This is a genomic window from Burkholderia sp. WSM2232 (assembly GCF_000472545.1).
Lineage (GTDB): Bacteria > Pseudomonadota > Gammaproteobacteria > Burkholderiales > Burkholderiaceae > Paraburkholderia.
Genome location: NZ_AWZV01000004.1, coordinates 1 through 113,545, shown reverse-complemented (window position 1 = coordinate 113,545; position 113,545 = coordinate 1). Strand labels below are relative to the sequence as shown.

107 protein-coding genes and 3 pseudogenes (1 of these 110 cut by a window edge) are annotated in these 113,545 nt (G+C 62.5%); 53 read left to right on the top strand and 57 right to left on the bottom strand.

What is annotated here, in order from left to right; translation table 11 throughout:
• Positions 1–421 carry the start of a GDP-mannose 4,6-dehydratase gene (locus tag F757_RS0102805; RefSeq protein ID WP_027210068.1) on the bottom strand. Its footprint begins 491 nt before the window's first position, so 421 of the gene's 912 nt are visible here — the first part of the coding sequence; its start codon is at positions 419–421; its stop codon lies beyond the left edge, outside the window.
• 215 nt (positions 422–636) lie between these two features.
• On the opposite strand from F757_RS0102805, the gene F757_RS0102800 reads away from it, so the two are divergent.
• Positions 637–1,533 carry a symmetrical bis(5'-nucleosyl)-tetraphosphatase gene (locus tag F757_RS0102800; RefSeq protein WP_027210067.1) on the top strand — a complete coding sequence of 299 codons (897 nt, stop codon included), beginning with the start codon at positions 637–639 and terminating at the stop codon, positions 1,531–1,533.
• Positions 1,534–1,542: 9 nt separating this feature from the next.
• Here F757_RS0102800 and F757_RS0102795 read toward each other — a convergent pair whose 3' ends face one another.
• The 8 genes from F757_RS0102795 to F757_RS0102760 form a co-directional block, all read right to left on the bottom strand.
• Positions 1,543–2,382 carry a lysophospholipid acyltransferase family protein gene (locus F757_RS0102795; RefSeq protein WP_027210066.1) on the bottom strand — a complete coding sequence of 280 codons (840 nt, stop codon included), beginning with the start codon at positions 2,380–2,382 and terminating at the stop codon, positions 1,543–1,545.
• A gap of 107 nt (positions 2,383–2,489) precedes the next feature.
• The gene (locus F757_RS0102790) at positions 2,490–3,770 is read right to left on the bottom strand and encodes a dihydroorotase (protein ID WP_027210065.1); all 1,281 of its coding nucleotides are present in this window, start codon (positions 3,768–3,770) and stop codon (positions 2,490–2,492) included.
• A gap of 129 nt (positions 3,771–3,899) precedes the next feature.
• A complete protein-coding gene (locus F757_RS0102785) occupies positions 3,900–4,925 on the bottom strand; it encodes an aspartate carbamoyltransferase catalytic subunit (protein WP_027210064.1) in 1,026 nt (341 codons plus the stop codon).
• Positions 4,926–5,210: 285 nt separating this feature from the next.
• On the bottom strand, positions 5,211–5,750 hold the full coding sequence (gene pyrR / locus F757_RS0102780; protein ID WP_027210063.1) for a bifunctional pyr operon transcriptional regulator/uracil phosphoribosyltransferase PyrR: 540 nt from the start codon (positions 5,748–5,750) through the stop codon (positions 5,211–5,213).
• A complete protein-coding gene (ruvX, locus tag F757_RS0102775) occupies positions 5,737–6,177 on the bottom strand; it encodes a Holliday junction resolvase RuvX (protein ID WP_027210062.1) in 441 nt (146 codons plus the stop codon). The genes pyrR and ruvX overlap by 14 nt, the downstream gene beginning before the upstream one ends.
• Positions 6,178–6,187: 10 nt before the next feature.
• Positions 6,188–6,766, bottom strand: a complete 579-nt coding sequence (locus F757_RS0102770) for a YqgE/AlgH family protein (RefSeq protein ID WP_013338356.1) — start codon at positions 6,764–6,766, stop codon at positions 6,188–6,190.
• Between the two features lie 684 nt (positions 6,767–7,450).
• On the bottom strand, positions 7,451–8,860 hold the full coding sequence (locus F757_RS0102765) for a hypothetical protein (RefSeq protein ID WP_027210061.1): 1,410 nt from the start codon (positions 8,858–8,860) through the stop codon (positions 7,451–7,453).
• 299 nt (positions 8,861–9,159) lie between these two features.
• Complete coding sequence (locus tag F757_RS0102760; RefSeq protein ID WP_006047743.1) at positions 9,160–9,330, bottom strand: rubredoxin; 171 nt, start codon at positions 9,328–9,330, stop codon at positions 9,160–9,162.
• Positions 9,331–9,612: 282 nt separating this feature from the next.
• Here F757_RS0102760 and F757_RS0102755 point away from each other — a divergent pair, with 282 nt between their 5' ends.
• The 3 genes from F757_RS0102755 to cysC all read left to right on the top strand — a co-directional run bounded on the left by F757_RS0102755 (position 9,613) and on the right by cysC (position 12,596).
• Entirely contained in the window at positions 9,613–10,473 is an 861-nt protein-coding gene (locus F757_RS0102755) for a hydroxymethylpyrimidine/phosphomethylpyrimidine kinase (RefSeq protein WP_027210060.1), read from the top strand.
• A gap of 284 nt (positions 10,474–10,757) precedes the next feature.
• Positions 10,758–11,969: a sulfotransferase family 2 domain-containing protein gene (locus F757_RS0102750; RefSeq protein ID WP_027210059.1), complete on the top strand. Its 1,212-nt coding sequence runs from the start codon at positions 10,758–10,760 to the stop codon at positions 11,967–11,969.
• Between the two features lie 15 nt (positions 11,970–11,984).
• Entirely contained in the window at positions 11,985–12,596 is a 612-nt protein-coding gene (cysC, locus tag F757_RS0102745) for an adenylyl-sulfate kinase (RefSeq protein WP_027210058.1), read from the top strand.
• A gap of 165 nt (positions 12,597–12,761) precedes the next feature.
• Here the strand turns inward: cysC and groL are convergent, their stop codons facing one another.
• The 4 genes from groL to F757_RS0102725 form a co-directional block, all read right to left on the bottom strand.
• The gene (gene groL / locus F757_RS0102740; RefSeq protein WP_027210057.1) at positions 12,762–14,402 is read right to left on the bottom strand and encodes a chaperonin GroEL; all 1,641 of its coding nucleotides are present in this window, start codon (positions 14,400–14,402) and stop codon (positions 12,762–12,764) included.
• A 53-nt stretch (positions 14,403–14,455) separates the two neighbouring features.
• Complete coding sequence (gene groES / locus F757_RS0102735) at positions 14,456–14,746, bottom strand: co-chaperone GroES (protein ID WP_008923887.1); 291 nt, start codon at positions 14,744–14,746, stop codon at positions 14,456–14,458.
• Positions 14,747–15,231: 485 nt separating this feature from the next.
• The gene (locus F757_RS0102730) at positions 15,232–15,828 is read right to left on the bottom strand and encodes an NADPH-dependent F420 reductase (protein WP_027210056.1); all 597 of its coding nucleotides are present in this window, start codon (positions 15,826–15,828) and stop codon (positions 15,232–15,234) included.
• A gap of 121 nt (positions 15,829–15,949) precedes the next feature.
• Entirely contained in the window at positions 15,950–16,684 is a 735-nt protein-coding gene (locus F757_RS0102725) for an SDR family NAD(P)-dependent oxidoreductase (protein WP_027210055.1), read from the bottom strand.
• 107 nt (positions 16,685–16,791) lie between these two features.
• Here F757_RS0102725 and F757_RS0102720 point away from each other — a divergent pair, with 107 nt between their 5' ends.
• Together F757_RS0102720 and F757_RS36980 are read left to right on the top strand one after the other, a co-directional pair.
• Positions 16,792–17,805 carry a LysR family transcriptional regulator gene (locus tag F757_RS0102720; protein ID WP_027210054.1) on the top strand — a complete coding sequence of 338 codons (1,014 nt, stop codon included), beginning with the start codon at positions 16,792–16,794 and terminating at the stop codon, positions 17,803–17,805.
• 140 nt (positions 17,806–17,945) lie between these two features.
• A pseudogene (locus F757_RS36980) lies at positions 17,946–18,056 on the top strand (hydantoinase B/oxoprolinase family protein); the annotation flags it as partial.
• Between the two features lie 136 nt (positions 18,057–18,192).
• Here the strand turns inward: F757_RS36980 and F757_RS32875 are convergent.
• Entirely contained in the window at positions 18,193–18,966 is a 774-nt protein-coding gene (locus F757_RS32875) for a YkgJ family cysteine cluster protein (protein ID WP_035466142.1), read from the bottom strand.
• A gap of 390 nt (positions 18,967–19,356) precedes the next feature.
• On the opposite strand from F757_RS32875, the gene F757_RS0102710 reads away from it, so the two are divergent.
• Positions 19,357–20,484, top strand: a complete 1,128-nt coding sequence (locus F757_RS0102710; protein ID WP_027210053.1) for an SMP-30/gluconolactonase/LRE family protein — start codon at positions 19,357–19,359, stop codon at positions 20,482–20,484.
• Here the strand turns inward: F757_RS0102710 and F757_RS0102705 are convergent.
• A complete protein-coding gene (locus F757_RS0102705; RefSeq protein WP_027210052.1) occupies positions 20,459–21,367 on the bottom strand; it encodes a LysR family transcriptional regulator in 909 nt (302 codons plus the stop codon). The two genes, F757_RS0102710 and F757_RS0102705, sit on opposite strands and share 26 nt — an antisense overlap.
• A 123-nt stretch (positions 21,368–21,490) precedes the next feature.
• Here F757_RS0102705 and F757_RS0102700 point away from each other — a divergent pair, with 123 nt between their 5' ends.
• The 4 genes from F757_RS0102700 to F757_RS0102685 all read left to right on the top strand — a co-directional run bounded on the left by F757_RS0102700 (position 21,491) and on the right by F757_RS0102685 (position 26,824).
• Positions 21,491–22,840 (top strand): MFS transporter, encoded by a 1,350-nt coding sequence (locus F757_RS0102700; RefSeq protein ID WP_027210051.1) that lies wholly within the window; start codon positions 21,491–21,493, stop codon positions 22,838–22,840.
• Between the two features lie 20 nt (positions 22,841–22,860).
• The gene (locus tag F757_RS0102695) at positions 22,861–23,868 is read left to right on the top strand and encodes an alpha/beta fold hydrolase (RefSeq protein WP_232221339.1); all 1,008 of its coding nucleotides are present in this window, start codon (positions 22,861–22,863) and stop codon (positions 23,866–23,868) included.
• A gap of 25 nt (positions 23,869–23,893) precedes the next feature.
• Positions 23,894–25,558 carry a tannase/feruloyl esterase family alpha/beta hydrolase gene (locus tag F757_RS0102690; protein WP_027210049.1) on the top strand — a complete coding sequence of 555 codons (1,665 nt, stop codon included), beginning with the start codon at positions 23,894–23,896 and terminating at the stop codon, positions 25,556–25,558.
• Positions 25,559–25,669: 111 nt separating this feature from the next.
• Positions 25,670–26,824, top strand: a complete 1,155-nt coding sequence (locus tag F757_RS0102685) for a Gfo/Idh/MocA family protein (protein ID WP_027210048.1) — start codon at positions 25,670–25,672, stop codon at positions 26,822–26,824.
• Between the two features lie 49 nt (positions 26,825–26,873).
• Here the strand turns inward: F757_RS0102685 and F757_RS0102680 are convergent, their stop codons facing one another.
• Entirely contained in the window at positions 26,874–27,806 is a 933-nt protein-coding gene (locus F757_RS0102680) for a LysR family transcriptional regulator (RefSeq protein ID WP_027210047.1), read from the bottom strand.
• 140 nt (positions 27,807–27,946) lie between these two features.
• Here F757_RS0102680 and F757_RS0102675 point away from each other — a divergent pair, with 140 nt between their 5' ends.
• The 5 genes and pseudogenes from F757_RS0102675 to F757_RS36430 all read left to right on the top strand — a co-directional run.
• On the top strand, positions 27,947–28,954 hold the full coding sequence (locus tag F757_RS0102675) for a zinc-binding alcohol dehydrogenase family protein (protein ID WP_027210046.1): 1,008 nt from the start codon (positions 27,947–27,949) through the stop codon (positions 28,952–28,954).
• A gap of 57 nt (positions 28,955–29,011) precedes the next feature.
• Positions 29,012–30,235: an L-dopachrome tautomerase-related protein gene (locus F757_RS0102670; RefSeq protein ID WP_051376652.1), complete on the top strand. Its 1,224-nt coding sequence runs from the start codon at positions 29,012–29,014 to the stop codon at positions 30,233–30,235.
• A gap of 31 nt (positions 30,236–30,266) precedes the next feature.
• Positions 30,267–30,920 (top strand): oxygen-insensitive NAD(P)H-dependent nitroreductase NfsB, encoded by a 654-nt coding sequence (locus F757_RS0102665; protein WP_027210044.1) that lies wholly within the window; start codon positions 30,267–30,269, stop codon positions 30,918–30,920.
• 14 nt (positions 30,921–30,934) lie between these two features.
• Positions 30,935–31,720: a glycine betaine ABC transporter substrate-binding protein gene (locus F757_RS0102660; protein WP_027210043.1), complete on the top strand. Its 786-nt coding sequence runs from the start codon at positions 30,935–30,937 to the stop codon at positions 31,718–31,720.
• Between the two features lie 41 nt (positions 31,721–31,761).
• A pseudogene (locus F757_RS36430) lies at positions 31,762–31,875 on the top strand (DNA-binding response regulator); the annotation flags it as partial.
• A 150-nt stretch (positions 31,876–32,025) separates the two neighbouring features.
• On the opposite strand, the gene F757_RS32870 reads toward F757_RS36430, so the two are convergent.
• Positions 32,026–32,592, bottom strand: a complete 567-nt coding sequence (locus F757_RS32870) for a substrate binding domain-containing protein (protein WP_232221338.1) — start codon at positions 32,590–32,592, stop codon at positions 32,026–32,028.
• 567 nt (positions 32,593–33,159) lie between these two features.
• Here F757_RS32870 and F757_RS0102645 point away from each other — a divergent pair.
• The 6 genes from F757_RS0102645 (at position 33,160) to F757_RS0102620 (ending at position 41,329) form a co-directional block, all read left to right on the top strand.
• Positions 33,160–33,984, top strand: a complete 825-nt coding sequence (locus F757_RS0102645) for an alpha/beta fold hydrolase (RefSeq protein ID WP_027210042.1) — start codon at positions 33,160–33,162, stop codon at positions 33,982–33,984.
• Between the two features lie 361 nt (positions 33,985–34,345).
• Positions 34,346–34,783, top strand: coding sequence for a MarR family winged helix-turn-helix transcriptional regulator (locus F757_RS0102640; RefSeq protein ID WP_027210041.1), 438 nt, complete (start codon positions 34,346–34,348; stop codon positions 34,781–34,783).
• A gap of 600 nt (positions 34,784–35,383) precedes the next feature.
• Complete coding sequence (locus F757_RS0102635) at positions 35,384–36,946, top strand: DHA2 family efflux MFS transporter permease subunit (protein ID WP_027210040.1); 1,563 nt, start codon at positions 35,384–35,386, stop codon at positions 36,944–36,946.
• 45 nt (positions 36,947–36,991) lie between these two features.
• Positions 36,992–38,569 carry an efflux transporter outer membrane subunit gene (locus tag F757_RS0102630; RefSeq protein ID WP_027210039.1) on the top strand — a complete coding sequence of 526 codons (1,578 nt, stop codon included), beginning with the start codon at positions 36,992–36,994 and terminating at the stop codon, positions 38,567–38,569.
• Between the two features lie 32 nt (positions 38,570–38,601).
• Complete coding sequence (locus F757_RS0102625) at positions 38,602–39,882, top strand: HlyD family secretion protein (RefSeq protein WP_027210038.1); 1,281 nt, start codon at positions 38,602–38,604, stop codon at positions 39,880–39,882.
• Positions 39,883–40,012: 130 nt separating this feature from the next.
• The gene (locus tag F757_RS0102620) at positions 40,013–41,329 is read left to right on the top strand and encodes a chloride channel protein (RefSeq protein WP_027210037.1); all 1,317 of its coding nucleotides are present in this window, start codon (positions 40,013–40,015) and stop codon (positions 41,327–41,329) included.
• 348 nt (positions 41,330–41,677) lie between these two features.
• On the opposite strand, the gene F757_RS0102610 is transcribed toward F757_RS0102620, so the two are convergent.
• From F757_RS0102610 to F757_RS0102595, 3 genes are all read right to left on the bottom strand, one after another.
• Entirely contained in the window at positions 41,678–41,866 is a 189-nt protein-coding gene (locus F757_RS0102610) for a hypothetical protein (protein ID WP_027210035.1), read from the bottom strand.
• 309 nt (positions 41,867–42,175) lie between these two features.
• Positions 42,176–42,847: a thioesterase family protein gene (locus F757_RS0102605; RefSeq protein WP_232221337.1), complete on the bottom strand. Its 672-nt coding sequence runs from the start codon at positions 42,845–42,847 to the stop codon at positions 42,176–42,178.
• Positions 42,848–42,913: 66 nt separating this feature from the next.
• Complete coding sequence (locus tag F757_RS0102595; protein WP_027210033.1) at positions 42,914–44,398, bottom strand: HD domain-containing phosphohydrolase; 1,485 nt, start codon at positions 44,396–44,398, stop codon at positions 42,914–42,916.
• Between the two features lie 433 nt (positions 44,399–44,831).
• Between F757_RS0102595 and F757_RS0102585 the strand changes: the two genes are divergently transcribed.
• The 3 genes from F757_RS0102585 to F757_RS0102575 all read left to right on the top strand — a co-directional run bounded on the left by F757_RS0102585 (position 44,832) and on the right by F757_RS0102575 (position 47,851).
• Positions 44,832–45,428 (top strand): TetR/AcrR family transcriptional regulator, encoded by a 597-nt coding sequence (locus F757_RS0102585; RefSeq protein WP_027210031.1) that lies wholly within the window; start codon positions 44,832–44,834, stop codon positions 45,426–45,428.
• 48 nt (positions 45,429–45,476) lie between these two features.
• Positions 45,477–46,958: an MFS transporter gene (locus tag F757_RS0102580; protein ID WP_027210030.1), complete on the top strand. Its 1,482-nt coding sequence runs from the start codon at positions 45,477–45,479 to the stop codon at positions 46,956–46,958.
• 317 nt (positions 46,959–47,275) lie between these two features.
• A complete protein-coding gene (locus tag F757_RS0102575; protein WP_027210029.1) occupies positions 47,276–47,851 on the top strand; it encodes a DUF308 domain-containing protein in 576 nt (191 codons plus the stop codon).
• Between the two features lie 164 nt (positions 47,852–48,015).
• On the opposite strand, the gene F757_RS0102570 is transcribed toward F757_RS0102575, so the two are convergent.
• From F757_RS0102570 to bdcA, 7 genes and pseudogenes are all read right to left on the bottom strand, one after another.
• Positions 48,016–48,762, bottom strand: a complete 747-nt coding sequence (locus tag F757_RS0102570; RefSeq protein WP_027210028.1) for a glucose 1-dehydrogenase — start codon at positions 48,760–48,762, stop codon at positions 48,016–48,018.
• A 32-nt stretch (positions 48,763–48,794) separates the two neighbouring features.
• The gene (locus F757_RS0102565) at positions 48,795–49,097 is read right to left on the bottom strand and encodes an EthD family reductase (protein ID WP_035466137.1); all 303 of its coding nucleotides are present in this window, start codon (positions 49,095–49,097) and stop codon (positions 48,795–48,797) included.
• A 215-nt stretch (positions 49,098–49,312) separates the two neighbouring features.
• Positions 49,313–49,498, bottom strand: coding sequence for a hypothetical protein (locus tag F757_RS36425; RefSeq protein WP_027210026.1), 186 nt, complete (start codon positions 49,496–49,498; stop codon positions 49,313–49,315).
• Between the two features lie 58 nt (positions 49,499–49,556).
• A pseudogene (locus F757_RS36975) lies at positions 49,557–49,661 on the bottom strand (NAD(P)-binding domain-containing protein); the annotation flags it as partial.
• Positions 49,662–49,676: 15 nt separating this feature from the next.
• Positions 49,677–50,669, bottom strand: coding sequence for an alpha/beta hydrolase (locus F757_RS0102555; protein ID WP_051376651.1), 993 nt, complete (start codon positions 50,667–50,669; stop codon positions 49,677–49,679).
• 13 nt (positions 50,670–50,682) lie between these two features.
• Entirely contained in the window at positions 50,683–50,997 is a 315-nt protein-coding gene (locus F757_RS0102550; protein WP_027210024.1) for an EthD family reductase, read from the bottom strand.
• Positions 50,998–51,012: 15 nt separating this feature from the next.
• The gene (bdcA, locus tag F757_RS0102545) at positions 51,013–51,741 is read right to left on the bottom strand and encodes an SDR family oxidoreductase (protein WP_027210023.1); all 729 of its coding nucleotides are present in this window, start codon (positions 51,739–51,741) and stop codon (positions 51,013–51,015) included.
• Between the two features lie 70 nt (positions 51,742–51,811).
• Here bdcA and F757_RS0102540 point away from each other — a divergent pair, with 70 nt between their 5' ends.
• Entirely contained in the window at positions 51,812–52,411 is a 600-nt protein-coding gene (locus F757_RS0102540) for a TetR/AcrR family transcriptional regulator (protein ID WP_035466135.1), read from the top strand.
• Between the two features lie 25 nt (positions 52,412–52,436).
• Complete coding sequence (locus F757_RS36970; protein WP_442856624.1) at positions 52,437–52,574, top strand: alpha/beta fold hydrolase; 138 nt, start codon at positions 52,437–52,439, stop codon at positions 52,572–52,574.
• Between the two features lie 252 nt (positions 52,575–52,826).
• On the opposite strand, the gene F757_RS36965 is transcribed toward F757_RS36970, so the two are convergent.
• Positions 52,827–53,357, bottom strand: coding sequence for a chorismate mutase (locus F757_RS36965; protein WP_035466133.1), 531 nt, complete (start codon positions 53,355–53,357; stop codon positions 52,827–52,829).
• Between F757_RS36965 and F757_RS36410 the strand changes: the two genes are divergently transcribed.
• From F757_RS36410 to F757_RS0102515, 4 genes are all read left to right on the top strand, one after another.
• Positions 53,242–53,517, top strand: a complete 276-nt coding sequence (locus F757_RS36410) for a hypothetical protein (protein ID WP_027210020.1) — start codon at positions 53,242–53,244, stop codon at positions 53,515–53,517. The genes F757_RS36965 and F757_RS36410 overlap by 116 nt on opposite strands.
• 255 nt (positions 53,518–53,772) lie before the next feature.
• Positions 53,773–53,937 carry a hypothetical protein gene (locus F757_RS35615; protein WP_156923496.1) on the top strand — a complete coding sequence of 55 codons (165 nt, stop codon included), beginning with the start codon at positions 53,773–53,775 and terminating at the stop codon, positions 53,935–53,937.
• A gap of 107 nt (positions 53,938–54,044) precedes the next feature.
• On the top strand, positions 54,045–54,452 hold the full coding sequence (locus F757_RS0102520; protein WP_027210019.1) for a RidA family protein: 408 nt from the start codon (positions 54,045–54,047) through the stop codon (positions 54,450–54,452).
• 61 nt (positions 54,453–54,513) lie between these two features.
• Positions 54,514–54,813: a hypothetical protein gene (locus F757_RS0102515; protein WP_156923494.1), complete on the top strand. Its 300-nt coding sequence runs from the start codon at positions 54,514–54,516 to the stop codon at positions 54,811–54,813.
• 286 nt (positions 54,814–55,099) lie between these two features.
• Here F757_RS0102515 and F757_RS0102510 read toward each other — a convergent pair whose 3' ends face one another.
• From F757_RS0102510 to F757_RS0102495, 4 genes are all read right to left on the bottom strand, one after another.
• Entirely contained in the window at positions 55,100–56,299 is a 1,200-nt protein-coding gene (locus tag F757_RS0102510; RefSeq protein WP_027210017.1) for a hypothetical protein, read from the bottom strand.
• Entirely contained in the window at positions 56,296–57,255 is a 960-nt protein-coding gene (locus F757_RS0102505; RefSeq protein WP_156923492.1) for a hypothetical protein, read from the bottom strand. The genes F757_RS0102510 and F757_RS0102505 overlap by 4 nt, the downstream gene beginning before the upstream one ends.
• Positions 57,256–57,512: 257 nt before the next feature.
• Positions 57,513–57,902 carry a DoxX family protein gene (locus F757_RS0102500; protein ID WP_027210015.1) on the bottom strand — a complete coding sequence of 130 codons (390 nt, stop codon included), beginning with the start codon at positions 57,900–57,902 and terminating at the stop codon, positions 57,513–57,515.
• Positions 57,903–58,179: 277 nt separating this feature from the next.
• Positions 58,180–59,049, bottom strand: coding sequence for an NmrA family NAD(P)-binding protein (locus F757_RS0102495; protein WP_027210014.1), 870 nt, complete (start codon positions 59,047–59,049; stop codon positions 58,180–58,182).
• A 114-nt stretch (positions 59,050–59,163) separates the two neighbouring features.
• Here F757_RS0102495 and F757_RS0102490 point away from each other — a divergent pair, with 114 nt between their 5' ends.
• Positions 59,164–59,586, top strand: coding sequence for a winged helix-turn-helix transcriptional regulator (locus F757_RS0102490; protein WP_027210013.1), 423 nt, complete (start codon positions 59,164–59,166; stop codon positions 59,584–59,586).
• Between the two features lie 573 nt (positions 59,587–60,159).
• Here the strand turns inward: F757_RS0102490 and F757_RS0102485 are convergent.
• Positions 60,160–61,158 (bottom strand): NAD-dependent epimerase/dehydratase family protein, encoded by a 999-nt coding sequence (locus F757_RS0102485; protein WP_027210012.1) that lies wholly within the window; start codon positions 61,156–61,158, stop codon positions 60,160–60,162.
• 93 nt (positions 61,159–61,251) lie between these two features.
• On the opposite strand from F757_RS0102485, the gene F757_RS0102480 reads away from it, so the two are divergent.
• Positions 61,252–62,148 carry a LysR family transcriptional regulator gene (locus F757_RS0102480; protein WP_027210011.1) on the top strand — a complete coding sequence of 299 codons (897 nt, stop codon included), beginning with the start codon at positions 61,252–61,254 and terminating at the stop codon, positions 62,146–62,148.
• Positions 62,149–62,692: 544 nt separating this feature from the next.
• On the opposite strand, the gene F757_RS0102475 is transcribed toward F757_RS0102480, so the two are convergent.
• Entirely contained in the window at positions 62,693–63,061 is a 369-nt protein-coding gene (locus F757_RS0102475; RefSeq protein ID WP_027210010.1) for a MerR family transcriptional regulator, read from the bottom strand.
• Between the two features lie 101 nt (positions 63,062–63,162).
• On the opposite strand from F757_RS0102475, the gene F757_RS0102470 reads away from it, so the two are divergent.
• Positions 63,163–64,083: an alpha/beta fold hydrolase gene (locus tag F757_RS0102470; protein ID WP_027210009.1), complete on the top strand. Its 921-nt coding sequence runs from the start codon at positions 63,163–63,165 to the stop codon at positions 64,081–64,083.
• Positions 64,084–64,332: 249 nt separating this feature from the next.
• Here the strand turns inward: F757_RS0102470 and F757_RS0102465 are convergent, their stop codons facing one another.
• A complete protein-coding gene (locus tag F757_RS0102465) occupies positions 64,333–64,737 on the bottom strand; it encodes a VOC family protein (RefSeq protein WP_027210008.1) in 405 nt (134 codons plus the stop codon).
• 106 nt (positions 64,738–64,843) lie between these two features.
• On the bottom strand, positions 64,844–65,212 hold the full coding sequence (locus F757_RS0102460; RefSeq protein WP_027210007.1) for a winged helix-turn-helix transcriptional regulator: 369 nt from the start codon (positions 65,210–65,212) through the stop codon (positions 64,844–64,846).
• A gap of 135 nt (positions 65,213–65,347) precedes the next feature.
• Here F757_RS0102460 and F757_RS0102455 point away from each other — a divergent pair, with 135 nt between their 5' ends.
• Together F757_RS0102455 and F757_RS0102445 are read left to right on the top strand one after the other, a co-directional pair.
• The gene (locus F757_RS0102455) at positions 65,348–65,983 is read left to right on the top strand and encodes a glutathione S-transferase C-terminal domain-containing protein (protein ID WP_027210006.1); all 636 of its coding nucleotides are present in this window, start codon (positions 65,348–65,350) and stop codon (positions 65,981–65,983) included.
• Between the two features lie 667 nt (positions 65,984–66,650).
• Complete coding sequence (locus F757_RS0102445; protein ID WP_027210004.1) at positions 66,651–68,909, top strand: TonB-dependent receptor; 2,259 nt, start codon at positions 66,651–66,653, stop codon at positions 68,907–68,909.
• A gap of 116 nt (positions 68,910–69,025) precedes the next feature.
• Here F757_RS0102445 and F757_RS0102440 read toward each other — a convergent pair whose 3' ends face one another.
• Complete coding sequence (locus F757_RS0102440; protein ID WP_027210003.1) at positions 69,026–69,259, bottom strand: DUF2945 domain-containing protein; 234 nt, start codon at positions 69,257–69,259, stop codon at positions 69,026–69,028.
• A gap of 238 nt (positions 69,260–69,497) precedes the next feature.
• Between F757_RS0102440 and F757_RS0102435 the strand changes: the two genes are divergently transcribed.
• From F757_RS0102435 to F757_RS0102420, 4 genes are all read left to right on the top strand, one after another.
• On the top strand, positions 69,498–69,914 hold the full coding sequence (locus F757_RS0102435) for a CopG family transcriptional regulator (protein WP_027210002.1): 417 nt from the start codon (positions 69,498–69,500) through the stop codon (positions 69,912–69,914).
• Positions 69,915–69,945: 31 nt separating this feature from the next.
• Positions 69,946–71,049 carry an extracellular catalytic domain type 1 short-chain-length polyhydroxyalkanoate depolymerase gene (locus F757_RS0102430; protein ID WP_027210001.1) on the top strand — a complete coding sequence of 368 codons (1,104 nt, stop codon included), beginning with the start codon at positions 69,946–69,948 and terminating at the stop codon, positions 71,047–71,049.
• A gap of 270 nt (positions 71,050–71,319) precedes the next feature.
• Positions 71,320–72,267: a virginiamycin B lyase family protein gene (locus F757_RS32860; protein ID WP_035466131.1), complete on the top strand. Its 948-nt coding sequence runs from the start codon at positions 71,320–71,322 to the stop codon at positions 72,265–72,267.
• 220 nt (positions 72,268–72,487) lie between these two features.
• Positions 72,488–73,396 carry a LysR family transcriptional regulator gene (locus tag F757_RS0102420; RefSeq protein ID WP_027210000.1) on the top strand — a complete coding sequence of 303 codons (909 nt, stop codon included), beginning with the start codon at positions 72,488–72,490 and terminating at the stop codon, positions 73,394–73,396.
• A gap of 138 nt (positions 73,397–73,534) precedes the next feature.
• Here the strand turns inward: F757_RS0102420 and F757_RS0102415 are convergent, their stop codons facing one another.
• The 9 genes from F757_RS0102415 to F757_RS0102375 all read right to left on the bottom strand — a co-directional run bounded on the left by F757_RS0102415 (position 73,535) and on the right by F757_RS0102375 (position 85,667).
• A complete protein-coding gene (locus tag F757_RS0102415) occupies positions 73,535–74,911 on the bottom strand; it encodes an MFS transporter (protein WP_027209999.1) in 1,377 nt (458 codons plus the stop codon).
• Between the two features lie 96 nt (positions 74,912–75,007).
• Positions 75,008–76,774: a GMC family oxidoreductase gene (locus F757_RS32855; RefSeq protein WP_035466130.1), complete on the bottom strand. Its 1,767-nt coding sequence runs from the start codon at positions 76,772–76,774 to the stop codon at positions 75,008–75,010.
• 33 nt (positions 76,775–76,807) lie between these two features.
• Positions 76,808–77,614, bottom strand: coding sequence for an enoyl-CoA hydratase/isomerase family protein (locus F757_RS0102405; protein WP_027209998.1), 807 nt, complete (start codon positions 77,612–77,614; stop codon positions 76,808–76,810).
• 5 nt (positions 77,615–77,619) lie between these two features.
• Positions 77,620–79,182, bottom strand: a complete 1,563-nt coding sequence (locus F757_RS0102400) for an AMP-binding protein (protein ID WP_027209997.1) — start codon at positions 79,180–79,182, stop codon at positions 77,620–77,622.
• The gene (locus F757_RS0102395) at positions 79,175–79,741 is read right to left on the bottom strand and encodes a (2Fe-2S)-binding protein (RefSeq protein ID WP_051376650.1); all 567 of its coding nucleotides are present in this window, start codon (positions 79,739–79,741) and stop codon (positions 79,175–79,177) included. The genes F757_RS0102400 and F757_RS0102395 overlap by 8 nt, the downstream gene beginning before the upstream one ends.
• A complete protein-coding gene (locus F757_RS0102390) occupies positions 79,714–80,535 on the bottom strand; it encodes an FAD binding domain-containing protein (RefSeq protein WP_027209995.1) in 822 nt (273 codons plus the stop codon). The genes F757_RS0102395 and F757_RS0102390 overlap by 28 nt, the downstream gene beginning before the upstream one ends.
• On the bottom strand, positions 80,532–83,561 hold the full coding sequence (locus F757_RS0102385) for a xanthine dehydrogenase family protein molybdopterin-binding subunit (RefSeq protein ID WP_027209994.1): 3,030 nt from the start codon (positions 83,559–83,561) through the stop codon (positions 80,532–80,534). The genes F757_RS0102390 and F757_RS0102385 overlap by 4 nt, the downstream gene beginning before the upstream one ends.
• Positions 83,558–84,181: a UbiX family flavin prenyltransferase gene (locus tag F757_RS0102380; RefSeq protein WP_027209993.1), complete on the bottom strand. Its 624-nt coding sequence runs from the start codon at positions 84,179–84,181 to the stop codon at positions 83,558–83,560. Before F757_RS0102380 ends, F757_RS0102385 begins: the two co-directional genes overlap by 4 nt.
• Complete coding sequence (locus F757_RS0102375) at positions 84,174–85,667, bottom strand: UbiD family decarboxylase (RefSeq protein WP_027209992.1); 1,494 nt, start codon at positions 85,665–85,667, stop codon at positions 84,174–84,176. Before F757_RS0102375 ends, F757_RS0102380 begins: the two co-directional genes overlap by 8 nt.
• 303 nt (positions 85,668–85,970) lie before the next feature.
• Between F757_RS0102375 and F757_RS0102370 the strand changes: the two genes are divergently transcribed.
• Positions 85,971–86,912 (top strand): LysR family transcriptional regulator, encoded by a 942-nt coding sequence (locus F757_RS0102370; protein ID WP_027209991.1) that lies wholly within the window; start codon positions 85,971–85,973, stop codon positions 86,910–86,912.
• A gap of 275 nt (positions 86,913–87,187) precedes the next feature.
• Here the strand turns inward: F757_RS0102370 and F757_RS0102360 are convergent, their stop codons facing one another.
• Together F757_RS0102360 and F757_RS0102355 are read right to left on the bottom strand one after the other, a co-directional pair.
• Positions 87,188–87,877: a type 1 glutamine amidotransferase domain-containing protein gene (locus F757_RS0102360; RefSeq protein WP_027209989.1), complete on the bottom strand. Its 690-nt coding sequence runs from the start codon at positions 87,875–87,877 to the stop codon at positions 87,188–87,190.
• A 182-nt stretch (positions 87,878–88,059) separates the two neighbouring features.
• Positions 88,060–89,469 carry an amidase gene (locus F757_RS0102355; protein WP_027209988.1) on the bottom strand — a complete coding sequence of 470 codons (1,410 nt, stop codon included), beginning with the start codon at positions 89,467–89,469 and terminating at the stop codon, positions 88,060–88,062.
• A 195-nt stretch (positions 89,470–89,664) separates the two neighbouring features.
• Between F757_RS0102355 and F757_RS0102350 the strand changes: the two genes are divergently transcribed.
• The 3 genes from F757_RS0102350 (at position 89,665) to F757_RS36405 (ending at position 92,369) form a co-directional block, all read left to right on the top strand.
• Positions 89,665–90,240, top strand: a complete 576-nt coding sequence (locus F757_RS0102350) for a TetR/AcrR family transcriptional regulator (RefSeq protein WP_027209987.1) — start codon at positions 89,665–89,667, stop codon at positions 90,238–90,240.
• A gap of 933 nt (positions 90,241–91,173) precedes the next feature.
• Entirely contained in the window at positions 91,174–91,704 is a 531-nt protein-coding gene (locus F757_RS0102345; protein WP_232221335.1) for a hypothetical protein, read from the top strand.
• 188 nt (positions 91,705–91,892) lie between these two features.
• Complete coding sequence (locus tag F757_RS36405; RefSeq protein ID WP_232221334.1) at positions 91,893–92,369, top strand: hypothetical protein; 477 nt, start codon at positions 91,893–91,895, stop codon at positions 92,367–92,369.
• A 107-nt stretch (positions 92,370–92,476) separates the two neighbouring features.
• Here F757_RS36405 and F757_RS0102335 read toward each other — a convergent pair whose 3' ends face one another.
• The 3 genes from F757_RS0102335 to F757_RS0102325 form a co-directional block, all read right to left on the bottom strand.
• Entirely contained in the window at positions 92,477–93,481 is a 1,005-nt protein-coding gene (locus F757_RS0102335) for an alpha/beta fold hydrolase (protein ID WP_232221333.1), read from the bottom strand.
• A 341-nt stretch (positions 93,482–93,822) separates the two neighbouring features.
• Positions 93,823–94,701 (bottom strand): YsnF/AvaK domain-containing protein, encoded by an 879-nt coding sequence (locus F757_RS0102330; protein ID WP_027209983.1) that lies wholly within the window; start codon positions 94,699–94,701, stop codon positions 93,823–93,825.
• Between the two features lie 89 nt (positions 94,702–94,790).
• Positions 94,791–95,258, bottom strand: a complete 468-nt coding sequence (locus F757_RS0102325) for a YsnF/AvaK domain-containing protein (protein WP_027209982.1) — start codon at positions 95,256–95,258, stop codon at positions 94,791–94,793.
• Between the two features lie 336 nt (positions 95,259–95,594).
• Here F757_RS0102325 and F757_RS0102320 point away from each other — a divergent pair, with 336 nt between their 5' ends.
• The 4 genes from F757_RS0102320 (at position 95,595) to F757_RS0102305 (ending at position 99,860) form a co-directional block, all read left to right on the top strand.
• Positions 95,595–96,575: a 2-keto-3-deoxygluconate permease gene (locus F757_RS0102320; protein WP_027209981.1), complete on the top strand. Its 981-nt coding sequence runs from the start codon at positions 95,595–95,597 to the stop codon at positions 96,573–96,575.
• The gene (locus tag F757_RS0102315) at positions 96,572–97,882 is read left to right on the top strand and encodes a four-carbon acid sugar kinase family protein (RefSeq protein ID WP_027209980.1); all 1,311 of its coding nucleotides are present in this window, start codon (positions 96,572–96,574) and stop codon (positions 97,880–97,882) included. Before F757_RS0102320 ends, F757_RS0102315 begins: the two co-directional genes overlap by 4 nt.
• A 62-nt stretch (positions 97,883–97,944) precedes the next feature.
• Complete coding sequence (pdxA, locus tag F757_RS0102310) at positions 97,945–98,946, top strand: 4-hydroxythreonine-4-phosphate dehydrogenase PdxA (protein WP_027209979.1); 1,002 nt, start codon at positions 97,945–97,947, stop codon at positions 98,944–98,946.
• Between the two features lie 77 nt (positions 98,947–99,023).
• Positions 99,024–99,860 carry a DeoR/GlpR family DNA-binding transcription regulator gene (locus F757_RS0102305; RefSeq protein WP_027209978.1) on the top strand — a complete coding sequence of 279 codons (837 nt, stop codon included), beginning with the start codon at positions 99,024–99,026 and terminating at the stop codon, positions 99,858–99,860.
• 84 nt (positions 99,861–99,944) lie between these two features.
• Here F757_RS0102305 and F757_RS0102300 read toward each other — a convergent pair whose 3' ends face one another.
• Positions 99,945–100,697 (bottom strand): SDR family oxidoreductase, encoded by a 753-nt coding sequence (locus tag F757_RS0102300; RefSeq protein ID WP_027209977.1) that lies wholly within the window; start codon positions 100,695–100,697, stop codon positions 99,945–99,947.
• Between the two features lie 102 nt (positions 100,698–100,799).
• Here F757_RS0102300 and F757_RS0102295 point away from each other — a divergent pair, with 102 nt between their 5' ends.
• Positions 100,800–101,714, top strand: a complete 915-nt coding sequence (locus tag F757_RS0102295; RefSeq protein ID WP_027209976.1) for an AraC family transcriptional regulator — start codon at positions 100,800–100,802, stop codon at positions 101,712–101,714.
• 599 nt (positions 101,715–102,313) lie between these two features.
• Here the strand turns inward: F757_RS0102295 and F757_RS0102285 are convergent.
• Complete coding sequence (locus F757_RS0102285; protein ID WP_027209975.1) at positions 102,314–103,339, bottom strand: LysR family transcriptional regulator; 1,026 nt, start codon at positions 103,337–103,339, stop codon at positions 102,314–102,316.
• 545 nt (positions 103,340–103,884) lie between these two features.
• Here F757_RS0102285 and F757_RS0102280 point away from each other — a divergent pair.
• A complete protein-coding gene (locus F757_RS0102280; RefSeq protein WP_027209974.1) occupies positions 103,885–104,385 on the top strand; it encodes an Ohr family peroxiredoxin in 501 nt (166 codons plus the stop codon).
• Between the two features lie 96 nt (positions 104,386–104,481).
• Here F757_RS0102280 and F757_RS0102275 read toward each other — a convergent pair whose 3' ends face one another.
• Both F757_RS0102275 and F757_RS0102270 read right to left on the bottom strand, forming a co-directional pair.
• Positions 104,482–104,889 (bottom strand): cupin domain-containing protein, encoded by a 408-nt coding sequence (locus F757_RS0102275; protein ID WP_027209973.1) that lies wholly within the window; start codon positions 104,887–104,889, stop codon positions 104,482–104,484.
• Positions 104,890–104,959: 70 nt separating this feature from the next.
• Positions 104,960–105,439 (bottom strand): carboxymuconolactone decarboxylase family protein, encoded by a 480-nt coding sequence (locus F757_RS0102270; RefSeq protein ID WP_027209972.1) that lies wholly within the window; start codon positions 105,437–105,439, stop codon positions 104,960–104,962.
• 369 nt (positions 105,440–105,808) lie between these two features.
• Here F757_RS0102270 and F757_RS0102265 point away from each other — a divergent pair, with 369 nt between their 5' ends.
• The gene (locus F757_RS0102265; protein ID WP_232221332.1) at positions 105,809–106,783 is read left to right on the top strand and encodes an FkbM family methyltransferase; all 975 of its coding nucleotides are present in this window, start codon (positions 105,809–105,811) and stop codon (positions 106,781–106,783) included.
• A 94-nt stretch (positions 106,784–106,877) separates the two neighbouring features.
• Here the strand turns inward: F757_RS0102265 and F757_RS0102260 are convergent, their stop codons facing one another.
• Positions 106,878–108,029, bottom strand: a complete 1,152-nt coding sequence (locus F757_RS0102260; protein ID WP_232221331.1) for a hypothetical protein — start codon at positions 108,027–108,029, stop codon at positions 106,878–106,880.
• An 814-nt stretch (positions 108,030–108,843) separates the two neighbouring features.
• Between F757_RS0102260 and F757_RS0102255 the strand changes: the two genes are divergently transcribed.
• Complete coding sequence (locus tag F757_RS0102255; protein ID WP_027209969.1) at positions 108,844–110,403, top strand: hypothetical protein; 1,560 nt, start codon at positions 108,844–108,846, stop codon at positions 110,401–110,403.
• 325 nt (positions 110,404–110,728) lie between these two features.
• Complete coding sequence (locus tag F757_RS0102250; protein ID WP_027209968.1) at positions 110,729–111,361, top strand: FMN-binding negative transcriptional regulator; 633 nt, start codon at positions 110,729–110,731, stop codon at positions 111,359–111,361.
• Between the two features lie 69 nt (positions 111,362–111,430).
• Here the strand turns inward: F757_RS0102250 and F757_RS32850 are convergent.
• Positions 111,431–113,545, bottom strand: a 2,115-nt coding sequence (locus tag F757_RS32850) for a hypothetical protein (protein ID WP_027209967.1), incomplete at its 5' end; no start/stop codon positions are given.

Sequence of the window (113,545 nt, the reverse complement as noted above, 5' to 3'; positions counted from 1 at the left end):
GCGTGAGCGGAAAGCTTTCGTCGATCGCATCGCTCGTCACGTTGCCGTACACATTCGCACTGCTCGCAATCAGCGCCTTGCGCGGCGTGTGGCCGGTCGCCGCGCAAGCCTCGAGCAGATTCAGCGTGCCCAGCACGTTGACGCGGTAGAAGTCGAGCGGATCGTCATGCCCGACAAAGCTGATCGCGGCAAGATGCACGATGTAATCGGGCCGCGCGGCTTCGATCACATGCCGGCAGTTCTCCGGCGAGGTAATGTCGAGCCGCAGGCGGGTGGGTGTTTGCTCTTCGTCGCGACCGGCGAAGGTTTCGATCACGGTATGGCCGCGCTCGCGCAAGTTGTCCACCAGATAGCGGCCAGTAAAGCCGCCCGCCCCGGTGACGAGCGTGCGGACGGGTTGCTGCGCATGGAAAGACGACATGCATTCTCCGTTCACGAGGGTCATCCTGTTGTGATGCAATATCGCGCCGGTCGTTCACTGCAGGCCGATGCGTGCGCAAAAAAAGACGCTGCGTCGCCGCACGGCCCGATGCCGGCGCCGCAAACGGGCTATTATGTCACGCTCTTTTGCTGCACCGCCTCAACGCGGCACGCGCCCTGCGCCGCCGCGTGTATCGAACCGCCAACATTCTGTCGATGACACCGTCCAACGCGCCTTCCTTCGCTTCATCCACTGTGCAGCAGCGCGCCGCGCCACTCGCTTTCGGCGATCTGCAAGGTTGCCGCACGCCGTTCCAGCGCCTCTTGGCGAAGGCCGCACCGCCGGCCGACGCGCCGCTGTGGTTCGCGGGCGACCTGATCAACCGCGGCACCGAATCGCTTGCTACGCTGCGCGACATCATCGCGCTCGGCGAGCGTGCGGTGCCGGTGCTGGGCAATCATGACCTGCATCTGCTGTCGGTATCGGCGGGAATTCGCAAATCGAAAAAAGGCGACACGATCGACGAGATTCTTGCCGCGCCCGACGCCGCAGATCTGCTCGAATGGGTGCGCCACCGCCCGATTGCCCACTACGAAAACGGCATGCTGATGGTGCATGCGGGCGTGGTGCCGCAGTGGGACGTGAACCTCACACTCGAACTCGCCGACGAATTGCAGCGGGCGCTACGCGCGCCGAACTGGAAAGAAACGCTGGCGGGCCTGTACGGCAACGAGCCGAGTCTGTGGACGCCGAATCTGAAGGGCATCGAGCGGCTGCGCGTGACATGCAGCGCGTTGACGCGCGTACGCTTTTGCAATGCCGAAGGCGCAATGGACTTCAGCAGCAGCGGCGGCCTGAATGCCGCGCCGCCTGGCTGCATGCCGTGGTTCGATGTGCCGTGGCGCAAAACCGCGGACGTGACCGTGGTGTTCGGCCATTGGGCCGCGCTGGGTTTGATGTTGCGCGATAACCTGATCGGGCTCGACTCGGGCTGCGTATGGGGCGAAAAACTCTCGGCCGTGCGACTCGCGGCGCATCCCGCGGAGCGCACGCTGACTCAGGTGGACTGCGAGAACTGCCGCGCGCGCGGTGGCAACGCGACGGCGCTCTGAAGCGCTGCGTCAGACGCTCGGCGAGCGGCCCGACGGATCGACCGGTTCGATCAGCGTCTCGCCGGGCGCGTAGGGCTCACTCGGCTCCCGGATCAGCGCGCCGCTCGCCGCCGTGCCGCCCTGCATTTCACGCAGCGCGGCGGCAATCACGCCCTGCGCTTCGGCGGCCAACGCGCGGCGGTCCGCGCCCGGCGCAAGCGGCCCGCACACGTACACGTGCGCGGTCAACGGTCCGCCGCGCAGCAACAGATTGAGTGAATCAGCAAGCGACAGATCGTCGATATACGCAGGCGCCGTGGACTGCCGGCCCTGGGCGTCCTCATACATGATGCACAGCGGCTGCACCGGCACAGAGGCCGACACCGCCGCCTGAAACATGTTCGCGTGAAACGGCAGCAGCGCGAGACCGTCGGAGGTGGTGCCCTCGGGAAACACGCACATCAATTCGCCCGCGCTCAAACGGTCGGACAGCTCGTGCATGATTCGCTTCGCGTCGCTGCGTTTCTCGCGCTGGATAAACACGGTATCGAGCTGCTGCGCAAGCCAGCCGACCAGCGGCCACTGGCGAATCTCCGCCTTCGAGACAAACGGCGTCGGGCGCCACGCATTGATCACGTAGATGTCGATCCACGAAATGTGATTGGCCACCACCAGCGCGCCGCGGTCGAGCCGCGCGCCGTCGTTATGCACGACGAGGCGCATGCCGCACAGCCGCAGCATTTTCAGCGACCACGCGCGATTGAGCGCGTGACGGCGGTCCGCGTCGGCTTTCGGAAAACGCGTTGCGACGATCCACATGCCGTGCAGCAGATGCGCGATGAGACGGGCTTTGCGTAACGCGAGCTTCATGGTCGGAGCTTTTCCTGACGGGTCAATATGGGCTCGATGCGGGCACTATGCGGCGCCGGTCCTTGAATCGTGCAGCGCATTCGGGCCGCGGGATCGTCCCGCGGACTTCAGCGCTGCTCGAACGCGACGCGACCGGACACGATGGTCGCGCGCACACGCGCCGGCAGTTCATAACCGAGGAACGGCGTATTGTGCCCCTGGCTCTTCAGCGCGCGCGGCTCGACGCGCCAGTGCGCGTGACGGTCGAACACGCACAAGTCGGCCACGCTGCCGACCGCAACGCGGCCGGCGGCCTCGAGATTGAGCACTTGAGCGGGCGAGGCGGTAATCCGGTTGAGCGCTTTCGCGAGCGGCAGACCGGCTTCGTCGGCCCACTTCACCGTGAGCGACAGGAACAGCTCGAGGCCCGTCGCGCCCGGCGTGGCTTCGGCAAAGGGCAGCAGCTTTTCGTCGTCGTCGACCGGCGTGTGGTCCGAGCAGATCGCGTCGATCGTGCCGTCGACGAGGCCCGCGCGGATCGCTTCGCGATCGCGCTGCTGGCGCAGCGGCGGGTCGAGCCGGAACTGCGCGTCGAAGTAGCCGATGTCCAGATCGATCAGATGCACGTGATTCACCGTGACGTCGCACGAAACCGGCAGACCCTCGGCCTTGGCCGCGCGCACGAGCGCAATACCCGCCGCCGACGACACGTGCGACAGATGCACCCGCGCCCCCGTCACGCGCACGATTTCGAAGATGGTATGCAGCGCGATGGTTTCAGCGGCGACAGGCACGCCGGAAAGACCGAGGCGCGACGCGAGCGCACCGCTCGCGGCCACGCCGCCCTTGCCGAGATACGCGTCCACCGGACGCAGCCAGACCGTGAAGCCATAGGTTTTCGCGTATTGCAGCGCTCGCATCAGCACCTGCGTATCGACCACCGGCGCGTCGGCCTGCGAAAAGCCGATGCAGCCCGCCTCGGTCAGCTCGACCATTTCGGTGATCACCTGGCCTTTCAGGCCGACCGTCAACGCGCCGAGCGGGTACACGTGCGCCTGATCCAGATTGCGCGCGCGGAATTTGAGCATCTCGACGAGGCCGGGTTCGTCCAGCGTCGGATCGGTGTCCGGCGGACACACGAGGCTCGTTACGCCGCCTGCAAGCGCCGCGGCCATCTCGGATTCGAGCGTGGCCTTGTGTTCGTAGCCCGGCTCGCGCAGACGCGCGGACAGATCGACGAGACCGGGCGCGATGTGCAAGCCGCGCGCGTCGATGGTTTGCGTCGCCTCGAAATCAGCGGGCGCGTTGCCGAGCGCGACGATCTTGCCCGCCGCGATGAAAATGTCCTGCTGCTGTTCGGTGCCTGCTGCCGGATCGATCAGCGTGCCGCCTTGAATATGAATCTTCATGCGCTGCCTTTTTGTTTCAGCCGGTTTGGCCAGATTGTGCGTTGTTCGCCGCGTGTGCGCGGTTCGTGCGGGTGGTTTGCGCGAGGCGGGCTGGCTCTGGCCACGCATCCGTCCCTGATCAGTCGCTGCTCAATCGTTATTGCCCGCGACAATGCCCATCACCGCCATGCGCACCGCAATGCCGAACGTCACCTGATTCAGGATCACGGACTGCGGACCGTCCGCGACCTGCGAGTCGATCTCGACTCCGCGGTTCATCGGGCCCGGGTGCATCACGATTGCGTCCGGCTTCGCCAGCGCGAGCCGCTCGGCCGTAAGGCCCCAGCTCTTGAAATACTCCTGTGCCGAGGGCAGCAGCGCGCCGCTCATGCGCTCGTTCTGCAGACGCAGCATGATGATCACGTCAACGTCTTTCAGCCCTTCGTCCAGGTTGTGGAACACGCGCACGCCCATCTGTTCGAGGCCACCCGGCAGCAGCGTGCGCGGGCCGATGGCGCGCACTTCGGGCACGCCGAGCGTGGTGAGCGCATGAATGTCCGAGCGCGCGACCCGCGAATGCAGAATGTCGCCGACAATCGCCACACGCAGATTCGTGAAGTCCTTTTTGTAGTGGCGGATCGTGTACATGTCGAGCAGCCCCTGCGTGGGGTGCGCGTGACGGCCGTCACCGGCATTGATCACATGCACGTGCGGCGCGCAGTGCTGCGCGATCAAATACGGCGCGCCGCTCGACGCATGACGCACGACGAACATGTCGGCGTGCATGGCCGACAGGTTGTTGATCGTATCCAGCAGCGATTCGCCCTTGCTCGTCGACGATGCATTGATGTTCAGATTCAGCACATCCGCGGACAAACGTGTGGCCGCAATCTCGAACGTGGTGCGCGTGCGCGTGGAGTTTTCGAAGAACAGATTGAACACCGACTTGCCGCGCAGAAGCGGCACCTTCTTCACCTCGCGATCCGTCACGCTGACGAACTGGCTCGCGGTGTCCAGAATGTGATTGACGATTGCCTTCGGCAAACCCTCGATCGACAACAGATGTTTGAGCTCGCCGTTTTTCGTGAGCTGCGGGTTGCCCTTCAGAAAACCATAACGGAAGCGCTCGGTGGCGCTATCGGCGGAGTCCTGCGGGGCCTGGGTGGCGGTGTTCATGATGTACCTGCTTGAAATACGGGCTTGAACGTGTGGCTGCGATGCGAAGTGCGCGTTGGGCGCTGGCTGCCGGGTGTCGCCCGGCTTACGTTTCGTGTTTTGTTGCGTGTGTTGTTTCGTGTTTTGCTGCTGGTCACTCAGGCGACGCGGCTCGCGTGGCTGGCGCGGGACCCTGCGGGCGGCGCGGCGCTTTTATCGCCTCGCCTGCCTGGTTTTCGCGCCGCACTTGCCACGCTGCTAGATGCCGCAAGAGCTGCAACCTCGCTGCCCGATTAGCCGTAGCACTTAATCAACGCGTGCTTCGGTGTGAAACGTGAACCGCGTCTCGCCCGCGCCGGCGCTTTCGTCGCGCGCGAGCACGAGCGTGGCGTCCGCGGGTACCTCCACCACCCCGCCGACGAAGCGCGCCGCCACCGGCAACTCGCGTCCGCCGCGGTCGGCGAGCACCGCCAGTTCAACCGCCGCCGGGCGGCCATAGTCGTACAGCTCATTGAGCGCTGCGCGAATCGTGCGGCCGGTGTACAGCACATCGTCGACGAGCACGATGCGCCGGCCGTCGACGGAAAACGGCAGCGAGGTCGGGCTTGCCTGTGCGTGCAGGCCCTTCTTCGCGTAGTCGTCGCGATGCAGCGCGACATTGACGACGCCGAAGCTCGCCAGATTCAGGTCGCGCGCAAGCCGCTCGGCAAGCCACGCGCCACCGCTGTAAATGCCGGCAAGCGCGGCGCCGGCGCCGCCCTCGACCGCACCGAGCTTCTCGCCATAGGCAGAGCGGATCTGATCGAGCAGCGCGCGATATAGCGCTTCGGCGTCAATGGAACTCATGGTTGTCGGAAAGTCCGTCAAGATATTGCTGAAGGATGATGCTGGCGGCTTCTGCGTCGAGCCGATCCGCGCGGCCCTTGTTGGCGCGCAGACCCGCCTCTGCCTCGACCGACGAATACCGCTCGTCGACCCATGTCACGGGTAAATTGAAACGGCCGTTCAGCTGGTTGCCAAAGCGCCTGGCGAGCTGCGTCATTTCATGCGGCGTGCCGTCCGGATGCATGGGCAAGCCGACGACGAGCGCGTCCGGCTTCCATTCGGCAATCAGCTTGCCGACTTCCGCAAAGCGATATTCGCGGCTGCGATTCTGCACGATGACGAGCGGCCGCGCGCTTTTGGTGAGCGAATTGCCGACCGCCACACCAATGCGCTTCTCGCCGTAGTCGAACGCAAGCAGCGTCGCCTCACGTGCGCGCGCCAGGCTCATGCGGCGCCTCTCATGCGTGCCCGGCCTCGCCCGACAGCATGGACAGCGAGACACCGAGCAGCGCGAGCGCAGCTTCGAAGCGCTCTTCGGCGGGCACGTCGAAGACGATTTTCGGATCGGCCTCGACCGTCAGCCAGCCGTTTTTGGATATCTCTTCTTCGAGCTGACCCGCGCCCCAGCCGGCGTGACCGAGCGTGAGCAGGAAGCGCTCAGGACCGGTGCCGCTTGCGACCGCCTCGAGCACGTCTTTCGAGGTGGTCATTTCCAGGCCGCCCGGCACGGACATGGACGACGTGTAGGTATTGCCGTCTTTCGGATCGTGCAGCACGAAGCCGCGCTCGGTTTGCACCGGACCGCCGAAGTACACCGGAACGTGAAGAAGAGGCTCGATTTCGAGCTTGAGGTCGATGCGACTGAAGAGCGCTTGCAGGTCGATGTCGGTCGGCCGGTTGATCACGAGGCCGAGCGCGCCGCGCTCACTGTGATCGCAAAGGTAAACCACCGTTCCGGAAAACGTCGGATCGGCCATGTTAGGCATGGCGATCAGGAACTGGTTGGTCAGATTGATGCGATCGGTACTCTTGGACATAGTTCGGATTTTAGCAAAGACGATGCAGGATGGCGGGCTTTGAGCGTGGAGCGGCGACGTGGATCATGAAAGCGCACCGCGAGCCATCTACGGCGAATCATATTGCACTCTATCACGCACGCGGCCCTCGCCATGCCGCGTGTTCAGCCGCGCGCCGGTTCTATGGCGCCCGGCTTGGCGAGCCCGCTGCGCAGGGTTAGCGGGCTCGCGTCAGTGGCGCTCTTCGATGGTGCGCTGATTGTGCGTTACGGCCTTTGGCGAAGCCGCTTTTGCGTCACTGCTTGTGCGCTGCAGCTTGTTCGTCGCTGCTTGTGTGGTGCTGCTTGTGCGTCGCTCCTTGTGTGCTGCTGCTTGTGCGTCGCTCCTTGTGCGCTGCTGCTTGTACGCTGCTACTTTGCGTCACTGCTTGTTCTTCGCTGCTTGTGCGTCACCGCTTGTTCGTCGCTGCTTGTGGGTCGCTGCCTGTACGCCGGGGCCTGTACACGGCTGCCTGTACGCCGCCGGTTCGCATCTTCTCGGGCCGCTGAGACACTGCTTACACGTCGCTGAGCCGCTGAGCCGCTGAGTCGCCGTCGAGTCGCCTCCTCTGGCGCCTTTTCCATGCCGCTCGTTCCCGCGGCGGCGCGCGTTTGAAGCTACCGCATAGCCGCAATGATCCACGTTCAAGCACCAGCTATGCACCCGTCACGCGCCGCCCTGCTCGATCGCCCGCGTCAGCGCGGCCAGCGCTGCGCCGCTCGCCGGCGGCGCCACGCCCGCCGCCACCTTGTGCAGCGTCGCCCGCAACGCCTCGGCGGCTTGTTCCAGCGCACTGGCCGCAGGAGCGTCGACAATCACATGCGCGCGCACCGCAGGCGTCGAGACGCCCGCATGCGCGCGGCGGCGCCACGCGAGCCCGAGCGCATCGGCCAGCAACGCGACATGGCCGAGGCCGAGCGCGCAAGCCGCAGACCCGAGTCGGTACGCAGCGTCGCCCGCTTGCAGCGCTTCGCCCGGATCGGCTTTCTCGGGCTGATCGGCGGCACGCGCATGGTCGGCGAGCGCGGCGATGGCCGCATCGGCCGTCTGCAGAAAATCTTCGTAGGCATGCGCATTGACGCTCAGCACGCCGAGTTCGCGCGTCAGCGAAGTACGGGCGCTGAACGACTGCGCTTCGACCGCGCCTGCTTCCCACAGCATTTCGGATGCCTGGGTGCCCGCGACGTGCCAGTCGACCGTCAAGCCGTAGTCGTGCAGCACCTCGACCTGGTCGGCGTCTTCGGCGGCCGCGCCGAACAGCGCATAGTCGCGCCACAGCAGCGCCAGCGTGGCCCGCACGAGCGAGCGCTGCGCGCGCTCGATGCCGCGCGCATGCTCGGCGAGCGCGAGATTGCAGCGCGCGTAAAAGCGGCGCGCGTCCGGCTCGCCCGCCGCGCGCCCGCTGACTCGCAACGCGCGCGCACACGCCTTCGCGAGACGCCAGAAATCGTAGGGATCAGGGCCGGCCAGTTCCGTGAACACCGCGTCGAGTTCGTCCAGCGCGGCTTCGGTGGCCGCGCGCGCCGCCATGCTGCCGCTGTCGGGTTGCGAGCGCAGCACGGGCAGCAGCGCCCTTTCGTAGCGCGCCCGCAAATGAGCCAGTTGCTCGGCCGGCTGCACATGAAAGGACACGGGCGGCACGGGCCGCGCGGTCAGCGCGAGATCTTCGAACGCAACGGGGGATGCCGCCGTCTGCTCGCCCAGATCGGCGCACAGCACTCGGTAATGGTCGAAGAGCGTGGGCGAGCAGGCCAGCTCGCGAAGATTGTGACGCTCGAGCGCCGCCCGGAAATCGCGCAGCGCCGTCCCAAAACCGGGCCGCACGCTCTCGGCCTCGGCGGGATCGCCCGCGGCCAGCGGCGAGAGGCGCACCAGCACGTCGGCGAAACGCGTGGCGCTCAACCAGCCGGCGCTGCGCAGTGCGTGCGAGGCGCGCACCAGCGCGGTGGTGCAGCCGGTGTGCTGCTCGAAGGCCAACAGCGCCTCCGCCAGCGCAAGTTCCGCGGGACGGACAGCGCCGCCGCGCGGGTTAGGCAAGGCGTCGAAGGAAACTGGGGCTGCGGATCGAAGAGTCATGAGTGGGCGACAGAAAGTCGGCGGGCCGCCGTTGGGCGCCGCGCGCAGACTGAGCGCCTCACGCGCGAACCGGCCACTGAACGATGACAAACACGCAATGAGAAATGCGCCACGCCAAACACGCAACAACCGATGCGCGGATGACGCGACCGCACTGACGAATGCTGAACGACCGGCGCTGAGCGACCAATGCGCCGCAACGACCGGGCAATCTCAGCTTACGGTTGCGACACCGCCGATACGGCGACGTTCCGGCGCGATGCCACAGCCGGCCGCGCGCCGCCGGCCGCCAACCGGCTTCAGATCTGGACCATCTCGAAGTCTTCCTTGCGCGCGCCACACTCCGGGCATGTCCAATTGATGGGAACGTCCTCCCAGCGCGTGCCCGGCGCAATGCCTTCGTCCGGCAAACCGGCCTCTTCGTCGTAAATCCAGCCGCAAATCAGGCACATCCAGCTTTGATATTCCATTCTTGTGTCGCGTTGTGAAGTCCGGGGAAACGGGAGCCATGATGGTACCGTGTTGCCGCCCCCATGCCTAGCAATGGCAAACGCCCAGTCCGGCCCGGCAACGGGCGCCCGCAAGACCGGGCGAGGAGCGGCCGCATCCGGTGCGGCGTCGCGCCACAGCGTGGCCGCGCAAGGCGGAGCGCACCGTCACGATGCGAAAAAACGCCCCCGCGCCGGTTTAGGCCGCATAATTGAGCCGATTGCACACTCAGTGCGCCAAAACATTGCTCCTTTTATATCTTCATGCCCAGCGACACGCCTCCGATCGTCCTCACCTTCGGCCTTTCCGATCCCACCGGTGGCTCCGGCCTGCAAGCCGACCTGATGACCCTTGCCAGCATGGGCTGTCATGGCGTCTCCGTGCTCACCGGCTACACCGTGCGCGATTCGGCAACATGCGACGAGGTCAACGGGCTCGACCCGGAAGTGGTGGCGACTCAGGCGCGCATGCTGCTCGAGGACATGCCGATCGCGGCGTTCAAAGTCGGCGCCTGCACGCGCGCCGAAGTAGTGAGCGCGATTGCCGAGGTGGTGGCCGATTACGACGACATTCCGCTGATTCTGGCTCCCGACTTCACGCTCGACGACGAACACGTGCTGGCCGCCGACGAACTGCGCGAAGCTATCGCCGATCTGCTTGCGCCACAAACCACCTTGCTGGTCGCCGATGCGACCACGTTGCTCGCACTTGCCCAGCCCGACGGCGACGCGGAAGCGCCAAGCCTCGACGCCGCCATCTCGCATCTGCTGTCGCATGGTTGCGAATACATTCTGTCCACGGAAACCGGCACGCACCGGCTCGTCAATACGCTTTTCAGCGAAGACGGCCAGTTGCGTCAGGACATGTGGGATCGCGGCAGCAACCGCCTCATGGGGATAACCGACACGCTCGGCTCGGCCATCGCGGCGCTGCTCGCCAATGGCCAGGAGCCGGCGGAGGCCGTTCGCGAAGCGCAGGAATATCTTTACCAGGCGGTACGCAGCGCGTTCCGGCCGGGTATGGGTGCATACATGCCGGACCGGTTCTTCTGGGCGCGCAGCAGCGACGACGAAACGCCACCGACCAGCGGCCAGGACGCGGCTCCCGGGGAAGCCCGGCACTAACGCGCTTTCACCTTACCGCACATTGCGCGTTTCCGGGGTCGTGGCGCGTTGTCTGTGACGGCGCGCCTTGCAGCCGTGCGGGCCGGCTGTCTCAGTTCTGACCATTCATCTGCGAACTCCCTGTAACTCGGCGCTTTTGCCGCCGGGGTCGCACCCACTCCGCGGCATAATTGGCCGCCCGCGCCTCCCCGCGGCGTAAGCGCTTTTAAATCATGTAAACAAACGTTACAACAGCCGCGCGAGCGCGCGCTAAACTTGCAGATCGTAATTCTTTACATGGTTATATGTCCGCGCCCACCTTTTTCATCCACCCGCCAAAGAGCGGGGGATCGACCGTAATCTCGTTCTTCGACCTCAACAAAGGCAAAGATCAATTCGTTGTGTTCGAGTGGGATAGAGAAGGCTGGGACAACTGCCGCAACAGATTACTCGAAACGCATATTGGCGGGGGTCATCAATCGTATGGCATACACAGAAGTCTGAAGACTCCCCTCGCCTATTGCACCATTCTGCGCGATCCTCTTGCGCGCCAGATATCGCATTACCGGTATGCACTGAATGGAAAAAATGGTGAAGTCGCACGCGGCGCAAGTGTGTCGCCCACCGAGGCGCTCGTGCGTCGCGGCACGCTTTCACTCGACGAGTGGGTGAGCGAGTCTCTGGGCGGCAGGAATATATTCGTGCAAATGTTGAGCGGGCATTCGGCGCCGGACGAACTCAGCCTCAGTATTGCCAAAGCCAATCTCCAGCATCATTTCAGCACGGTCGGCATTTGCGAAAACATGAGCGAATTTTTACTCCGACTTTGCGCAAACACCGGATTGGAATTGCCGTTTTACTTCGAGACGAACGTAACGAGCGGTTCGTCGAAAGCACACGGCTCGTTGGCCGAAAGCGCGAAACAGAAATTCATTGACGACAATCGCCTCGATTACGAGCTATTCGAGTATGTCAGGCGCGAAATCCGCACCGACACCCACCGGTCAGGCAGCGTATTCACGAAAGCCCTTGAACTGGTCGACAAGATCCAGTCCGAGATCAATCAACTTGAAAATCCGCACCTGCATAAGTCGGTAGTGTTCGGATTCGACGAAGCCTTTCTCGCCCAGGTACATGGCGTGATCGGCCGTTTCGACCTTGCACCGATCAACGAATACCTGCAGTTCGCGCGGACCGCCGCGCAAACGCTTGCGGACATGTACGACGGGTTTGTCGACTCGGTGCGCGATGGTGTCGTCTCCGGCTGGGCCGTGAACCTTAGCCGTCCGGAACAAAAGGTGCTGCTTGAAGTGCGCGTCGGCAGCGAAGTCATTGCGCGCGGCTCAAGCGGCGAGCCTCGGCCAGACGTAGCCAACGCGGGCTACCCCAGTGCCAACGCCGGCTTTTCGATCGCTTTGCCGCCGGGCACGCCCGACGGCTTTCATGTCGCTCTGGCCCACTCGGCGGAGCGGCTGCACAACGCCGGCGTATGGCGCCAAGGTTGGCACTGCGTTTAAGTTCGAGGAACAGGAATGACACGACCCAGCGGCCCGGTGCAACGCTTTCGCGGCGCTATCACGCTTGCAGACAGAACGCGGATTCTTCGTCAGAAGCCGGTTACGATCTGGCTCACGGGCCTTTCGGGCGCGGGCAAGTCGACCATTGCGTTCGAACTCGAGCGGCAACTCGTGGCGCAAGGGCATGCCTGCTACGTGCTCGACGGCGACAACGTGCGCCACGGCCTCGGCAGCGACCTCGGCTTCGACCCGCACGACCGCCACGAAAACATCCGTCGCGTGGCGCATGTCGCGCAGTTGATGAACGACGCCGGCCTCATTGTCATCACGGCACTGATTTCGCCGATGCACGCTGACCGCGCGATGGCGCGCGACATTATCGGCGCCGGCAATTTTATCGAGACCTACCTGTCGGCATCGGTCGCAACCTGCGCGCGCCGCGACCCGAAGGGGCTCTACGCGAAAGCGCTGGCCGGCGAAATCCCAGCGTTCACCGGCGTTTCGGCGCCGTATGAAACGCCGCTGGATCCCGAGCTCGTTATCGACACCGCCACGTTAACGCCGAGCGACAGCGTGGCCGGCATCTTTGGGTATCTGCGCGAACACTGTCTCGCGGTTACGGCATAACCGGTAGCTGCGCAACCGGGGCCTGCAAAAGCATGAAGCCAAAGAAAAACCCGCATTGCTGCGGGTTTTTCTTTAAGGATTTTGGGGAGGCGCACCTCGCGATGCGCTTTCCACGAGCTCCCGATTGAGCCTCTTTCGAAGTCCAACCGGGAAGCGGACACGCAATTACATGTCCATGCCCATGCCGCCCATGCCGCCGGGCATGCCGCCAGGCATCGGTGCGTCTTCCTTCGGCAGTTCGCAAACAGCGGCGTCGGTCGTCAGCAGCAGGCCTGCAACCGATGCTGCGTTTTGCAGCGCCGTGCGCGTGACCTTCGTCGGGTCCACGACACCCGCGTCAACCAGGTCGACGTACTCGCCGGTTGCTGCGTTGTAGCCGTAGTTGCCTTGACCAGCAGCAACTGCCGCCACCACGACGCTGGCTTCTTCGCCGCCGTTCGTGACGATCTGGCGCAGCGGCTCTTCCATTGCGCGCAGCACGATCTTGATACCTGCGTCCTGATCGGCGTTAGCGCCCTTCAGGCCGGCGATCGCCGTACGTGCACGGATCAGCGCGACGCCGCCGCCAGCAACGATGCCTTCTTCCACAGCTGCGCGCGTTGCGTGCAGTGCGTCTTCGACACGCGCCTTCTTTTCCTTCATTTCGACTTCGGTGGCAGCGCCAACCTTGATCACTGCAACGCCGCCTGCCAGCTTGGCAACGCGCTCTTGCAGCTTTTCGCGGTCGTAGTCCGAGGTCGCTTCTTCGATCTGCTTGCGCACTTGCTTGACGCGAGCTTCGATGTTGGCGGCTTCGCCTGCGCCGTCGATGATCGTGGTGTTTTCCTTGCCCACTTCGATACGCTTCGCCTGGCCCAGTTCAGCCAGCGTTGCCTTCTCGAGCGTCAGGCCGGTTTCTTCAGCGATGACCTGGCCGCCGGTCAGGATCGCGATGTCTTCCAGCATTGCCTTACGACGATCGCCGAAGCCCGGAGCCTTCACGGCAACGGTCTTCAGAATGCCGCGGATGTTGTTGACAACCAGCGTTGCCAGAGCTTCGCCTTCGACGTCTTCTGCGATGATCAGGAGCGGACGGCCAGCCTTGGCGACCTGTTCCAGAACCGGCAGCAGATCGCGGATGTTCGAGACCTTCTTGTCGTGCAGCAGCACGAACGGGTTCTCGAGCACGGCAACTTGCTTGTCCGGGTTGTTGATGAAGTACGGCGACAGGTAGCCGCGGTCGAATTGCATACCTTCGACAACGTCCAGCTCGTCTTGCAGCGACTTGCCGTCTTCGACGGTGATCACGCCTTCCTTGCCGACCTTGTCCATTGCTTCAGCAATGCGGTCGCCGATCGACGAGTCGCTGTTTGCCGAGATCGCGCCGACCTGCGCGATTTCCTTGTTGGTCGTGCACGGCTTGCTGATCTTGCGCAGTTCTTCGATTGCAGCCGCGACAGCCTTGTCGATACCGCGCTTCAGGTCCATCGGGTTCATGCCCGATGCGACGTACTTCATGCCTTCGCGCACGATGGACTGAGCCAGGACCGTTGCGGTCGTGGTGCCGTCACCTGCGTTGTCGCTGGTCTTGGAAGCCACTTCCTTGACCATTTGCGCGCCCATGTTCTGGAGCTTGTCTTTCAGTTCGATCTCTTTTGCGACCGACACACCGTCCTTGGTGACCGTCGGGCCGCCGAAGCTGCGTTCCAGGACAACGTTGCGACCCTTCGGACCCAGCGTGACCTTCACAGCGTTCGCGAGGATGTTCACGCCTTCGACCATCTTGGCACGGGCGGAATCACCGAATACGACGTCTTTAGCTGCCATCTTCTAACTCCTTGAATTCTTGAGATATAACCGGGGAAGTAGCGGCTTTGCGCTTACTTCTGCACCACGGCCATGATGTCTTCTTCGCGCATGACCAGCAGTTCATTGCCGTCGACCTTGACGGTCTGGCCTGCGTACTTGCCGAACAGAACGCGGTCGCCAACCTTCACGTCGAGGGCGATTGCTGCGCCCTTATCGTCACGCTTGCCCGGGCCGACCGCCAGGATTTCGCCCTGATCCGGCTTTTCTGCTGCGGCTTCGGGGATCACGATGCCCGACGCGGTCTTGGTTTCTTGATCCAGACGCTTGACGATCACGCGATCATGCAAAGGACGAAGGTTCATACATACTCCTCTCTTGATTGAGACTGAAGAACGCTTGGAAAACCCGGCTGGCAGAGCCAACCGGCGAAGTTGTTAGCACTCTCGTGCAGCGAGTGCTAATTATATGGACGGGTGGTGACAAATTCAAGAAGGGATGCGGGGAGCAGCTCAGATTCATTCAATCTTGAACTTTGTTCCCCTCGGCGTGAGCTGTATGTGTGCCGGGCAACGGGAAAACATCTTGCAAGAACAAAGATCTAAGGTTTTCAAATCGCCGTGATGTGGAGCAGCCGGTGCTCCCTCGGCACTAGTTTTGACGGGCGGCACGGCAAAACGGCGCACGTCAGTGGAAACCCTGGGCAGTGGAATCAGCGGGACTGAGCCAGTGAAGACTCCGCAATGCATCATGCACGGGGCCATGCGCTATCGGCGAGTCCCGCCCCCCCTACGCCGCACCTCTCATATTTCTAATGGCGGCTCGGTGAAATATCGTCAAGCCGTTGTGATCAGTCGACCTTGATCAAATCCTTGAAGATCAGTTGACCCCAGCTTTTCCCGCGCGCATGGACGAGCCATCCACCTTCTGAAAGCCCGCCGAGTTTGATTGGCGCGAAACCGAGATTTTCCGCAAGCGCGCCGATCTCCGCTGCGGCGCCGTCATCGTCGCTCGCGAGGAATACGACTCTCCGGCCGCTTTGTACGGCCGGGTCCTGATCGAGGACGGCAGCGACCAGATGATTGAAGCCTTTCACCAGCCTCGCGCCTGTGAACGCCTTCGCGACGAACGCGGAGGAAGGAAGACCGCCCAGTTCCTCAAGCGGAGCCTGCGTGTTCATCGCGTCGATGATGATCTTTCCCTTCCAGTCGGACAGTGCTTGTGCGACGTTCGGATGCGACTCAAAACGGACTGCCAGAAAGATGATGTCCGCCTTGACGGCTTCCGCCAAGGTTTTCGGAATAACCGTCGGTCCGATCGCGGCCGCATCGGACGCAAAGCTTCGCGGATCGCGCGTGGTCGCAATGGCTACTTCAATGCCCTTGCGGGCGAACGCCCTCGCCAGTGCCTGGCCGATCTTGCCAAAGCCGATGATTGCGTAGCTCATGTTTTCTCCTTCGTTTCGCGGTGCGGTCACAGCTTGTAACCGCCGTTCGCTTCGATTGTTTGGCCCGTCACCCAACGAGAGCCGTTTTGCCTTTTAGTGATTGCGTCATTTGATCTTCCCTTCAGAGTTGCGCCAGGCCACCGTCAACGGCGACCTCGCTGGCAGTCATAAAGCTGCTGTCCGACGACGCGAGAAAGGCGGCCACTGCCCCGATCTCCGCCGGATCGGCCATGCGCTGAAGCGGATTGAGCGACGCGAATACCTTCATGCCTTCCTCGCCTAACGCTTCCTTCGCGAGTTCGGTCGCGGTCGGTCCAGGCGAGAGCACGTTCACCCGGATACCGGTGCCCTTCAGGTCTTCGGCCCACGTCCGAGCGAGGTTGCGCACGGCCGCCTTACTCGCGCTGTAGGCGCTGAAGGCTGGCGCGCCCGTGGTGCCGGCACTCGATCCGGTCAGGATGATCGAAGCGCCCCGGCTCATCAGTGGCAGCGCCTTCTGAACCGTGAAGATCGAACCCTTCACATTGGTGTCGAAGATTTCGTCGATATGCCCCGCGGTGATCCTGCCGAGTGGAAGCTGGCTTCCCGCCCCGGCATTGGCAAAGAGGATGTCGAGGCTCCCGCGCTCTGCCTTCACCGCTGCGTAGAGCCGGTCGAGGTCGGCGAGATCGGAGACCGAGCCCTTGACGGCGCGGGCATTGGGGCCGAGGTCGGCCACCGCGGCGTCGAGTGCTTCCTGCCGGCGCCCGAAGATAAACACGAACGCGCCCTCCTCTATGAAGCGCTTTGCCGCGGCGCGGCCGATGCCGGTAGCGCCGCCGGTGATCACCGCAGTCCTTCCATCAAGTCTGTTCATGTGCATGCATCCCTGGAAACAAAAACGAGAAACCCGATTCTCGGACTCTTGATCCATAAAGCCAATTGACTAAAAATCTATAAATACCATCTAGTTTTTGGATAACCATGCTCGATAACGTCACCATCAACCAACTCCGGGCCTTTGTCGCCGTGTGTGACCAGGGCAGCTTTTCCGGTGCTGCACGTGAGCTGAGGCGCGCACAGTCGGCGATCAGTCACGCGATCAACGCGCTCGAGAGTGCTTTCGACGTGGTGCTGTTCGAGCGCAACACGCGCAAAGCGACGCTTACGGCCGCGGGCCGCAGCCTGCTGCCGGACGCTCGCGGGGTGATCTCACGCACCGAGGAAATGAAAATGCGCGCGGCTTCAATTGCTGACGCCGGGGTCCCACAGGTCTCAATTGCCGTGGATACGTATTTCCCGCGTGCGCACCTGATTGAATGCCTGCGTACCCTGCAGGCGGACTTTCCAACGGTTGCCATCAATCTGCGCATGACGACCATGCAGGGCGGCGAGCGTCTGGTTCTCGAAGGCACGTGCACATTGGCGGCGACGATTACCGACGTGCCCGAACTGAGCCCAGCCACGATAGAACGCGAGCATCTATGCGACGCGCAAATGGTGACCGTCTGTGCGCCATCGCATCCGCTTGCCGCAATCACGGGGGCGATTCCGCGAGAGGAATTCGGTCGGCACGTCCAGCTCGTCGTCACCGACAATCAGCCCGATGCGCAGAAGACACAACAGGGCGTGGTCAGCGAACGCCAGTGGCTGGTCAACGACCTCGGCGCGAAGCACGACCTGCTCAAGGGCGGCTTGTGCTGGGGCCACATGCCGCGACATATGGTTGACGAAGACCTTGCGAACGGCACGCTCGTCGAACTCAAGCGGCGCGCGTGGCACATGCGTCCTCTCACCTTCATGATCTCGCAGCGGCGCGGGTACGCTATGTCTGAATGCGAGGCACGGCTCGTCGAGCGGCTTGGCGATTGCGGGAGTTGCCCGAAGGGTGTTGTGCCAAGTGCGGTCGCACACGCTACGAAGAAAACCCGGAAACCCGTCAAGCCTGCGAAACAATTAGTACGGCTAGGCAACGCTCGTCGGACGTCTGCAAAGTAGATGGCGGGAGGTTTGCTTGCTGGGATGATTGATCGCAGCAGTGCTTTGAGTCGAGTCAGTCGGACCCGCGGGAAGCGAGCGGCCGAAACGGGTCGGGCTGTAGAGGTCCGCTTTCAAACTCATCGCAGCAATCGCGTCGAGCGCGCGGATGGTCAGATCGTCGCTCCAGGTCACATGCGAGTGTCGAAATGCAGGCAGGAGATGTGTTCGTGGTGGAAACACCGGGAGGCGGTGGCTTTGGGGAAGTCTGACTCCCTCGCATCGGGGCTTGCGTGCAAGCGTGGTCCCCACGTGTCACGCAGGCAACGCCGAGACACGCGGCCGGGTCGCTCACAGGATAGCGTGGCACCGGCCGCTTGACGCGTGCATATTGCGCGGCGGCCGCCCTTAATCAGAGCCCGCCGAAAGCCCCAGATATTGGAACCCGAAAGTACTGTTCGCATCGACGAGAGTACCAAGCGCGCCCACCGACTCGAGCACATCCACAGTGTTTCGACGCTGTGATACGAAACGCCACGTCAGCGACAACGCGGGCACGGCAGGCTCGCTGCTCGCCTGACGCAGCGCTGCCAGCAGCTCAACGCGATCAGGCGAATGCGCGACAAAACCCTCGTTCGACACCCCAGCATGGTTGATACCGAGCAACGCACACACCTGCTGCTTGACGGGGACGTCATTCGCATCGGCATCGCGTGATTGCTGGATCAGCGCGAGCATGTCGGAATCGACCAGCTTGCCGGCGCGCAGCAGCGGCGACGATCCAGGCGTCCAGGATTCAGGCGGACACATCTTGTGCTCCGGCACGAGCGCGATGAATGGATTAATCTCCGCCGGATAGATACGGCACACCAGCGGCCTCTTCTCGTATATGCCGCAGCGCATGTCCGGTTGAAGATGGGGGCAGGGGCCTGCATGCGTGCCCGCGAAAATGACCACGACTCTCGCCGGCAACGACCCGCTCATCGCGGCAAACGACCGGCGACGCTTTTGCGCCGCCTGAAGATTGTCGGCGGGCGGCTCTTCCGGCCACGGCAAGGCCTCGCAGAGAATCTCCACATCGTTGCCGGCTTCCAGCCAGGCAACCGCCTCGCTTGCCGTCAACGGCAAACGCAGATCGTGGCAACACTTGCCGCACATCGTGCACTTGAAATCGATATCCATGTCTCATAGCCCTTGCGTCGCGCGACGCGGTCCGGTTGTGTCGCTTCATGGCCGGTCGGCGCCAGGGAGCGCGTCCGCCCTCTCGTTGCGTGGCAACAAGCTGAAGCAGTCGGGGTTAGTCGCGCGAACGCCGCTTCCCTTACAGGCCATACGGATTTTTTTCGTCTCGCAGTTCTGGGGCAGTGTCATGCCCGATTTTGGGTTTGCGCCGCTTACACCTAGCTGACTGTCGTGAGGCCGTTGCGCCGCGCGGCCCACACGTGCAAACCCGGAGCCTCTGCATTAACGGCACGCACTCCCTGGTGCCGAAACTCGGGAACAGCGTGTGCTGGACTTGAACGGCCGGCATCGACTCGGGTGCCACTCACGGTTCACGCATTGGAGGCCGATATGAAGGAAGTCGAGCAGCGTGCCTCAGCGGACAGCGTGCCGCTGACGGCCGCGCCTGTTTCAGCCGGTAGCGAGGGCACCGGCGTGCATCTGCGGGAGATTGCCTCGTTCGCGCATCAGGTGACCGGCGTCGCCGTTGCAGCCGATGGACGCGTATTCGTCAATTTCCCACGCTGGACGGAAGACGCCCCCATCTCCGTCGCCGTACTGACACCGGATGGCGATGTCCGCCCTTATCCGGACGACCGCTGGAACAGCTGGCGCAACGCGAAGCGCGATCAGATGGACGCGGCCCAGCACTGGGTCTGCGTGCAGGCGATGTTGTGCGACACGCAGGGCAATCTGTGTGTGCTCGATCCGGGCGCGCCCGCGCAGTCGTTCGTCGTGCCGTCCGCGCCGAAGCTGGTTCGCGTCGACCTGGCCACCAACCGCGTTGCGCAGTGCATTGCATTCGACTTCGACATCGCGCCTCAAGGCAGTTACCTCAACGACATTCGGATAAGCGCCAACGGCCGGATCGGCTACATCACCGACTCCGGGACGCAAGGCGCGATTGTCGTGGTCGACCTCGTGACGGGGAACGCGCGCCGCGTGCTGAACGGTCATCCCTCCACGCAGATGGACGCGACTGTCACTGTTCACGCAGGCGGGGTTCCGCTCAGGCGGCCCGATGGTCGCGGCGTCGAATTCTCGGCCGACGGCATCGCGTTGAGTCGCGACGGACGCTACCTGTACTGGCAAGCGGTGAAAGGAAAAACGATCTACCGCGTGCCGACTGAAGTCCTCGACGATGCATCGCTTTCTGCGGACGAGGCCGGCAATCGTATCGAAAAGGTGCTCGAGCATGGCCCTGCGGACGGGTTGCATTTCGACCGTCACGGGCGGCTGCTCATTACCGCAGTCGAGCAACATGCAATCAAGGTCTGGGACGGCGAGACACTTGCCACGCTCTTGCACGAGCCCGGCCTCATCTGGCCGGACACGCTGGCCGAAGGACCCGACGGTTCGATCTATCTGACCGACTCGCGAATTCCCGAGATGAACTGGTTCAAGCCTGGCCAGCCAGACGCGTTGCCTTCGCGACTGCTGATGATCGAAGGTATCACTCGCGATAAGGGTGCTGGCTGACGAACCCAAGCAAGGTCTCGCGAAAGTGCGACGCGGCGGGGCTCTGCAACTCGCGGCGAGTGACGAGATGCAAAGGCGCGCGGAATGTATGGTCCCCGGCCACGCGGCAATAGCGCACGCTTTCCTGATGGTAACGGTGCATGGAAGCCGGAACGAGCGACACGCCGCCGCCCGCCGCGACGAGATTGATTGCCGTCACCATGCGCGGCACTTCTTCCACGACGTGCGGCTCGAAGCCTTTGGCTTCGCACGCGCGAATAAAGTCCGCATACATGCCCGGCGCGCCGGGCCGGCGCACGAAGATGAAGGACTCGTTCGCCAGCTGTTTGAGGGGGACAGCACGCTTGCCGATCAACCGATGCCCGACAGGCAGCACCAGCAACATACGCTCCTCGGCCAGCAGTTCAAAACGCAAGTCGGTGGGCGTGTCGACCGGTTTGCGGAGGATCGCTGCGTCCGCGCGATCGTTCAACATCATTTCGATAATCTCGGCCGCATTCACTTCATTCATTTCGATCGCGATCTCGGGATACATTTCGCGAAAGTTGCGGATAGCGGTGGGCGTGAGCGGGTGAAACGCCGCCGAACTCGTGAGCGCGACGCGCACCGTGCCGATCTGTCCTTGCGCCACCCGGCGCGCATGAACCACGGCGTTATCGAGTTCAAGCAACACCGAGCGAGCGCGCGCGGCAAAGGTTTCGCCGGGCGCGGTCAACGTAACGCCGCGCGGTTGCCGCATGAAAAGCGCGAAGCCCAATTCCTGTTCGAGTTCCTGAATCTGTTGGGACAACGGCGGTTGCTGGATATGCAGCCGGGCGGCCGCGCGCGTGAACTGGCCTTCTTCGGCAACCGCAAGGAAATAACGCAGATGTCTCAATTCCATGCTTCGCCCGCTATATGTGTTGAATATGGCAACCGTGTCTCATATGTATTTTACATTGGCGAGCCTGGCACGTAGTCTTCACTGACAAGCAACACACAAGCAGAAGACAGGCAAAGGAGACACATGCAAACCGTTTTGCAAGCCGGCATGCCCACGTTGGGCACAGCGCCGCTTAGCCGTTCGCAGATGCGCCGGGCGGTGCTCGCGTCGGTCATCGGCAATGGTCTCGAGTGGTTCGACTTTCTTATCTACGGCTATTTCGCCAAAACTATCGCGCAGGTGTTTTTCCCGGTCGGCAACGGCTTCGTTTCGATCACGCTGACGCTCGCCACTTTTGCGGTCGGCTTTGTGGTGAGGCCGCTCGGCGGCGTCGTGATCGGCGCATGTGCGGATCGCTATGGGCGGCGCAAGACTCTCTCGCTGCTGATTCTTCTGATGGCGGCAAGCACGCTGATGATGGGCCTCACGCCTGGTTACGCGAGCATTGGCATCGCTGCGCCCCTGCTCGTGATAGTCGCACGCATACTGCAAGGGCTCTCGGTCGGCGGCGAGTTCGCCACTGCCGCCGCGATGCTGACGGAATACGCACCGCCTGGACGCAAGATGTTTTTTGGCAGCTTCCAGATGACGTCGCAGGCTGTGGCGTTGCTGTTGTCGTCGCTGTGCTTGTTCGTGCTGACTACACAGCTTTCGCACGCATCGCTCGTGGCGTGGGGTTGGCGCGTGCCGTTTCTGCTGGGGGCGCTGGTGGGACCGGTGGGCTTCTACATCCGGCACAAAGTCGGGGAGTCGCCGGAATTCGTGCAATTGCGCGAGCGCCTCGGGCATGCACCGCGCCAGTCGCTGCGCACCTTCGCTCGCGAGCACGGCGATGCGGCGCTGTGTGCAATGGGCGTGATTATCGTTGGGGCCGCAACGAATTATTTGTGGCACTCGTATATGCCGCTCTATGTCGAGCGTCAGTTGCATCTGCCGCTGAAGAATGCGCTATTTGGCACGGCCATTTCAGGCTTGATCGGCATTGTCGGTTATCCGCTAGCCGGGCGTCTCGCCGACCGCTTCGGTGCCTACCGGCTGTTCTTTCCCGTCACCATCGTATGGGTGCTCGCCGCGTGGCCGCTCTTCGCATGGGTGCTCGCCGCGCCGACGCCTGAACGTGTGTTCGCCGCGCAAATGATTGCGACTGTCGTGCTCAGTTTCATGTCCGGCGCGCATCCCGGCATGCTTACCCAGTTGTTCCCCACGGCTACGCGTTCGACGGGCGTTGCGCTCTCGTACAACCTCGCGGTCACGCTATTCGGCGGTCTTGCGCCGCTCACTGTGTCGACGTTGATCGACGTTACCGGCTCGCGCATCGTGCCCGCGTGGTATCTGATCTTTGCGGGCATCGTCTCGTTGCTGCTGGTCGGCATGACGGCTTCGGGGCGGCGTTTGCGCCGCGAGCCTGACCGGTGGCCGGGCGACGGAGCCTGAGTGTCGCTATGAGTGCTGTCATGAATAATGAAGTGCGCCCGCGCAACGAAGTGCCTGTCAAGGTCATCGCGGATGAACGGCTGATCGTGTCGACGCCACGCGGCGAAGCTGAAGTGCCGCTTTTCACGGGGGGCAGCACAGATCGCGCCGAAGCGACACAAGTCGTGGTGATGCTGCACGGCAGGCTGCGCGACGCCGACGCCTATCTTCTTTCGACACAGCGTGCGCTCGCCTCGTCCACCGTCGATGCGAACAGCGTGATCCTCGCCGTGCCGCAGTTTCTCGCGACGGCCGATGTGGAGCATCACAGTTTGGGGGGCGAGATGCTCCATTGGGAATGGACTTCGTGGATGGGCGGGCTCGACGCAATGGGCCCGGCGCCGCTCAGTTCGTTCGATGTGCTCGACGCGCTGATCGACCACTACGCGCAGAACGTGCACAACGGCCGCTTTCCAAAGATGCGCGAGATTGTGATAGCAGGGCATTCGGGCGGCGCGCAGGTCGCTCATCGTCACGCGATACTCAGCGACGCGGCAGCGCGATGCGCCGTTCGCAACGTGCACGTGCGTTATGTAATCGCGAATCCTTCATCGTATGTGTATTTCGACGCGTGGCGTCCGCAGAAACATAGTGTTGCTTGCGCCGGCTTTAATGACTGGAAATACGGCACACAACGGCTGCCTCGCTATGCGGATGAATGCGATCCGCGATTGCTCGAGCGTCGGTATATGGATCACAACGTGACCTATCTGCTCGGCACCCATGACAACGATCCGGCGCATCCGGCGCTCGACCGTTCATGCGAAGCGATGCTGCAAGGTCCGCATCGGCTCGCGCGTGGCCGCGCCTACTACGCGTATTTGAAGGCACGGCGTCCGCAGTTGCGGCACGAGTTGCATGAAGTACAGGGCGCGGGGCATAGCGGCGACGCGATGTTCGTATCGCAGCCGGGCGTATGCGCATTGTTCGGCACAGCCGCGCGGCTTGTCGAAACTGGCGTCGTTCAGCAAGGCGGCGCACTCGAATAGCAGTCAATTCAAACAGGAGACGACATTGAACAACAGACCGTTGTGGTGGGCGCTCGCCCTCAGCTTTTGCATCAGCGCATGCGGCGGTAATACCTCGGGCGGCGGCAGTTCGACGAGTTCGACGAGTTCGACGCCTGCGCCCACGGCAGCCACGCAATGCGCGTCGCTGAATGGACTGTCGCTCCCGGCATCGTCGATCGGCGAGCCGACCAGCGGCGCGACGATTACCAGCGCGACACTGACTGAGACGAGCGGTGAGTATTGCAAGGTCAACGGTGCGATTGCACCCGTCGATCCGGCCGCACCGTCGATCAACTTCCAGGTCAATCTGCCGACCAACTGGAATCGCAAGGCGCTGCACTACGGAGGAGGAGGCTTCGACGGCACGCTGATTACCGGCGTCGAATCGCTCGACATGGCGCCGGCCGGTTCGGCGACGCCGCTTGCCAACGGTTATGCGACCTTCGGCGACGATTCCGGGCACCAGAGCTCGAGCATCACCGACGGCAAGTTCGCCGCCAACGATGAAGCGCTCGCAAACTACGGCGGCCTGAGCCTGAAGAAAACGCATGACGTCGCGATGGCGCTGATCAGGAAGCGCTATTCGAGCGCGCCCGACAAGGTGTATTTCTTCGGCAGTTCGACAGGCGGCCGCGACGGCTTGAGCGAAGCGCAACGCTGGCCCTCGGACTACGACGGTATTGTGGCCAATCGTCCGGCGCTCAACTATACGGGGCTGCGGCTCAGCAACGTGGTGCTCGGGCGTGCGCTGTATCTGAACAACGGAGCGGGCTGGCTCGACGTCGCCAAGACCGTCCTGCTGCAAAACGCTGTGATGAGTACGTGCGATGCGCTCGACGGTGTCGCCGACGGCATCATCTCGAACGTGGCCGCGTGCAAGGCGCAATCGCCGACGGTGCTGGCCTCCGTGCGCTGCGCGAACGGCGCGGACACAGGCGATACGTGCCTCTCCGATGCGCAGATCGCGACCGTGCAGACCATCGCAGCGCCATTGCAGCTGTTGTATCCGCTCGCCAACGGCGTGACCCGGTATGCGGCCTACAACATTCTTGCGGGCTCGGTATTCGCGGGACCTTACACGACGCGTGACCTCGGCGAGTCGAAAGTGCCTGCAAATCCGGCGGGAAAGAAGGACGCGAATCAATGGGTGACCGGCGACCAATGGGTCAAGTATTTCGTCACGCGCGTGCCGACCTTCAATTCGTTGACGTTCGATCCGTTCAATCCTGCGGCTTATGAGTCGCGTGTGCAGGCGGTGTCCGCGCTAACCGATGCGACCAGCACGGACCTGAGCGCCTATGTCGCGAAGGGCGGCAAGCTCATCATGACGCACGGACTCGCAGATGAGATCGTGAGCACGGATTCCAGCACCGATTACTACAACGGCCTCGTGCAGCGCTTCGGGCAAAACAGGGTGGACGGTTTCGTGCGGTTTTATCTGATGCCGGGCGTGGGTCACGGCACCGGGCCGTTCCATCCGGCCATCGATTCGTTGTCCGCGCTCGACCAATGGGTGGAAAGCGGCAAGACCCCGGAGACGTTGGCGATGAGCGACCTCAACGCGGCGACGCTTGGGAGAACACGACCACTATGCCGTTATCCGTCGTGGCCGAAGTACATGGGCGGCGATGTGAACGCGGCCGCGAGCTACCAGTGCGTGAACCAGTAAGCGTAGGGCCGCATCGTTGAACCGTCTGGAATAAAGATTGCGCAGACGAATCGTGAAGCCATGCGCCGGCGCTCAGTGGCTGGCGCAATCACCATTCACGAGGATTACGTCATGAGCATTCTTTCAGCAATTGGGCGCGGCAGCGGCAAGAAAGTACGTTATGCGATTGTGGGCGTTGGCGACATCTCGCAGGAAGCCATGATGCCGGGCGTCAGGCATACCGATAACTCCGAAATTACCGCACTGGTCACGGGCGACCCGGAGAAGGCACGCGAAGTCGGCAAGCAATACGGTGTTGCCGATACCTACAGCTACGAGCAATTCGACCAGATGCTGCAGTCCGGCAAGGTCGATGCGATCTATCTCGCCACGCCCAACTGGCGCCATGCCGAGTTCGCGATTCCCGCGCTCGCGGCCGGTGTGCACGTGCTGGTTGAAAAGCCGCTGGAGATATCCACGCAGCAGTGCAACGCGATTCGCGAAGCGGTCAAGGCATCGAGGGCAAAGCTCATGGTCGCTTACCGTCTGCACTTCGAGCCGGGCACGCTTGCCACGATCGAGCGCATTCGTTCTGGAGACCTGGGCGATGTGCGAGTGTTCTCGTCAACGTTCGTGCAAAAGGTCGACCCGGACAACCATCGCGCGAAAAGCGGCATTGCCGCCGGGCCGATCTTCGATATGGGTCCCTATCCGGTCAATGCCGCGCGCTACGTGTTCGAAGCGGAGCCGACCGAGGTGGTCTCGGCCGTCGGCGTCCGCACACCGGGCACCGGCCTTGGCGACTTCGACGATACCGTGTCGGTCACGCTCCGCTTCCCCGGCGACCGGCTCGCGCAGTTCGTGCTGTCGTATGCGCTCAACAACCTGGATTCGTTTTTCGCGGTCGGCACGAAAGGCAGTATCGCCATGCAGCCCTGCTATACGTACGGCAAGCCGACGCAGCAGATGACCATCGGCCAGGACGAAGAATCGCATTCGTTCAGGAACACCGATCACTTCGGCGGCGAGATGAAGTACTTCTCCGACTGCATCCTGAACGACCGGCAACCGGAGCCCGACGTCGAAGAAGGTTACGCCGATGTGCGCGTGCTGGAAGGCATCGTCGAGGCGCTCGAGACCGGCGCCCCTGTGAAGCTCGAACCGTTCGAGCGCACGCGTCGCATCGATACCGAAGCGCAACGCGAGACATTGCGCGCGGTGAAATCGCCCGACCTGGTCAACGCGAGCAATCCGGGCGCGGGCATCGACAAGGTGCCGAAGAATTGAGAGCGTGCCACGGGAACCGGCCTTTGGGCTGTGCTGTAACGCTTTGTCGTCACTCCACGCGCGCGCTCGCGTACTCGAGCATGGCTGCGCTCATTGGCAGCACCCGTTCGCTGAGATGAGCATGAAGATATCTCACCGCTGGCGAGAACTGGCGGCGGTGAGGACACACGAGGTTCAGCGGCGCCGTTTCCCCCGGTTGGTCGGGCAATAGAACTTGCAATCGGCCGGCTATCACATCGTCGTGAACGTCGAGCCATGATTTATAAGCGATGCCCCGACCTTCCACCGCCCATCGCCTTGCAATTTCCGCGTCGTCGCAAAGCAGCGTGCCTTTTACCGTAACCTGCCTCCGCACGCCATTGGCCGGAAACGACCAGCGGTCATACACCCGCCCACCCAGCACGTAGGGCAGGCAATCGTGTAATACGAGTTCATCGAGCGAAGCCGGCGCGCCGCGTCGCTTGAGGTACTCCGGCGAAGCCACCAACACCCTTCGATTGTTCACGGCAAGGGCAAGCGCAACGTAGCTCGCCTGTTCCACGGAACCATACCGGATTGCCAGATCCACCGGATCGCGAAAGACGTCGGTCACATGATCCGATAGTGACAGCCGCAAGGTCAGCTTCGGATGCAGATCGCGAAATGCCCCCAGCCATTGCAGCAGGTTATTGCGGCCGAGGTCGGATGGCGCCGCGATACGCAACGTGCCTTGTAGCGCATGTCTTTCTCCATGCAGACGTTCGCGGCCTTCATGAAGCATGGAGAGGACTTCTTGCGCGTAGGGAAGGTACTGCTCCCCTTCCGCAGTGAGTTTGAGACTGCGGGTGGAGCGCGCAAAGAGACGGACGTCGAGCTCGCGCTCGAGCCGCAAGATCGCCGCGCTGACCTGGCCAGGGAGAAGGTCTGCCTCTCTCGCCGCATTTGAAAAGCTGCCGAGCGCCGCGGTCCTCACAAACAGTTGAAGGTCTTCCAGACGGACCATTTTCATTCCAGGAGTGAAAGTCCTGCCTAATTTAACTGCTTTTTCGCACCTATGCGGTCGCGCCAGAATTCAGCCACACAACAGCGGCACATGAGCTTGGCAATCGCTGAGATCCTTTATCACGTACCTGGAGCATGCGCATGAAAGCAGTGGTCTATACGCAGCATGGCCTTCCCGCCGACCATCCCGATTCGCTCGTCGATTTCGACCTGCCCACGCCTGAACCCGCATCGCACGACCTGCTGGTGAAAATCGACGCGATTGCCGTCAATCCAGTGGACACGAAAGTCCGCATGGGCTCGCCGACCGAAACTCCGCGCGTGCTCGGCTGGGACGCCGTAGGAACCGTCGAGGCCGTTGGCGACAAGGTGTCGATGTTCGCGCGAGGCGACAAGGTCTTCTACGCGGGAAGCATTGCCCGCCCCGGCGCGTATGCGCAATACGCGCTCGTGGACGAGCGCATTGCCGGCCGCAAGCCTGCCACGCTTTCGGATGCGCAAGCCGCGGCGCTTCCGTTGACGTCGCTGACCGCGTGGGAACTGCTCTTCGACCGGCTCGGCGTGGCCGAGAACGCAGGCTCGGGGGACACGCTTCTGATCGTCGGCGCTGCCGGCGGTGTGGGCTCGATGCTCACACAACTTTCACGTCGTCTTACCAAACTGCGCGTGATTGGTACCGCTTCCCGGCCCGAAACGCGTGAATGGGTCGAAGCACTTGGCGCGCACGATGTAATCGACCACTCGCAACCGTTGCTGGAAGGCCTTTGCCGTATCGGCTCGCCGCAGGTGTGTTACGTCGCGAGCCTGACTCAGACGGATCTTCACTATCCGCAGCTCGTCGAGGCACTCGCGCCCCAAGGCCGGCTCGGCGTCGTCGACGACCCCGACACGCTCGATGCGGTCCCGCTCAAGCGCAAGTCCATTTCGCTGCATTGGGAGTTGATGTTCACACGGTCGTTGTTCGAAACCACCGACATGATCAGGCAACACGAAATTCTCAACCGCGTGTCAGCACTCATCGACGATGGCACGCTGCGCACCACCATGGCCGAGCACTTCGGAGCCATCAATGCAACAAATCTGCGCCGCGCTCATGCGCTCATCGAAAGCGGACGTGCTCGCGGAAAGATCGTGCTGGAAGGCTTCTAGTTTGTCCGGACTTCTCGCTTAGGTCACTTGCAACATCACTACAAACGGAGAATATCCATGCATTCCATCCATCAAGAAAGCACGAACAGCCACCTGATACGCCGCGCAGCGATTGCATTTGCAGCGGCGCTGAGCTTCGCCGGCGTGGTCACGCATCCCGCGCTCGCTCAGGCGTCGTCGGATCGGCCGTCCTCGAACCAGGCCACGGAACGTACCATCGGTTCCATTGAAACAGTCGCCACATTCACGGGTCCAATGCCAACCGGCGTGAGCGTCACTGAGACCGGCCGGATCTTCGTCAACTTTCCGCGCTGGGGCGACGACGTGCAGGCCACCGTTGCCGAGTTGCGCGACGGCAAGGTGGTCGCGTATCCGAATACGGAGATCAATCGCGCCGACGCTTCGCATGCAGCCACGCACTTTCTGAGCGTTCAAAGCGTGGTTGCAGACGGTCGCGGACGGCTATGGGTGCTTGATACGGCCGCGCCCAACTTCTCGAATCCTGTAGCAGGAGGCGCAAAGCTGGTCGCCATAGACCTCGCGACGAATAGCGTGGTGAAGACGCTGGTTTTTCCGGCCAGTGTCATGCGCGAACGATCCTACGTGAATGACGTGCGGTTCGACTTTCGCGTGGGCAAAGCGGGCGTCGCGTATGTGACCGACTCGTCGTTGAGCGGCACCGGTGGATTGATCGTGATCGATCTCGATTCCGGCAAGGCATTGCGACGCCTTACCGGTGACGTTTCGACCTCCGCCGACCCGGGCTTCGTGCCTGTAGTGGAAGGCGAAACCCTCAAAGTGCGGGACGCCAACGGCAAGAGCGCGCCGTTCACCGTTGCCTCGGACGGCATCGCGCTTTCGCCGGACGGCAAGACGCTCTACTACTGCCCGCTTTCCAGCCGGCACTTGTATTCGGTGCCCACCGCAATGCTGCGCGACCCGTCGATCAGCGAAGCACAACTCTCGGCCGCTGTAAAAGACCTCGGCGAGAAAGGTGCTTCTGACGGCCTCGAAAGCGATGCAAACGGCACCGTCTATGCAGGCGACTACGAGCACGACTCCATCCGCAAGCTCGAACCTGGCGGCGAGTGGCAGACCATTGTGCACGACCCGCGCGTGCTGTGGCCCGACACGCTGTCGGTCGGCACCGACGGATACCTGTACTTCACGGCGAATCAGCTTCATCGCCAACCCGTCTTTCACGGCGGCAAGGACGAGCGCAAGAAGCCGTACGCCCTCTTCCGCGTGCGCATTGGCGCCGGCCCCGCACCAACGTTCTGACACATTCACCTATCCATCCTTGGAGTCAATCATGAATCTCGCTGACGCAGTTCGCCTTCGCCACACCGTGAAAGCCTTCGAAGCAGGTACGCCGGTACCCGCTGAGCAGATTGAAACGTTGCTCACCGTCCTGCACCAATCGCCCTCGTCGGTCAATTCGCAACCCTGGCATTTCGTCGTTGCATCGACGCCTGAAGGTCGCGCCCGCATCGCTCAGTCGACCACTAACGCGTACGCGTACAACGAACCGAAAGTGCTCAACGCATCGCACGTCATCGCAATGTGCATGCGCGAGTCAATGGATGAGCGCCATCTACAAAGCGTTCTTGAGCGTGAAGCCGCGGACGGTCGTTTCAGGACACCGCAAATGCAGGCAGGTCAGGACAAGAGCCGCCGCTCATACGTGGACATGCACAAGTACGAGTTGCGCGACACCTCGCAGTGGATGGAGAAGCAGGTTTATCTCGCACTGGGAGGGCTGCTTCTCGGGGCGGCGATACTCGGCGTCGATGCGACACCAATGGAAGGGTTCGACAGCCGGGCGCTCGATGCGAGTCTCGGCTTGCGCGAAAGAGGGCTGACGAGCGTGGTGCTTGTCGCGCTGGGACACCGCAGTAGCGAAGACTTCAACGCGGATCTGCCCAAGTCGCGTTTGCCGCGCGAACAGATCTTCACCTTCATCTGAAAGAGAGAGTGATCATGACCGGAGCTGCTTCAGCCCATCCCCGCATCACACTGGTCACTATCGATCTCTCGTTTCATCGCGCTGCATCCGGCGTGGTTCGAAGCCTGTTGCATGAGTATGGTGTTGCGGTCGATGAGGTCTTCGCTGCGCACGAGCAGGCCTTTGAAACACTGCGCAACGGCAAGGCCGATATGCTCAGCAGTGCCTGGCTACCGAGCAGCCACAGTATCTATCTGGCGCCGTTCGAGCATGAGGTAGACAAGATCACCGTGCTTTATCGTCCGTACGCCTTGTGGGGCGTGCCCGACTATGTGCCGGAGAGTGCGGTGAGCAGTGTGGCCGACCTGAAGAGGCCGGACGTGGCCGGGAAAATGACGAAACTCATTCAGGGCATCAACCCCGGGGCCGGGATCAGTCGATTTTCTCGGGAAATGATCATTCAGTACGGTTTGCGGGAGGCCGGCTATTACTTCGAGAACGGCACGCTCGACGATTGCACGCGCGCCTTTGAATCCGCCGTCAAAGAGCGGCGTTGGGTCGTCGTCCCATTGTGGAGCCCGCAATATTTGCACGAACAGTACAGCATTCGTGAATTGAAAGACCCCAAGGGACTTCTTGGGGGCACCGACGATGCGACTCTGATTGTGCGCAAAGCGGCGCTCGAAAAGATTCCGCAGGCCGCTTTGAATGCGTTGCGGCAACTCACTTTGGGTAATCGGGAGACGAGCCGCCTCGACTTCGTTCTCTCTCGCGCGAGTTCGATGAAATCGGGTTTGGAAGAAGGCTCGGCGACACGCTGAAGCGCTTCGCGTATGGAAAACCGCGAGCCATCAACGGTCGCGGTCAGGAGATCGAGAGCAACGCAGTGGAAGTGCTCATTCATCTCCTTCACACCAGGCTCGGCAGCGACGTGATCAAGACAGTTAGTGGCCTCGGCTACGTTTTGATGCGCGAGACTCCGCCGGGCAATGATTCCGAGCGCGTCCACTGGAAGGGCCGTTTTGCGCCGTATGGCGCGCAGTTCGTCTGCTACCGTTGAATGGGCGCTTGCCACATACAGCGACTGAGTGGCCTTCGCGCAGACTCCCTTCCCCTTCATCTGAAACTAGCGATCCGGCGGGGCAATTGTGGCCGGAGCGAGGTCGAGTTCTCTCGTGTAAGCGTCCAGATGGTCCCCCACGTGGGTCTTCAACATCACGACGAACCGTTTGATTTTCGCGTCGACGAGCTGTCGAGATGGATAAACCACATAGACGTTGCGCACCTGTGTGTGATACCCGGGCAGTACGCGAACGAGCGCGCCGCTGCGCAGGTCATCTATCGCTGAGAACCCCGCAAGGATGCCGATGCCCGCGCCATCCCGAAGGGCTTGTGACATCGAGCCCATATCGTTGACGCTCAAATGTGGGCCGGCTGGGCGAAAAATAGCCTCGCCAGCAGCGCTCTGGAGATGCCACTCGTCGGGCGCATAACCGACTGTGGCGGGCAGGACGCACTGATCGTCGATAAGGTCTTCCGGGCACGCCGGCGCCGGATGCGCTGCCAGATACTTGAGTGATGCTGCGAGGACGCAATGGCTGGTGCCTATGTTCTGACTGACGTAGGCCGAGTCGGGTAGCGTTCGCGTAATCACAATACCGATATCTAGTTGCTCTTCAAGCAGATTCGGCATGCGTTGGGACAGCAGGAGGTCGACCGACACCTCCGGGAGCCCGTTGTCGACAGTACGTTTCCTCTGGCGCGCGGCCGACTCACATCGACGCATGGAATCGGCGGCGAACGCGGGGAAAATTATCCTGACGACAAGTTGATCGAGCCGAGTTGCGGCTCGATGCGGGCAATAGCCTCGCGATCGCCTCGTGCGTCTATTGAACACCGATGCGTTCGTTGTAGCTCACCTCGACGAGGTCGCATCCCTCCGCGCGGACTAACACCCAGTTTGCTCGAAAGGGCTTGTTGCGAAATTGCGTCCGGCAAGGCGTCAGCCGCCAACTAACACAAACGCCCGGCACTGCAACCCTTTGAAAGAGGTGTGGCGAAGCAAGGAGGGACAGGCAGCTAGCGCCTGGCTCGCTCGCAATGCGCTAGAGCCCTTAAGAACATTTCAGAACCTGAAGCTGCTACCAAAACTATCATTGGCCCAGTGGCTGGAAGCGTGGCGCGACGCTCCTCCTGAACCGATACGCCGACAGCAGCGACGTGACGACAATGTCCATCTATCATCATAAGGAACTCGCAGATGAGCCGGATCACTACACCTGACGGTACGGAGATTTTTTACAACGACTGGGGTACCGGTCAGCCAATCATCCTGGTCAGCGGGTGGCTTGTGAGCGCCGACATGTGGGAATACCAGGCGCTTTTTCTCGCCAACAATGGATTCCGGGTGATCGCCTATGATCGTCGAGGTTTCGGACGTTCCAGTCAGCCGTGGTCGGGCTACGACTACGATACTCTTACCAATGATCTGGACGAGCTGATCAAGCAACTCGACCTCACCGACGCCATCCTGGTCGGCTACTCGATGGGCGGTGGAGAAGTTGCTCGATACATCGGTACTCGTGGATCGAAGCGTATCGCCAAGGTCGTTCTGCTCAGCGCGACCACCCCTTTGCTAGTGACGCGGGCCGATAATCCGGCGGGGGTGCCCCGAGACGTCTTCGATGGGCTGCGGGCCGGCGTAGTTAAAGATCGCGCCGAATTTCTGATTAATTTCGGCCGCGCTTTTACCGGGGCCGATCGTGACCCATCCGCGGTCACGCAGGCGATGCTGGACTGGACATTCGATATGGCAATTAAAGCAAGCATCAAGGCGACCCATGACTGCATTGCCTCCTTTTCGGAAACCGACCTGCGTCCAGACCTGGCAAAGTTCGACATCCCTACGTTGGTCATTCACGGGGGCGCAGACCCTGTTGTGCCAATCGAGCTTTCAGGCAAAAAGTCCGCCTCGCTAATTCCGAGTGCGAAATTTGTCGTCTACGACGGCGCCTATCATGCTCTCTACTACACGCATAAGGATCGCCTCAATCAGGACATATTGAGCTTCGCTCGACTGTCGTAGGATGTCACTGACGATGGCCGAGCGACTTCCGGCACCCGAGAGAAATCGAGCATGACTGTAGGGATTGTCCGCGTTAGCAGCAACGCATGGGCCAAGCGAGTACGTGCGAACCCGCGCTTCGCGCGTGTGAGTCGCGCATGCACTTTGAATGAGTAGCTAAGCGCGCGCGAGTCGTCGCGGCCGGTCGTCTGGCCGGTCGTCAACGCGCCCGCCCGCAGTTGCGAGCGGGCTTATGCGTTCAGGGGTCGCGCTTCCATGCCCGTTGGTTTGCCGAGCTTGTGTGCGACATCCGCTACGTCCCCGTCTATTGACAATATCTGACAACGCAGATATTGTCGGGTGCGATCTGGAGGACGTCACGATGAATCACTACACGCCCCGCAACTTCATAATCACGAACAGCATTGGCCTGAAACTCGTCAAGGCAAGAAATCTGTTGTCCGCCGAAATGGACGCGGCGCTCAAGGATCTGGAGATCACGGGCCCGCAAATGGGCATTCTGCTTTCGATGAAGCAAGGCATCGCGAATACGCCTTTCGAGTTGTCCAAAATGCTGGGAATCGACACGGGCCTGATGACGCGAATGCTGGATAAGCTCGAGTCGAACGGGCTGCTGCAGCGCTCGCGTGACCCGGGCGACCGCCGGGTGGTCAATTTAACGTTGACGGCCGCCGGGCAGAAAGTCGCCGAGCGAATGCGGGAAGTCGCACCACATGTGCTGAATGCACGCCTGCGCAATTTTTCGAAGGCCGAGTTCGCTGAGTTCGATCGGCTGCTTCGCAAGTTTATCGGCGACTGAAGACGCGTTCGCTTTCGCAGCGTCGTCCGCATAGGTCTTGGGCGAGCTTTCCGGCTATGTGAAAAGCTCCAAACGCACGTCGGCCCACCTCGCTCCTGTTCATGGCACCAAGGCCATGCTTCCCTGCCTCGCCCCCGCGCGACGGCGCCGACGTTTCCGCCACTCTCCTACCCTGTCATTGCGGCTTCACCGCGAATTCCACTCCTAGTTGCTCCTCGTTCAACGAGGTTCCAGTTGATGGCCACGTACGACCACGTACGAACGCCACCCAGGACACGTCGGCGTGCCGCCGCGGATGCGGCTGACGAGAGCGCAGACGGTTGAGGGCAGTTGACCGTCACAGGCGCGGGGCGACATGGCAAAACGCCGCGCTGATAGTTGCCAGCAGTGCAACACTGTTTTCACGCGAGCCACGGCCTAAAGCATGGAAATTCGTTGGCAACTATCTGCAAAGTCAAATATAGTTCGGTCCTGACATCCAGCATGTGGTATGCGCGAACGAGGCTGATTATTCAATCGGCCTTTTTTATCAATCTTTATCTGACTTGTCAGATATAACTGCGCGCCGAAGGCGCTTTAAAGATTAGAGGAGAACGTGACATGAACTCACCCGGCAATTCCGGTGCGCCGATTCCGCTGACGGGCGCGCGGTTCGCCCTCGGCACATTTGCCGTGGCGCTCGCCACGTTCATGAACGTGCTTGATTCGTCGATCGCCAATGTCGCGATTCCGACACTGTCGGGCAACCTCGGTGTGTCGATCGACGAAGGAACGTGGGTCATCACACTTTTTGCGGCAGCTAACGCTGTGTCCATTCCGTTGACCGGGTGGCTTACGCAGCGCATCGGGCAGGTCAAGCTGTTCGTCTGGGCGATCATGCTGTTCGTGCTGTCTTCGGCGGCATGCGGACTCGCGCCGAACCTGCTGGTACTTCTTGCGGCACGCGTCGTTCAGGGCGCCGTCGCCGGGCCGCTGGTGCCGCTTTCGCAGGCCTTGCTGCTCGCGTCTTTTCCGAAGGACAAGAGTTCGGGAGCGTTGGCGCTGTGGGCAATGACGGCGACGGTCGGTCCAATTGCTGGGCCCGCGCTCGGCGGCTGGATTACCGACAGCTATAGCTGGTCATGGATTTTCTACATCAACGTGCCTGTCGGTCTGTTTGCAGCCGGCGCGATCTGGGCGATCTATCGCGACCGCGAAACGCCCGCCCGCAAGCTCCCGGTCGACAAGGTCGGTCTGATTTCTTTGATCGCCTGGGTTGCCCCGTTGCAGATCATGCTGGACAAGGGCCGCGACCTCGACTGGTTCAATTCCACGACCATCTGGATACTCACCATCGTTGCCGTGGTCAGCTTCCTGTTCTTCCTCATCTGGGAACTGACCGAAGACAGACCGATTGTGAACCTGCGTCTTTTCGCGAAACGCAACTTTTTCGGCGGCACCATTGCCATCTCAGTTGCTTACGCGATCTTCTTCGCCAACCTCGTGATCCTTCCGCAGTGGATTCAGGGCTTCCTCGGATACCCCGCGGTCGACGCCGGACTCGTGACCGCGCCGCTCGGTATTTTCGCCGTGATTCTTGCCCCGGTGATGGGCAAAGTCATGCCGCGCTCCGACATGCGGGTGCTGGCCACGCTCGCATTTCTCGGATTCGCCGGCGTGTTCTTTCTGCGCTCCAATTACACCACTGGTGTCGACGCGTGGACGCTGGTTTTGCCGACGCTGCTACAAGGCATTCCAACAGCGCTGTTCTTTACGCCGCTCACCGCGATCATTCTTTCGGGGCTGTCGCCCGAGGAGATTCCGGCGGCCGCGGGCCTGTCCAACTTCGCGCGCATCTTTGCCGGCGCCGTGGGTACGTCGCTCATGAGCAATGCGTGGAATGACCGCACGATCCTGCATCATGCGCGACTCGTCGAGCAGACGAGCGTGGACAACCCACGTTTCACCGGTGCGATAGCAAATCTTCAAACGACGCTGCACGCAAGCGTTCCAAAGGCCACTGCCTTTTACGAAAGTTCGCTGAACGCGCAAGCGACGATGTTGGGACTCAACGACATTTTCTGGATTTCGGCAGTGATCTTCGTCGTCATCATCCCCCTCATCTGGATCACCAGGCCGACCAAGAGCGCGGCCGCGGGCGCGGTTGCTGCCGGCGGACACTGAACCTCACGCCGCCTACTTTCCACTATTTATCTGACGGGGCAGAAGATGAAAATGCAGACTTCTAACGCAGGCATTGCGGCCGCTTCATTGAAGCGCGCAATTTCGGTGGCTGCCATCGGCTTGTTGGCGGCGTGTGCGAACTACGCGGGCATTCACGGCGACCAGCAGATGGTCCAAGCCCAACAGCTTGGCACCGCGCGGAGCCTCCCGCAGGAGCAAGGGCGCTGGCCATCCGTGGACTGGTTCGAACAGTTCGGCGACACACAGCTGAAAGCGCTAGTCGCCGAAGCGCTGCAGAGCAGCCCCACGCTCGACCAGGCTCGCGCGCGGGTCGCGGCGGCGCAAGCCTACAGCGAGACCGCAAAGTCGCGCACGCTGCCGCGCGTCGATGCCGACTACACGCTGACACGTCAGCAATACAGCAGCACAGCGCTGGTCCCGCCGCCGTATGCAGGCTCATGGCAGACCGAAAACAAGGGGCTGCTGAGCGCTTCATACGATCTCGACCTGTGGGGCAAGAACCGCGAGGCGCTGCGTGAGGCCGTATCGCAACAGGCGGCCAGCAAGGCCGACGCGGAGGTCGTCAAGCTCACGTTGGAAACCTCGATTGCACGCACCTACAACGAACTGGCGAGGCTCTATGCGCTGCGCGACATCGCGCAGCAGGAAGTGGCGCGGCGCGAACAGATCGATCGCATCACCGCGGGCCGCATTGCGACCGGCCTCGATACCGAGGTCGAGCGCAAGACAGCGCAGGCGAACCTTGCCACCAGCCGTGCGAATGTAAGCGCCCTCGACGGCAGCATTCTCACCACGCGCTATCAACTGGCCGCGCTGCTCGGCAAAGGACCGGATCGCGGCCTCGCGATCGCGCGACCGTCACTCGGCGCGGGTGACGAGGTGCGTCTGCCGAACAATCTGCCTGCGGACCTGCTGAGCCGGCGGCCCGACATCGTGGCAGCGCGCTGGCGCGTCGACGCGCTCGCGCATGGGGTCAAGGAAGCGAAAGCGGAGTTTTACCCTGACATCAACCTGAGCGCCGCAATCGGCCTCGATGCGTTCGGCTTCGGCCGTTTCCTGACCGCCGCGAGTCGCACGGCGTCTGTCGGCCCGGCGATACATCTACCCATCTTCGACGCGGGTGCGCTGCGCGCACAGTTGAAGGGCCGTTACGCCGATTTCGACTATGCGGTTGCGACATACAACCAGACGCTGATCAGCGCGCTGAGCGGCGTCGCGACCCAACTCGCGCAGATCCATTCGAGCGACGCACAGCTCGGCGACGCACAGGCGGCTCAACAGGCCGCTCGCGATGCCGACCGGCTGGCGACTGTGCAGTACCAGGCGGGCCTGACCAACCAGCTGACCGTACTTAACGCGGACGTGACTGCGTTTAACGCTGACGAAGCTATCGTCAATCTTCAGATGACGCGCCGTGATCAGCAGATCGAACTGGCGTCCTCGCTGGGCGGCGGCTACGTCGATGACTCGGCGAGCTCTTCGTCCGATGCTGCTGCGAGTCTTCCTGCCCCGCCACAAGCAGATCGCCAACCCAAGACCGACGCCGCGTTGCCGCACCGTGACGCGACCGCAGGCGTTGTCACCGCATCGGCTGAACATTGACTGACATCGCGCAACACTTCAGGAGAACTGCAATGAGCGATTCTATGACATCCGGCCGCAAGCTGGACGACCCGAATGACGAACAAGAGAGCAAGGGGCAGGCGTCCGCCACCCCTCCGGCACGCCGCAAGCGTCTGATTGCGCTGCTCGCCGCCGCTGTTGCCATCGCCGCCGTGGCATATGGCGCCTACTATTTCACCGAGGGCCGTTTTCACCAGCAGACCGACGACGCATACGTCAATGGCAACCTCGTGCAACTGACGCCGCAGGTCACCGGTACGGTGATCGCCGTCAACACGGACGACACACAGATCGTGAAAATGGGCGCGCCCGTTGTCGCGCTCGATCCGGCCGACGCGAAGCTCGCGCTCGCCGATGCAGAAGCGCAGTTGGGCCAGACCGTGCGACGCGTGAGTGGGCTCTATGCGAACAACGGCTTCTACGCCGCGAACGTCGCACAACGCGAAGCGGACCTTGCACGCGCCCGCGACGACCTGCGCCGACGTCAAGCGGTCGCCGACACGGGCGCGGTCTCGGCCGAGGACATCGCGCATGCCCGCGACGCGGTCAGCGTCGCGCAGGCTGCACTCGACGCGGCGCGTCAACAGGGCAACGCCAACCAGGCGCTCACCGACCGCACCACCGTCGAGCTGCATCCGGACGTGCAGGCTGCCGCCGCCAAGGTGCGCACCGCGTGGCTTGCGTACGCGCGCGATACCCTGCCCGCACCGGTAACCGGCTATGTCGCTCAACGTCAGGTCCAGGTTGGCCAGCGCGTGGCGCCCGGCACGCCGCTCATGGCGATCGTGCCGCTCGACGGCGTCTGGGTCGATGCCAATTTCAAGGAAGTGCAGCTCAAGCACATGCGCATCGGTCAGCCCGTCACCCTGACCTCCGATGTCTACGGCAGCAGCATTCGTTACCACGGCCATATTGAAGGATTCTCAGCCGGCACGGGCAGTGCATTCGCGACGCTGCCCGCGCAGAACGCCACCGGCAACTGGATCAAGATCGTGCAGCGGTTGCCGGTACGCATCGCACTCGATCCCGCCGAACTGGCCGCGCATCCTCTGCGCATCGGTTTGTCGATGGTGGTCGATGTCGATACCCGCGACGAATCCGGCTCGCAGCTCGGCGCAGCGCAAAACACGCGCTATCGGACCGACGTCTTTACCGGCTACGAGAATCAGGCCGATGCCGCAATCGAGCGGATCATCAAACAGAACGCACTGGTTGCACCCGCAACGGCTGCCCGGTCGCAGACGTCCGCGCCACGCATATTGTCCAGAGAGGCGAAGACACAGGCGGGTTGAGCTCATGCATGAGCGAGCGAGAGCGGAACAGGCGATCCATGCACTGCGTACATGAGTAGATTCGAACAATTCACTGCATGCATTTTATTCGGGACGTATTATTCGGGAAATCCCTAATCGCGTGACGATCATGACCTTGCCCCCTCACCCGGACTCCCGCAGTTCCCTGCCCGCTTTCATCGTCGCGCTGGCTTGTACAGGCGTTGGAGCGGGGCTTGGCGGCGCGGGGCTTGCGCTCCTGCTGCATGGCGTGCAGCACATTGCCTATGGCTACTCGACAACGCATCTCATCGGAGCCGAGTCGTTCCTGCAAGGAGTGAGCGCTGCTTCGTCCGAAAGGCGCCTGGCCGTTCTGGCCGCTTGTGGACTGATCGCGGGTGTTGGATGGGCCGCGTTGTATCGTTTCGGCAAGCCGCTGATCAGCATACGCAAAGCGGTCGCATCGTCTGATCCGCGTATGCCGGTCGTCAGCACGATCGTACATGCGCTGCTGCAGATCATCACCGTCGCGCTCGGGTCGCCGCTGGGACGCGAAGTCGCTCCGCGCGAGATCGGCTCGCTTCTGGCGGGCCGTATTGCCGCTCGCGCCGGCCTCGCGGTGGATGATTGCCGCCTGCTGGTGGCATGTGGCGCAGGCGCAGGCCTTGCCGCTGTCTACAACGTGCCACTGGGCGGCGCCGTGTTCGTCATCGAGGTCCTACTCGGCACGTTCGCACCGCGCGCGATAGTCGCCGCCATTGTCACGTCGACCATCGCCGCCGTCGTCGCCTGGATCGGACTCGGCAACGAACAACAGTATGTGGTTCCAGCATTTCGCAGCAGCATGGCGCTGACTGTGTGGGCCGCGCTGTGCGGTCCCCTGTTCGGGCTGGCCGCGCGATTCTTCGTCATGCTCACGTCGAGCGCACGCGCAAATGCGCCGCGCGGATCGCGTCTCATCATTCTTTCGCTGCTCAATTTCGTGGTGATCGGCGTCCTGGTGGGCCATTTTCCGCAGCTCGCCGGCAACGGCAAAGGCGCAGCTGCGTTGTCGTTCGGCGGTGACGTGAACATCTCGCTCGCGGCCACGCTGCTCATGCTGAAAGTCACCATCGAAGCATCGAGCCTGCGCGCCGGCGCAGAAGGCGGCCTGCTCACGCCCGGGCTCACCAATGGCGCGCTACTCGCGGTCGTGCTGGCGGGCGTGTGGAATCATCTGCTACCGGGGGTGCCGGCGGGCGCGGCCGCAATCATCGGTGCCGGAGCGTTCCTGGCTGCTTCGATGCAGATGCCGCTCACCGCGGTGGTGCTGATCATTGAGTTCACGCACGCGAATCACGATTTGCTGTTCCCATTGATGCTGGCGGTCGGCGGCTCGGTGGCGATGTATTACGCCATTCCGCAACTGCAGGCGCGTCTGCATGCCGTGGCGTCGGCGCCCGAAGCACTGCCATCCGGCCGCGCTTGACGGGCGGCCTGGGGTCGTCACGACGCAGAGCACGCAACTGCTTGCGGCTGCTCGTGGCTGCGTGAACTCCCGCCGGGTTCGGGCTGCACGTCGATTCCCCATGGATCGGTTGCCATGAATGGAAGCAGCACAGCGTTATGCACAGACACTCGCGATCTCCAGTTCGAGAAAGACCAGCGAAACGCGCCGATTGACGCTCGCTCACCGCAGGCCCCGCAAACGGCGGTTTGATTTCGCGAGTATTGCGCACGGTCTGCTGCGTTACGATCGTAGTAGCGTGGGTGTCGACGATGCAGATAAGGTGTCGAACGGCAAAACCTGGCCGCACTTTCATCCCATGACCGCGCCCTAGAGCGTCTCTGCGCCCTTTCCACCGATATGCAAGGCGAGCAGTCCCGTCGCGAGCGCGACGAGGGCGCGCGAGAACCAGATCTTGAACGGCATCGGACGATCGAAAACGTCGAATGCTTGAATCAGGCTGTAAAGTCCGAAGCAGATTGACGCGATGCCGAGCGCGAGAAGGAAGACGACGAGCATCTCGCGCGCCGACCGACGACGCACATCATTGCCTTCGTCTGGAGCCGTTGCTGTCGCCAATGCTTCGCGACGCCGCTTATCCATAAGCGTCATGTACTTAGCTTACGCGGTTGCGGGCTGCGACTGATAGGCGAACCGCTTGTGTCATATGCAAGCTTGCCAACTTGAACAAACTGGACCATGAGGCACAGCACAAAGCAGAGAATCATGATGCACCGGGCCGTGGAAAAGAATGCACTCTTTCCTGGCACGACGATGTTCACGACGTCCACCCTGTTGTGGGCGGTCGCGGCAGTTGCAACCCAACCATCAACTATCCATCCCGACCTCGGCCCGACTCCATCGGACGACCCATTGGGGCAGATCGGGCGATGGCTGAGTCACGCCGATCCACGCCAGTAGTTCGTTGGTCGGCACGCTGGCACCACCGCGTTTCAGGAACCTCGTTCGCACGACGCCGAGCGCGACCTGGGTGCCGCTACGGCTGAACCCTTGCTCCAGAAACACATGCTTTTCGTCCCACCCGATCACACGCGTTGTGACGTCGTAGCGTTCCCACAGATGCAGCGATCGATGAAACCGCATTGTCTCGAGCGTGACGACGGGATACCACCTCCGCGCATTGACGCGTTGCCAGACCCGCGAGCGGAGCAATAGATCGATTCGCCCCAGATCGAGAATGGCGAAGTATCGACCATTGGTCATGTGGCGCAGCACATCGAGATCGTTGGGCCACACGCGGAACGGCGTGACGCAGGTGTCGAGGACGTGCAATCTCTGCCGACGCCGACTGAGCAAGAACGTAAGGCACAAACGCAGCAGTAGATTCATGAGTGACGGGTTTTGACGATGCCTTCGCAAAAGCGTGCGCATCACGCGATCTGCACCGAACGGGAAGAAATCGAAGCGCTCCACGTTATGCGGCAAGCCATAACGCGCATATCGGTCGGATGACCGATACCGTTCGAGTGACTGCCCCACGCTGGCTGTCCGCGCGACGGCGACATCGCCGAATCGCTATACGGCCCGACGGGCCAGGCATTATCGCTACAGCAGCCCCATCGCCGACGCTTTAAGCGTGGCTGCCGCGCGAGTCGAGCAATCGAGCTTGCGAAACATGCTCTCGACGTGCGTGCGCACGGTGCTTGGGCTCATTGCCAGCTCGCGGGCTGCTTCCTTGTTACTCGCGCCACGCGAGATCACACGCAGCACGTCCATCTCCCGCGCCGACAGGCGCGCTCTGTGCGTGGCGCGTTTCGCGGATCGTCCCCTCGCAGGCGCCTGCGCCACGATCGCGTCGACCGCTACGTCGCTCAATCTTCCGCGCTCGACCTCCTCGCGCAAGATCTTCCCGGCAGCCTCCGCCGACAATGCGTCGCGCCAGGGCCTCGGCGAACGCAGAGCCACCCACGCGACCGAGGCAGCCAGCACACTTGCCTCGAGCGTCAACGCGTGTCCGGCAACGCCGCGAAAATATCCAGAGCCGTCCTGCCTTTCGTACGCGTAGGAAGCGAGGCCGGCGGCCTCGGCGAGGGCGCCGGTTTGCCTGCCGGCGCGCGCCGTCCAGTAAGGCACCAGCCGAATCTTTTCCCAGGCACTGGCAGCCAATGTCTCACGCTGATTCCACACCTCGTTGGGGACGGCGGCTCGGCCTATACCGTGAATCAACGCAGCATGGTAGACGCGGGTTTGCGCGGTTTGATCGAGTGCAAGCCGAACGCAGCACGCTGCTGCAGTCGTCGCGACCGCACGCGAAAAGCCCGTCATCCACGGCAACTTGAGATCGATCACATCGGCGATCAGCTCGGCCGAGGTCGGCCGTTGCATGTCGGGCGTGATCAATTCAGCGTCGAAATCGGCGAGCGTCGCGCGCCCGAGCTCATCGAGCCAACCGCTTGCATTACTGACGGCCGTTGCGACGAGACAGGCTGGATATCGACTGTCGGAGCGTTGCGTGATGAGCTCGAGCGCCCGTTCGGTGCCGTAAGTTCGACCGAATACCTCCAGATCGCCCGCCAGCGCAACGACGAACACTGACATCGGCACCGACTCGCGAGCCATTTTCGCGGGAAACCCGAAGCCGTCCCACGTTTCGAAAATATGACGGAGCGACGTTACCGTCATGCCGGAAAGGCCCGACATACTCGCGATCTCTCCCGATACCTCGCAGTGGGTTTCCGCAAGCGGCAGCATGACGGACGCCGCGCCGCCCAGCGCCTCCAGCCGCGCGGCCCAGTCCGATCGTCCATCGAGCATCGTCGCTCTGATCGCAATATCGTCGCCGAACACTTCGGCGAAGCCCGACGCGTTCGCGGTGCAGCCCGACCAGCGCAGCAGCGCTACCTCGCGCACCGTATCGCAAGCCTGGGAATCGAGCCCGGCTGCGCGGGCGAGCCGTGCCGCCAGCCAGCCGGTGCGCAATGAATGGTCCGTGGGCTGCCCCATGCTGAGGTCGCCGACAAACGCCAGCGCTCTTACCGAATCGAATACCCGCAGCGCGGTCTGGTTGGCATCGACGTCGAACGTGGGCATGAGTGCGGAAGATTGTGGTGATCGCCACAGATCATACGCGAAGCTTACGATTCGCATCGCGCTGCGCACCGCACCCCGCTTGCAATGATTCGGTCACCGAAACGTGTCATGACGGCCGGCAGGAACGGATTGTTCGCGTTGCCCGGAACGAGCGCCAGCATCACCTTGCCGTCGGCGAACGACGCGCGCAAGTGAGCGCGCTGCCCGGCTTCCCGAACGCGTACCGCGTCGAACAAATGGAGCAGCACCCATGGCCCTCCCCGCGCTGCGCCTGCACGGCTCGCCGACGCCACGGCCGACATGCGACCGGTCAATGACGGCGCGCTCGCGAGCAAGGCCGCATCCTGCCGACATGCAGACATTGACATCGGAACCGATCAGTCCATATAATCGGTTCCACTTCCATGCACCGCATTGTTTGCGGAACTGACCGATGGCAAATCCCGCTGGCGTAGGCCGCCCCCGCGAATTCGATCTTGGCGATGCAGCGCGCGACGCGATGGACGTTTTCTGGGACCGCGGATATGAAGGCGCGTCCCTGCCCGACCTGATGGCCGGCACCGGCTTGTCGCGCGGCAGTCTCTACAAGGCATTCGGCGACAAGAAGGCGCTGCTGCTGGCGGCGCTCGACCTGTACATGGCCGACGGGCTCAAGGCGACCGCGGACATCCTGTCGCAACCCGGCCCCGTCAAGGATGCGATTCGCGATTCGCTGCTGCGCTATGCGTACCTGTCTGTCGGCGAGGCGGGTCGGCGGGGCTGTCTGGTGGTCGCGATGACCACCGAACTGGCCGCGCGCGACGCCGACGTCGCCGAGCGCACGGGGCGCATGTTCCGGCGCTTGCAGCAGCTCTATGCGAGTGCGATCGTCCGCGGCCAGGCGAGCGGCGACATCGCCGAGCAGGACGAACAGGTGCTGGCGCGTTTGCTCGTCTGCCAGATCGAGGGCATGCGCGTGTTGGGGAAAACCGGCGTGCCGGAGCGCGACATGCTCGCGCTGGTCGACCGCACCATGCGCCTCCTCGACTAATTTTTTTATTTATTTTGGAACCAGTTGGTTCCTTATGGAGAGCCGTTCATGTCACGAAATGATCCCGTCCCAGCCGACCCGCGTCGCTGGGCCATGTTTTCTGTCCTGCTCGTCGGCGCGTTCCTGCCGCCGCTGGATTTCTTCATCATCAACGTCGCGCTGCCGTCGATCCGCGCGGAGCTTGGCGCTTCGTCATCGGCCGAGCAACTGGTCATTTCGTCATATGCTGGGCTGTACGCGGTGACGCTGATTACCGGCGGACGGTTAGGCGACCTGTTCGGCCGCGGCCGCATGTTCTTTCTCGGGTTGATCGGCTTTGCGACGGCTTCGACGCTGTGCGGCCTCGCGAGCTCGCCGTGGACGCTCATCGTCGGTCGTGCGTTGCAGGGCGTGACGGCCGCAATTATGGCGCCGCAGGCGCTTGCTTCGATCCAGGCCATCTTCCCGGAAACGGAAAAGCCGCTCGCGCTCAGCCTGTACGGCGCGGTGTTCGGCCTTGCCGCCGTGGTCGGGCAGGCGCTGGGCGGCATCCTGATCTCGCTGAACCTGTTCAACCTGGGGTGGCGCACGATCTTCCTCGTCAACCTGCCGCTGGCGATTCTGGTCGTGCTGTTCGGCGTTCCGCTGTTGAAGGAAACGCGTGCGCAGCATGCGCGCAAGCTCGATCTCGGCGGCACCGCGCTGTCGATCCTGACGCTGGGCGCGCTGATCGTGCCGCTGATCGAGGGCCGCGAGGCGGGCTGGCCCGTATGGTCATGGGTGTCGATGATCGCAGTGCCGGCCCTCGCCGCGTTCTTCTGGCGCTACGAGCGCAGGCTGGGCAGCCGCGGCGGCGCGCCGCTGCTCGATCCGGCCGCGCTGCGCACGCCGGGGCTGGGACGGGCGTTGCTGATCGCGCTGCTGCTGTACGCGATCGGCGCGTTCTTTCTGCTGTTCTCGGTGTATCTGCAGAATGCATTGCACGTCGATGCGCTGAGCGCGGGCCTCGTGTTCTTGCCGTTCGGCGTGGGGTTCTTGCTCGGCCCGTTGTCGACGCCCTTCTGCGCACGTCTCATCGGCGCTTACGTCAATCCGTTCGGCATGGCGCTGGAGGTCGTCGGGCTCGTCGGCCTCGCGTGGTTGGTCGGTGTCACGCCGGTCGGGATGCCGCTTGCCGCCGTGCCGCTCGCCGCCGTGCTGTTTGTCATCGGCTTCGGACAGGGGCTCGCGCTGCCCACGCTGATGCGCATGGTGACCGGGCGCGTCGCACCGGCGCTTTCCGGCATGATCGCCGGCATCGCCAGTTCGACGCTGCAGGTCAGTACGTCGCTCAGCGTCGCGATCATCGGCGGCATTTTCTATACGGTCCTCGGCACGCGCCAGGATCCGGCCGCCATTGCGCACGCGTTCATCGTTGCGCTGCTCTCGATCTCGTTGTTCCTCGCCGTCGGCGCCGCGCTGGGCATCTCGCTTGCACGCGCGCCCGCCGCGCCGGCCTCGGGGCGGGCGGCCGCGCGTCCGGGTTTCGGCCCGGAACGCAAACGGCTGTAGTCGCCCGTCTCGAGAGTCATCGCTGCACCGGGCCGGTCTGGAGTGTTCTTACGTATTTCGCTGTTCCTGCCGCCGAGCCGCCGGCTCGCGGTTCGATTTCCGTTACTACGTCGAGCGACACGCTCTGCTAGTGGAAAAATCCTGGCAGCGGTTCGGGCAGCCAACGAACCTTCGCCATCGGACATCCGACCGATAGCGGCAGGCCCCGACGATTGAGATACTCGACGCCCTGGATATCCGGTCAGAGCCGCATCCGCATGGCGGCCACGCCCGTGCGCGCCGGCCGGAACGACGATTCGATGTACAAAGGAATGCAAATGATCAACCGCCCCTCCGAATTCAACGCCCCAGCCGATGGCGGCTGGCTGAAACGGTACTACTTCTCCCGGGCGATATTCTCGCTGATCTGGGTCGCTCTGGCTTTTTCCGTCGGGCGGCAGAGTGCGGCCTGCGCGGCGATCCTGCTAGTCGTTTATCCGGCTTGGGACGCGCTCGCCAATTTCGTTGACCTGGCTCGCAGCGGCGGGGCGGCGGCCAACCGTACGCAGGCGGTCAACGTCGCGATCAGCGCCGCCGCGACCCTGGCGGTATTTGCGGCGTTGAATGCGGGCATGCACGCGGTACTCACGGTGTTCGGCATCTGGGCGATGCTCTCCGGTGCGCTTCAGCTCGGCACCGCCGTGCGTCGCTGGAAGCATGTGGGCGCACAGTGGGTGATGGTCCTGAGCGGTGCGCAATCGGCGCTGGCAGGCTTGTTTTGCATTGTCCAAAGCCACGCTTCCGTGCCGCCCGCGATCGTGAAGATCGCAGGCTACGCGGCGATCGGCGCCCTCTATTTCCTGATATCGGCCATCTGGCTGCAGGTGCGGCGGATGCGGCACAGCAATTCGTGATGCTCGGGATTCGCTTGCTGTACGCACTGACGAGGCTTCCACAAACCCTCCCATTGGCTACCCACCCTCCTGCCGGCGCACGGTCTGAGCGCGGATAGCCAACGAGAAGAAAACGCCCCGTCACGAAGGGAGCACCACTTCAGCGTGCGGCGTACTTCACACACTCAGCGCATGCCTCCCGAACCGAAGATGATCTCGCCGGTCACCCAGCGCGCATCGTCCGATGCGAGGTAAGAGACGATCGGCGCGATGTCTTGTACTTGTCCGATGCGACCAAGAGGTGTCCGGGCCTCGTTCCACGCGTGGAACTCCGAACCGATCGCCCCCGCAGCGTGGGTGCCTTCCGTTTCGATCAAGCCAGGGTTCACGGCATTGACCCTGATTCCGCGTGGGCCAAGTTCGCGCGCGAGCACCCCAGTGATCGCGTTAACGGCACCTTTCGTGCCGCTGTAGATAGCGCTCCCGGCCGGCAGAACAGCGGTAACGTTCGAGCTGATGTTGATTATGCTGGCGCCCTCACCCAGATGCGGCGCCGCGGCACCCGCGACCAGTAGCGGCCCGAGAACGTTGATGTCGAACTGCATGCGATAGAGCGCTTCTGTGGTCTCTTCTATCTTCGCGAACTGATAGACACCGGAGTTGTTCACCACGATATCCAAACGCCCAAAGGTGTCGATGGCGCCTCTTATCAGCGCGTCCACGTCCGCCTCTTTGGTGACATCCGCACGCACTGCCACCGCCTTTCCACCAGCCGCTTCTATGTCGGCGACGACCTCGTCAGCGCCACTCTTGCTCGATGCGTAGTTGACGACGACCTTTGCGCCGTCTGCCGCAAGCTGGCGGGCTATGCCCGCGCCGATACCTTTCGAAGCGCCCGTCACGATGGCGACCTTGTCTTTTAGCTTGTTCATGGATTGATTCCGGAATAGGCCAGGTTCGGTGTTTAGAGAGGCGAGAAGATCGTGCGCATAACCAAGGGAGAGTCCGTGAAGTTGTTCACGTCCGCCATGATGCGTTCCATCTCCGGCGAAGCAAGAGCCGCCTCGATCGCCGCGGAATCCCGAAATCGATACACCCCGATAGATACCCATCCGTCGCCTTCGCCAGCGGGGTAGAACGCGTCAGCCGCCTCGAGGCCATACCGCCCCCAGCACTCCATCGCCAGCGAAAGGTGTTGGGTCGCGTAGTAGTTCCGGTCGAACCGGGTGCTTTTGTCGCCAGTGCATACGACAATCAGTTTGGTCATCCTTTTCCCGATCAGTTAAAGATTGAAGATGAAGGCGCTTGGGGATAGGGTTGAGAGGAGTCCCCCCATTTTCGGTGCCCCTGCAGCGCAACAACGCCGCTCGTCGTGTTAAATCGCGTCGAGCCGAAATCGCGATATAGCAATTGCACTCGTGGATCGCCCGCTGCGTCTTACCTCGAAAGAAGACGTCCTCGCAAAGGGCCGTTGACCTCCGTTTAGGGATTGCCGCATGCAGACTGAAGAGCCGGCGGCCCGACGCTCAGTACAGCCATCGCCGACCAGTCCCGGTCGCCCATGCCCGCCTCGACTGTCGGCGCCATCCGGCCATGAACGGCTGCCAGCATCGGCAGCACGCGCCCTGCTTCCGGAGCCGCTTCGGATGCCAGGCGCAAATCCTTCAAGCCGAGCGTCGCCTTGCAAGGCTTCCACGGGCGACGCGACCATCGTCACGCCGTCGACCGAACCGCCCGAGCGATTCCACGCTTTCACGTCATGTCCCGCGCGCGCCAGATTGCGCGCCATCGCGCGTCCCATCGCGTCTAGTCCGACGATCCCTATATCCATGATGTTCGCTCCTGTTCAATCAAGAGATGCGAACCATTCGAGCACCGGCGCGAGCGTCGCGTCGGAGTTCTTTTCGTAGATCAGACCGTGTCCGTTGCCGTGCACGCCGCGATCGGCGAGATTCAACACCTGCGCCGAGGCGCCGCACGCATTCAGAAACGCGGCGGTCGGCGGACTGGCCGCCCCGAACGCCGATGCCTCGGCGGTTACGATGAGAATGGGCGTGTGCGCCAGCGATGGCAGCCGGAACTCGCCGGGCCGCGCGTGCCGCAGCGTCGCAGGATCGCTCACGGGCGGCTGGAAACGCAGCGGCGCGGCCGCCGGGCCCCAGCGCATTTCGCCGATGTTGGGGATCGTGGCGAACGGCGGACCCATCGGTTCGATGGCCGCGATCGCCCTGACGAGCTGCGGACGACGATCCGCGACGAGCCAGCCGTCTGGCCCCGACGCCGAATGCGTGATCAGGATCGCCGGGCCGGTGCGGTCGAGCAGCGCGGCGGTGCGATCCGCGTCCATGGTCTGCGATGCTTCGAGGTCGGCCGGCAGCGGACCGTAGCCGGCGATGAACGCATCCATCGCGTCGCCGTCCTGGACGGCGAACGGCCATTGCGTGTGTCGCGCATCGTCGCCTGGAAAATAGATCTGACGACCGCCTTCGTAAGAGAACGGTGGTCCCATCGGCCCCAGCGTATCGACGTGATACGGCGAGCGTCCGTGCCCCGGCCGGTCCACCACCAGCACCGCATAGCCCGCTTCCACCAGACGCTGGGCCCAACCGGGCCGGCCGTCCGGCGTATCGAACCATTCGGTGCCCTGAAAGCCGCCGCCGTGCATCAGCACGACTGGCCATTGGCGTGTGACGCTTGCGGGCGCCTGCCATTCGACATACATCGGCCCGCGCTGGCACGTGCGGCCGCCGCTCGTCACGCGTTCGCCCGGAATCCAGAAATGACCGCGCCGGATCGCGCGCACCGGCGCGTGCTCCCACGGCTCGAAATATGTGCTCATGCGTATCGCGCTCTCATAGCATCATCGCGCGCAGGCGGCGCGGTGCAATATCGGTGAAACGCGGCACATCAGCCATCACTTGCGCAGCTTCGGGCGACGTGAACGCGGCATCGACCGCGGCATCGTCGCGGAACCGGCACTCGCAGATCGCCAGCGCCCCGGGCTGCTCCATCGCCGGAAAGAACGCGGCGACGCCGGTCAGGCCATATTGCGCCCAGTGACGCATCACCAGCGGCAAGTGACGATCGACGTAATACGCGCGATCGAAGCGCGCGCCGGGCGCGCCAGTATAGGTGACGTATAGCGTGACGGTGGAATCGTTCGACATCGGGTGCTCCCTGATTCAGGCGCCGAAGCCGCCGTCGATGGTGTGCATCGCGCCCGTGATGCCGCGCGCGGGCGGCGAGGCAAGATACATGACGAGGCTCGCGACTTCGTGCGCGGTGCCGTGACGGCGGATGGCCATCTGGTCATGCATCGATTGCACGAGCGGGCCGTCGGCGGGATTCATGTCGGTATCGGTCGGGCCGGGCTGCACCACGTTGACCGTGATGCCGCGCGGGCCAAAGTCGCGCGCAAGACCGCGGGCCATGCCTTGCAGCGCCGACTTGCTCATCGCATAGGCAGCAAGGCCGTCGAACGGCATGGTGTCGCCGTGCACCGAACCGATCGCCACGATGCGTCCGCCCTCCGGCATGCGCCGCGCCGCTTCCACCGATGCGTGATACGCGCCGCGCAGGTTCACGTCGATCAGGCGATCGACCGCGTCGGCATCGAGCGCAAGCGGATCGCCGCTCACGAGCACACCCGCGTTATAGACGAACACGTCGAGCGGGCCCGCAGCCTTGACGGCATCGAGCAGCGCTGTGCGATTGGCGGCATCCGCGTGAACGGCCACCGCGCCAGTCTTTTCCGCGAGCGAGCGGGCTGCGTCTTCTGAACCCGCATAGGTGAAGCGGACCTGCGCGCCGGCCTCCGCGAAGGCCGCCACGATAGCCGCGCCGATACCCCGACTGCCGCCGATCACCATCACTGTCTTGCCGCGCCAGTGCGCGTCGTTCGAAAGCGTCACGTCGTGCTCCTTGAATTAAACTAGTGGTCACTATATATTTCACGAAACGTCGACGCAAGGGAATTTTATAGTGGTCACTACTTTAAAAACTGCAGCGAAGCTGGGGCGCGGGCGTCCTCGGTCGTTCGATCCAGAAACCGCGCTTGCCATTGGCCAGCAGATGTTCCACGCAGCGGATTACGATGCGGTGGGCCTGAGCGCGCTGACGAACGCGCTCGGCGTCACCCCTCCGAGCTTCTATACCGCGTTCGGCAGCAAGGCGGCTTTCTTCGCAAGCGTGCTGGAGCGGTATGCAAGCAGCGAACTCGTGCTAACGGATATCCTGCGCGACGGTCGGCGGCCGGACGAGGCGCTGACGGAGCTGTTCGTACGTGCGGCCAAGACTTACTCACATGACCCCGACCGGAGAGGTTGCCTGGTGCTCGAAGCAGCACGCGGTCATGGCGACAGCGAGAGCGCCGTGCTGGCGCGACGGGTTGCGGAACGTCGCCGTGCGCAGGTTCGTGAATTTGTCGCGCGAACTCATCCTCGCGAGGCAGGCGTCGTGACGGACTACGTTTCGAGCGTCATGTCGGGCCTGTCCGGCAGCGCACGCGAAGGAATGAACCAGGCGCGGCTGGTAAAGGTCGCCCGAGCGGCCGGCGAAGGATTGGCAAGTCTGCTGCGTTGACTCAAACGAGGAGGCCGGTAAAGCGCTGCGCTCCCTGCGCATTCCGACGCTAGTGGCGAGTGGGACCGACGATACGGTAGTTGTGCAGCGAACCGCAGAAGCGTTGAAGCGACTATTGCCGAATGCGCGCCTGTTGGTGGTCGACCGGCTGGCCACGCGATGATGTATCGATATCCCGTGGCGCTCGCACATTCGATCGCCTCATCTGCGAGCGAGTGACACGCTGGCGCGCCCGCGATGCACCGTATCTGATAGCCGCCCAGGTACACTGACTAACGATGTTTGTGTGGTCGAGTATTGAAGTCTCATGCTTGCCTTGCAGCCAGCTTTATACACGTCATGAAAACATCCGAGGCATCGGTCGGTACGCCGCTTCTGCGCCCACAGGGTCAGTCGCCTGAAGTTGCCCGCCAAGCTAATCACGCTCGCAAACCCGAGCAAGTGCGCGGTCCATAGCAAGTGCATAGAGCGAACTCAGAGAATGTGTCGCGATGTACTCGCGAGTGGCGCGAGAAACGCGCTCGCTGCAGTCGGCACGGTCCCGAAGTTGACCGGATCGCGCCAGCACATGGATGAACCCTTCCTGGAATCGGTCAAGTTCTGGACGTATTTCTTTCGCAAGGTCCGCACGTGCATCGCCCGGCGCCTGACCAGAACGCCGCCATTCAGCCAGCAGGGCATACTGGACGAGCTTGTTAGCTTCGATTTGGTCCGCGAAAAAATGTGCGGCCAGGTTGGCCGGCACTCCGTTGGCTCGCGCCTCCTCTACCGCGGCAGCGATCACCGCAGACTCTCTTGACACATCCTCCACGGGCTTTCCGGAGTCCCACTTGCTCAGCGCGACCTGCCTCGCGATTCGCAGTCGCGCCGCCGTCATATCCAATAGCGCGCTCAACGTCGACGCGTTTCGTGGAGCGGCCGGTGCCGACAGCGATGCAGATAACATGACAGCGGCGAGTGAACTTGTCAAAAGACGAAATCTCCATGATCTGAACTTCATGATGCGGACAATTCTTTCCGGTGCAGGAGTCGACACGCTCCACGCTTCGATAGATATGTTCCGGTATCGCCAGAACGCCACTCGCCGAGCGGCCATTCCTGTGTAGCAGTCGTGGCCACGCCGTGTTTTCCTTTTGCCGCTTTATGCATCCTGGTATCCAAACGATCCTCTCCAGCACTGAAGCATCGCGCGACATTTAGCCGGTGAACATCGGTCAAATGACCGACCCAACGTGCAAGGCATTTCCGGCTCGTGAGGCGCGCCGTTCGATGCCGAGGCGTCTTCGTCGTGGTGTCTCTCACAAGATAGGCAATCGAGACATTCTGAAGAAACGTCACGGACCGTTCGCTGCATTATCCACATGCTGCTAGCCGAGAAGGACGCGGAACCGCTTCACTACAACCGCACGGTCCTGCTTGAAGAGGCCGGGCGACACGAAGAGGCGGCCGCCAGTTTTCCTCGTTGCGTCGAGACCGACGAGAAGAACGATCAGGCTGCACTCAGTCACGCCATGTTGCTTGAGTAAATGGGACACACGGATGGCTGCCTTAGCGCGGATTAGACGCGGTCGCGCGTATAGTCAGGTTGATTTGCACGCCCAATTGCCCGTCAGAATCACGAAGGAAACCTTGCATGATTGACCGAGAAATCATTGTCCCCAATGGAATGGAACAGATCGTTGAACGCGCAGGCTATGCGCCAGCCGTCAGAGTAGGAACAACTGTCTTTTGCGCTGGGCAAGTCGGGCGTACACGTGAGCTTGAAGTCATCCACGACCCTGAAGCACAGTTCCTCGCGTGCTGGGAGAATCTAAAGACACTCCTCGATGCGGCGGGCTGTACGTTTGAGGACGTTGTCGAAATGACGACTTACCACGTACAAATGAGCGTACACATGTCGGTCTTCCGCGAGGTGAAGAACCGCGTTTTTCCGCGTGGAAAGTGTGCGTGGACTGCGATTGGGGTATCGGAGCTTGCACATCCCGGCTTACTGGCCGAAATCAAGTGCGTGGCGATACAAGGAAGCGCTGCTAGGGTGTGACCGGCCGTAGGTTTGAGTCACGCCGCTTGATGCCAATATTTCAATGTCTCAGCGAGAGTACGTGCTGACGACCGGCCGCTTTCTGGAAGCCGAGATTGACCGGTCGTTTTTCGGCAATCAGTTGAAGGACGGGGCTGACGCAACCCGACCGGGGCTGCGTCAAAACACGCGCCAGGCGCTCGGCCCGAGTTTGAGTTCGATGATGGCATCGGCAGAAGCCAATAGTGTGGCGACCTGTTCGGCCTCACGGGTCGAGCCCAAGATGCTCGTAGCCGAGGTATGCAATCGTATCCTCGGGCGACCAAGGGCCCAGCGAGGTTCGTTCTCGTCGATGGACATGAACCTTCATTCTCTCACGTGATCTCCTGAACTTCGCGCAGCACCTCAAGCTCGGAGGAACAATTGAAGCGATTCATTGAAGGTGACGACCGGAAGCAGGTGACGTCAATCTGCAGGACGAAAGCGAGAGACCACGGCCGCGGCCCCCCAAAGTCCGAGTCCTGGAAGAAAGAGCAGGTTCGCCGTTACACTGCCGTGCCCGACGTCGTAGGAGGCCATCGACGATACGCCGAGGCCGACCATCCGGCCCATGATGCACGGCTGCGAAAGCAGCGCCTCGCGATATCACGACATTTCCACGATGTACTTCAGGTGCCCGAACCTACCGGCGGCAGCGGCAGATAGTCGAGCGAGCCGTCCGGCATGATCGACAGATTCATGCCGACCATTCGACATTCCGAAAAGAAGCCGAGCGTCTTCGTTTCGTACACGCAGACAGAGCGGTTGTCTGGCAATCCACGATTGACCATCAGCAGCGGGCTGCTCAAGTCAACGCCTAACTGGGCAAAATCCGGGTCGCCAGTTTCCTCGTACTGCGGCTCCGGCTGCTTGCCGGTTTCAATGATTTTCACGCGGCCCCAGCCGACCACGCCGTCGCTGAGCAGCAAGGTGACCAGTTGCGTGCCCTTGGCACTGAACACCCCTGGCTCGAACGCGCGGACACGGCCGTAGGCTGTCGTGCGCAGACCGCCGACGAACACGAATTTACCGAGTTCCCACGTGGTTCGCCCAAAGAGGCGCAGGCCACTGTATCCGGCCTGACGGAACACGGCCGTGTACATCATGCGCGCCGCCCACAGCTCCGGCCCGGCGGTGCCGATCGACAGAATGGTCAAATACGTCAGGCCGGCCGTGATCGCGACATCCGCGAATTCGAGCGGATAAGCCTGGCCGCCGGAGCCGAGCTTGATGGACTGATCGACAGCAGTCAGGTCGGCGTCCTTCATGCGCGATAACGTCCAGGCGCCGGTCGACGGATCGTCGATCTGGTAGCGCTTTTTGCTGACGACCTTGCCCGTCGTATCGGTGAGCGTGACATCGAAGCCGCGCGATGCGGTCTTAGTCTTGCAACCGTCGGAGAGCGAGGCCGACGTCTCGCCGCGAAACGCAACCGAGCTTGCAGTCGCTTTCGACTTCGCGGGCGCCATGGTCTGCTGTGTGCCGTTCATGTCGGCGACAGGCACGGTGGCAAAATCCTTGATGCCATAGGCGCCCTTGAAATCTTTCATGTAGGCGGTGAGCGAATCGTTCGACACCTGATTTGAGCGGTAGTACGCCTGATATTCGGCGATGCGGCCGTCGGCGTCGGCACCGGTGTCGTACCAGCAGCTTTTCGCTTCGTTCGGAAACGACACAGTGGCCTGATACGGCGACAGATTGACGAAGTTGACGTATGCGTCGGTGCCGCCGTACGCATTCGCGCCAAGCAGGAGAGCGGGGACGCACAGCGCGAGCTTGCGCAGGGGGGACGCGATCAAGGTATTCATGCCCGGGCGAATGGTTTTCATGATTTCACCGCCACGAATGCAGAGCCGGTGGCCTGGAAGAAGACTTGATCGGCACTGCCCGCCGAGCAGTCCGTGACGCTCGCGCCGTTGACGGCGCAGATTGCAATCGTGTCGTCGCCGAAGTTCGTGATATACGCAACGTTGCCGTTAATCGTGATGCTGCTCGGAATGTTGAACGCGCCGTCGCCGGACAGCTGACTGCACGCGCCGAGGCTGCCATCACTGTTGATCGGGCACACGCCGAGCGAGCTGTTTCCCGTGTTCGTAACGTACGCGTAGCGGGCCGTGAGGGCGATGCCGGTCGGTGCGCTCAGGTTCGACCCCGACGCGCTGCAAGAGCCGAGCGATCCGTCCGCGCCGACCTTGCAGGTCGCTACTGTGTCGTTGGCCTGGTTGGTGACATATGCGAGGTTATTCTGAATCGCAATGCCATTCGCGCCATTGAAGACCCCGCCGCCGTCCTGGCTCACGCATGCAGACAGTGCGCCGTCGCCGCCGACCTGGCAGAAGGCCACCGTATTGTTGGCGTTGACGAAGTAGCCACGATTGCCGTTGAATGCGACGCCGAGCGGTTGCACGAGCGCCGCGTCGCTGCCGTAATTCGTGCAGTTATTTTGCGGATCGACGTTGTCCACAGGGCACACGTGCACGCTGTTCGTCGCGAGATTCGTCACGTATGCGTGCGAGGCGAACACCGCCACGTTGGCTGCGCCACGGCCGGTATCACCTGCCGTCGTCGAGCTGCATTGGCCGGGCATGCCCTTGGCGTCGATTGCGCAACTGGCAACCGAACCGTCGCCATTCACCACCAGGAGTTTGCCGGCCTGCGTGGTCGACTGAACGGTGTGCACGTCGTCGCCATTGCCGCATGCTGCTAATTGCGTTGCAGCGAGGATTACCGCGGCCAGCCAGAGCGGCTGTAATCGGCCAGAGCCGAACCCCAAACGAGAATTCAAGGAAACGCTCCAGTGAGCTAACGAAAGTCACTGTCTTACGGCGTTATTTCCTGTAACTTTAGGATTTACCGGAAGCGAATGCCGGATGGACGACTTTTTGCAGGAAAGCGCTGGCCTCTCGTATTCCTATGCCTAACAAAAAAATCATTGGACCGCGATATGCACCCTCAAGTCTTTTATTGCATTCCGTTGTGCAGATCATCGAGTGCAAAAATCGCGCGCCGGCCGTGAGGGGCTGCGAAAGCGATTCCTAGCAATTAGCCAGGCACACGTGAAGAAGGCCGGACCATAGATCCGGCAGCGAGCCGCTTGCGCCAAGCGATCCAGCCGACAACAATCGCTAGTGTCGCCACGACGAGTGGTGCCACACCATGGAAATATTCGCCGTGGACTGTGACGGTCAACAATGCAGCCACCATCACGATGCAGCCGAGCGCCGAGCCCCACAGCCGCGTCGGTGCCCTTGCCAGCAGAACTGCGCTCAGGAGTTCCAGCGAACCGGTCACGAAATGGAACCAGTGTGGATATCCCCACTTCAGGTATTCCTCAATGATGGATTGCGGGGCGACGATGTTACTGAGCGATCCCGTGACGAAAAAAGCGGCAAGAACCAGAGGCAACACTCGGTGCCACGATATCTTGGACATTCAACCTCCGTTGTCTGATGAGGATTGTGTCGCTGACGATAAGCCGTCATGTTCGGCCCGGTGCGCCCAAAACAAGAACCTTCATGTTTAACCTCGATCGTTCCTGATGTTGATGCCGCGGTTCACATCGACCGCGCCAATTCAACTCCCTGCCAGGATGCGATCTACATCGGTGCCGGTTGCGTCACTCGGAATGGCCAGCCCGACGCATTCATTTCGCGAAGGCGCGGATTCCGGAGCAGGTCCCGGAAGTCGCGTCCCGTCGCTGGTCGCGGATTTACGCCGTGGCGGTTTTCCGGGCCGCCGCGAAAACATCGCGGGGGGACGTCGTGCCCGCTACGTGCTCCGTACCCTCGGCCCCGAGGTCCATCCCGCCGGCGTTGACCGCGTCATACATGGTTTCGGCCGGGCCAGACTGACCCTTCGGAATGCCCAACTGCTCGAATGCATCCGGCCAACCGGATCGCGGGACAGCAACGGCTTTAACGTCGCGCCTCATCACTTCACCCAGTTGCGCCGCGACTTCATCTGCGCTCACCATTGAGCCGAGTTCGATGACCCGATGCCCCGACCAGGCCGGCCCGCTCAGAAGCGTTGCGATCGCGGTGCCGATGTCGTCGGTCGCCACCATGGTGGATTTCCGATTTGTCGGGTTGTAGAAGACGGGCAGTGTGCCGCCCTGGGCGACGTGCAAGCCGTAAAGGAAGTTTTCGAAGAAGCCCCCAGCTCGCACATAGGCGATCGGCAATTTCAGGTCGCGAAAACCCTGCTCCAGAAGCGACAACGCCGTGATCAGCCCCATCCCGCTTCTGTTCGCGCCCATCGACGAAAGCGCGACGACCCTCGGCACCGGCGCTTTGGTGAGCGCATCGATATAGTTCGCAATGACTCCCTTGGCTTCCTTGAAATCCGGCGAGGGGGCCCAGATGGGCGGCAACATGAAAAACGCGCCGTCGACACCCTCGAGCGCCCGCTCGATGGCGCCCGCATCGTTCCAGTCTCCGTCGACCAGTTCGACGCCCTGGTCCGTCCAGCTTGCCGCCTTTGCGCGGTCACGGACCAGCGCGCGTACCTTCTTGCCTTGCATCAGCAGATGCCTTGCCGTCGCACCACCAACTTTTCCGGTAATTCCCATCACTAAAAACATGCGTTTCTCCTGGTCCTATGTGGACTATGCTTGAGGGCAGGTCTAATGTAGAGACCTCGGTCCTGCGCCGCAAGGAGGCAGTTTTTTGTTACCTGGAGAGCCGAGAGGAACCACGTGAGCACCGCATTGAGCGCAATCGAGCGATTCAGCCGCTATCAGTCCGACGACGCACAGTCAATCGAGCCCGTACACTGCCCGGTGCGCGACGTGCTCGACTGCATCGGCGACAAATGGAGCATCCTCACGATCATGACCCTCGCGACGCGGCCGCAGCGCTTCAGCGAGCTTCACCGCGCAATCCGCGACATCTCCAAGCGCATGCTCACCCAGACCCTGCGCGATCTGGAGCGCGACGGACTGATCACCCGCCACGTCTTTCCAACCAAGCCACCGAGCGTCGAATATCGTCTGGCCCCGCTGGGCGAATCCCTGCTGGAGCCGATGGCGAATCTCATCGATTGGGCCGATCGGCGCTATTCGGACATCCATGCCGCGCGCGACCGCTTTGACGGCGCACTTAGCGGCGCCCTGCGCTAGCGGTTCGGTTGATCTGGGGTGATGGCGAAAAGTGTGAGCGGGCAACCAACTGTCCTGGCTTTACTGACGGTCTGGAAGGACGTATCACGTGCGCTATTAGTGTCACGTTGCCCGGGGGACGTCCGTTATCGGCAGATATCCAGGTGTTCAACCATCCGTGATCAGCGGTGGACGACGATACGATTTTGGCCGCTTGCTGTCCCATGCGTTTTTGGCTCGCGTCGGCCCACAAGGGACAGCGAAAGTGAACGGAATAAGTGGCCGCTTCCAATGTACAACGGTCGTTCGGTCTATTGCTAATGGGCACCTTCGTCTGCTGCCGACATTTTCAACGTCCGAGCGACCGGAGTTACGAGTGACGCTTCCTAGTCGACAAACGTCCGCTCGCCGCCCGTGTGTCAGTAGACTTCAGTTTGCTCAGCCGTCTCAAGCGCGTCGGCCACCCACCTCTGGGCACTCGGCGGCGAAGAGCTTAACACCATGCAAGGCAAATTTCGTTTCCCGCCGACGCTGCCAATGTTCAAGCGCTTTGGGGCAGGGAGTAAGTGGCTCGGAACCGAACGGCCGCTCGCCTTAAGAAGTGGAGCTCGATTTCAAAACGTGAAGGTCAGTCGTGAGACATCCGAGGCCGCTGAGCGTCGTTTCGATGGCCACGTCCAACGGCGTATGCGGCTCGTGCCCGAGCGTCTGCACAAGCCGTGCGTTATTTAGATGCACCGGCGTCGCCCATAGATAGCGCATTTCCTGAAGCTCCCTGAACGTTACATTGAACGGCGCGGCGAGCGCGAGCAGCCACCACGGAAAGCCGCCAACGAATGGCTCGTGCCCGGTGCGGCGCGCGACCGCGCGACGAATCGCATCGACGAAGCGCGTGCCGTCTTCGTCCCAATGGCCGCCCATGTGGAAGCGTGCGAAAGCATCGAGCGAATCGCGGTGCGCAAGCATCTCGACCATAGTGCGCGCCACATCGGGCAGATACGCCCACTGATGCCCGATGCCTCGCGCCCCCGGATTGCTGATCTTCGTGACCGGCTTTCCGGGCTTCACGAGTCCTTGCGCGAGCCAGTTATTGCCCGCTCTGGGCCCGAAGAAATCGCCGGCGCGCACGATCAGCACGCGGGTGCCTCCCATGCTCGCGCGTTGCAGGCGTGCTTCCATTTCCACGCGAATCGCGCCTTTACGCGTGACGGGATGCTGCGGCGCGTCTTCGTCGATGAACGGAAACGCGTCCGGCCCGAAGTTGTAGACCGTGCCCGGCAACACGATGGCCGCGCCCTGCGCCTTCGCCGCCGCGATGGTGTTGTCGATCATCGGCAGCACGAGTTCCGCCCAGCGCTTGTAGCCAGGCGGATTTACCGCGTGCACGACCACGGACGCACCCCGCGCCGCGCGCATCACGTCGGCCGCGTTCATGGCATCGCCCTGAATCCATTCGATGCCGTCGCCCTTCGATGCCCCCGCGCCACGCCGCAGCCCGCGCACGCCCCAGCCGGCATCGCGCAGTTGCCGCGCGACTTCCCCGCCGATGCCGCCCGTCGCCCCGAGTACCAGAACCGTTTCGCCTTGCGCCATGTCACGCCCCGTAAGTTATCGATGGAGCCATTCTCGGCGCTTCGCGGGCACATTAAAATTGGCGATCATCGTTGATCAGATATACAAAAACGTATGGAAAACGACATCGGCTGGGAGCTCTACCGGACGTTTCTCGCGGTGCTGCGCGAAGGGTCCCTGTCGGGTGCGGCGCGCTCGCTTGGCATCACGCAGCCGACGGCGGGGCGTCACGTCGAAGCGCTCGAACGGGCGCTTGCGGTGGGTCTCTTCACGCGCTCGCAGAACGGGCTTCAGCCAACCGATGTCGCGCTTGCGTTGCAGTCGCACGCCGAAGCGATGCAGAGCACAGCGGCATCGCTCAAGCGCGCCGCGAGCGGCCACGCGGGCGACGATGGCGCGGGCGTGCACGGTGTCGTGCGCGTATCCGCGAGCGAAGTGGTCGGCGTCGAGGTGCTCCCCCCGGTCATCGCGGCGCTGCGCGAGCGGCATCCACGATTAATCGTCGAACTCGTGCTGTCAAACCGCGTGCAGGACCTGCTGAGGCGCGAAGTGGATATCGCCGTGCGCATGGTGCGTCCGCGCCAGACGCAACTCGTCGCGCGGCGCGTCGGCGTGATCGACGTCGGGCTTCATGCACGGCGCGACTATCTCGATCGTCGCGGTACGCCGCGCAGCATGGCGGCGCTCGCCGAACACGCGGTCATCGGCTACGACCAGCCCAACGCGTTCATTCGCGATGTGAGCCGCACGTTGCCGGGTTTTAGTCACGCGACGTTTTCAATGCGCGCCGATAGCGATCTCGCGCAACTGGCGCTGGTCCGCGCGGGCGCGGGCATCGGCGGATGTCACGTCGCCATTGCGCGCCGCGATGGCCTCGTACGCGTGCTGTCGAAGGCGTTCGCGCTCCAACTCGAAACCTGGGTGACGATGCACGAAGATTTGCGCGCGAGCCCGCGCTGCCGCGTTACGTTCGATGCCCTCGCTGACGCGCTCGAACAGTACGCGCGTTAACGCCGCGACTGCCAGGTAGCGGATCCGGTTAGCGGGCGCGGCGTGCTTGAAGCGGTTTCCGGGCTGGGCGGCTTTAGACTGACTCTTAGGGTCGAGAGCCTAAAGCACGGCGCCAGGATCTTGCCTCGCGTCTCGCAGACGAGGTAGAGGCGACCTGCGCTCGGCGTGATCGCCGGTGTCGAACGTCAAATCGAAGTGCTCATTAGTCGGGACGAGTTGGCGCATGCCTGCGGATTCCCGGTCACGCTCCGATACGGCGTGCAGAGGTCGACCCGCACAATCGCCGTTCTGCGTCGGCATGATGTCTAGGTCACTTTCCGGTTGGAGCAGACAGCTGAATGTCCGTCGCGGCAGGCGGTTGGATGGCCGAAGTTGGCCGGCTCGGGGCCGCGGGCGAACGCGCCAAGCCGACCCAGAGCGGTCCTCGGGCGGTGATTTGTCAGCGGCTCTACCCCGCACGATTGCGGTCGTTCGTGCGGATCTTTCGTGTCAACTTGGAGGGCCTCGCAGCGGCAGCGCGGCGATTCTCCGGCGTTCGCATCGGCTACAGCGGCAATGTCTCGTTGCTGTCCACCGCATTGAGCAGTTTCGCAACGATTTCCCTCGTTTCACTGAGTTCGCGCAACTGAACGTCGAGCTTTTCGACTTCGCCGCACAGCAACGCGCGCGCTTGAGCGCATGGATGAAACACGGGTTTTTTGCCGAGTACGCACGGCAACAACAGCCGGATACTGCTGATCTTCAATCCTGCTGCGCTGAGCACGCGGATGCGCTGTGCGGCATCTACTTCGTCGGAACCGTAATCGCGGTAGCCCGAATCGGTCCTCTTTGGATTGAGCAAGCCTTCGTGTTCGTAATACCGCAACATCCTCGCACTGACGCCGGTGCGGCGAGCCAGCTCTCCGATATGCATGACGACTCCCGAAAGATATGCTTGACCTTGACAGCGGTGTCAAAGTTTAACCTCTTTCGACCGGCCGGATTGTCCGCCGCTCCGTTCGTCAGGGAACCCGCATGACACCACCGAATGACACTTTTGACGGAACGTTTCCGTTTGCGCCGCGCTTCAGCGATGTTGGCGGCTTTCGCATGCATTACGTCGATGAAGGACCCGCTGATGGCGAGGTCGTCTTATGCCTTCATGGCGAACCGACGTGGGGATATCTGTTTCGTGATCTGATCGCGGCACTCGCGGGCGATTACCGTGTGATCGCGCCCGACCACATGGGATTTGGCAAGAGCGAGACGCCGGATCATCGGACGTACTGGCTGCAGGATCATATCGACAACATTGAAAAGTTCGTGCTTGCGCTGGATTTACATGGCATCACCCTCGTCATGCACGACTTCGGCGGCCCCGTCGGCATGGGACTCGCCGCACGGCATCCTGGCCGCATTCGCCGAATCGTGAGCACGAACGGCCCGACGCCGTTCGGTCAGAGTACATTATTCGAGCGGCTGAACGCGAATGCCGCAGTCTCCCCGTGGTTCCAATGGATCCTCCGCGCTGATTCACAAGGCCGTCTCGAATCCGTGCTGGACGAACTCGGCTTCAATATCCTGAGTACCTTGAAGCTCAACGGCTTTGAAAACCACGCGCGCATCAACGATACGTGGCTGCGTGCCTACGGCTCGCGATTCGTTGTTCCAAGGGACAGTGCTGGCGCGATTGGTTGGGCAAAGGGCTTTGCGATCGGGGCACATCGGTTTGAAGTGCCAGACGCGACGGCACTCGACACGATCCGTTCAAAGCCAGCGCTCGCTATATGGGGCGAGGCGGATCGCACGCTGGCAGCTGACCACTTTCTACCGCTGTTCAGCGAAACCTTTCCCACCGCGCCGACCCACCGGCTATCCGGAGTCGGCCATTACAGCTTTGAGGATGGGCCGCGAGAAATCGCCGAGTTGATAACTGCATTCTTGAAGGCTCATTAACTTGTGCTCTGCCTTTATTCAAGACCGGCTCACTACGTCCGGGATCGGACGCTTCTGTTATTCATCGGAAATCTAGCGAGGGCTGAGCGTCGCAACGTTCAAGGGGAGCGGCCAATCGCGGGTGCTTTGTCAAAGTCTGCTCCTGGGCGCAACCTGCCCCACGACCGAGCGCGACATTCACCCAAGGCCCGCTTATAGTGCAATGGGCAAAATCCGACCCCGAGCGGACGGTCAATGCGTCCGAAGCGGTCATCCGTCATCAAGCGCCGGCACATGACTGACAACGCAGATTTTGTTGCCGTCAGGGTCCCGAAAGTACGCGCCGTAGTAGTTCTCATGATATTCGGGACGCAGCCCCGGCGGACCTTCGCAGGTTCCGCCGTTGTCCAATGCTATCTGGTAACACGCACGGACGGCGGCCCTGGACGCCGCGGCGAAGGCAACCATTTGCCCGTTGCCTGGATGATGCGGTTGCCCGTTAAAGGGTTTGCAGATGACGAAGAAGGGGCGCGCTTCGCCAGGACTGTGCCAACCCGCCCACGGCCGCTCCCGGTCAAAAAATCGCAACTGGATCCCCAAGCTTTTCATCACTGCATCGTAAAAGCGAAAGGCGCGCTCTAAATCACTAACGCTGACAAAGACATGGGAGAACACGCTTGCTCCTCAGGCGGTTTGGACAAACGCTTCAGCCGCCGGGTATTGGCCGAACCGGGCTGAAGCAAACCTCCCGGGATCACTGATCGCAGCTGTCGCGAAGCATTTATCGCGATACATCTTCAGCAGGCTGCAAATCCGATTTATGACTTATCAATATCGGACGGCCCTTGAGCCAGAGACCGAAGTCACGCATGACTTCGATTACTGGCTTTAGCCGTTCACCGTCATCGGTGAGTCGATACTCGACTCTTACCGGAACCTCTGCAAAAACCGCCCGCTGGACCAGACCCGCTTGTTCCAGCGCCCGCAAATCGAGCGTCAACATGCGCTGCGATATGCCTGGCACTTCACGACGAAGCTCATTGAAGCGTTTTGGACCGTCCACAAGATAAGAAACCAGAAGCAAACGCCACCGCCCACCCAGCAGACGCATCGCTTCTTCGATCGAACATCCCGTCGCTGTCTGCTTCATTGCTCTATCACCCAGTATAATTTTTGTACCTATATCACAAAGTTCTGCCTTCTTCTTTTTTTAGCCTTTGCGCGGGATACTCCCTTCCAACGCCGCTCATATGGTGAGTCGGTCTGGTCATCAAAGGAAAACCGCATGAAGCTATATCACGCACCGGGAAGCTGTTCACAGGCAATCTGCATCGTCCTGCAAGAGGCGCGCTTGACAGCAGACGTCGTTACGGTCGACGCGCGCCGGCATTTACTGCCAGACGGAACGAGCTATTACGATGTATCCGATCTCGGTTATGTGCCGCTATTACAACTGGAGGACGGCACGTTCCTGCGTGAAGGTACCGTGATCGGGCAGTACCTTGCGGACAAGTCACCGGAGTCGAAACTGGCGCCCGCTCACGGTTCGATTGAACGCTACCGGCTGCTTGAATGGCTCAACTTCCTGAGTACTGAGATTCACAAAGGCTTCATCCCGCTGCTTTATGCGGTGGCTGCAGGAAAGTGGGTCGATACAGCCAAGCCGAAGCTCCAAAGCAGATTCAGCTGGATCGACCGTCAATTGGCCGGCAAGCGGTTTCTGATGGGCGACAGCTTCACTATTGCCGATGCCTACCTTTTCGCATTGACAGGATGGGGTACCGCCTCATGGATGAGATCGGTGTATCACGCGAACATCGATCTCAGTGAGTATCGTCACCTGCAAGCGTGGTACGAGCGAATCAAGGATAGACCGACTGTCCAGCACGTCCTGCGAGCAGATGGCCTGCTCGCACTTTGAGTTCCGCACATCGCCTGCATTGCCACGCGTGACGTCGTTACGCATCCCTTGGCCGTCCATCTATCGACTCGGTGCGCGACTGCCGATGGTCAACGATGCGTGGCGCTATGTCGAATGCGCGGGATTGGCCGAGCGCCGACCTATCCCGCTCTCATCATCGCTGGTTCGATCTCGCTTGAGCAAGCGGGAATTTGTGGCCTTGCAAGCGTCGCACCGCAGCGAAACACTGCACTGCCGCGTGGCCGGCGCCTGTTCGGCTCGCACGCCATTCCACACGCCCGTCTTTCCGCCGAGCTGAGGCGCAACCCGCCTGCGTTTGCGTCGACGGGCGACGGGTAACGTCCGCTAGTGGCGTCGCCGGTTGCACACGAGCCAATCGAGCAAAGCGGCGCTACGAACACAACGCGACCGACACAAGTGTTCCCGCGACACAAAGAGGATCGTGTTCCCACGTGCGTGGCCCGCTGACGCCCGCCCCGTGACCGCGCGGCGTCAGCCAGGTGGCGCGCCAATCTGACAAAAAACACCGCTCACGTCGCCGGACGACAACACTCCTGCGGCGAAACCCCGTCTTTTTTACTTTTCGTGCGAGGGAATACCCTAGAATTGCGAATGGTTCTCATTCACCACGCATGCATCCTCGTCCTTCAGAAAAGAAAGAAAGCACATGCCACACCGCAAACATCACCAGAAAAACAATCGACGCACTACTGTTTCGAGAGCCGTCGAAACCTTGTTCGTCGGCCTCGTCGCGGCAACCGCGCTGCAGGCCGCGCACGCACAGGCGCAGGACGCGACCACCAGCGGCGGCACATCCGCGACGCGAACTGCGCCAGATGCGAACGCGGAAACTGCAACCGCTCGCGACAGCAACGTCGCGTCGGAACCCACTGCATTGCCGACCGTCGTCGTGAACAGCAAGGCCGCGCCGGGCGAACTGCCCGCGCCCTACGCGGGCGGACAGGTGGCGCGGGGTGGCAGCATTGGCGTGCTGGGAACATCGAACGTCATGAACCAGCCGTTCGATACCACCAACTACACCGAAGAACTGATTCGCGACACACAGGCGCGAACCATCGCTGATGTCGTCGTCAACAACGCCTCTGTGCGCGCGGAGCAAAGCGCGGGCGGCTTTGGCGATGTCTTTCAGATTCGCGGCTTCGACGTGCAGCCGACCGATGTCGCGTTAAACGGCTTGTACGGCATGGTCTCGGCAGCGCGCGTGCCGGTGAACCTGCTGGAGCGCGTGGAAGTGCTCGAAGGCCCGGGCGCATTGATGTACGGCATGGGCCCGGGCGGCAGCGTCGGGGGCGCCATTAACATCGTCACGAAGCGCGCGGACGATACGCCGCTCACGCGCCTGACCACGCTGTATCAGTCGAAGGGACAATTCGGTGTCGCCGCCGACATAGGCCGCCGCTTCGGCGATGAAGGTCAGTTCGGCATTCGCTTTAACGGGCAGATAAAGGACGGTCAAACAGGCATTGCGCACGGCAACCAGCTTCAGGGCGACAGCGCAATCGGGCTCGACTACCGTGGCAAGCAGTTTCGTTGGTCTTTCGACGCATACAACGTCTCGGAGAACACGGACGAGCTACGCTCGCAGATCGGCCTGGGCACCGCCACGGCCATACCTGCCGTGCCATCCGGCTACAACAATCTGTATCCGGGCTCGAAGCTGAAGCTTCGCGATACGGCCGTGACGACGCGCGCCGAGTACGACATCAACCAGCACGTGACGGTGTACGGCGCAGCGGGCGAGCACTATGGCACCTCGCAGCAGACCTTTCCCTACGCGGCCGACATGACTTCGGCGGGCACGTTCAACGTCTATAACGGCTACTACGATCAGTACACGCGGACCAAAACCGTCGACGCAGGTCTGCGTTTCCACTTCGATACGTTCGGCGTCAAGCACACGCTGGTCACCGGCATTACGAGCCTGAATCAGGAAATCGGCTACTTCTACGCGCTCGGCTCCACTGCGGTTCCGTCGAACCTGTACACGCCGTCGGCGCTGCTGCCGGTGGACTCGCCGCGCGGCGACATGCAGCGCAGCAGCCAGACTCGCCTGAACAGCCAGCAGGTGATCGACACAATGTCGTTCTTCAACGACCGTCTGCTCATCACCGGCGGGTTCCGTCGGCAAACCATCGGCCAGGACAACTACGACCCGACCACGGGGGCGCAACAAAGCTCCATCGACCAGCAAGCAATCACGCCGCTCGCGGGCATTGTCGTGAAGCCGCTGGCGAACGTCTCCATCTACGGCAACTTCACCTCCGGGCTGTCCAACGGCGGCACCGCGCCGGCCGGCACGGCGAACGCGGGGCAAGCCTTCGCCCCATATAAGTCGAACCAGTACGAAGCGGGCGTTAAAGCGGACTGGGGCCGCGTCATGACGTCGGCGGCGATCTTCCAGATCACGCAGCCAAATGCCGTAACCGACCCCGCCACGAACCTCTACGGCTACAACGGCAAGACCCGCGTGCGCGGCCTTGAACTCGCCGCGTACGGACAGGTGTTCCGCAGTCTGCGGCTAATGGCGAGCGCGACCTTCTACGATCCCAAGGTATCAGGCACGGCAGGCGGAGCGCAGGATGGCAACACTGCCGGTGGCGTACCGAAGTTCGCCTTTAACCTGGGCGCGGACTACGATCTGCCGTGGGTGCAGGGCCTCAGCGTGAATGGCCGCATCATCCACACTGGCGCGCAGTATTACGATTCGAGCGACACCTTGCGCCTGCCTTCGTGGACCCGCTACGACGTGGGTCTGCGCTACGCCACGCGGATAGCGACGAAGGACGTCGTGCTGCGCGCCAACATCGAGAATCTGTTCGGCAGTCGCTACTGGATTCAACAAGGCACGTATCTGACGAACGCCGCGCCGCGCACGGTGCTGCTGTCTGCCCAATTCGACTTCTGATAATCGCGGGCCGACGTTCGCCCCGCCCCACTCGCGACCATCGGACCGCCGCTGCTGCGCGCTTCGCGACGCGCGCAGCAGCGGCGGTCGAACCTGAGCAGTCCAACCTGAGCGCTTCAACTGAACGGTCCAACCTGATCGCCCGCCTTGTGCAGCGCGCTTGCCTTGTGTACCGCGCGCTTGCCGCTCTTGTCGCTCTCGACTTCATACGACGGGTTCGACGGCGACGCCGCAACCACATGTCCGTCGACCTTCGCACGCTCAGTAATCACGCGCCTGACGTGTCCATGCGTTTCGCCTTGCGGCGTTTTCCAGCTGACGCGGTCGTTGACCTTCAGTTCGTGGCTCATGGCGGCGCTCCGTTGTTCGACTCGGGAGCCGATAGCGCGCGCAAACCGTATTCCCAGCGGCGATGTGCGCCACCATCATGCCCCCTCGGGCGCCCTGTCGCACTGGTGCCGAACGCCGCCCGTCCAGCCGCCGAAGCGCATACCGAATCGCCAGTGGCCAGGCGTTGACACCGCGCGCGAAACAGCCTATAACCATCCACATGGATGGTGGACAGATGGAAACGGAGCAAACCTGCATATGCCGAAAGAAGTGCCGGATCGCTCGCGAGGCAGCGAGACCGAAAAAATCACGATCAACCTGGGCCCAGTCGACCTGGGGCAAATAGATCTTCTCGTTGAAGAAGGTTTTTACTCGAACCGCACTGACCTGATCCGTACAGCCATCCGCAATCAGTTGGCGATCCACGCTCCGACCGTCAAAGATACGGTGACGCGCCGCGAGTTCGTACTGGGCCTTCAGCATTTCTCGAAACAGGACCTTGAGGCGGCCTGCGCGGCGAATCAACGACTGAGAATTCAGGTGCTCGGCCTCGCGAGCATCGCAATAGACGTCTCACCCGAACTTGCACTGGCAGCGATCGACTCGATTCTGGTTCGAGGGGCGCTCCATGCCTCACCTGCGGTCAAGGCGGCGCTGGCAGATCGAATCCGCTGACGCGCCGCCCTTTCCCGCTAACGGAAAAAACATGAAACTCAATGAAGGCTTTCTAGACTCGATGAAAGAGGCGTTTGCCCGCTTTCGCCACAACGACCCCGCCGCAGCCGCGGAGATCGTCAAGCGCGCCATGCGTGGCGAGCCGATGGGCGTCGAAACCGTACATGCCGACCGGCGCGACCACGCGACGACACCGCGCGTCGCCGATCTTCCGCAACCGCGACAACGCGCCCATACGACGCGCAGCGAACCGGACGTGCAGGATTGCGGGCACTTCAGCCTGCGGCGCTATGTCAACGCGGCGGGCCAGCGCAATTACAAGCTCTACGTGCCCAGTCATTACCGCGGTGATGCCCTGCCGCTCATCGTCATGCTGCACGGCTGCACGCAGGACGCCGACGATTTCGCAGCCGGCACGCAAATGAACGCCCTTGCCGAAAAGCACGGCTTTATCGTCGCTTATCCGACCCAGCCGCAAGGCGCCAACACGTCCAAATGCTGGAACTGGTTCAGACCCACGGATCAGCGGCGCGACCAGGGCGAGCCGTCGCTGATCGCCGGCATCACGCGCGAAATCATCGCGAATTACAACGTCGATCCGAAGCGCGTCTTCGTTGCGGGTCTGTCGGCCGGCGGCGCGATGGCGGCCATCGTAGCGCAGGCCTATCCGGATCTGTACGCAGCAGCGGGGGTCCATTCCGGCCTGCCGGTCGGATGCGCGCACGACTTGCCCTCCGCGCTCGCGGCGATGCGCGGCGGCAAGACCCGATCCAAAGCACAGAAAGCCGGCCGGGCGGACACGTTGGACGCACAGCCGTCGCAATGCCCGCTCATCGTCTTTCACGGCGATGCAGATGCAACCGTGCATCCTGTCAACGCCAACGCGTTGGTACACGGATTCGCCGCAGGTGAGCCGACACCCGCTCGTGCGTCGGGCGCTAACGGCGGGTCGCGCCAGCATACGGTTCGACGCATGACATCTGCAGCCGGCGTAGAGGCCGAACTGTGGATCATCCACGGCGCGCCTCATGCGTGGGCCGGGGGCTCTCGCAGCGGAAGCTATACCGATCCGTCCGGCCCCGACGCCAGTGCAGAGATGGTGCGGTTTTTTCTCGAGCACCCTCGTCGTCATTGAGCGTTAGCGCGCGGCACTGCGCTGCGGTGTTCAAAGACCACGCGCCGCCCCGCCTTCTGCCGAACTGACATTGCCTCGCCTGCGCTCAACGCGAGCATTCTTCCGGGTAGTGCCACAATAGGCTGGCATCGGTGGGCAAGCCTTTTCTGGTCTTTCCTCGTTACGGAGGCGGACGTGATCGACCTTGCGAATGCAGCGGCTGCGGCGACGCTGAAGGGAATTTCAGCATCCCGATTCTTTCGATGTCTTGCGTCGGTTGTTGCCGTCACGATGTTGGCAACAGGTCCGGTACAGGCTGAGTCCCCTTCGTTCGACTCATTCGCAGTACCCTCGGGCAGCGCGCCGCACGATGTGGCGCCGGAGCCTGACGGCGCTGTCTGGTACACCGCCCAGGCGCAAGGCGCGGTTGGGCGGCTGGACCCGCGCAGCGGCAAGATTGACAGGGTCGCACTCGGCGACGGATCCTCGCCGCACGGCGTGGTCGTCGGTCCCGATCGGGCAGCGTGGATTACCGACAGCGGCTTGAACGCGATCGTACGGGTTGATTCGAGAACGCTCGCAGTCACGCGCTACCCGTTACCGAAAGACCGACAGAACGCCAACCTCAATACGGCCGTTTTCGACAAACGCGGGCACCTGTGGTTTACCGGGCAAAGTGGAATCTATGGCGAGCTCGACCCCGCGAGCGGCAGCATGCGTGTGTTCAATGCGCCGCGCGGGCCGGGTGCGTATGGAATCTGCGTCACCCCTGACGGCGGCTTGTACTTCGCATCGCTGGCAGGCAGCTACCTCGGCCGCATTGATCCTGTGAGCGGGACAGCGCAAGTCATCGAGCCGCCGACAGCGCGACAGGGAGCTCGCCGCGTATGGTCCGACTCCAAAGGGCGCGTCTGGATCAGCGAGTGGAATGCAGGCAAGGTGGGAGTATTCGACCCGGCCAGGCATGCGTGGCGCGAATGGAAATTGCCGGGCTCCGATCCTCATGCGTATGCGATATTCGTTGACGACAAAGACATCGTCTGGCTTAGCGAATGGAGCGCCAACGCGCTGGTGCGCTTCGACCCACGAACAGAACGCTTCGACATATTTCCGCTGCCGCACCCACACGCGAACGTGCGCCAGATGATGGGCCGGCCAGGAGAAGTCTGGCTCTCCGGCTCTGGCACGGATCAGTTGCTGCGCTACCGGTCCGGCGCAGCGGTTGCGAGCAACAGGTGACGGCCGGCGATCGTTGCATCGCGAGGCCGCTCCACGAAAAAGCGTCAAGCTGAAAGGACGCAGGGCCGCTATCCGCGTACATAAGTGCTGCTGCAAGCCAGCGCTGCGAAGAAGCCCGGCAACACGCCGCGAGGCCCTGACAGCTGGTTGCCATTCACGCCGGGCGTTACGATAACTGCTTTCAAGCGACAGCCGATCCGTTCCGCCCGAGCGCCGCCCCATGGAATTGAAGCAGATTCAGTATTTCATCGCTCTCTTCGAGGAGGGCACCGTGACGCGCGCGGCCAAGCGGCTGAACATCGCGCAGCCCGCGCTCAGCATGCAGATTTCGAAGCTGGAGGGCGAAGTGCGGCAGACGCTTTTCGCGCGCGGCCCGCATGGCATGGCGCCGACCGAAGCGGCCCGGCTCATGTACCGCCTCTACACGCCCATCATGCGCGACATCGAACATGCCCGCGAGCATCTGAGCCGGCGCGATGTCATCGTCACGGGGCGCGTGTCGCTCGGAATGGTGTCGTCCGAAGCGCAAAGCGTGCTGCCCGAATCGCTCGCGCGGTTCGACGCCCTCTTTCCGCAGGTGGAGGTGTCCGTCGCGGACGGCTTCAGCGCGCAGTTGATCGACGCCGTCGAAGCGGGCCGGCTCGATGCCGCGATCATCAACAAGCCGCGCGGGCGGCTCACGCTCGACGTGGAGCCGCTGCTGGTGGAAGAAATGGTGCTGGTGACGAGCGCCACCCACGGGCCGCCTCTGCCCGAGACGATCGATCTCGTCACGCAGTCCGGTATCGAGTTTGTGCTTCCCACGCGCCGCAACGGTCTGCGCGGCGCGCTCGATGCCGCGTTGATGGCCGCCGACGTCGTCATTCAGCCGAAGTTCGAGATCGATCTGCTCAGCACCATCGTGCAGTTCGTCGAGCAGACCAGCATCGCGACAATCCTGCCGCGCGTCGTGGTGCAGGAGAAGGTAGACAAAGGTCTGCTGCAGGCGCGCACCATCGTGTCGCCGCCAATCGTTCGGCACATCATTCAGGTCACGCATCCGAAGCGGCCCCTCGGGCCGGCTTCGCAAGCGCTGATCGAGATCATCACCGAGGAGATCCGTCGCGTAACCACTGGCGCGCGGGCTTAGTGAAAAAGCCGCGCGCCGCGCCTGCTCATCGCAAACGCGGATGCGGTAGTCATGCTTCATGACGACCACATCAACTTTCCTTTGTCAGACGATGCTCGGACGCGCGCGCTTCGGCGCGCCCTCCTCTGCCTGCATGCTTCAGGAAGGATTACCCGCCGCGGCGTTGTCGAGCTTGCCGCGCGTCTCCGGAACGACGAACGCACCAATCAGGAAGATCACGCTGATCGTGCCGACGAAGATCGCGAGCGTCGACGGCAACTGGCTCGGGTCCTTCGCGACGAGCGAGACGAAGGTCGGCATCATTCCGCCAATGGCGAAGCCGATGTTCCACGAAAGACCCGTACCGGTCGCGCGGATCGCAGTCGGAAAGCGCTCGTTCAGGAAGATCAGGATCGGCGCATAACCCGCGCTGCCAAGCGCGGAAAGCAGCACCGCATATACGCCGATCATCGTGATGCTCTGCGCGCCCGGCAGCAGCAAGAAGAGCGCGGGCAGCGCGATCAACCGGATGATGCCGAGCCACACGAATGCGCTCTTGCGTCCGATGAAGGTGCTCAAATGCCCCGCCGCAACCGAGGCGACCACTACCGCCACGCTGCAGATCATCAGGATCGCCGCGGCCGCGCCATTGGGTGCGTGGCTCACGATCTTGAGGAAGGTCGGCAGATAGCCCGAGGTGAGGTAATAGCCGCTGCCGCCGCCGATGGTCAGCAGCAGGTTCACGAATAGCACGTTGCGATAATCGCGCGAAAACAGCGTGCGGATCGGCGAGCGCACCACTTCGACCTTCCCGCTTTTGAGCTGGGCAGCGGCGCGAGCGGCCTTCTCGGCGGCGAGCTTCTTCCAGAGCGGCGATTCTTCGAGACTGTTGAATACGAAGAGGCCGAGCACCGAACTCAGGATGCCGGTAAAGAACATGCAGCGCCAGCCCCACACGTCGAAGAGATCGCCGGGGAAAAGCGCCGACATCGCGAGATACGTGAGCGACGCGAGCAAGGCGCCAAAGCCCGCGCCGCCACCGCCGATCAGCCCCGACACCGCGCCGCGATACTTGGGCGCGACCGATTCCGTGCCGATGGTATGCGTGGACGCGACCACGCCGCCGACGAACACGCCCTGCACAAGCCGCAGCAGCAGGAATGCGATCGGCGCGGCAAGGCCCACCTGCGCAACCGTCGGCAGCACGCCGAAGGCCGCCGTCGAGAGGCCGACGCCCACGACCGCAATGATCATCGCCCCTTTGCGGCCATGACGGTCAGCGTAGGAGCCGAACAGCGCCGAGCCCAGCGGGCGCATCAGCAGGGTCACGGCAAAGGACGCGTAGACGGCCGCAAGCGAAAGCATCGCGTGTTGCGATGGGAAAAACAGACGCCCGACCACGGGCGCGACGTACAACAGGACGAACAGATCGAACAGGTCGAGCGCCCAACCCATGCACGAGGCCAACACCGCACCCATGACTTGCCGTTGATTGACGGCAAGCGCGGCGGCACTTTCTTGCGCTGCTACGGACATTTGCATCTCCTTGTATGTCACCGGGCCGTCTTCCGATCGTTCCGGTGTCGTAGGCACGTTTGTCTTTGACGTGCTCTTGTCGAGGTTAAAAAATCGTCAGTGCGCGGCGGCGAGCGGCGGGGGCCCGGATGCACCCGGAGCGCTATACGCGCTCGACGTGCCCGTTGCCGCGCTCGCGCGCCGCGCGGCGATCATCGCGTCGGCGATCTTCTCGGCGATCATGATGGTCGGTATGTTTGTATTGGCCGATGGCAGTCTCGGCATCAGCGACGCATCGACCACGCGGAGTCCCTTCGCACCGTGCACGCGCCCTTCTGCATCCGTGACGGCGTCGCGGTCCCGCACATCGCCCATGCGGCACGTGCCGCTCGCATGCCACACGCCGAACACGTTTGCGCGGATGAACCCGGCAAGCGCTCGATCGTCGGCAACCAGGGCGGCCACATTCAGCCCGCGCGTGAAGAAGCGCTCGAGCAGGAAACGACGCAGCGGCGCCGGCGTGTCGAGCAGCGTGCCGAGCATCGTCGTCAAAAGCGCGTTACGTTCGCTGACCTGGCTCAATGCCTTCACGCGCGGAGAAAACGCCGCTGGAAAGAAATCGCGCGAATCGCGCCCGAGCCCCGACGCCTGGACCACGCGCGTGAGCATCCGCACGCCGGCGGCGAGCCGTTGCAGATCGCGTTCGTCGTCGAGCAGATTCAGGTCGATGCGCGGCGCCGCGGCGCTATCGGCCGATACAAGTTGCACGCGGCCGCGCGAGTGCGGCCGGTTGCACCAGAGAAAGAAAAGACCGAGCCGATTGCCCAGCTCGTGCCATGCCGCGCGTGTCGCGCTCGACAGGTACAGGTCCGACTCGTCGCAGCCCGCGACGCCCGAACTCATACGGGCGGCCATCATGCTGGCGCGGCGGCGCGCGAGCGGCATGCGAAAGCGCGGTTCGAGAAAATGACAGAACGTGAGCGCCGGATGATCCTGCAGGTTGCGTCCGACGCCCGGCCGATCCACCGCACACGCGATGCCGAGCGCCTCTAGCTCACGCGCGTCGCCGACTCCCGCGCGCATCAGGAGCGCGGGCGACTGCAGCGCGCCCGCGCTCAGCACCACTTCGCCCGCCTCGAAACGCACGCGCTCGCCGCCTGGCGCGACAGCGACCACACCGCGCGCCGCCACGCCTTCCATCACGATCCGCTCGACCCGAAGCTTGGCATACACAGTGAGATTCGGGCGCTTGCGCGTGGCTTCGTCCAGATAGGCGATAGCCGTGGACACACGCTTGTCGTCGATATTGGAGAACGCGCCCGGGAAGAAGCCGTCGCCGAACTCGCCGTTCTGATCCTGCAACTGCGCGAGGCCGTTCGCCCGCAGACCCTTTGCGAACGCATGGCAGAACGGCGGCCAGTCGTTCGGCGTGATGCGGCGAATCGGCACGGGGCCGTCGCTGCCGTGTAGTTCGTCGCCCGGAAAATCGACGTCGCGTTCGAGCTTGCGAAAGTAGGGCAGCACGTCGCGCCATGCCCAGCCATCCGCGCCGTTCGCGGCCCATTCGTCGTAGTCACGCGGCAAGCCGCGATTAGCCGACTGCACGTTGATGCTCGAGCCACCGCCCATTACGCGGCCCTGCTCGTAGACGCGCGGTGCGGCATCCCTCGTGGCTTTCGCCTTGAGGTCCCGCCAGATATAAGTCTCGCCGCAGAAGACGGGCATCGGATAGCTGTCGAGAATGGCGGCCGGCACCGCGCCCGGCGGCGTATCGGCGCCTGCTTCGATCAGCGCGACGCGCAGCGAGGCCACGGCCGACAGCCGGTGCGCGAGCACGCATCCCGCCGATCCGCCGCCCACGATCACGTAATCGAAGCGTTCCATTCCCTGTCTCCTGATGTCTTGTGGCAGTGCTTATCAACTTCCGCGAAACACCGGCTTGCGCTTCCCGTGGAACGCCTCGACGCCTTCGCGGAAATCGTCCGAGGTGCGCAGCCGGCTATAGCAATGCCCTTCGAGTTCGATCGCAATGGAAAGCGGCGCGTCTTCGGAATCGTTCAGCAGCTTTTTCGCGGTGCGCTGCGCGAGCGGCGAAAACGCGCGCAGTTCGTCGACGAGTGCATTGGTGGCGTTTTCCAGTTCCGCGTCGGCCACGCACTCCACCGCGATACCCCACTCGTACGCCTGTTTGCCCGGAATGCGCCGCGAGCGCATCACGATGTCCTTGGTGCGCCCGATGCCGACCATCGCCTGAAGACGCGCCGAGCCGCCCGAGCCGGGAATCTGCCCGAGCTTCTGCTCCGGCAGCGCATAGAAAGTCGTGTCGGTGACAATGCGGAAATCGCACGCGAGCGACAACTCGAACCCCACGCCAAAGCAGAAGCCGCGATTGGCCGCGATCACCGGCTTCGAGCAACGGGCGGGCGCCGCGATATTCCAGGCGAGCTTCGAGACGTGCTCCGGCGATGCTTCCAGAAAGCCCTTGATGTCACCGCCGCTCGAAAAGTGCTCGCCCTTCGCGCGCACGACGATTACGCGCACGCGCTCGTCGTCATCCAGCGCTTCGAAGACGGTGCGCAACTGGTCGCGCGCATGCATCGAAATGACGTTGAGCGGCGGCCGGTGCAGGACGATGTCGGCGCGCTCGCGTTCGGCGTCGATCTCGACCGAGAAGCCGTCGAGGTCTTGCAGCAGCGTCTGGGCGCGATGGTTCAGATCGCTCATATCGGTTACTCCTTTGTGGTCTGTGTAGGTTGAGCGTGGCCGTCGGATGCGTATTCGCCGGCGGAAAGCTTGCGGCGCAGAATCTTGCCGACCGGCGACTTCGGAATGTCGTCGACGAACACGTAATCGCGCGGGCGCTTGAAGTTGACGAGGTCGGACTGGCGGCACCAGGCGTCGAGTGCCTCGGCATCCACGTGATCGCGGCGCTTGATGAACGCGACCACGCGCTGCCCCCAGCGCTCGTCCTTGACGCCTGCCACCGCGACTTCATCGACGGCCGGATGCAGCGAAAGTACCGACTCGATATCCACCGGCGAGATGTTTTCGCCGCCGCTGATGATCATGTCGTCGACACGGCCGGTCACATACAGGTCGCCGTCGCGGTCGAAATAGCCCGTGTCGCCGGTGAAATACCAGCCCTCGCGCAGCGACTTGCCGTTCGCGTCCGGGCGGTTCCAGTAGCCTTCGAAGGCTTCGTCGCCGAGCAGATCCGCAATGATCTGGCCTTCCTCGCCGGCCGGTGCGATGTCGTCGGGCGAGACGGCGTCGAGCCTGACGACGCGCAGCCGCGTGTTCAAACCCGCCCGCCCTGCACTGCCAGGTTTGCGCATTGCGTCCTGGTCGATGCTGACCGTGTAGACCTCCGACGAACCGTAGTGGTTGACGAAGAGTTCCGGCTGGAACGCTGCCGACAGGCGCTTGAGCAAACCATCGTTCATTGGTGCCCCCGCGAAGCCGAGCTTTCTGACCGACGACGTATCGGTGCCGGCAAACGCACTGTCCGCGAGCAGATCGTGATAAAGCGTCGGCACGAGATAGAGGCACGTAAGCCGGTACTTCGCGATGGATTCGAGCGCGAGTTTCGCGTTCCAGCGACGCACGCACACGAAAACGCCATCGACGAGCGCCATTGAAAGCAGCGAGCGCACGCCCATCGTGTGATAAAGCGGCATGACCCCGAGCGTGCGCTCGCCGCGCCGGTACAGGTTCTGCGCAACGTGCGCGAGCGCGCCCGCGCGTTCATGCCGATGGCGGCGCGGGACGCCCTTCGGCTTGCCGGTCGTGCCGGACGTGTAGAGGATCAGCGAAATGTCGTCGGCGCTGGCGTGAGTGGTGTCGGCGCTGCGCGCGCGTTCACGGTCGGCTAACAGCGAGTCGAAGCTGATCGTGCGGCCGGCAGCGTCATCCAGACCGATGCGCGGCAACTGCTGCGCGGCGGCGCTTTTCACGACGGCATCGGCGCAAACGGGTTCGTACACAATCGCCTTCACGCCCGCATCCGTCACGCAGTATTCGACTTCGTCCGGCTTCGCGCGCCAGTTGAGCGGCACGATCACGACGCCGAGGAATTGCCCCGCCCAGTGCAGCGTCGCCATTTCCCAGCGGTTTTGCAGCACGACGAGCAGGCGGTCGCCGCGCTGCAGTCCGAGTTCGCGAAGAGCATCGGCGGCATTCAGAATCATGCGATGCCACTGCGCATAGGTCAGTTGCAGTTCGCCATCGACGAGCGCGAGCGCGTCCGGACTACGCTCGACGCTTTGCAAAAATGTGCGGCCGAGGTCAAGCATGTCCGCCCTCCTTCCCGGCGCGCGCCTCGGACCGGCGACGCGCTGCGACGTCGAGCACGGCCGCGACGATCGGCGTATAGCCGGTGCAGCGGCAGATATGGCCCGACAGCATGTCGCGCACCTGCGCCTCGGTCGGATCGGGCACGCGTTGCAGATAGTCCGCGCACGACATCAGGATGCCCGCCGTGCAGAAGCCGCATTGCAACGCATGATGGCGCTGGAATGCCTGCTGCAGATCGCCGAGTGTCTGCTCGGGCGCAAGACCCTCGACTGTGCCGATGCGCCGCCCCTCGGCCTGCACCGCGAGCATCAGGCACGAGCGCGTGGCCACGCCGTCCACCTGCACGGTGCATGCACCGCACACGCCATGCTCGCAGCCCACATGCGTGCCGGTCGCTCCCAGTTCGTGGCGGATGAAATCCGACAGCAGTTCGCGCGGCTCGCAATGGCCGCTGCGTTCCCGTCCATTGAGCGTCAGCGTGATGCGCCGCTGCTCCCCTTGCCGCATGATGTTCTCCGATATGTTGCTGCTCACGTAGCCTCCTCGATCACGCGCCATCCGAGTTGCCGGACGAGATTGCGTCGATACTTCGCGCTGATGTGCGCGTCGTCCTGAGCGTTCAGTTGCCAGCTGAGGTCGTTCAGTGCGCCGCGCAGGTCGTCGCCCGTCAGACGCGGCCAGCTTTGCACCACCGGCCGGTCGGCGACGCCGCCTACCGCGATACGGATCGACTCGTCGGTCACCACCGCCGCACACGCGACAATCGCGAAGTCGCCGTGCCGCGCCGAGAACTCGGTGAACGCATAACGTTCACCGGGCTTCCTGAGCGGAAAGCGCACGGCCTCCACGAGTTCGTCCGGCTCGCGCGCGGTCATCAGCATTCCCTGAAAGAAGTCCTGCGCCGCAAGCGTGCGGCGTTTCTTTTTCGAGCGCAGCATCACGTCGCCGCCGAGCGCGGCCAGCACGAGCGGCAGTTCTGCGCTTGGGTCGGCATGCGCAATGGAGCCGCACACCGTCCCCCGATTGCGGATCTGAAAATGCGAGATATGCGGGAACGCCATCGCGAGCATCGGCACTTCGTCGCGCAGCGTGGGACGCCATTCAACGCTGCCCTGCGTCGCCGCCGCGCTCACGACAAGTTGGCCCGCTTTCTCATCCACGCGCACCGCGTCGAGTTCGGCCGTGCGCGAGATGTCGACCAGCACCCGCGGCTGCGCGAGCCGCATGTTGAGCACCGCCATCAGCGATTGACCGCCTGCCAGCACGCGCGCGTCGTCGCCGGTTTGCGCGAGCGCGTCGAGGGCGTCTTGCGCCGTCAGCGCGCGCAGATAATCGAACGGGGCGGGCTTCATTCCGGCCTCCTGAAACGGTCGAGAAGCCGAGCGATCCACGACCTGGGCGCGTCGACGGACTGGCCGGCGGCCTGCCGTCCGAGCGACTCGAACAATTGCTTCAACACGACCTTGGCCGCGCCTTCGAGCATGCGCCCACCGACTGCCGCCACCTTCCCCGACACCTGCGCCTCGTAGTCGTAAGTGAGGCGCGTGCCGGTTCCCTGCGGCGCGAGTTCGACGAGACCGTTGCCACGCGCGCTGCCGAGCGGCGAAATACCCGCGCCCGCGAGCCGCAGCCGGTGTGGCGCGTCGATCTCCGACAAGCCGATACGCGCCTCGAAACGCGCCTTTATCATGCCGACGCCTACCGTCACGTCCGCGCGATACTGGTTCGGCGCGGTCTCGTCGAGCGCATGGCAGCCGGGGATCACTTTCGCGAGCGCCTTCGGGTCGAGCAGCACGCCGAACACGGCTTCGGGCGTCGCGGGCAGATCGACCGTGCCGCGCGCCGTCAGTGCCTTGCCGCCCGGCGTCGCGGGCGTCGCCGATGGCGCTTCGCGCAGTTCGGGCCGCGACGGTTCGGGATCGTCGATGCCGATCAGCGCCATCACCCTGGGCGGCGTGAGCGGCAGGCGAATATTGTCGACGCCGAGAGCATCGGCCACCGCATTCGCGATGCACGGCGGAGTGCTCATGTTGTTGCCTTCGCCCAGCCCTTTTGCACCGAGCGGTGTGAAGGGCGACGGCGTCTCCAGATGCACGATCACCGGATCGGGCACTTCGCAGGTCGTCGGCATCAGGTAGTCGGCGAGCGTGCCGGACTGGAAGCTGCCGTCCGCGCCGTAGCGGAACTCTTCCATCAGCGCCGCGCCGACGCCTTGGGCAAAGGCGCCGCGAATCTGGCCGTCGGCGAGCGCGGGATTCAGAAGCGTGCCGGCGTCATGCGTCGTCACGTAACGGTCGATGCGCACGCGCCCCGTCACGCGGTCCACTTCGACGCCGCACATGTCGAACGCAAAGCCATACGCCGCCGACGTGTTGATGCGATCCTGCTCGTCCGGCGCGTCCATGTGCGGCGGCGACCAGAAGACGCTTTCGCGCAGGCCCGGCTCCTCGCCCTCCGGCAACAACGCGGGCGCCCAGTGCGGCGCATTGCTCGCCGCGCGCGCGAACGGCAATGCACGCTCTTCAGCACCAGACGGAAACACGCGCGCGCCTTCGAAGCGCACGTCGCCGGGCGCACAGCCGAACTGCTTCGCGAGAATACGCGCAAGCTTGTCGCGCACGCGGGTGGCGGCCAGATGCACGGTGCCGGCCACCGCGCCCGCGAATCGGCTCGAATAATTGCCCGCGGCGACGGACCACGCGTCCTTGTGCGTATCGAATTCGACATTGACGACAATGTCCCTGGGATCGAGCCCGAGCACGTCCGCGACGACTTGTGCGCACACCGTCATGTGGCCCTGGCCCGCCGGCGTCGACGCAATGGTGACGACCACGCCGCCGAGCAGATCGACGCTCACGGTGGCACTGGCAATCGCGCCGTTTTTCGGGCCGGCCTTCTTGCGGGCGTCGGGCGGCATGACGGTCGTGATGTACCCCATGTTCGATACCGAGGGCTCCACGATCGCCGCGAAGCCAATGCCATACAGACGCCCCGCCTTGCGGGCCGCATCGCGCCGCGCGACGAGCTCGTCGTAGCCGCCTTCGCTCATCGAGCGGCGCAGCGCTTCCTGATAGTTGCCGGAATCGAGCAGCGCGCCCGCCGTCGCGCGGTACGGAAAAGCATCGGCGGGAACGAAGTTGCGGCGGTACACGTCGAGCACGTCGAGATCCAGTTCGACGGCGATACGCTGAATGAGCCGCTCCAGTGCGAAGTAGACCTGCGGTCCGCCGAAGCCGCGCACGAGGCCGGTCGGCGTCTTGTTCGTCAGCACGACGCGGTTGCGCACAACGAGATTCTCAATCGCGTATGCGCCCGTCAGGCACCCGTGCATCCGGTAGAAGGTCGCGGGTTCAGGGGCGCGCACATAACCGCCGACATCTTCCAGCTGGTCATAGGAAAGCGCTACGATGCGGCCATCGGCTTGAACGGCCGCTTCGACGGTCGAAAGGCGTGCGGTCGCGGAAGTGGCCGCGCTCAGATGTTCGAGCCGGTCCTCGACCCATTTCACCGGCGCGCCGGCCTTGCGCGAAGCGAGGCACATCAGCACGACATACGGAAACACCGCCTGCTTGACGCCAAAGCTGCCGCCGGAATCGCGCGGGGCTTTATGACGCAGACGGTTCGCGGGAACGTTGAGCGCCATCGCCATGACGGCATGCAGCGAGAACGGTCCCATGAAATTGGACGTGACGTCGTAGCCTTCGTCGCCGGACAGATACTCGGCGATCACCACGCCGCATTCGATCGGCGCGCAGGTATTGCGCGGGTAGTGCGCGACGAGCTTCACGCGATGCGGCGCGGTATCGAACGCGGCTTCCGGTTCGCCATAGCGGAAATGCCGGTCGCTGATGACGTTGCTGCCGACGCGTTCGTGCAGCAACGGCGCATCGTCTTGCACGGACTGTTCGATGGAGGTGACCGGATCGAGCATCGCGTATTCGACTTTGATGAGCTCGAGCGCGTCTTCCGCCAGTGCACGGGATTCGGCCATCACCACCGCGACCGGCTCGCCGACGTAGCGCACGCGGTCCATCGCGAGCGCCCACTGCTCCATGGGCGACTTCACGCCGACGACGAACGGTCGCGACCACGGACGCAGGTCGTCACGCGTAAGCACGCCGCGCACACCGTGCAGCTTCGCAGCAGCCTCGGTGTCGATAGAAACGAGTTCCGCGTGCGCGTGCGGCGAGCGCAAAATCGCTGCGTGCAGCGTGCCGGGCTTCACGGCGATGTCGTCGCCATAGCGGCCGCGGCCCGTGAGAATCGCGGGGTCTTCGAGCCGCTGCATCGGCTGGCCCACGTGGCGCTGCGGCTGCGCGGTATCGCTGTCGGCCACGCGTGCGTTCAGATCGGCAAAACCGGTTTCGCGCTGGTTCATGGCGTCGCTCCTGCATCTTCACCGCGGCTGCCGAATTCGACGGCGAGACCGCTCCAGCGGCGCGCAATCTCGCCGTGCTCGATACCGAACAGATCCAGAATGCGTCCGACCGTGTGATCGACGACCTCGTCGATGGTCCTGGGATGCGCATAGAAGGCCGGCACCGGCGGCATCACAATGGCGCCCATCTCGGTTGCCAACGTCATGTTGCGCAGATGTGCGAGATTGAGCGGCGTCTCGCGCGCGACCAGCACGAGGCGGCGGCGCTCCTTGAGCATGACGTCGGCGGCACGGGTCAGCAGGTTGTCCGCGAAGCCGTTTGCGACACCCGCAAGCGTTTTCATGGAACACGGCGCGATCACCATGCCTTCAGAGAGGAACGAACCGCTCGCCACAGCAGCGCCGATATCGCGCACGTTGTGCACGACGTCCGCGAGGCTATCGAGGTCGCCGCGCGCGAGGCCCAGTTCCTGCGCCGCCGTCACCGCGCCCGACGCCGACACGATGAGATGCGTCTCGTGGATGCCGAGGCGCCCCAGCGCAGCGAGGAGCCGCACGCCGATGACCGCGCCGCTCGCGCCGGATATGCCCACGACGATGCGCTTTTTCCGCTCAGCCATGATCGCGGGCCAGGTAGGCGTCGAGCGCGCTGTTATCAGCGGCAACCAGGGTGGTCAGATCTGCTGTGTCCTGACCCGGAATGCGCACGCGTGTGAACACATGCGCCGGGTAGACTACCGGACGCGTCGCGTCGAGCCCCATCTTCGCGCTGACACCTTGCAGATGCGGCGGTGCGTCGGCAGGCTGGCCGACCGTTGTCGAGGGATCGAGTGTCGAGCCTTGCGCGCCCGCCACGACGACCAGATCGCGGTCGGCCTGAAAACGCGTCGCGATCGCCCACTCGATCTCCGCCGGATCGTGCACGTTCACGTCCATGTCCACGACGACCACCTGCTTGATGTCATAGTGCGCGCCGAACGCACACAGAATCACATTCTTTGCTTCGCCTTCACGCTTCTTGTCGAACTGCACCCAGAGGTGATAGCGGCACACGCCGCCCACCGACAGATGCACGTCGTTCACCGCCGGATGGCTGCGCTGAAGATGCGCGAGGAGCGTCGCTTCGCGCGGAATCGCGCCGAGCAGCAAATGCTCCATTTCGGCCGGCACAATCGTATGAAAGATCGGATTGCGCCGATGCGTCACCGCCGTCACTTCGATGACTTCGCGCGCTTCCTGCGCGCTGTAGTACTTCGGAAATTCGCCGAACGGACCTTCGGGCTCCCGAACGTTGGGCAGAATGCGCCCTTCTATGACGATCTCCGCGAACGCGGGCACATGCACGCCGCTCGTCACGCATTGCGCGACCGGCAACGGCGCGCCGTGCAGCGCGCCGGCAATTTCGAGCTCGTCGTGATTGATCGGTGTGATCGCTTGCGAAGCGAGCATCGTCAGTGGATCGACGCCAATGGCCACGGCCACGTCGAGCGCGTCGCCCGCTTCCTCGGCGCTGCGCTGGAACGCATGCAGATGGCGGGGCAGCAGCAGGATCGCCATGCGATCGCGGCCATGCACCTGGATGCGGTTGATCGACACGTTCTGCACGCCGGTGCGCGGATTGCGGGCAATCACGAGACCGGCGGTGATGTATGGGCCGTTGTCATGCTCGCTGTGCGTGGGAATGGGCAAAAGCGCGTGCAGATCGATTCCGTCCGTATGCACCACTTGCTGACACGGCGCGTCCTCGCGCGCGACGACCTTCGATTCAAGCGGCGCGGCCGCAGCTGCGGAAAAGCGTGCGAGCAAGGCGGCCTCTTCCACGCCCATTGCTTCTGCGATCCACGCCCGCTTCGACATGAAGCCGCTCACTACCGGAACCGCATGCCCGCCGGGGCGTGTGAAAAATGCCGCCTGCCTGCCGTCGAGGCGCTTCGCGACAGCGGCCAGTTCGTGTTCGAGCGCAACCGGCTTGTCGATGGTCGCGAGGCGCCCCGTCTTCGCGAGATGCGCAAGCCAGTCGCGCAGTGAGAGCGAGCCTGCGCCCGGGCTGTGGGCGGCCCACGACAATGAGGACATGCCGTGCTGTGCGGCGTCGCGAATGTTCATCAACGTCTCCATCTGTTCTGTACCTCGCCGGGTGACGCGGTAGCGAGCAATGGCCCAAGCGTAACGACATCGCGCCATAACTTCTAATACCGTTTTTTGATGCGCCGGATCACTGGCTCTTATATCGGTGTTAGCCCCGATGACAGCTTTTTGATAGATGCGTATCAATTAACTGGTTGCGCAGCGCGAACAGGTGGAGGCGCGCGGCAACAGTGCGCAGCGAGGGCGCGCGAGAACACGCAGCGCCGGCCGTGATATTGTGGGGCGCCGCTATTAGTGCCGCTGATACCAATAAAGGGCGAAATGGACCTCAGGCAAATCCAGTACTTCATCGCGCTGTTCGAGGACGGCTCGGTGACGCGGGCGGCCAAGCGCCTGAATATCGTGCAGCCGGCGCTCAGCATGCAGATAGCCAAACTCGAGGACGAATTGCATCAGCAACTCTTCGAGCGCGGCGCGCACGGCATGGCGCCGACCGCGGCGGGGCGGCTCATGTATCGCCTGTTTCTGCCGATCATGCGCGACCTCGCGCACGCCCGGCAGCAACTCGTTCAACGCGACGAAGTCGTGACGGGACACGTCAACATCGGGCTGATTGCGTCTGTCACAGAAAGCGTGCTCGCCGATTCGCTCTCTCGCTTTCATGCGCAATATCCCGACGTCGAAGTCACGATCGCCGACGGCTACAGCGCGACGTTCATCGACTGGGTGGCCGGCGGTCAGCTGGATGCGGCGATCATCAACAAGCCGCGTGCGCGTCTGTCGCTCGACTCGCGCGCATTGCTCGACGAAGAGATGGTGCTCGCGACCAGCGCCGCGCACGGCCCCGATCTGCCGCACGCGATCGAGCTCGCGCAGTTGTCGGAACTGGAACTGGTGTTGCCGACCAAGCGTCACGGCCTGCGCGGGGTGCTCGACAGCGCTGCGCAGCACGAAGACGTGCTGCTCGCGCCGCGCTTTGAAATCGACGTCCTCTCCACCATCCTCAAACTGGTCGAAAACACCCGCTTTGCGACGATCCTGCCGCGCATCGTGGTCGAGCGCGCGGCGCGGCATGGCACCTTGCGCGCCTGCCCGATACTCGCGCCGCGCATCGTGCGACATGTCGTCTGCGTGAGCCATCCGCGAAGGCCGTTGAGCGCGGCCGCCGAAGCGCTGATCGCCATCATTGGCAACGAGCTGCATCAAGCGTCGCATATTTCGGCCAACGAACCATTGGGTTCTTTCAAGGACAGCATGGCATGAAGGTTTGGCACTGGGTCGCTTCGTGCGCACAAGTGGTCGCGCGTTCGCGCCCGAGCGTGCTTGCCGGGCGTCCTGTTGGAAAACCGGCGGCTTCGTCAACGTCTTGCAACGCGTAAGCCGTGCCCGTCACGTTGGCAGCATGGTCGAGGATGAAGCCGTTGCCCGGGAGCATGGCCGAGCCGGCTGGCATTTTCCTATGCAACCCGCCAACTGCCTCTCTGGTGGAAACGCCGCGCGCCTGCCGCACGGCGGTGCGCGTCGGCGGATATGCGCTTCTATTGCGCGGCCAGCGCCGAATGCTTCATCAGGGCGGCAGCAGCTGAAGAGGACGAAGCCGGGTTTTGCCCGGTGATCAGAAGGCCGTCGGTGACGACGTACGGCGCCCAGTCGTCGGCCTTCGAATAGATGCCGCCCCGAGCCTTGAGCTCGTCTTCGACGAGAAACGGCACGACCTCGGTCAGGCCGACCGCGGCTTCTTCCGAATTCGTGAAGCCCGTGACCTTCCTGCCTTCTACCAGCGGCCTGCCGTCGGGCGTCTTGACGTGACGCAGCACGCCCGGCGCATGACATACCAGCGCGACAGGCTTGCCCGCCGCGAGAAACGACTCGATCAGCGCGATCGAATTCGCGTCTTCGGCAAGATCCCACAGCGGACCATGACCGCCAGGGTAAAACACCGTGTCGAAGTCGGCCTGCGCGACGCTGTCGAGGCGCACCGTGGTTGCGAGTTGCGCCGTGGCCGCTGCGTCCTTTTCAAAGCGATGCGTCGTCTCGGTCTGATTGGCCGGCTCGTTGCTCTTCGGGTCGAGCGGCGGCTGACCGCCTTGCGGCGAGGCCAGCACGATCTCGGCGCCCGCGTCCTTGAACGTGTAGTACGGCGCGGCCAGTTCTTCCAGCCAGAAGCCGGTCTTGCGGCCGGTGTTGCCCAACTGATCGTGCGAGGTCAAAACCATCAGTACTTTCATGTCGTTCTCCAAAGAGTGGAATCAGAACCATCGTAGACCAGTCGTCTACTGATTTTTTCGATTTCTTTGCAAGTGGCTAGCAACGACTCGAAGTGGCGGGTTCTTCGTCCGGGAAGTTCGCGCCGAAGAGTCCATGTGCTGCGGGGCGTTGCTTTTGACGGACTCACGAAGCGCCGGCCACATCATATGTTCGGATGCAGACCGCGCACGGGACTGACCGATTCGAGCAGCGACGCTACGTGAAGAATGGTCGACTCGGCCTGCCAGCTGCCGACAATCTGCACGTTGATAGGCAGGCCCTCCTTGCTGGTGCCGAATCGCATCGAAATGCCGGGCAAGCCCGTGACATTGAGCGGCACGGTTGCGCCCTGGAGATAGGTTGCATCCACTGTGCGGCCGTTGATCGTGAACGTGTCCACGCCATGCTTGTGAGCCGGGATCGGCAGCACATGGGTAATCAACGCGTCGTACTTGCGGAAATAGTCGGCGTATCCGTCCCGCAGACGCTCGGCCGCCTGTTCAGCCTCGATGTAGTCCTTCATCGAGGTGTCGGGCAGAGCAAGCATGGTCCTTGCCATCTTGTAGAGTTCGTCCTGACTGCGCCCAGTCGTCGCTTCCTCGAACGCCGGCTTCATTTCCATGACGTGCAGGCGGTTGAACACATCGAGGGCAAAGTCACGCTCCAGCGCGGGAATGCGTACGGGCTCCACCAGCATGCCCTCGCCGCTGAGCGCTTCGGCCGCCGCCTGCACCGTGGCGGCAACTTCGGGGTCCACCGGTCCGAAGCCGGGCTCGACCATCCAGCCCACCCGCAGCGGCCGATCGGGCGAGCGGCCGACTCCGGCATCGAAGGTGACGGTGCTGCTCGCAAAAGCGTCGTGGCCATCAGGACCCGACAGTTGCGAGAACGCGAGTGCGAGGTCGCGGATGCTGCGAGCCATTGGGCCCACGTGCCAGAAACGGCGCGGGGCGCGCGGCCAGATTCCTGTCATCGGCACGCGTCCGTGCGTAGCCTTGAGCGAAACGATACCTGTCTGTGCGGCAGGTCCCCGTATTGAGATGGCCAGATCGGTGCCTAGGCCGAGCGGCGACATGCCCGCTGCGATCGCCGCCGATTCGCCGCCGCTCGAGCCGCCCGGCGTGCGCTCGAGATCCCACGGATTATTCGATCGACCGCTGAGCAGGTTGTCGCTCTCGATCCAGTAGGAGAACTCCGGCAAGTTCGTTTTTGCGAGCAGGATGCCGCCGGCGTTTTTTAGCCGTGCAACGCTGGTTGCGTCGGCGCCGGGAACGCGCCCTTTGAAGATCGGCGAGCCGCGTTGGGTCGCCACTCCCGCCGTGTCGATCGAATCTTTCGCGGTGAAGGGCACGCCGTGCAACGGTCCTAACGGCTGACCCGAGAGCACCGCCGCTTCCGCCGCCCTGGCGGCTTTCAGTGCATCGTCTGCGATGGTGACAATCGCGTTCACCTTGGGATCAACGGCCTCGATGCGCTCAAGATGGGCCTGCACGACCTCGACCGGCGACACTTCACGTGTGCAGACAAGTTCAGCCAGACGGGTGGCGTCAAGGAAAAAAAGTTCAGAAGTCATGCGTTTCCTCCGGCGGTTGGGGGGACAGTGATACGGGTCGAGCGCGACAACCTACCTAACGCTCGTTAGTCAACTTGAGGCAAAAAAACGCCAGCAGTTGGCTGCGTGGCAGGAGACGTTTAACTACCTAACGTTTGTTAGGCTGACTTTAATTGGTACAATGAGCGCCGTCAACATTTTTTGTTGGGGGCTGTTTTGACAGATCAAGCCGTCGCAAGCTCGAGCGACCGCATCCTTGCTGCAGCGACAAGAATGGCGCAGGCGCATGGGTATGGCGGGTTGAACATTCGCGAGCTCGCGCAGGATGTGGGCATCAAGGCTGCCAGCATTTACCACCACTTCGCGAGCAAGGCGGACCTGGCGGCGGCGGTCGCGCGACGCTACTACGAGGATGCGGCCGCCGCTCTGGAAGCGCTCTCCGCGACATCGGGCGATCCGCTTGTCAGTTTGCATCGATATCCGGAAACGTTTCGCAAGTCGCTCGAGTGCGACAACCGCATGTGCCTGAGCAGCTTCATGGCTGCAGAATATGACGATCTGCCTGAGGTGGTCAGAAAAGAAGTGCAAGCCTTCGCGGACGTCAACGTGGCCTGGCTCAGCAAGTCGCTGGAGGCTGCGGGCGTCGTCACGGCCGAGGGCGCCCGGGAACGGGCGTGCGCAATCTACGCGGCGATAGCCGGTGCGCAACTGATGGCCCGCGGGCGGGCAGACATAGCGTTGTTCGATACTTTGATCAGCAGCTACAGGACCGTCGGATTGTTGCCGGGTTGACAGCGTTCCGCAATGTCAGCGCGAGACGCGACGCCCGGCGCCCGGCGCCTGGCAACGCGTCGATGGCAGAAGTTCTCTTCGTGGCCTCGTTGCATTCTCGCGTGCCTCGGTTCAAGGCCGACGATGCGCTCAAGCGTTCCGGGCAAACCGGGCTCTGGATGCGGCAGGATTGGAAAGGCCGTCCGCACGGCCGGGATAGTGACGAGATGCAGAGCCGCGTTCGAATAGATGGCAGATCGTCGAAAACTTATTGAGCTGGCAAAGCGAGACAGTGCGTCGTGTCTTCCTTTGCCTCACCATCTCGGGATAATTGCATCCGCCTTGTGCACCGGCGCGCGTCGCTCGGGGGCTTGCGCAGAGCGGCGGACTGCCTGAACGATCCGGGCCAGTCGCCCCGACCGTCTGCAGCGCGGCCAAAGAGTAAGTATTGTTTCTCTGGACAGCAGTCGCGCGCCAATATACAGCCCCCAATCGCCCCTCAACAAAAAGAAATACCCAGCCGTTCGCCTTGCGCTAACTATAATTTCGAAACATTGATTAGCACCACAAACAGTATGTTTTAACGAATCCTGAAGCATCTGTTCTCGGCGCATAGCGAAAAAATGTCGCCGCCAGGCTCGGGCATCTCCGGGACGTTGTGGAGCGAACCGGCGGCGTAACCTGACGCAAGTCGAGCATCCTTTCCACGGTTCATGGACCTGCTTTCCGTCGGGTGGCAAGTCAGTGTTCCCTTACCCAAGGCGCACGCAGCGAGGCGGCGAAGCGGAAACCCTTTGCCCCCAACAATCTCGCTTCACCAGATATCTTTTGTACAACGAAATAAATTGGTGCATTTGAGATCATGAATGAATAACCAGGCGATCCATTCGCCTTTCCTTAACCTATGAAAGGAGCAAACAGACAACGAGTCCATTCTTGTTAAATGAATACACCATGAAAATCGTGGAGACAGAAATGAAGACACTAGCTTTACTTGCACTGACCGCAGTGCTCGCGGTCCCTTCGGCCTGGGGCGAAACCATCGCCGCCAATGGGCCTAGCGGAGCACATTATGCAAACGGCTCCGCTGAGCCGCTGTGCACCGTAGATCCAACCACCTTCGATATCACCTGCACCGCAACCACCATTGGCGGTGTGGGCAACACCAATGCGACAGCGATCCTGTCAGCCACTTACTCAGCCACCGTGCAGTGCCGCAACCACGGCGGTCAGATCGTCGACGTAAAGACGCAGACCACGGAGGCTACTTCGTCGGGAACCTTGAGGCCATCAAGGAACGGCCAACTGGTAGTGCCGTCGCTCAGTGCGTCCGCGCCGACTACCCAGGAGCTACTGGCTTCAGCCACTTGCCCCAATGGAAACTGGACCAAGCTGCTGCTGGGCACCCCCACCCTCACAAGTTTCGTGTACACGCTCACCTTCGCGGGCTTCAACCAGCCCTATATCAGTATCGTGGGTCCCTGACTGACCTGCTGGCATGGGCTTGCGCAGGTTCGCCAATAGGCGCGGACGCTACTCGCGAAAGGCCTGCCAGACGTAAGATGGACGTGCCAGCATCGCTGGCACGTCTGTCATCAGTGGATGGCTGATACCGTCGTTCAGTGCGGTGCCCTGCCCACTTTTTTCAATCAGCGGATGCCTGGCCATGAAACATGGACGCTCACTTCAATAACCCTGCGTGGCACGTCGCATTTGTGCCGCGCCATTTCTTGCACGCCCTGGGGATGCTGCTGTTCGGTCTGCTACTTACCGGATGCGGCGGAGGCGATTCCGCACCGACCTCTGTGGCAGCCTTGCAGCAAGCCGCATCAGAACCGAACACATTGGCCGCGCGCGGCGCGCCGCCAGCAGCGGATAAACCGGCACGGTCGGCGGCGACGGACGAAGCGGCCGCACTTCCGGTAGCGCCCGCCACTTTGGCGCAACTGAGCGCACTGCCGCATCTCTCATCGCTGTCAGACCGCGAGAAGGCGGGGTTGATCCTGTTACTGCCCTCCAGGTCCGCTTCTCAACGGCTGGAACTGATCAATATGTATCCAAGCCTGGTCAGGCTGCCGGAGCAGCAGAAGGAACTGCTGCTGAACCAACTGGAAAAAATTGTCCCCGTCACGGTAAGTCAGAGTCAGTGACCTGCGTTGCAGGAAGGTCGCCTTCCGGTAAGCAGAACCAGGTCTCTCGCGTGCGCGCGTGTCGATAACAACGGCACGCAAAGAGGAGTCGTGTCCGCGTAGAACAATTAGCTCTCCGCTACGTCGATCGTCGATTCCGGCGGCGAGACACTGTCCGCGACACCCGTGTCGTCGCCCCGCGCATCGTGCGGTTCGGTCAAGGCATCGACAGCGGCGACGATCTGCTCGGCCGCCGCATAATGCACCATATGGCCTGCGCCCTGCACCATGACAAGCGAACTCTGCGGAACGGCCTGATGTAGGCGCACGGAATGCGCTTGCGGGTCGACGATTTTGTCCTCGGCACCGGCGAAGATACTGACCGGTATCGTCAGAGCGGAGTAATGGTCGCGTAGCCGCGCCGCTGCTGGAATCATTGCTGCGGCATCTCCAGCTTCTGCCTTGATCTGGCTCGGACGCAAGATCATCTCTCGCGCAATCACTTCGAAAAAGCGATCCGGCACGGGCGACGGCGCGAACATCGCGGCCACCATGCGCTTCAATAGAAGCCGTCCGGTTATCGGCGAGACGGTATACCGCAGCACGTCGCCCAACACCGGCAGCGCCGCCGGCGCAGTGAGCGCGACGTCGAGACGGACGCCCGGATAGTAATAGCCGGACAGGAGCACAAGTCCGCGCACGTAGGGCGCACCGCCGAGCGCCATGCTCAGCGCAACAGAAGCGCCCCATGAATGTCCGAGTACCACGGGTGCATCGACGCCGAGCCGCTCAAGCGCGTGGCGGATTGTGTCCGCCTGATTCTCTGCGCTCCACATGCGGCTGCGCGGCCGCTCGCTATAGCCGAAACCCGGACGGTCGAAAGCGATCACGCGGTGGCGCCCGGCCAGGCGATCGATCAACCCGCTGGCGATGAAGTCCTGCAAAAGCACCGCATTGCCGTGCAGCAGTACGACTGGGGATCCCTTGCCCTCGTCGATGTAATGAAGGCGTACTCCATCGACCTCGACGAAGCGGCCCACGGGCGGGTTATCCCGTTCGGCGCGTGAAGCACGGTGTCGTACCCACAGCGCGCCGACAGCGGCCGCCGTCGCCGCGGCGGCGACGAGCCCCACGGTTCCCGAAGACTTCGGGACATGGTTGAAGGATCGGGGCATGTAATTGCTCCTGTAGGGACCAACGGTGGAAAGAGAATATGCGGCGGTGAATATGACTGCGGGACTGCGGGACTGCGCTCGACCGATCAGACGAACGCCACACTGGCGTCGAGGCTGCGGTGCGCGTCGTCAGTCATCAAGCGGAAGAGTTCGCCCGACGACGGATTGCGCGCGGCCCGCCCGGCGCACCAGGCCCCGAATGAAACCTGAGTGCCGGGCCGCGGAGCAGACGCGGCCCGCTAGCGCCCCGTCACCCACGCCTGCTCCACGCTCGGGCGGAACTGCACTTCGAGCAATCGTCAGATCGGCTTTTTGCCCGCTTCATCAACGCGAGTGCCAGGAACGGTTCCCTCCACGCGCTCCACCTCCACTTCCGTACCACGGACTGTGTCGTTGACAGTTTCGGTGCGGCGGCTCGACTCCTTGCCCACGACAACCTCTTCGACAACCCGTGCGGTCTTTGCCACGACGGCCTGCTCCGCGGTCTCGCGAATTTCGACCGAGCCTTCCTTCAGGTCCGCAGCCGTCGCGGGCCGGTCGGCCGCTCTGCGTTCGATCGTCGCGTGTTCCTCGCGCAGCTCCACCGACTCGCTAACCGGCGTTGTCGTCACTCGTGAATACACGCGCACGCCGCCGGTATTCACTTCGCGCTTGCCGACTTCCAACGACTCTTCCACGACCGGGAAAGCCTTGCGTTCCGCGGCAATCTGCTCGTCGCTGTAGGCAGGTGCATTGCGGTCGTATCCGGCATAACCGCCGCTGCGCCATGCCGCGACGCGCGAATCGATGTCGACAGCACCCGCCGCATACAACGCTTCACGCACCCTCTCGATCGACGACTCGTCATTGACGTCAACCGAGAGCAATGCGCTGCCGCGGCGTACCGCTTCCTGATAGTGGCCCACCTCCTCGGGCCGATCGTCGTCGCCAAAGAGCCGTTTGAAAAAATGTTCGATGCGATCGACCATCCCTTCATGCTCATAACTCGAGGCGGGGCCCGATGTCCCACCGGCCGTTGTCGTGCCGACCCTCGTATCTGCGGTACCTGGTTGATCGTATTCCGCGTCGCGAGCGTGAACGGTGATGTCGGCGGACGCAATGCCTTCTGCTTCCAGGCGGCTTCTTGCGGTTTGCGCCTGCTGGAATGAATCGAAAACAGCCAACAGAGTTTGAGTCATTGCAGATCTCCAAAAGTATGAATTGAGGACTACGCACGTCCTGGTGATACGCGTGCTGCCGGCCGCGCAACCACCGTTCCCGAGACGTGTCACGTGCTGTTGTCCTCGGGCCGCCACTCTCCGCTCACACCGTCGCGTCGCTCCACCACCAGTTCTTCGGAGTTCAAGGTCACTTCGCGAACCACCTGCTGCACCGACTCTCTCGTCGTGACATGCACCTCTTCTTTCAACATCAACTGCATTTTTACGACTGGCACCGTCTCGAACACGGGGATCACGAGCGTGTCGCCTTCCTGACGCGGCGGGTAGCGTTGATCCACCGCGCGATTGATGCTCACGCGTCGAACTTCGACGCGCTGCTCGCGCAGTTCGACGGAAAGCGGCTGCGCTTTTTGATGAGTGATCTTGCGCGCTCGCACTCTGCCGGTTTCTATCTCTTCTATACCGACCTCGAGCTGCTCCTGCACAGCCGACACGCGATGTTCGTCCGGCTTGCCGGGCTGGCCGACGGGTTCGGATTCTCCTGGCTCGGGATTCGCCGATTCAACGGGGTTCATGGTTGTCTTCCATAAATGCGGTCACTCGAATGAAAGCGGACGCGCAAGGTGAACCTCAGGCGACAACCAGCAGTTGGCTGCGTATCTGTAGGAGACCCCCGGCGTCTGCGGCGATCTGTCGGCGCCCTGGCGCCGCCACCTGGTCGCGCAAGCCGCATGCCGCCGGAACGCGAGCGCGTGGGCCGCAAACCCCGGCACATTGCTGCCCGTTGATCACATCAATCAAATTTTTGAGCGATTTGCGCAAACCGACCCGACAAAGTACACTTGTTCATGATCGTTTCAATCAAATCAGTGACCGATTCAATCAAGGTCCGATCAGACATGGAGACTGGCATGGCCCAAATACATATCAAGCGCGGCATTGAACGCGTACCCGGCGGCATGATGATCGTCCCGCTGCTGTTAGGCGCGCTCGTGGCAACCTTCCTGCCCGGCATGCCGAAGTTCTTCGGCTCTTTCACCAATGCGCTGTTCACCGGGGCGCTGCCGATCCTTGCCGTGTTCTACGTCTGCATGGGCGCAAGCATCGACGTCAAGGCAACGCCGTATCTTCTGAAAAAGGGCGGCGCGTTGTTCGCCACCAAGGTGGGCGCGGCCATTGTGGTGGGCGTCATACTCGGACACTTCCTCGGGGAGCAGCCGATTTCGTCGGGACTCTTTGCCGGCCTGTCGACCCTCGCTGTCGTGGCGGCAATGAACGACACCAACGGCGGGCTGTACATGGCGTTGATGGGCCAGTACGGCCGCTCGGAAGATGTCGGCGCCTACACCATCATGTCGCTCGAATCGGGCCCGTTCCTGACCATGGTCACGCTGGGCGTCGCTGGTCTGTCCGCCTTTCCGTGGCCCACGCTGGTCGGCAGCATTTTGCCGCTGGTGTTCGGCATGCTGCTCGGCAACCTGGACCGCGAAATGCGCGCGTTCCTCGGCAAAGCCGTACCGGTGATGATTCCGTTCTTCGCGCTGGCGCTCGGCGCGAGTCTCGATCTGCACAAGGTGTGGCAGGCCGGCATTCTCGGCATCGGACTCGGTATCGCCGTCGTGATCGTGACCGGCATTCCCCTTTATTTCGCCGACCGCCTGACGGGCGGCACCGGAGTGGCGGGCGCCGCCGCAGCGAATACCGCAGGCAATGCAGCCGCCGTGCCGGCATTGATCGCCGCGGCGAACCCGGTCTACGCGGAAGCGGCGAAAAGCGCGACGCTGCTCGTCGCCTCCTGCGTGGTGGTCACCGCGATCCTCTCGCCGCTGCTCACGGCAGCGGTCGCCAAACGCGTGCAGGTACGCCGCGAAGCAGCGGAACTGGCGCGATGAGCATGCTGATCATCGCCGACGATCTGTCGGGCGCCGCAGACTGCGCGATCGGTTTCGCGAGCGCCGGACACCGCACGGTCGTCACGCTCGAGGTACCAGCACATGGGCTCGACGAACCGACGGCCGACGTGATTGCCGCCGACACCGACACTCGCCGTCTCGCACCCGCCGATGCCGCTCAGCGCACTGCCGCGGCCTGGCAAGCCTTGCGTGCGCCGGGCCGGCGTCTGTACAAGAAAATCGACTCCACGTTGCGCGGCAACTGGGCTGCCGAAGTCGCTGCCCTGCAGCCGCTCGCCGGTCTTGCGATCGTCGCCCCTGCGTTCCCGGCGACCGGCCGCACGCTGCGCAGCGGCCGCGTGTTCGTGCAGGGTGAACCGCTGGAAGCGACCGATACGTGGAAGCTCGAAAACGCGGGCCGCTCAGCCGACCTTCATGCGATGCTCGCGCAAGCCGGCCTCTCCACTGCGCAGCTCGACGTCGATGCGTTGCGCGAAGGCGGCGACGCGCTCATCGCACGGATTGCGGCGGTGGCAGGTAGCGGCACGCAGGCGCTGGTAGTCGATGCCGAGACAGGGCACGACCTGCTGACGCTCGCGCAGGCCACCACGCAGATGGACGAGGACTTGTTCTGGGTCGGCTCTGGCGGCCTCGCGCGCGAGATCGCGAGCCTTGAAGGCTTATTCGGAGCGGGTGCTAGCAAAGCGCGCGCCCCGCAAAAAGCCAGTTACCCCTCGCAGCCCCGGCACGACCAGGCGCCCGTGCTGGTGCTGGTCGGCAGTCTGTCGGCGGTGTCGGAGCGGCAGTGCGCAATGCTGCGCGAGCGCGCGGGCATGGCGGAACTGACCGTGCCACCCGCCGTGCTGCGAGAGCGCGAGCATCATGCGGACTGGCCGGCATGGCAGGCGCGCATCGGCGCGGCGCTCGGCACACGCGCGGATCTGCTGCTGCGCATTGGCCGTGACAACGCATTCGACGCGGCCGAAGGCGCAATGTTGTCGGCGGCGCTTGCGGCGCTCGTCAAGCCGCACTTCGCGACGCTCGGCGGTCTGATTGCCACGGGCGGCGAAACCGCGCGTGCAATGCTGAGCACCGTCGGCATCCGCAGCGTCGAACTGATCGCGGAAATTGAAGCGGGCGTGGCCGTCGGCAAGCCCGTCGAAGCGAACGCCGCGCAGACGCATTTGCGTATCGTCACGAAGGCAGGCGCCTTCGGCACCGATCACGCGCTCTTCGCCGCATGGCGTTATCTGCATGAAACGCCGGCAGCGTTATCCGGAACAACCGGCTTACACGATCGAGCCTGATCGCCGCGTCGGCGCGATCAGGTGGGCAGCACAGCCAGACACAAAGGACCACGCAAAACATCATGAGCAACTACCTCCCCGTAATCGGCATCACGATGGGCGACGCAGCGGGCGTCGGCCCGGAGATCGTCGTCAAGAGCCTCGCGCACGACATCGTCTACCAGCAGTGTCGTCCGCTGGTGATCGGCGATGCGCGCCGGCTTGAACGCGCGAATCAGATCGTGGGCGGCGCGGCGAAGATCCGCCGCATCAAGACAGCGGCCGAAGCGCGCTACGAGCCGGGCACGATCGACTGCATCGACCTCGACCTGATTCCCGACGATCTGCCGTTCGGCCAGTTGTCGGCAGTCGCGGGCGACGCCGCTTATCAGTTCATCGCGCGCGCCGTCGAACTCGCCGAGGCGAAGCAGATCGACGCGATCTGCACCGCGCCGCTGAACAAGGAAGCGCTGCACGCGGGCGGCCACAAGTTTCCCGGCCACACGGAAATGCTTGCGTACCTGACGGGCGTCGACGAAGTGTCGATGATGCTGGTCGCGCCGCAACTACGCGTGATTCATGTGACCACGCACATCGGCATCATCGACGCGATCCGCAAGATCGAGCCGGGGCTGGTCCAGCGCACGATCGAGCGCGGCAACGCGACGCTGGTGAAGGCCGGCATTGCGAAGCCGCGCATCGGCGTGTGCGGCATCAATCCGCACGCCGGCGAAAACGGCCTGTTCGGCTACGGCGAGGAAGAAGAGAAGATCGTTCCGGCGGTGAAGGTGCTGCAGGAGCGCGGACTGGACGTAACCGGCCCGCTGCCTGCCGACACGCTGTTTTTCCGCGCGGGCCGCGGCGACTTCGACCTCGTGGTCGCGATGTATCACGACCAGGGCCACGGTCCTGTGAAGGTGCTCGGTCTCGAAGCTGGTGTGAATGTGACCGTGGGCCTCGAAGTGATCCGCACGTCCGTCGATCACGGCACTGCATTCGACATCGCCGGCAAAGGCATTGCCGACGAGCGCAGCCTGCTCGAGGCACTGCGCCAGGGCGCCGAACTCGCCACGCGGCGCGGCTGAACGCGCGCGATGAACGCGACGGGTGGCGCGCGGGCCGTGGTGTAACATCGGCAGCCTCTTTATTGCAGATGACAGCCATGAAAGCGTCCGAGCGCCATCGCGCGATTCTCGATCTCGTTCTGACCGGCGACGCCAACGTCGAACAACTCAGCGCCGCGCTCGGCGTCTCCGAGGCAACGGTGCGGCGCGACCTCACCACGCTCGCGAACCAGCGTCGTCTGGTACGCACTTATGGCGGCGCGACCGCACTGATCGGCTCGCATGAACCGGAGGCGTCGCTCGAAGAACGCAAGGCCACGCAGCGCGAACAGAAGGAAGCCATTGCGCGCGCGGCTGCCGCGCACGTCCACGACGGCGATACGGTGCTGCTCGACGGCGGCACGACCTGCGCCGCGCTCGCGCGGCATCTCGGCTCGCGGGTCGATCTACATGTGGTCACCAACAACCTGCTTGCGGTGATGACGCTTGCGAACGCGCCGGGCGTGCACTTGACGTTGATCGGCGGCGACCTGCGCAATTCGAGCATGAGCACACTCGGGCCGCTCGCCGAACTCGCGCTGAGCCGTCTGAGCGTGGACAAGGCGTTCCTCGGCGCCGACGGCGTTGTAGCCGAGTTCGGGCTGTGCGAGGCGAGCGCGCAGCAGGCTTATCTGAAAGACTGCATCATCCGGCGCGCGGCGCAAGTCATCGTACTGGCCGACGCCGACAAGCTCGGCCGCTCGCGGCAGCAGCACTGGACGCCGCTCGAGCGCGACTGGCGGCTCATCACGTCGAGCGTCGCGGATGAGGCGCGCCTCGCTCCTTTCCGGGCGTTGGAACGCGTCGTCGTCGAGACTGCGGACCTCGACAACGCGCCACTTACAGCGACGCCCCGCGACACAGCGGCTCGCGGTACCAGTGCGGCATCGGATTGATGCAGGTGTGATCGGGCACGGCACGGGCCGCTAGCCGGTCTTGCAACGTGCTGGCGGCCTGACGGCCATCGCGCCCGCACATGGTCAACGCAAGCGAGTTGCTTCGGCGGCCCACGCCTCGGCGTCGGCGCCGGCCGGAATACGCATCGGCGAAGACGGATCAGTCGCCGCGCGCCACACCGCCTCGGCAACGTCCTGCGGGTGGGTGATCGGCGAGGCCGTATCCGCGAAGCTCGTCAGCACCTGGTTGACGAGATCGGCATACGCCTCGTGCTCGAGACCGTGCCTCTGCGCATTCTCGCGAAAACGGCTTTCAGGCGAACGGCCCGGCAGCACGAGACAAAGCCGCACGCCGAACGGCGCCAACTCTGCGGCTGTCGATTCCGTATACGCATTCACCGCCGCCTTGCTCGCGCTGTACGCGGCAATCAGGGGCAAAGCCTTCAGGGTCACGCTCGACGTGACGTTCACGACCACGCCGGCCCCGCGCTGACGGAACTGCGGCAACACCGCCTGCGTCACCGCGATCGTGCCGAACGTGTTGGTCTCGAAGACCTCGCGCACCGCGGCGAGAGGGGTCAACTCGGACGGGGCGGCGAGGCCAAAGCCCGCATTGTTGACGAGGACGTCGAGCGGCCCTACATCCTCGAGGGCGCGGCGGATGCTTTCGCTATCCGTGACGTCGAGGGCCAGCACGCGCAGGCGGGGCGACGGCGGCAGTACGTCCGCGCGCGGTGTGCGCATCGTCGCGACGACATTCCAGTCACGGGCGAGAAAATAGCGGGCGATCTCGAGGCCAAAGCCGGAAGAACAGCCGGTGATCAGTATGGTCGGCATGAAAACTCCTGTTGGGGTGGTTTGTACATGCCGCTACGATAGATGGCAGCGCCCGCACTGACTACAATCAGCAATCCAGATTTCATTTGCAGGAGTCCGGCAATGATCGATCCATTGGCCGAGGTCGTCACGCTGCTGCAGCCGAGCGCGCGCTATTCCAAACTCGTGCTCGGCGCGAGCCCGTGGCGCATCCGCCGCTCGGATACCGGCCAGCCGCTTTACTGCGTGGTGCTGGACGGCGGCTGCCGCATCACCATCGACGCTCACAATCCGTTCGAGCTGCGCTCGGGCGACTTCCTGCTGGTTCCCGCAGCGCACGACGTCTGCATATCGAGCCTCGCGCCGCCGCCAGGTAGCGAGACGTCGACGCCCGTAGCGCTCGGCAACGGCGAATTCCAGATCGGCGCCTCGAACAACCTGATCGACTCGCGCATGATGGCGGGGCACTGCAGCTTCGGTTCGCCGGACGCCGCGCTGCTCGTATCGCTGCTGCCGCAGTTCGTGCATGTCCGCGGCGAGCCGCGGCTCATCACGCTCGTCGGCCTCGTACGGGAAGAATGGCGCGAAGAGCGGCCCGCGCGCGAGGTCGTGCTGTCGCGACTGCTGGAAGTGCTGCTGATCGAGGCACTGAGGTCCGCGGCCGGGACGAACGCGTCGCCGGGGCTCGTGCGCGGCCTGGCCGATAGCCGCCTTGCGGCAGCGATCCGCGTCATGCACGAACGGCCGATGCACGCGTGGACGGTCCCTGAGCTCGCGAAGCAAGCGGCGCTTTCACGCTCGACGTTTTTCGAACGTTTCAGCCGCGCGGTTGGCGTGGCGCCAATGGCATATCTGCTCACCTGGCGCATGGCACTTGCAAAAGATCTGCTGCGTCGCAACCAGGGCCGCGTCGCCGAGATTGCAGAGCGCGTCGGCTACAGTTCCGCCAGCACCTTCAGCGTCGCGTTCACGCGGCATGTGGGAAGGCCGCCCACGCAGTATGCGCGTGACGAGCAGGCGAACGCGGCCGGTGCGTAGCATGCTGTTCGGGTCGACCAGGCCGGGTTTGGCGCTCCAGGCGCGAGCGCGGCGAGCGGCGTGGCGAGCGTCGCCGTCAGCAACATATAAGCGGTTTTGCGCACGAGCGTGCGATTGAACCGAAGGTGTTGGCGCAAATCGTGGACATGCTGCATTCGTGGCAGTGCCGCGAGAAGAGATCGCTCAGTCCGGGTATCCGGTGACGACACCGGCATTCCCGCGACGATCACCTGCGCGATGTGCGAGGCGATGTCCGGCGTCAGAAAATACCGCTGAACGAAACCGCAATCGCGAGGCCGATACTCACCGCGGACAGCATGATCCAGCAGAAAAACACCGTCAGAGGTCCGAGAGGAATCATGATGCCCTCCACTAACGACCCCAGCGATCCTGGACTCAATACATTGATCCCGAAGCCATGATCAAATGGTAGGCGCGCAAGCTCCACTCCGGTAGACACGCGTCGAAACACTCAATGTTGCCGCGCAGGCACCAATGGCTGTGACAACCGAAACACGCCATCAGCATGACGGCTGATGCGAGCGCGCGAATCGTCCCGGGCAGCTGATCGCGTCATTTCTGGCGCTAATGAGGTAGCCTCACGCCTGACGCCCGGTTTCCAGGTGGCCCGCATTGAATTCGCCGAGACAGGGTTGATTGAGCGCCCGAATCTCGTCCGTCATGAAATCGACGAACACACGAATGCGTGACGGCAGGTTCTGTCGGCACAGATAGCAAAGGTAATGACCTCGATCGTCCGGCACATGGCGCCTCAGTGCCGCAACGAGTTCATTGCGGGCGATGTAATCGCATATCTGATACCCAGGCATCTGCGAAATTCCACGGCCCTCCAGCACCGCTTGCAATACCAGTTCCGGGTCGTTGAAAGTCAATCGGGCGTTCGGCAGGTACTTTCGCGCGTGACCATCGACCTTGAAGTCCCACTCGGCGACGCGGCCGTTGAACCTCAGGTTGATACAGTCGTGCTGTGCGAGTTCTTCGAGCGTTGCCGGCAGTCCCCGCTCCTCTACATAGGCGGGTGATGCACAGAGTACCCTCTGCATTGGGATCAACTGCTTTGCAATGATGCTGGAGTCCTCGATCAGCCCGTCGCGAAAGGCCACATCGATCCGTTCCGCAGCGAAATCGACGGGTCGGTCTTCCAGAAGCAATTCGACGGAGATGTCCGGATAGACCTCGGAGAACTTGAACAGCAGCGGGCCCACCACCTTGCGACCGAACCCCACCGTCGAACGGACCCGAAGGAAACCGCGAGGCGGGCCCTGGCGCAGATCGAGCATGTCGTTCATTGCCTCGACAAGATGGCTCACGCCCTGATTGCAGTTCTCGAAGAACCGCTCGCCTTCCTGCGTCAGGTTGGTTGTTCTGGTCGTTCGAAGAAAGAGGCGAGTGCTTAACTGTGTTTCGAGCTTCTGCACATTACGGCAGACAGCCGAACGTCCAACGCCCAGACGTTCACCAGCCTTGGCGAAGCTGCCTTCCGTGGCCACCGCGATGAAAACAATGATCCCCGCGTAGCTCGTCGCGAAACCGGTGGATAAAACGTCGGCATGGTCTGGCAGGCCGGAGCGAATGCCTCGTTGCGGTGTCTCTGTTTGATCCACTGCTGCCCCCCGACTATCGACACATGAAGGCGTGAGTCGCCCGGCCGCCAGCATGCATTCCGGCGCAGGCAACGACTGTCGCTGGCGTTGCCCACCGGCGATTGACGGCGCCTCGGTCACGCGCGTCACTGCCTTGAATGCAATAGTCCTGAACGTTTGATGCACAGTACGATTAGCGGACGCTTGCACCGCAATGCCGCTGATCTGCTGACATACATGGGCTTTCGTCCGATCATTTGGATCGGTACTTCATTGGTGCTTGACGGGAAACACCATGTCTCCCGTTCGGGTTATAGCACGTGCCTCCGCCCTAATCTACCATGGGGGCGTCGCCCGGTAGTTGCGCCGGAAGTTGCGCCGGTAGCTGGCGCTAGTGGGCGTACAAACCCACCGTTGCCACTGTTCATACGATCGTTCGTTCCACGGAATTATCCGGCTATCGGCGACGCGATTCGCGAGGCCAGGCACAGGTGCCTTTGGCCAGAAGCTTCCCTCAATTAGTGGCCGATAGACGGAACGTACGTTACCGGATATCGAGAATACATATGGACGACAAAGACCTCCAGCCTCCCCCGCTTTCCCTCCTCGATAGATATCGCGGCCGGGACTTTCATGCGCTTTACACAACCACAGTCACTGTTTCCGGTGGACAAACGGGACATGGCCGCGCGTCGGGCGTGGCCCGCTCAGACGACGGAAATCTCTCCGTGGAACTGCGCCTGCCCAAAGAGTTCGGCGGACCTGGTAACGGGACCAACCCGGAGCAGTTGTTCGCGGCAGGTTTTGCGGCGTGCTTTCATGGAGCGCTGAACCTGCTCGCAAAACGCGCCGCCATGGAGATCGATGAAACCGTCGTGGAGGTACAGGTGTCGTTTGGCCGCGATCCCATGGATGGAGGCTATGCACTAGTCATCGATCTGCGAGTGCGGATGCCAGGAGTGGACCGGTCCGTGGCCGAAGAGATGGTTCGAACTGCCGAGCGCTTGTGCCCTTATGCAAAGATGGCAAGACAAGGAACCGTCAACATCGTGACGGTTGTCGATTGATCCAAGACCGTCCGGTGCGGCCGCAGCGTGTGATTGTCTTTTCATCACGTCCGCTGCCGCCGCATGTGACTGCCGAGCGCCGCGGCATTAGCGTGCTTATTTCTCCGGAACAAGGACAGGCGCGCCCTTGTCCTTCAGTAGAAGCACGACGAACTTCGCGGGTTGGGTCTGGCTTGCATTCCGCCCAACCGTGTGCACGTCGTTCGGACCTTCATAGAAGGTTTGCCCGGCCGTCAGCGTCACTTCCTTGCCGCCCTTCACCTGCATCACGATTGACCCCTCGAGCACGTAGACGAACGCATGGGCATGATGCCGATGCACGGGATCGACGGAACCCGGCGGATAAGTCACGCTTATCATCAACGCTTCCTTGCCGGGATAGTCGTCGAGCGGCTTGGTCATCAACGGGGTCACAATGGCTTCCGGCGCTGCCGCGTACGCCGCGCCCGTCAAGGCATGCGCAACGACGAGCGTGGCGATCACGGTAGTTTTCAGTCGAAACATGATGTGCCTCCAATAACGCGGCCCGCATGCGCGGGACGTAGCTCGAAGAAGAACAGCGCAACTCGACGGCTCAGGCGAGATTCGCCTTGTCGAGGCCAAATGCCTTGTCGGCTGAACCGGGCACCGTGCGGAATGCAACGTTCGCGCGGTTCCAGGCGTTGATAGCCATGACCTCATATGTGAGATCGGACAGTTCTTTTTCGGAAAACTGAGTACGCACGCTTTCGTAGATGTCGTCGGGCACGCCGTGCCCGCCGAGCTTCGTCAACGCTTCCGTCCATGCGAGTGCTGCACGCTCGCGCGACGCGAACAGCGTTGACTCGCGCCAGATCGCGATGTGATGCAGACGCAACTCCCGCTCCCCGTGTATGCGGGCTTCCTTGACATGCATGTCGACACAGAAGGCACAGCCGTTGATTTGCGACGCCCGGATCGACACGAGGTCGCGAATCGATTCTTCAACTGCGCTCTCCTTCAGTTGATTGCTGAGTTCGAGCAGTTTCTTGAACAGTTCGGGCGACTGCCGGATGTAATTGATACGCTGAGTCATTGACTTCTCCTGATGAACGCTTGAATTTGCGCGGCACGAAGTCATGGTAGGCGGACGCCGTTTGGTGCGGTAGACCTACAAAAGGGACCACGGTGTTGTCCTTAAGGCACCAATTAAACTAAACGCGCGTTGCGACTAGCACAATCGCTGGAAGTCTGCGTAGAACACTTCAATGTGGACTGAAAGGCAATAACCGGCGCCTCATGGAAATGCCACGATCGCCACGCGTTCGACCGAAGGCGATACGCGCCGGAATGCCGGAGCGGGAGCTGGCGCCCGGCAAGCAATGGCCGATTTCGTTGATGCCTTTGCCGAAAGCGCGGAGACGTGACACTCACGGTGAAATAGCGCTGCGGTATGCTCTTTCTCATGAAGAAACTCATACTCTGCGCAACAGGCGCCGTGACTTCGATGCTGCCCCTGAGACTGCGGCACGTCATGGCGAAGTCACTCCTCGAGGACAGCGCGCTGGCGAAGGAGTATGGCTATCTTTACCTCTCCAGCCTGTCGCACAAGCTGAACGTCGTGCGTTTTTCGGCTGAGGGTCAATACGGCACGATGGTTAGTAGCTCCAACGACCTGAGCATTCTGCGGAAATATGCCGAGACCGGACGCTGGGCGCCAGAGCTGGCAGAGAAGCTGACAACGTTCTTCGGCGATTCGGGGGGAACGTACCTCGACATCGGCGCGAATATTGGCATGACGACCATTCCCATTGCGCAGCACAACGAGCGAGTGAAGTGCTACGCGTTCGAGCCGGAACCGACCAATTATCGAAACCTGCTGCGCAACATTGCTGAAAACTGTCCGTCACGCAATATAGAGACCTTCCAGCTCGCGCTCCACGAGCGCGAGGAAGTATTGCCTTTTGAAATTGCCGACGGCAATCTGGGTGACCATCGCCTTCACATTGAAACCCGTCTTCCGGCAAAGCAGAACGAAATGGGGCGCAAGATTATTGAAGTGCGCTGCATGAGGCTGGACGACGTGCCAATGCAACTGACTGGGCCCGTGTTTGCGAAAATCGACACGCAAGGCGCCGAGCCCTACGTCATCGCGGGTGGCCGCAATACGCTCGCGAGAGCCGATGCCATTCTGATCGAATGGTCGCCCTATCATATGGCGCGGCTCGGCGGCGATCCCAACGTCGTGCTGCAGTTTCTCGAAGCGCACTTCACCCACGGGCGGGTTGAAGAAACCGACGCGAATGCCGGAAGGCAAGCCGTCACGGAGTCAATCACCGAAATCACGGCGCGCTTGCGCGGCACAATCACGCAGTGGCGTGACAACCCACAGAAATACGTGGATATCTTCGCCACAAGGACGCCGGCGCGCGCGGAGTAAGAGGACGGAGATTGCTGCCAACAGTGCTGGCGCTCATAGAGCGAGGTCGAGTCAGTCGCACCGCGGTCCCCAAGCGCTGCAAATAAAGGCGGACTTACTCGGCCACCGGTTTTTCGACCGCGTTCGCGTGCCCACCGACCGCCTCGAGGAACTGCCCGTAATGCCGGCAGCAGGCTTTCCAGCCGAACTCGTCGAGCGCCTTGCGATGACTCGCATTGTTGGCAAACGTCTCCCACGACCTGTTGACCGTTCGCAGGAGTTCGGGGAGTTCGCTGACGTCATTGAAAAGAATCACGTTGTTGAACTTTCTTGCTGCCCACCTCATGAAGGGTGTCGAGCGGGCGATCAACACCGGAACCAATCCAATAGCCTCGAAGAACGCGCCGCTCACCAGCATGGAGTCGGCCGCGTGCGGGAGAATCAGCACGTCGCTGTCCGCAATGCTTTGTGCAAACTCGGCGTCGGTGAGGAAGCGGGACTCGAGGAGCACTGCTTCTCGCAGCGATCTTCTAGCAATGATTTCGTTTAGCGTGGCCAGGTAAGCGTCCGTGCCGTGTCCGGCGATACGCAATTTACAGTCGGTCGGCCAGAGATCGAGTACCGCATCGATCTGCTTATATGGACGAATCACGCCGAGCATCGTGTAAAGCGGCGTAGGCCGTTGCGCCTTTGCATGGTGTGGCGGATGGCCTGGCGAATCCCAGTACAACGGATGAGGCAAGTACTGCGCACGGAACGGCGCCTGAAAATCCGGCGCATGTACGACGCGAGAATCCGCGATACGGCGCACGAACGCGATGATGCGCACCGACAGGCGCCGGTTGAACCCCACGGTGTCGTGCACAGCCTGGTCGTGGACGAAGTACACCGTTTTGGCGCGCGCAAGCAGAATCAGCGCGCAATAGAAGGCGAAAATCAAACACCCCAACACACTCAGACGGGCGGTGCCTTTCTGCCGGCTAAATGGCCGGTATTCGAGCCAGTGGAACACGAGTACATTCTCTGGCCGGAACAGGTCGGCAAAGCCGCCTTTCAGCAAGCCCTTGATCGATAGTGGCGCGACATCGTAGCCGACGGACCTGTACAGATCTTTTTGAATCTCTATATAGCGGTTGGTAGGATTAGTAAAAGGACACATCAGCACCCGCGGACGCAGCCCGTTCTCTTCTTTATTTCCCGGCACAGCACGGGCCTCTTTAATAATCTGCGACACTCGACAATCTCCGGTCAAACAGCACCACCGCAAACAACAAGCCAAAGCATTATCACAACATCGCGGATCCCGCAGTGATAACCCCTTTGCGCATATCTAATGATGTGAAACATCATTCTTCAGTCCAGCTTAGCATGCGGGAAACCACGAGGTATGGCCGAAATCACCTGAAAATGCGCCAATATCGGCCGGACGCAACCTCGCATGTGTCCGAAAGTGCTGACCGTGGACTGGCCCCACGAGAAACGCCAAGGACACAACGACGAGTCACAAGCAAAGGCACCGACAAAGTGGAAAAAATGACGCGCCGTTCTTGGGGTCAAAGTGGAAAAGTTACGGGTCGTACAGTCCCCATACCATAAGGAGATAGTGGAATTCCTTCGGCGTTCCTGAGCGCATCGGAAACAATCTTGCTTTCTGGCGGAGGACAACTACTTTCCGTTTTGGCAAATTCGCATTCCGGGTAAGATCTACCCCGTTCACATCAGGAACGCGCAATATTTACGCAGTCGAGCGTCTTTCCTCAGATGAAACCTTGCGAGGCTGGCTCAGGCGAGCGGGTCCTGGCAACGAAGTGAGTTAAATCCACTGCTGAATAAGCCTCGGCGCAAGCGTCGGCTCGAGCGTTGACCCGCTCGCGCGTCTTGTTGAATCGGTTTGCCCAGCCCGGCGGCATTAACCATTTCTGTAACACCCAGCTTAACGCCCGAACAGCACTCGGATTTCCTGGATCATCAGTAGTGCCAATAAAAAACAACGTTTTCTGGTTTCGCAAAAATCAATAACCCATATAAGAACCACATTTGGACTTTATTCGGGGTCTTTCTGGATAGCGGAATAACTAACAATGTTGAAAAGAAGACAATTTATTGGTGCACTGACAGCGCTGGGCGGTAGTGTGGTGTTGAGCGCATGCGGTGGCGGCGGCTCGGAAGAAGCAAGCGCGACGACTTCCTCAGGTGCTCAAAAGACCAGTGCGACTGCAAAGACCGGCTCGGCCAACGGCACGGCCATGCCGCCGGCAACGTCACTGATCGACGGCGCGGGCGCGACCTGGACCCTTTCGGGCGGCGTCGCGTATCGCAACGGTGCGAAGGCCGGCAACAACTACAACGTGGTTCTCGCGCTGTGCTTCAACGGCAACATTTATGTGCAGAACACGAGCAACCAGTTCTACCAGTGGACGGGATCGACTTGGCAGGCTTCGAGCGATCCGCGTCTTGGCACTACTTCGCCGGACGGCACCACGATGCCCTCCGCGTCCAGCATCATCGACAAGACGGGTGCCGTGTGGACGCTCACGAATGGTGTCATCTCGCGAAACGGCGCTGTGGTTGGTAACAACTACAACGTGTCGCTGGTGCTGTGGTACGGCGGCAAGATCTATTGCCGCAATACAAGCGGACAGTTCTACGCCAACGCGGAGGTCGCGTCTCAATGGCTGCCATGCAGCGATCCGCGCACGCCTGTTGCGGCCACTACGGGCAGCTTCTTCGGAATAAACGGGCACTTTGACTATACGTACACGCCCTCGCAGGTTGTCTCGATCCTGAAGGGCCTCGGTTGCACGAGCTACCGCGTCGGTTGTTCGGGAGACGCCGCACAACTGAATGCCGTAGTCAAGCTCGCGCAGGCATTCCAGTCGGCTGGCATGACCCTGCTCGTGCTGGTCAACCTGGGCCTTCGCGACAGCAGCGGCAGACTGCTCGCAGGCGAATCCGCAGCGTACAACGCCTGTTACGGCTCGGCCTTTACGATCGCGAATACGCTCAAACCGTACGGCGTGACGTTCTATGAATGCGGCAATGAATTGACCCGCGACAGCGCAATCATTATCGATTCGACCAACGCAGGCACCAAGGCGCTCGACTTCAACAACGCGAACTGGCCAATCATGCGTGGCGCGATGCGCGGGATGATCGACGGCGTGAAGGCAGCTCAGCCCGGCGCGAAATGCGGCATTAACTTCTGCGTGGCAGATGTGGGTGCGTCAGACGCGCTGTGGGACGGCACACAGCCCGACGGCAGCGGCGGCTACCCGAAGGTGCGCTGGGACATCACGACGTGGCACAACTACGAGGTGTATGGCAACATTTTCAACATCGGTACGGACGGCGCGGGTCCCGGCATCGATCTGCCCACCTATTGCAAGGCCAGATACGGTGTGCCGTTCTTTATCACCGAATGGAATACTGGCCCGGAGCAAACGCAGACCTATCGGGCAAACTACATTACCTCGCAACTGGGTTCGTTCTATGCGGCACGTAAGACGCATAACATCCAGTCCGTCATGTACTACGTGCTCGATAGCGGCAACAACACGTATGGCATCATGACGAACGGTACGGCACTGAATCCGCCGTATGGTGCCTTCAGCAATTTCACGTCGAGCCACGCGGACACCTGATCCGGCGAGCACTCGCATTTGCCTGCAAATCTGGCCTCCCGCTGCGTTACGGCGGGAGGCCATTTTTTTGGACCGGATAAATGCCGCCTGTTTTGGGGCGCGGCTTTACGTTTGCGCGCATGGTGTCATGTGACCATGATCGAAGCGAGCAGCTCGCCCGCTTTGCGACCACATGAGCGCGGCACTCGACTCTGCGAGGCGCGCGAAGGTCCCATACACACGCGGTTCGCGCCATCGTTCTGGCCCAATAAATGTGATGGGGACTGGCTCTACAGAATAAGCCTGTTTTGGCGCACACTGCAGGCAGAAACCTAACGGAGCCTCCATGTACTTACCGGCCGATTTCACCGAAGCTCGCACAGACCAACTGCATGCGCTGATCGCGCAGCACCCGTTCGGCACACTGATTACTCACGGCGCCAGCGGCCTCGACGCGAATCACATCCCGTTCGATCTTGCATCGGACGAAGGCGAACTCGGCGTACTGCATGCGCATGTGGCGCGGAATAATCCGCTTTGGCAGGACCTTGCTAACGGCGACGAAGTACTTGTTGTCTTCCACGCGGGCGATGCCTACATTTCACCGACCTGGTATCCGAGCAAGCACGAAACGCACAGGCAGGTGCCCACATGGAATTACGTCGTGGTGCATGCGCACGGGCGTATCACGATTCGCGACGACGAGAAATATGTGCGCGGCGTAGTGGCTCGCCTCACACGCACCCATGAAGCCGCTCTACCGCAGCCGTGGAAAATGGGAGACGCGCCTCGTGAATACATCGACGCCATGCTTAAGGCGATTGTCGGCGTGGAGATCGTCATTACGCGTCTCGTTGGCAAGCGCAAGCTTGGCCAGAACAAGGACGCGCGCGATATTCAGGGCGCCGGAGAAGCGCTGAAGGCACGCGAGAACCCAATCGGCGATCAGATGCTCGCGTGCGCTGCGCAGAAGCAATGAAGAACACAACGTGACCGGTATCCTGCTAGCGCTGTTGCCACAGCATACCGGCACCTCCTGATGTTAACGTTACTGTCCCGTATAACCCAGAGGGACAGTCGAGTTATTCTTCGCCACCGTGGCGTTGTTCGACACGATGTACTGCGGCACTTCGGTCAGCGCCAGCGTGACAGCACCGTTGCTATACTGAATCGTGCTGACGTTGCCATATCCATCGATTTTTGTCACATTGCCCGACGTGCCCGCGCCATCCACTTGCAGCGTGTAGCTTGTCGAGTACGTCTGGCTGTACACGCCGCCGCTCGTCGGCCATTGCGCATTGCTATGCGTCCACGCAGCCGTCACGATCTTGCCGTTGCCGAGTTGCTGGAACGCGTAGGCAAACGTACCGGACGGCGTGCCTTTTACACGGCCAAGGGTGTTGGTGCCGTCCAGTACCCGTGTCATCGTTGCAAATGCCATCGCCTCGGGCTTCGGCGAGAGATTCGACGCACCAAACGCACCCTGTGCGTTGTTCAGATCGAAGAACGACCCGTATCCCACTTCGCCCGGATAGTCGGGACCATAGAACAGCGTAGTGACCTGTGCACCGCCACCGAGCACGATGATGTGCGCGCGCACGCCGACCGCCGCGTGAGCAAACAACTGGTTCTGCGACGGAACCGCGGGACCATAGCTGAGTCCCGGATCGTAGCTGGCACCCGCTTCCGTGAAAAACAGCTTCATGTTCGGCTTGCCTGCCTGCATCACCGAGCGCAGTTGCGTCATCTGATTGTCGAGCGCATTCGCCTGGTTCGCCGGATCGGGATCGGAGTCCTGCAATTCCGGCGGGTGCGCGGGATAGGTGCCGGCGTTCCAGTAGCCATGCGTCGACACAGCGTCGATGTAATTCCATAGACCCAGTGCGCCGAACTTCTTCAGGTAGCCCGTCGTGCAGGTATCGCAATTCGCGGCGAAAGGATTGCCGGTGCCCATCACGATCGCGTTCGGATCCGTCGAGTGAATGCCTTCATAGGCGGCCTTGTACATCGCAACGAAATTTGCGTCGCTGTCCGCCCAGCCGAGGCTCGGCTCCCACGTCACCTGATAGTAGTTCTTCTGCTGGTTCGGATAGTTCGCGGCGCGAATCAAACTCGTGTCGGTCCCGACTCTCGCCATGAAGTCCTTGAACTCGGCCATGTTGACGGGCGCGTAATAGCTGTCGTTGTACTGGCCGGTCTTCGAGTCCCATGCGGGCAGGCCGTCAAGACGCACAATGCGCAACTGATCGGGATTCGCCTTATAGAACGGATCGAGATCGTTCACACTGGGTGAGTACGTGTAGGGACCGTTAGGCTCCATCGCAGATACCTGGCGGTCGTCGATCGTCCACGAAATGCCGAGCGCGTGCAGCGCCGCGATATTGCCGTTGAAGCCCTGCATGCCGAACCGATGTTGGTCCTGATGCGCATAGGTCACCGTGCCCAGCGCCGAATTCAGATCCGGCAGCACCCCAAACGTTGCGATGCCCGTTGGCCGCGTACCACTTCGCGGCAGCGTGCCACCGGCTGAGCGCAACGTCGCGGTCAGCGCGCCGTATCCAGCCCACGTCGACTTGCACGACAGCGTGCTGGTCTGTACCCCTGAATTCACCGCGAAGCTGCCTTGTGTCTTGATCGCCCCATTCGAGTCCGCCACCGACCAGACCACCGTGTCCGCGCCCGGCGCATTCGTCGTGATGGCAATCTTGAACGCCGTGTTGTTCGGAAAGACACGCAGACCATCGGTGGTGGGCGTATCGGCGCTAATGACGCCGTTGGCGGTGCCGCCCGCGGTTTGAGTCGGCGCGCCGCAGGAAATCGCAGCGCTCGAGGTTGCTGACGGCGAAGGAGACGGTGCAGGTGCAGGAGTTGGGGTGGGCGTCGGGCTGGGTGCTGGTGCTGGTGCTGGTGCTGGTGCTGGTGCTGGTGCTGGTGCTGGTGCTGGTGCTGGTGCTGGTGCTGGTGCTGGTGCTGGTGCTGGTGCCGGTGCCGGTGCCGGTGCCGGTGCCGGTGCTGGTGCCGGTGCCGGTGCCGGTGCCGGTGCAGACGCGGCGACCGCGCGCATCCAGCACGCCTTGTCATACCCGTAGGCCGGATCCGTTTGCGACACCGCGCCCTGATAGCAGCCTACCCCATTGCTAAACGTAGCGGGACTGGTCAGCAT

Excerpts from the sequence above, each read along its gene's own strand:
- F757_RS0102800 (WP_027210067.1), top strand. The coding sequence starts at position 637 with ATGACACCGTCCAACGCGCCTTCCTTCGCTTCATCCACTGTGCAGCAG.
- F757_RS0102795 (WP_027210066.1), bottom strand. The coding sequence starts at position 2,382 with ATGAAGCTCGCGTTACGCAAAGCCCGTCTCATCGCGCATCTGCTGCAC.
- F757_RS0102790 (WP_027210065.1), bottom strand. The coding sequence starts at position 3,770 with ATGAAGATTCATATTCAAGGCGGCACGCTGATCGATCCGGCAGCAGGC.
- F757_RS0102785 (WP_027210064.1), bottom strand. The coding sequence starts at position 4,925 with ATGAACACCGCCACCCAGGCCCCGCAGGACTCCGCCGATAGCGCCACC.
- pyrR (WP_027210063.1), bottom strand. The coding sequence starts at position 5,750 with ATGAGTTCCATTGACGCCGAAGCGCTATATCGCGCGCTGCTCGATCAG.
- ruvX (WP_027210062.1), bottom strand. The coding sequence starts at position 6,177 with ATGAGCCTGGCGCGCGCACGTGAGGCGACGCTGCTTGCGTTCGACTAC.
- F757_RS0102770 (WP_013338356.1), bottom strand. The coding sequence starts at position 6,766 with ATGTCCAAGAGTACCGATCGCATCAATCTGACCAACCAGTTCCTGATC.
- F757_RS0102765 (WP_027210061.1), bottom strand. The coding sequence starts at position 8,860 with ATGACTCTTCGATCCGCAGCCCCAGTTTCCTTCGACGCCTTGCCTAAC.
- F757_RS0102760 (WP_006047743.1), bottom strand. The coding sequence starts at position 9,330 with ATGGAATATCAAAGCTGGATGTGCCTGATTTGCGGCTGGATTTACGAC.
- F757_RS0102755 (WP_027210060.1), top strand. The coding sequence starts at position 9,613 with ATGCCCAGCGACACGCCTCCGATCGTCCTCACCTTCGGCCTTTCCGAT.
- F757_RS0102750 (WP_027210059.1), top strand. The coding sequence starts at position 10,758 with ATGTCCGCGCCCACCTTTTTCATCCACCCGCCAAAGAGCGGGGGATCG.
- cysC (WP_027210058.1), top strand. The coding sequence starts at position 11,985 with ATGACACGACCCAGCGGCCCGGTGCAACGCTTTCGCGGCGCTATCACG.
- groL (WP_027210057.1), bottom strand. The coding sequence starts at position 14,402 with ATGGCAGCTAAAGACGTCGTATTCGGTGATTCCGCCCGTGCCAAGATG.
- groES (WP_008923887.1), bottom strand. The coding sequence starts at position 14,746 with ATGAACCTTCGTCCTTTGCATGATCGCGTGATCGTCAAGCGTCTGGAT.
- F757_RS0102730 (WP_027210056.1), bottom strand. The coding sequence starts at position 15,828 with ATGAGCTACGCAATCATCGGCTTTGGCAAGATCGGCCAGGCACTGGCG.
- F757_RS0102725 (WP_027210055.1), bottom strand. The coding sequence starts at position 16,684 with ATGAACAGACTTGATGGAAGGACTGCGGTGATCACCGGCGGCGCTACC.
- F757_RS0102720 (WP_027210054.1), top strand. The coding sequence starts at position 16,792 with ATGCTCGATAACGTCACCATCAACCAACTCCGGGCCTTTGTCGCCGTG.
- F757_RS32875 (WP_035466142.1), bottom strand. The coding sequence starts at position 18,966 with ATGGATATCGATTTCAAGTGCACGATGTGCGGCAAGTGTTGCCACGAT.
- F757_RS0102710 (WP_027210053.1), top strand. The coding sequence starts at position 19,357 with ATGAAGGAAGTCGAGCAGCGTGCCTCAGCGGACAGCGTGCCGCTGACG.
- F757_RS0102705 (WP_027210052.1), bottom strand. The coding sequence starts at position 21,367 with ATGGAATTGAGACATCTGCGTTATTTCCTTGCGGTTGCCGAAGAAGGC.
- F757_RS0102700 (WP_027210051.1), top strand. The coding sequence starts at position 21,491 with ATGCAAACCGTTTTGCAAGCCGGCATGCCCACGTTGGGCACAGCGCCG.
- F757_RS0102695 (WP_232221339.1), top strand. The coding sequence starts at position 22,861 with ATGAATAATGAAGTGCGCCCGCGCAACGAAGTGCCTGTCAAGGTCATC.
- F757_RS0102685 (WP_027210048.1), top strand. The coding sequence starts at position 25,670 with ATGAGCATTCTTTCAGCAATTGGGCGCGGCAGCGGCAAGAAAGTACGT.
- F757_RS0102680 (WP_027210047.1), bottom strand. The coding sequence starts at position 27,806 with ATGGTCCGTCTGGAAGACCTTCAACTGTTTGTGAGGACCGCGGCGCTC.
- F757_RS0102675 (WP_027210046.1), top strand. The coding sequence starts at position 27,947 with ATGAAAGCAGTGGTCTATACGCAGCATGGCCTTCCCGCCGACCATCCC.
- F757_RS0102670 (WP_051376652.1), top strand. The coding sequence starts at position 29,012 with ATGCATTCCATCCATCAAGAAAGCACGAACAGCCACCTGATACGCCGC.
- F757_RS0102665 (WP_027210044.1), top strand. The coding sequence starts at position 30,267 with ATGAATCTCGCTGACGCAGTTCGCCTTCGCCACACCGTGAAAGCCTTC.
- F757_RS0102660 (WP_027210043.1), top strand. The coding sequence starts at position 30,935 with ATGACCGGAGCTGCTTCAGCCCATCCCCGCATCACACTGGTCACTATC.
- F757_RS32870 (WP_232221338.1), bottom strand. The coding sequence starts at position 32,592 with ATGCCGAATCTGCTTGAAGAGCAACTAGATATCGGTATTGTGATTACG.
- F757_RS0102645 (WP_027210042.1), top strand. The coding sequence starts at position 33,160 with ATGAGCCGGATCACTACACCTGACGGTACGGAGATTTTTTACAACGAC.
- F757_RS0102640 (WP_027210041.1), top strand. The coding sequence starts at position 34,346 with ATGAATCACTACACGCCCCGCAACTTCATAATCACGAACAGCATTGGC.
- F757_RS0102635 (WP_027210040.1), top strand. The coding sequence starts at position 35,384 with ATGAACTCACCCGGCAATTCCGGTGCGCCGATTCCGCTGACGGGCGCG.
- F757_RS0102630 (WP_027210039.1), top strand. The coding sequence starts at position 36,992 with ATGAAAATGCAGACTTCTAACGCAGGCATTGCGGCCGCTTCATTGAAG.
- F757_RS0102625 (WP_027210038.1), top strand. The coding sequence starts at position 38,602 with ATGAGCGATTCTATGACATCCGGCCGCAAGCTGGACGACCCGAATGAC.
- F757_RS0102620 (WP_027210037.1), top strand. The coding sequence starts at position 40,013 with ATGACCTTGCCCCCTCACCCGGACTCCCGCAGTTCCCTGCCCGCTTTC.
- F757_RS0102610 (WP_027210035.1), bottom strand. The coding sequence starts at position 41,866 with ATGCTCGTCGTCTTCCTTCTCGCGCTCGGCATCGCGTCAATCTGCTTC.
- F757_RS0102595 (WP_027210033.1), bottom strand. The coding sequence starts at position 44,398 with ATGCCCACGTTCGACGTCGATGCCAACCAGACCGCGCTGCGGGTATTC.
- F757_RS0102585 (WP_027210031.1), top strand. The coding sequence starts at position 44,832 with ATGGCAAATCCCGCTGGCGTAGGCCGCCCCCGCGAATTCGATCTTGGC.
- F757_RS0102580 (WP_027210030.1), top strand. The coding sequence starts at position 45,477 with ATGTCACGAAATGATCCCGTCCCAGCCGACCCGCGTCGCTGGGCCATG.
- F757_RS0102575 (WP_027210029.1), top strand. The coding sequence starts at position 47,276 with ATGATCAACCGCCCCTCCGAATTCAACGCCCCAGCCGATGGCGGCTGG.
- F757_RS0102570 (WP_027210028.1), bottom strand. The coding sequence starts at position 48,762 with ATGAACAAGCTAAAAGACAAGGTCGCCATCGTGACGGGCGCTTCGAAA.
- F757_RS0102565 (WP_035466137.1), bottom strand. The coding sequence starts at position 49,097 with ATGACCAAACTGATTGTCGTATGCACTGGCGACAAAAGCACCCGGTTC.
- F757_RS0102555 (WP_051376651.1), bottom strand. The coding sequence starts at position 50,669 with ATGAGCACATATTTCGAGCCGTGGGAGCACGCGCCGGTGCGCGCGATC.
- F757_RS0102550 (WP_027210024.1), bottom strand. The coding sequence starts at position 50,997 with ATGTCGAACGATTCCACCGTCACGCTATACGTCACCTATACTGGCGCG.
- F757_RS36965 (WP_035466133.1), bottom strand. The coding sequence starts at position 53,357 with ATGTTATCTGCATCGCTGTCGGCACCGGCCGCTCCACGAAACGCGTCG.
- F757_RS35615 (WP_156923496.1), top strand. The coding sequence starts at position 53,773 with ATGCTGCTAGCCGAGAAGGACGCGGAACCGCTTCACTACAACCGCACG.
- F757_RS0102520 (WP_027210019.1), top strand. The coding sequence starts at position 54,045 with ATGATTGACCGAGAAATCATTGTCCCCAATGGAATGGAACAGATCGTT.
- F757_RS0102510 (WP_027210017.1), bottom strand. The coding sequence starts at position 56,299 with ATGAAAACCATTCGCCCGGGCATGAATACCTTGATCGCGTCCCCCCTG.
- F757_RS0102500 (WP_027210015.1), bottom strand. The coding sequence starts at position 57,902 with ATGTCCAAGATATCGTGGCACCGAGTGTTGCCTCTGGTTCTTGCCGCT.
- F757_RS0102495 (WP_027210014.1), bottom strand. The coding sequence starts at position 59,049 with ATGTTTTTAGTGATGGGAATTACCGGAAAAGTTGGTGGTGCGACGGCA.
- F757_RS0102485 (WP_027210012.1), bottom strand. The coding sequence starts at position 61,158 with ATGGCGCAAGGCGAAACGGTTCTGGTACTCGGGGCGACGGGCGGCATC.
- F757_RS0102480 (WP_027210011.1), top strand. The coding sequence starts at position 61,252 with ATGGAAAACGACATCGGCTGGGAGCTCTACCGGACGTTTCTCGCGGTG.
- F757_RS0102475 (WP_027210010.1), bottom strand. The coding sequence starts at position 63,061 with ATGCATATCGGAGAGCTGGCTCGCCGCACCGGCGTCAGTGCGAGGATG.
- F757_RS0102470 (WP_027210009.1), top strand. The coding sequence starts at position 63,163 with ATGACACCACCGAATGACACTTTTGACGGAACGTTTCCGTTTGCGCCG.
- F757_RS0102460 (WP_027210007.1), bottom strand. The coding sequence starts at position 65,212 with ATGAAGCAGACAGCGACGGGATGTTCGATCGAAGAAGCGATGCGTCTG.
- F757_RS0102455 (WP_027210006.1), top strand. The coding sequence starts at position 65,348 with ATGAAGCTATATCACGCACCGGGAAGCTGTTCACAGGCAATCTGCATC.
- F757_RS0102445 (WP_027210004.1), top strand. The coding sequence starts at position 66,651 with ATGCCACACCGCAAACATCACCAGAAAAACAATCGACGCACTACTGTT.
- F757_RS0102440 (WP_027210003.1), bottom strand. The coding sequence starts at position 69,259 with ATGAGCCACGAACTGAAGGTCAACGACCGCGTCAGCTGGAAAACGCCG.
- F757_RS0102435 (WP_027210002.1), top strand. The coding sequence starts at position 69,498 with ATGCCGAAAGAAGTGCCGGATCGCTCGCGAGGCAGCGAGACCGAAAAA.
- F757_RS0102430 (WP_027210001.1), top strand. The coding sequence starts at position 69,946 with ATGAAACTCAATGAAGGCTTTCTAGACTCGATGAAAGAGGCGTTTGCC.
- F757_RS32860 (WP_035466131.1), top strand. The coding sequence starts at position 71,320 with ATGTTGGCAACAGGTCCGGTACAGGCTGAGTCCCCTTCGTTCGACTCA.
- F757_RS0102420 (WP_027210000.1), top strand. The coding sequence starts at position 72,488 with ATGGAATTGAAGCAGATTCAGTATTTCATCGCTCTCTTCGAGGAGGGC.
- F757_RS0102415 (WP_027209999.1), bottom strand. The coding sequence starts at position 74,911 with ATGTCCGTAGCAGCGCAAGAAAGTGCCGCCGCGCTTGCCGTCAATCAA.
- F757_RS32855 (WP_035466130.1), bottom strand. The coding sequence starts at position 76,774 with ATGGAACGCTTCGATTACGTGATCGTGGGCGGCGGATCGGCGGGATGC.
- F757_RS0102405 (WP_027209998.1), bottom strand. The coding sequence starts at position 77,614 with ATGAGCGATCTGAACCATCGCGCCCAGACGCTGCTGCAAGACCTCGAC.
- F757_RS0102400 (WP_027209997.1), bottom strand. The coding sequence starts at position 79,182 with ATGCTTGACCTCGGCCGCACATTTTTGCAAAGCGTCGAGCGTAGTCCG.
- F757_RS0102395 (WP_051376650.1), bottom strand. The coding sequence starts at position 79,741 with ATGGCGCGTGATCGAGGAGGCTACGTGAGCAGCAACATATCGGAGAAC.
- F757_RS0102390 (WP_027209995.1), bottom strand. The coding sequence starts at position 80,535 with ATGAAGCCCGCCCCGTTCGATTATCTGCGCGCGCTGACGGCGCAAGAC.
- F757_RS0102385 (WP_027209994.1), bottom strand. The coding sequence starts at position 83,561 with ATGAACCAGCGCGAAACCGGTTTTGCCGATCTGAACGCACGCGTGGCC.
- F757_RS0102380 (WP_027209993.1), bottom strand. The coding sequence starts at position 84,181 with ATGGCTGAGCGGAAAAAGCGCATCGTCGTGGGCATATCCGGCGCGAGC.
- F757_RS0102375 (WP_027209992.1), bottom strand. The coding sequence starts at position 85,667 with ATGAACATTCGCGACGCCGCACAGCACGGCATGTCCTCATTGTCGTGG.
- F757_RS0102370 (WP_027209991.1), top strand. The coding sequence starts at position 85,971 with ATGGACCTCAGGCAAATCCAGTACTTCATCGCGCTGTTCGAGGACGGC.
- F757_RS0102360 (WP_027209989.1), bottom strand. The coding sequence starts at position 87,877 with ATGAAAGTACTGATGGTTTTGACCTCGCACGATCAGTTGGGCAACACC.
- F757_RS0102355 (WP_027209988.1), bottom strand. The coding sequence starts at position 89,469 with ATGACTTCTGAACTTTTTTTCCTTGACGCCACCCGTCTGGCTGAACTT.
- F757_RS0102345 (WP_232221335.1), top strand. The coding sequence starts at position 91,174 with ATGAAAATCGTGGAGACAGAAATGAAGACACTAGCTTTACTTGCACTG.
- F757_RS36405 (WP_232221334.1), top strand. The coding sequence starts at position 91,893 with ATGGACGCTCACTTCAATAACCCTGCGTGGCACGTCGCATTTGTGCCG.
- F757_RS0102330 (WP_027209983.1), bottom strand. The coding sequence starts at position 94,701 with ATGACTCAAACTCTGTTGGCTGTTTTCGATTCATTCCAGCAGGCGCAA.
- F757_RS0102325 (WP_027209982.1), bottom strand. The coding sequence starts at position 95,258 with ATGAACCCCGTTGAATCGGCGAATCCCGAGCCAGGAGAATCCGAACCC.
- F757_RS0102320 (WP_027209981.1), top strand. The coding sequence starts at position 95,595 with ATGGCCCAAATACATATCAAGCGCGGCATTGAACGCGTACCCGGCGGC.
- F757_RS0102315 (WP_027209980.1), top strand. The coding sequence starts at position 96,572 with ATGAGCATGCTGATCATCGCCGACGATCTGTCGGGCGCCGCAGACTGC.
- pdxA (WP_027209979.1), top strand. The coding sequence starts at position 97,945 with ATGAGCAACTACCTCCCCGTAATCGGCATCACGATGGGCGACGCAGCG.
- F757_RS0102305 (WP_027209978.1), top strand. The coding sequence starts at position 99,024 with ATGAAAGCGTCCGAGCGCCATCGCGCGATTCTCGATCTCGTTCTGACC.
- F757_RS0102300 (WP_027209977.1), bottom strand. The coding sequence starts at position 100,697 with ATGCCGACCATACTGATCACCGGCTGTTCTTCCGGCTTTGGCCTCGAG.
- F757_RS0102295 (WP_027209976.1), top strand. The coding sequence starts at position 100,800 with ATGATCGATCCATTGGCCGAGGTCGTCACGCTGCTGCAGCCGAGCGCG.
- F757_RS0102280 (WP_027209974.1), top strand. The coding sequence starts at position 103,885 with ATGGACGACAAAGACCTCCAGCCTCCCCCGCTTTCCCTCCTCGATAGA.
- F757_RS0102275 (WP_027209973.1), bottom strand. The coding sequence starts at position 104,889 with ATGTTTCGACTGAAAACTACCGTGATCGCCACGCTCGTCGTTGCGCAT.
- F757_RS0102270 (WP_027209972.1), bottom strand. The coding sequence starts at position 105,439 with ATGACTCAGCGTATCAATTACATCCGGCAGTCGCCCGAACTGTTCAAG.
- F757_RS0102265 (WP_232221332.1), top strand. The coding sequence starts at position 105,809 with ATGAAGAAACTCATACTCTGCGCAACAGGCGCCGTGACTTCGATGCTG.
- F757_RS0102255 (WP_027209969.1), top strand. The coding sequence starts at position 108,844 with ATGTTGAAAAGAAGACAATTTATTGGTGCACTGACAGCGCTGGGCGGT.
- F757_RS0102250 (WP_027209968.1), top strand. The coding sequence starts at position 110,729 with ATGTACTTACCGGCCGATTTCACCGAAGCTCGCACAGACCAACTGCAT.